Origin of the sequence: Rhizobium sp. BG4 (assembly GCF_016864575.1) — a bacterium.
Taxonomy (GTDB): domain Bacteria; phylum Pseudomonadota; class Alphaproteobacteria; order Rhizobiales; family Rhizobiaceae; genus Rhizobium.
Genome location: NZ_CP044125.1, coordinates 1,762,501 through 1,877,115 on the forward strand (window position 1 = coordinate 1,762,501; position 114,615 = coordinate 1,877,115).

General features: G+C 61.3%; 99 protein-coding genes and 4 pseudogenes (1 of these 103 only partly in view). 55 read left to right on the forward strand and 48 right to left on the reverse strand.

What is annotated here, in order from left to right; translation table 11 throughout:
• The first annotated feature begins 104 nt into the window (after positions 1-104).
• The 3 genes and pseudogenes from hrpB to F2982_RS09165 all read left to right on the forward strand — a co-directional run bounded on the left by hrpB (position 105) and on the right by F2982_RS09165 (position 4,534).
• Positions 105-2,566: pseudogene (gene hrpB / locus F2982_RS09155) on the forward strand (ATP-dependent helicase HrpB).
• A gap of 10 nt (positions 2,567-2,576) precedes the next feature.
• Positions 2,577-3,887: an ActS/PrrB/RegB family redox-sensitive histidine kinase gene (locus F2982_RS09160; protein WP_025555308.1), complete on the forward strand. Its 1,311-nt coding sequence runs from the start codon at positions 2,577-2,579 to the stop codon at positions 3,885-3,887.
• Positions 3,888-3,958: 71 nt separating this feature from the next.
• Entirely contained in the window at positions 3,959-4,534 is a 576-nt protein-coding gene (locus F2982_RS09165) for an ActR/PrrA/RegA family redox response regulator transcription factor (protein ID WP_025555307.1), read from the forward strand.
• A 2-nt stretch (positions 4,535-4,536) separates the two neighbouring features.
• Here F2982_RS09165 and F2982_RS09170 read toward each other — a convergent pair whose 3' ends face one another.
• Positions 4,537-5,031 (reverse strand): MmcB family DNA repair protein, encoded by a 495-nt coding sequence (locus F2982_RS09170; protein ID WP_112717972.1) that lies wholly within the window; start codon positions 5,029-5,031, stop codon positions 4,537-4,539.
• Positions 5,032-5,211: 180 nt separating this feature from the next.
• On the opposite strand from F2982_RS09170, the gene F2982_RS09175 reads away from it, so the two are divergent.
• Positions 5,212-5,898, forward strand: coding sequence for a L,D-transpeptidase (locus F2982_RS09175; RefSeq protein ID WP_025555305.1), 687 nt, complete (start codon positions 5,212-5,214; stop codon positions 5,896-5,898).
• An 85-nt stretch (positions 5,899-5,983) separates the two neighbouring features.
• Here F2982_RS09175 and F2982_RS09180 read toward each other — a convergent pair whose 3' ends face one another.
• The 6 genes from F2982_RS09180 to hslV all read right to left on the reverse strand — a co-directional run bounded on the left by F2982_RS09180 (position 5,984) and on the right by hslV (position 13,169).
• On the reverse strand, positions 5,984-8,146 hold the full coding sequence (locus F2982_RS09180) for a malate synthase G (protein WP_203429878.1): 2,163 nt from the start codon (positions 8,144-8,146) through the stop codon (positions 5,984-5,986).
• 89 nt (positions 8,147-8,235) lie between these two features.
• The gene (locus tag F2982_RS09185; RefSeq protein ID WP_203429879.1) at positions 8,236-9,636 is read right to left on the reverse strand and encodes a cytochrome P450; all 1,401 of its coding nucleotides are present in this window, start codon (positions 9,634-9,636) and stop codon (positions 8,236-8,238) included.
• A gap of 51 nt (positions 9,637-9,687) precedes the next feature.
• A complete protein-coding gene (locus F2982_RS09190; protein ID WP_130282899.1) occupies positions 9,688-10,632 on the reverse strand; it encodes a DUF1402 family protein in 945 nt (314 codons plus the stop codon).
• Between the two features lie 188 nt (positions 10,633-10,820).
• Positions 10,821-12,128, reverse strand: coding sequence for an ATP-dependent protease ATPase subunit HslU (gene hslU, locus F2982_RS09195; protein ID WP_025555301.1), 1,308 nt, complete (start codon positions 12,126-12,128; stop codon positions 10,821-10,823).
• Positions 12,125-12,652: a GNAT family N-acetyltransferase gene (locus F2982_RS09200; RefSeq protein ID WP_246777530.1), complete on the reverse strand. Its 528-nt coding sequence runs from the start codon at positions 12,650-12,652 to the stop codon at positions 12,125-12,127. The genes hslU and F2982_RS09200 overlap by 4 nt, the downstream gene beginning before the upstream one ends.
• Positions 12,639-13,169, reverse strand: coding sequence for an ATP-dependent protease subunit HslV (hslV, locus tag F2982_RS09205; protein WP_025555299.1), 531 nt, complete (start codon positions 13,167-13,169; stop codon positions 12,639-12,641). The genes F2982_RS09200 and hslV overlap by 14 nt, the downstream gene beginning before the upstream one ends.
• 177 nt (positions 13,170-13,346) lie before the next feature.
• On the opposite strand from hslV, the gene hisB reads away from it, so the two are divergent.
• The 7 genes from hisB to coaA are packed head-to-tail and all read left to right on the forward strand — an operon-like array spanning position 13,347 to position 18,007.
• Positions 13,347-13,955, forward strand: a complete 609-nt coding sequence (gene hisB, locus F2982_RS09210; RefSeq protein WP_025555298.1) for an imidazoleglycerol-phosphate dehydratase HisB — start codon at positions 13,347-13,349, stop codon at positions 13,953-13,955.
• 24 nt (positions 13,956-13,979) lie between these two features.
• Positions 13,980-14,465, forward strand: a complete 486-nt coding sequence (locus F2982_RS09215) for a DUF2628 domain-containing protein (protein ID WP_203429880.1) — start codon at positions 13,980-13,982, stop codon at positions 14,463-14,465.
• Entirely contained in the window at positions 14,465-15,115 is a 651-nt protein-coding gene (gene hisH / locus F2982_RS09220) for an imidazole glycerol phosphate synthase subunit HisH (protein ID WP_203429881.1), read from the forward strand. Before F2982_RS09215 ends, hisH begins: the two co-directional genes overlap by 1 nt.
• A gap of 27 nt (positions 15,116-15,142) precedes the next feature.
• Complete coding sequence (gene hisA / locus F2982_RS09225; RefSeq protein WP_203429882.1) at positions 15,143-15,892, forward strand: 1-(5-phosphoribosyl)-5-[(5-phosphoribosylamino)methylideneamino]imidazole-4-carboxamide isomerase; 750 nt, start codon at positions 15,143-15,145, stop codon at positions 15,890-15,892.
• On the forward strand, positions 15,889-16,677 hold the full coding sequence (hisF, locus tag F2982_RS09230; protein ID WP_025555294.1) for an imidazole glycerol phosphate synthase subunit HisF: 789 nt from the start codon (positions 15,889-15,891) through the stop codon (positions 16,675-16,677). Before hisA ends, hisF begins: the two co-directional genes overlap by 4 nt.
• 14 nt (positions 16,678-16,691) lie before the next feature.
• The gene (locus tag F2982_RS09235) at positions 16,692-17,015 is read left to right on the forward strand and encodes a phosphoribosyl-ATP diphosphatase (RefSeq protein ID WP_025555293.1); all 324 of its coding nucleotides are present in this window, start codon (positions 16,692-16,694) and stop codon (positions 17,013-17,015) included.
• Entirely contained in the window at positions 17,012-18,007 is a 996-nt protein-coding gene (gene coaA / locus F2982_RS09240; RefSeq protein WP_130282913.1) for a type I pantothenate kinase, read from the forward strand. The genes F2982_RS09235 and coaA overlap by 4 nt, the downstream gene beginning before the upstream one ends.
• A 6-nt stretch (positions 18,008-18,013) precedes the next feature.
• On the opposite strand, the gene F2982_RS09245 is transcribed toward coaA, so the two are convergent.
• The 3 genes from F2982_RS09245 to F2982_RS09255 all read right to left on the reverse strand — a co-directional run bounded on the left by F2982_RS09245 (position 18,014) and on the right by F2982_RS09255 (position 20,770).
• Positions 18,014-18,625, reverse strand: a complete 612-nt coding sequence (locus F2982_RS09245; RefSeq protein WP_203429883.1) for an alpha-ketoglutarate-dependent dioxygenase AlkB — start codon at positions 18,623-18,625, stop codon at positions 18,014-18,016.
• A gap of 3 nt (positions 18,626-18,628) precedes the next feature.
• Complete coding sequence (arfB, locus tag F2982_RS09250) at positions 18,629-19,063, reverse strand: alternative ribosome rescue aminoacyl-tRNA hydrolase ArfB (RefSeq protein ID WP_203429884.1); 435 nt, start codon at positions 19,061-19,063, stop codon at positions 18,629-18,631.
• A gap of 96 nt (positions 19,064-19,159) precedes the next feature.
• Complete coding sequence (locus tag F2982_RS09255; RefSeq protein ID WP_199628048.1) at positions 19,160-20,770, reverse strand: phosphoenolpyruvate carboxykinase; 1,611 nt, start codon at positions 20,768-20,770, stop codon at positions 19,160-19,162.
• A 338-nt stretch (positions 20,771-21,108) separates the two neighbouring features.
• On the opposite strand from F2982_RS09255, the gene F2982_RS09260 reads away from it, so the two are divergent.
• From F2982_RS09260 to trxA, 12 genes are all read left to right on the forward strand, one after another.
• Positions 21,109-21,840: a response regulator transcription factor gene (locus tag F2982_RS09260; protein ID WP_203430041.1), complete on the forward strand. Its 732-nt coding sequence runs from the start codon at positions 21,109-21,111 to the stop codon at positions 21,838-21,840.
• An 80-nt stretch (positions 21,841-21,920) separates the two neighbouring features.
• The gene (locus tag F2982_RS09265; RefSeq protein ID WP_025555286.1) at positions 21,921-23,711 is read left to right on the forward strand and encodes a sensor histidine kinase; all 1,791 of its coding nucleotides are present in this window, start codon (positions 21,921-21,923) and stop codon (positions 23,709-23,711) included.
• The gene (locus F2982_RS09270; protein WP_203429885.1) at positions 23,711-24,169 is read left to right on the forward strand and encodes a serine/threonine protein kinase; all 459 of its coding nucleotides are present in this window, start codon (positions 23,711-23,713) and stop codon (positions 24,167-24,169) included. The genes F2982_RS09265 and F2982_RS09270 overlap by 1 nt, the downstream gene beginning before the upstream one ends.
• A 142-nt stretch (positions 24,170-24,311) precedes the next feature.
• The gene (locus F2982_RS09275) at positions 24,312-24,713 is read left to right on the forward strand and encodes a PTS sugar transporter subunit IIA (RefSeq protein WP_025584219.1); all 402 of its coding nucleotides are present in this window, start codon (positions 24,312-24,314) and stop codon (positions 24,711-24,713) included.
• Positions 24,714-24,722: 9 nt separating this feature from the next.
• Entirely contained in the window at positions 24,723-25,004 is a 282-nt protein-coding gene (locus F2982_RS09280; RefSeq protein WP_025555283.1) for an HPr family phosphocarrier protein, read from the forward strand.
• A gap of 163 nt (positions 25,005-25,167) precedes the next feature.
• Complete coding sequence (ahcY, locus tag F2982_RS09285; RefSeq protein WP_025555282.1) at positions 25,168-26,568, forward strand: adenosylhomocysteinase; 1,401 nt, start codon at positions 25,168-25,170, stop codon at positions 26,566-26,568.
• A gap of 202 nt (positions 26,569-26,770) precedes the next feature.
• Entirely contained in the window at positions 26,771-29,359 is a 2,589-nt protein-coding gene (locus tag F2982_RS09290; protein ID WP_203429886.1) for a PAS domain-containing sensor histidine kinase, read from the forward strand.
• Positions 29,356-30,873, forward strand: a complete 1,518-nt coding sequence (tsaE, locus tag F2982_RS09295) for a tRNA (adenosine(37)-N6)-threonylcarbamoyltransferase complex ATPase subunit type 1 TsaE (RefSeq protein WP_203429887.1) — start codon at positions 29,356-29,358, stop codon at positions 30,871-30,873. The genes F2982_RS09290 and tsaE overlap by 4 nt, the downstream gene beginning before the upstream one ends.
• Before the next feature lie 13 nt (positions 30,874-30,886).
• On the forward strand, positions 30,887-31,618 hold the full coding sequence (locus F2982_RS09300) for a nucleotidyltransferase family protein (protein ID WP_025555469.1): 732 nt from the start codon (positions 30,887-30,889) through the stop codon (positions 31,616-31,618).
• Between the two features lie 3 nt (positions 31,619-31,621).
• Positions 31,622-34,816 carry a double-strand break repair protein AddB gene (addB, locus tag F2982_RS09305; RefSeq protein ID WP_203429888.1) on the forward strand — a complete coding sequence of 1,065 codons (3,195 nt, stop codon included), beginning with the start codon at positions 31,622-31,624 and terminating at the stop codon, positions 34,814-34,816.
• On the forward strand, positions 34,809-38,357 hold the full coding sequence (gene addA, locus F2982_RS09310) for a double-strand break repair helicase AddA (protein ID WP_203429889.1): 3,549 nt from the start codon (positions 34,809-34,811) through the stop codon (positions 38,355-38,357). The genes addB and addA overlap by 8 nt, the downstream gene beginning before the upstream one ends.
• Positions 38,358-38,433: 76 nt before the next feature.
• Complete coding sequence (gene trxA, locus F2982_RS09315; protein WP_112718006.1) at positions 38,434-38,754, forward strand: thioredoxin; 321 nt, start codon at positions 38,434-38,436, stop codon at positions 38,752-38,754.
• 48 nt (positions 38,755-38,802) lie between these two features.
• On the opposite strand, the pseudogene F2982_RS09320 reads toward trxA, so the two are convergent.
• From F2982_RS09320 to F2982_RS09365, 10 genes and pseudogenes are all read right to left on the reverse strand, one after another.
• Positions 38,803-40,154 (reverse strand): annotated as a pseudogene (locus F2982_RS09320) (folylpolyglutamate synthase/dihydrofolate synthase family protein).
• A 32-nt stretch (positions 40,155-40,186) separates the two neighbouring features.
• Positions 40,187-41,089, reverse strand: coding sequence for an acetyl-CoA carboxylase, carboxyltransferase subunit beta (gene accD, locus F2982_RS09325; protein ID WP_203429890.1), 903 nt, complete (start codon positions 41,087-41,089; stop codon positions 40,187-40,189).
• A 39-nt stretch (positions 41,090-41,128) separates the two neighbouring features.
• On the reverse strand, positions 41,129-41,968 hold the full coding sequence (trpA, locus tag F2982_RS09330) for a tryptophan synthase subunit alpha (protein WP_130282937.1): 840 nt from the start codon (positions 41,966-41,968) through the stop codon (positions 41,129-41,131).
• Between the two features lie 3 nt (positions 41,969-41,971).
• A complete protein-coding gene (gene trpB / locus F2982_RS09335) occupies positions 41,972-43,192 on the reverse strand; it encodes a tryptophan synthase subunit beta (protein ID WP_203429891.1) in 1,221 nt (406 codons plus the stop codon).
• A gap of 2 nt (positions 43,193-43,194) precedes the next feature.
• Positions 43,195-43,863 carry a phosphoribosylanthranilate isomerase gene (locus tag F2982_RS09340; RefSeq protein WP_203429892.1) on the reverse strand — a complete coding sequence of 223 codons (669 nt, stop codon included), beginning with the start codon at positions 43,861-43,863 and terminating at the stop codon, positions 43,195-43,197.
• Positions 43,864-43,938: 75 nt separating this feature from the next.
• Positions 43,939-44,703, reverse strand: a complete 765-nt coding sequence (locus F2982_RS09345) for a SprT family zinc-dependent metalloprotease (protein ID WP_203429893.1) — start codon at positions 44,701-44,703, stop codon at positions 43,939-43,941.
• A gap of 88 nt (positions 44,704-44,791) precedes the next feature.
• On the reverse strand, positions 44,792-45,226 hold the full coding sequence (locus F2982_RS09350; RefSeq protein WP_130282945.1) for a DUF2852 domain-containing protein: 435 nt from the start codon (positions 45,224-45,226) through the stop codon (positions 44,792-44,794).
• Positions 45,227-45,370: 144 nt separating this feature from the next.
• Positions 45,371-46,642: a polyhydroxyalkanoate depolymerase gene (gene phaZ / locus F2982_RS09355; RefSeq protein ID WP_203429894.1), complete on the reverse strand. Its 1,272-nt coding sequence runs from the start codon at positions 46,640-46,642 to the stop codon at positions 45,371-45,373.
• Positions 46,643-46,845: 203 nt separating this feature from the next.
• Positions 46,846-47,688, reverse strand: a complete 843-nt coding sequence (locus F2982_RS09360) for a fumarylacetoacetate hydrolase family protein (RefSeq protein WP_203429895.1) — start codon at positions 47,686-47,688, stop codon at positions 46,846-46,848.
• A 97-nt stretch (positions 47,689-47,785) separates the two neighbouring features.
• Positions 47,786-48,739 (reverse strand): glutathione S-transferase family protein, encoded by a 954-nt coding sequence (locus F2982_RS09365; RefSeq protein WP_203430042.1) that lies wholly within the window; start codon positions 48,737-48,739, stop codon positions 47,786-47,788.
• A gap of 167 nt (positions 48,740-48,906) precedes the next feature.
• On the opposite strand from F2982_RS09365, the gene F2982_RS09370 reads away from it, so the two are divergent.
• Positions 48,907-49,500 (forward strand): nitroreductase family protein, encoded by a 594-nt coding sequence (locus tag F2982_RS09370; RefSeq protein ID WP_130282953.1) that lies wholly within the window; start codon positions 48,907-48,909, stop codon positions 49,498-49,500.
• 69 nt (positions 49,501-49,569) lie between these two features.
• Here the strand turns inward: F2982_RS09370 and gyrB are convergent, their stop codons facing one another.
• From gyrB to F2982_RS09395, 5 genes are all read right to left on the reverse strand, one after another.
• Entirely contained in the window at positions 49,570-52,002 is a 2,433-nt protein-coding gene (gene gyrB, locus F2982_RS09375) for a DNA topoisomerase (ATP-hydrolyzing) subunit B (RefSeq protein ID WP_203429896.1), read from the reverse strand.
• 134 nt (positions 52,003-52,136) lie between these two features.
• Positions 52,137-52,517, reverse strand: coding sequence for a helix-turn-helix domain-containing protein (locus F2982_RS09380; RefSeq protein ID WP_112718030.1), 381 nt, complete (start codon positions 52,515-52,517; stop codon positions 52,137-52,139).
• Positions 52,514-53,074, reverse strand: a complete 561-nt coding sequence (locus F2982_RS09385; protein WP_203429897.1) for a Smr/MutS family protein — start codon at positions 53,072-53,074, stop codon at positions 52,514-52,516. Before F2982_RS09385 ends, F2982_RS09380 begins: the two co-directional genes overlap by 4 nt.
• Complete coding sequence (locus F2982_RS09390) at positions 53,074-54,189, reverse strand: murein transglycosylase A (RefSeq protein WP_203429898.1); 1,116 nt, start codon at positions 54,187-54,189, stop codon at positions 53,074-53,076. The genes F2982_RS09385 and F2982_RS09390 overlap by 1 nt, the downstream gene beginning before the upstream one ends.
• Positions 54,182-54,886, reverse strand: a complete 705-nt coding sequence (locus F2982_RS09395; protein WP_203429899.1) for a Tim44/TimA family putative adaptor protein — start codon at positions 54,884-54,886, stop codon at positions 54,182-54,184. Before F2982_RS09395 ends, F2982_RS09390 begins: the two co-directional genes overlap by 8 nt.
• A gap of 103 nt (positions 54,887-54,989) precedes the next feature.
• Between F2982_RS09395 and F2982_RS09400 the strand changes: the two genes are divergently transcribed.
• Both F2982_RS09400 and secB read left to right on the forward strand, forming a co-directional pair.
• Positions 54,990-55,502 (forward strand): FxsA family protein, encoded by a 513-nt coding sequence (locus F2982_RS09400; RefSeq protein WP_203429900.1) that lies wholly within the window; start codon positions 54,990-54,992, stop codon positions 55,500-55,502.
• 84 nt (positions 55,503-55,586) lie between these two features.
• Positions 55,587-56,063 (forward strand): protein-export chaperone SecB, encoded by a 477-nt coding sequence (secB, locus tag F2982_RS09405; RefSeq protein WP_112718039.1) that lies wholly within the window; start codon positions 55,587-55,589, stop codon positions 56,061-56,063.
• A gap of 49 nt (positions 56,064-56,112) precedes the next feature.
• Here the strand turns inward: secB and dnaQ are convergent, their stop codons facing one another.
• From dnaQ to F2982_RS09430, 5 genes are read right to left on the reverse strand one after another with little or no spacing between them, the layout of a single operon-like run.
• Positions 56,113-56,826 carry a DNA polymerase III subunit epsilon gene (dnaQ, locus tag F2982_RS09410; protein ID WP_203429901.1) on the reverse strand — a complete coding sequence of 238 codons (714 nt, stop codon included), beginning with the start codon at positions 56,824-56,826 and terminating at the stop codon, positions 56,113-56,115.
• Positions 56,819-57,430 (reverse strand): dephospho-CoA kinase, encoded by a 612-nt coding sequence (gene coaE / locus F2982_RS09415; protein WP_203429902.1) that lies wholly within the window; start codon positions 57,428-57,430, stop codon positions 56,819-56,821. Before coaE ends, dnaQ begins: the two co-directional genes overlap by 8 nt.
• The gene (locus F2982_RS09420; RefSeq protein WP_203429903.1) at positions 57,430-58,287 is read right to left on the reverse strand and encodes a shikimate dehydrogenase; all 858 of its coding nucleotides are present in this window, start codon (positions 58,285-58,287) and stop codon (positions 57,430-57,432) included. Before F2982_RS09420 ends, coaE begins: the two co-directional genes overlap by 1 nt.
• The gene (locus tag F2982_RS09425) at positions 58,280-58,879 is read right to left on the reverse strand and encodes a Maf-like protein (RefSeq protein WP_203429904.1); all 600 of its coding nucleotides are present in this window, start codon (positions 58,877-58,879) and stop codon (positions 58,280-58,282) included. Before F2982_RS09425 ends, F2982_RS09420 begins: the two co-directional genes overlap by 8 nt.
• Positions 58,880-58,912: 33 nt before the next feature.
• Entirely contained in the window at positions 58,913-59,734 is an 822-nt protein-coding gene (locus F2982_RS09430) for a pyruvate, water dikinase regulatory protein (RefSeq protein WP_112718049.1), read from the reverse strand.
• A 401-nt stretch (positions 59,735-60,135) separates the two neighbouring features.
• On the opposite strand from F2982_RS09430, the gene hemE reads away from it, so the two are divergent.
• The 8 genes from hemE to F2982_RS09470 all read left to right on the forward strand — a co-directional run bounded on the left by hemE (position 60,136) and on the right by F2982_RS09470 (position 68,852).
• Positions 60,136-61,170: a uroporphyrinogen decarboxylase gene (gene hemE, locus F2982_RS09435; RefSeq protein WP_203429905.1), complete on the forward strand. Its 1,035-nt coding sequence runs from the start codon at positions 60,136-60,138 to the stop codon at positions 61,168-61,170.
• Between the two features lie 2 nt (positions 61,171-61,172).
• Positions 61,173-61,709 carry a protoporphyrinogen oxidase HemJ gene (gene hemJ, locus F2982_RS09440; protein ID WP_112718053.1) on the forward strand — a complete coding sequence of 179 codons (537 nt, stop codon included), beginning with the start codon at positions 61,173-61,175 and terminating at the stop codon, positions 61,707-61,709.
• A gap of 197 nt (positions 61,710-61,906) precedes the next feature.
• Positions 61,907-63,172, forward strand: coding sequence for a transcription termination factor Rho (rho, locus tag F2982_RS09445; RefSeq protein WP_112718055.1), 1,266 nt, complete (start codon positions 61,907-61,909; stop codon positions 63,170-63,172).
• An 81-nt stretch (positions 63,173-63,253) separates the two neighbouring features.
• A complete protein-coding gene (gene mnmE / locus F2982_RS09450; protein WP_203429906.1) occupies positions 63,254-64,558 on the forward strand; it encodes a tRNA uridine-5-carboxymethylaminomethyl(34) synthesis GTPase MnmE in 1,305 nt (434 codons plus the stop codon).
• 74 nt (positions 64,559-64,632) lie between these two features.
• On the forward strand, positions 64,633-66,492 hold the full coding sequence (mnmG, locus tag F2982_RS09455; RefSeq protein WP_203429907.1) for a tRNA uridine-5-carboxymethylaminomethyl(34) synthesis enzyme MnmG: 1,860 nt from the start codon (positions 64,633-64,635) through the stop codon (positions 66,490-66,492).
• 22 nt (positions 66,493-66,514) lie between these two features.
• Entirely contained in the window at positions 66,515-67,132 is a 618-nt protein-coding gene (gene rsmG, locus F2982_RS09460) for a 16S rRNA (guanine(527)-N(7))-methyltransferase RsmG (RefSeq protein ID WP_112718061.1), read from the forward strand.
• 19 nt (positions 67,133-67,151) lie between these two features.
• The gene (locus F2982_RS09465; protein ID WP_112718473.1) at positions 67,152-67,946 is read left to right on the forward strand and encodes a ParA family protein; all 795 of its coding nucleotides are present in this window, start codon (positions 67,152-67,154) and stop codon (positions 67,944-67,946) included.
• A gap of 21 nt (positions 67,947-67,967) precedes the next feature.
• A complete protein-coding gene (locus tag F2982_RS09470; protein ID WP_203429908.1) occupies positions 67,968-68,852 on the forward strand; it encodes a ParB/RepB/Spo0J family partition protein in 885 nt (294 codons plus the stop codon).
• On the opposite strand, the gene holA is transcribed toward F2982_RS09470, so the two are convergent.
• From holA to leuS, 3 genes are read right to left on the reverse strand one after another with little or no spacing between them, the layout of a single operon-like run.
• Positions 68,853-69,890 (reverse strand): DNA polymerase III subunit delta, encoded by a 1,038-nt coding sequence (gene holA / locus F2982_RS09475; RefSeq protein ID WP_203429909.1) that lies wholly within the window; start codon positions 69,888-69,890, stop codon positions 68,853-68,855.
• 10 nt (positions 69,891-69,900) lie between these two features.
• Positions 69,901-70,422 (reverse strand): LPS assembly lipoprotein LptE, encoded by a 522-nt coding sequence (gene lptE / locus F2982_RS09480; protein WP_130282982.1) that lies wholly within the window; start codon positions 70,420-70,422, stop codon positions 69,901-69,903.
• Positions 70,412-73,042, reverse strand: coding sequence for a leucine--tRNA ligase (gene leuS, locus F2982_RS09485; protein WP_203429910.1), 2,631 nt, complete (start codon positions 73,040-73,042; stop codon positions 70,412-70,414). The genes lptE and leuS overlap by 11 nt, the downstream gene beginning before the upstream one ends.
• Before the next feature lie 200 nt (positions 73,043-73,242).
• Between leuS and F2982_RS09490 the strand changes: the two genes are divergently transcribed.
• From F2982_RS09490 to F2982_RS09500, 3 genes are all read left to right on the forward strand, one after another.
• Positions 73,243-73,902 (forward strand): YggS family pyridoxal phosphate-dependent enzyme, encoded by a 660-nt coding sequence (locus F2982_RS09490; RefSeq protein WP_203429911.1) that lies wholly within the window; start codon positions 73,243-73,245, stop codon positions 73,900-73,902.
• Between the two features lie 81 nt (positions 73,903-73,983).
• Positions 73,984-75,894, forward strand: a complete 1,911-nt coding sequence (locus F2982_RS09495; RefSeq protein WP_203429912.1) for a propionyl-CoA synthetase — start codon at positions 73,984-73,986, stop codon at positions 75,892-75,894.
• Positions 75,895-76,071: 177 nt separating this feature from the next.
• Positions 76,072-76,980, forward strand: coding sequence for a flagellin (locus F2982_RS09500; protein ID WP_112718075.1), 909 nt, complete (start codon positions 76,072-76,074; stop codon positions 76,978-76,980).
• Positions 76,981-77,051: 71 nt separating this feature from the next.
• Here F2982_RS09500 and F2982_RS09505 read toward each other — a convergent pair whose 3' ends face one another.
• Entirely contained in the window at positions 77,052-77,753 is a 702-nt protein-coding gene (locus F2982_RS09505; RefSeq protein ID WP_112718077.1) for a DUF1013 domain-containing protein, read from the reverse strand.
• A gap of 232 nt (positions 77,754-77,985) precedes the next feature.
• On the opposite strand from F2982_RS09505, the gene acs reads away from it, so the two are divergent.
• The gene (gene acs / locus F2982_RS09510) at positions 77,986-79,941 is read left to right on the forward strand and encodes an acetate--CoA ligase (RefSeq protein ID WP_203429913.1); all 1,956 of its coding nucleotides are present in this window, start codon (positions 77,986-77,988) and stop codon (positions 79,939-79,941) included.
• Positions 79,942-79,974: 33 nt separating this feature from the next.
• Here the strand turns inward: acs and F2982_RS09515 are convergent, their stop codons facing one another.
• Complete coding sequence (locus F2982_RS09515) at positions 79,975-80,457, reverse strand: thermonuclease family protein (protein ID WP_246777531.1); 483 nt, start codon at positions 80,455-80,457, stop codon at positions 79,975-79,977.
• A gap of 13 nt (positions 80,458-80,470) precedes the next feature.
• Positions 80,471-80,692, reverse strand: coding sequence for a DUF1674 domain-containing protein (locus tag F2982_RS09520; protein ID WP_203429914.1), 222 nt, complete (start codon positions 80,690-80,692; stop codon positions 80,471-80,473).
• A gap of 111 nt (positions 80,693-80,803) precedes the next feature.
• Here F2982_RS09520 and htpX point away from each other — a divergent pair, with 111 nt between their 5' ends.
• From htpX to purH, 4 genes are all read left to right on the forward strand, one after another.
• A complete protein-coding gene (gene htpX, locus F2982_RS09525; protein ID WP_203429915.1) occupies positions 80,804-81,766 on the forward strand; it encodes a zinc metalloprotease HtpX in 963 nt (320 codons plus the stop codon).
• Entirely contained in the window at positions 81,757-83,142 is a 1,386-nt protein-coding gene (locus F2982_RS09530; RefSeq protein WP_203429916.1) for an RsmB/NOP family class I SAM-dependent RNA methyltransferase, read from the forward strand. Before htpX ends, F2982_RS09530 begins: the two co-directional genes overlap by 10 nt.
• A gap of 112 nt (positions 83,143-83,254) precedes the next feature.
• Positions 83,255-84,928 (forward strand): heparinase II/III family protein, encoded by a 1,674-nt coding sequence (locus F2982_RS09535; RefSeq protein WP_203429917.1) that lies wholly within the window; start codon positions 83,255-83,257, stop codon positions 84,926-84,928.
• Positions 84,929-85,025: 97 nt separating this feature from the next.
• Positions 85,026-86,642 carry a bifunctional phosphoribosylaminoimidazolecarboxamide formyltransferase/IMP cyclohydrolase gene (gene purH, locus F2982_RS09540; RefSeq protein WP_203429918.1) on the forward strand — a complete coding sequence of 539 codons (1,617 nt, stop codon included), beginning with the start codon at positions 85,026-85,028 and terminating at the stop codon, positions 86,640-86,642.
• A gap of 36 nt (positions 86,643-86,678) precedes the next feature.
• Here purH and F2982_RS09545 read toward each other — a convergent pair whose 3' ends face one another.
• Together F2982_RS09545 and F2982_RS09550 are read right to left on the reverse strand one after the other, a co-directional pair.
• Positions 86,679-88,079: an MFS transporter gene (locus F2982_RS09545; RefSeq protein ID WP_112718093.1), complete on the reverse strand. Its 1,401-nt coding sequence runs from the start codon at positions 88,077-88,079 to the stop codon at positions 86,679-86,681.
• Between the two features lie 31 nt (positions 88,080-88,110).
• Positions 88,111-92,889 (reverse strand): NAD-glutamate dehydrogenase, encoded by a 4,779-nt coding sequence (locus F2982_RS09550; protein WP_203429919.1) that lies wholly within the window; start codon positions 92,887-92,889, stop codon positions 88,111-88,113.
• Between the two features lie 277 nt (positions 92,890-93,166).
• Between F2982_RS09550 and pdxY the strand changes: the two genes are divergently transcribed.
• The 3 genes from pdxY to F2982_RS09565 all read left to right on the forward strand — a co-directional run bounded on the left by pdxY (position 93,167) and on the right by F2982_RS09565 (position 96,430).
• Complete coding sequence (gene pdxY / locus F2982_RS09555) at positions 93,167-94,045, forward strand: pyridoxal kinase PdxY (protein ID WP_203429920.1); 879 nt, start codon at positions 93,167-93,169, stop codon at positions 94,043-94,045.
• A 62-nt stretch (positions 94,046-94,107) separates the two neighbouring features.
• Positions 94,108-94,749, forward strand: coding sequence for a carbonic anhydrase (locus F2982_RS09560; RefSeq protein ID WP_112718099.1), 642 nt, complete (start codon positions 94,108-94,110; stop codon positions 94,747-94,749).
• Between the two features lie 91 nt (positions 94,750-94,840).
• Entirely contained in the window at positions 94,841-96,430 is a 1,590-nt protein-coding gene (locus F2982_RS09565) for a GGDEF domain-containing protein (RefSeq protein WP_203429921.1), read from the forward strand.
• A 57-nt stretch (positions 96,431-96,487) separates the two neighbouring features.
• On the opposite strand, the gene F2982_RS09570 is transcribed toward F2982_RS09565, so the two are convergent.
• The 3 genes and pseudogenes from F2982_RS09570 to F2982_RS09580 form a co-directional block, all read right to left on the reverse strand.
• Positions 96,488-97,309, reverse strand: a complete 822-nt coding sequence (locus F2982_RS09570) for a lytic transglycosylase domain-containing protein (protein WP_112718103.1) — start codon at positions 97,307-97,309, stop codon at positions 96,488-96,490.
• A gap of 189 nt (positions 97,310-97,498) precedes the next feature.
• Positions 97,499-98,533, reverse strand: a complete 1,035-nt coding sequence (locus F2982_RS09575; protein ID WP_112718105.1) for an aspartate-semialdehyde dehydrogenase — start codon at positions 98,531-98,533, stop codon at positions 97,499-97,501.
• 110 nt (positions 98,534-98,643) lie between these two features.
• Positions 98,644-98,833, reverse strand: a pseudogene (locus F2982_RS09580) (hypothetical protein).
• A gap of 111 nt (positions 98,834-98,944) precedes the next feature.
• Here F2982_RS09580 and F2982_RS09585 point away from each other — a divergent pair.
• The 5 genes and pseudogenes from F2982_RS09585 (at position 98,945) to F2982_RS09605 (ending at position 105,234) form a co-directional block, all read left to right on the forward strand.
• A pseudogene (locus tag F2982_RS09585) lies at positions 98,945-100,692 on the forward strand (alkaline phosphatase).
• 88 nt (positions 100,693-100,780) lie between these two features.
• Positions 100,781-101,242 carry a hypothetical protein gene (locus F2982_RS09590; protein ID WP_203430044.1) on the forward strand — a complete coding sequence of 154 codons (462 nt, stop codon included), beginning with the start codon at positions 100,781-100,783 and terminating at the stop codon, positions 101,240-101,242.
• Positions 101,242-101,931, forward strand: coding sequence for an ABC transporter ATP-binding protein (locus F2982_RS09595; RefSeq protein WP_203429922.1), 690 nt, complete (start codon positions 101,242-101,244; stop codon positions 101,929-101,931). The genes F2982_RS09590 and F2982_RS09595 overlap by 1 nt, the downstream gene beginning before the upstream one ends.
• Complete coding sequence (locus F2982_RS09600; RefSeq protein ID WP_203429923.1) at positions 101,928-103,169, forward strand: ABC transporter permease; 1,242 nt, start codon at positions 101,928-101,930, stop codon at positions 103,167-103,169. Before F2982_RS09595 ends, F2982_RS09600 begins: the two co-directional genes overlap by 4 nt.
• A 181-nt stretch (positions 103,170-103,350) precedes the next feature.
• Positions 103,351-105,234 (forward strand): MFS transporter, encoded by a 1,884-nt coding sequence (locus F2982_RS09605; protein WP_203429924.1) that lies wholly within the window; start codon positions 103,351-103,353, stop codon positions 105,232-105,234.
• Positions 105,235-105,288: 54 nt separating this feature from the next.
• Here F2982_RS09605 and lpxE read toward each other — a convergent pair whose 3' ends face one another.
• The 3 genes from lpxE to leuB form a co-directional block, all read right to left on the reverse strand.
• Positions 105,289-106,017: a lipid A 1-phosphatase LpxE gene (lpxE, locus tag F2982_RS09610; RefSeq protein WP_130283016.1), complete on the reverse strand. Its 729-nt coding sequence runs from the start codon at positions 106,015-106,017 to the stop codon at positions 105,289-105,291.
• An 80-nt stretch (positions 106,018-106,097) separates the two neighbouring features.
• Positions 106,098-106,856 carry a phosphatase PAP2 family protein gene (locus F2982_RS09615; protein WP_203429925.1) on the reverse strand — a complete coding sequence of 253 codons (759 nt, stop codon included), beginning with the start codon at positions 106,854-106,856 and terminating at the stop codon, positions 106,098-106,100.
• A gap of 112 nt (positions 106,857-106,968) precedes the next feature.
• Positions 106,969-108,081, reverse strand: coding sequence for a 3-isopropylmalate dehydrogenase (leuB, locus tag F2982_RS09620; RefSeq protein ID WP_130283018.1), 1,113 nt, complete (start codon positions 108,079-108,081; stop codon positions 106,969-106,971).
• A gap of 175 nt (positions 108,082-108,256) precedes the next feature.
• On the opposite strand from leuB, the gene F2982_RS09625 reads away from it, so the two are divergent.
• A complete protein-coding gene (locus tag F2982_RS09625; RefSeq protein ID WP_203429926.1) occupies positions 108,257-109,189 on the forward strand; it encodes a pyridoxal-phosphate dependent enzyme in 933 nt (310 codons plus the stop codon).
• A 57-nt stretch (positions 109,190-109,246) separates the two neighbouring features.
• Here F2982_RS09625 and leuD read toward each other — a convergent pair whose 3' ends face one another.
• From leuD to F2982_RS09640, 3 genes are all read right to left on the reverse strand, one after another.
• Entirely contained in the window at positions 109,247-109,855 is a 609-nt protein-coding gene (gene leuD / locus F2982_RS09630) for a 3-isopropylmalate dehydratase small subunit (protein ID WP_112718121.1), read from the reverse strand.
• 136 nt (positions 109,856-109,991) lie between these two features.
• A complete protein-coding gene (locus F2982_RS09635) occupies positions 109,992-110,411 on the reverse strand; it encodes a glyoxalase/bleomycin resistance/extradiol dioxygenase family protein (protein ID WP_112718123.1) in 420 nt (139 codons plus the stop codon).
• 126 nt (positions 110,412-110,537) lie between these two features.
• Positions 110,538-110,771, reverse strand: coding sequence for a hypothetical protein (locus tag F2982_RS09640; protein WP_130283021.1), 234 nt, complete (start codon positions 110,769-110,771; stop codon positions 110,538-110,540).
• Between the two features lie 111 nt (positions 110,772-110,882).
• Here F2982_RS09640 and F2982_RS09645 point away from each other — a divergent pair, with 111 nt between their 5' ends.
• Entirely contained in the window at positions 110,883-111,785 is a 903-nt protein-coding gene (locus F2982_RS09645; protein WP_203429927.1) for a CoA ester lyase, read from the forward strand.
• 1 nt (position 111,786) lies between these two features.
• A complete protein-coding gene (locus tag F2982_RS09650) occupies positions 111,787-111,993 on the forward strand; it encodes a DUF1737 domain-containing protein (RefSeq protein WP_112517868.1) in 207 nt (68 codons plus the stop codon).
• A gap of 3 nt (positions 111,994-111,996) precedes the next feature.
• Here F2982_RS09650 and F2982_RS09655 read toward each other — a convergent pair whose 3' ends face one another.
• A complete protein-coding gene (locus F2982_RS09655; RefSeq protein WP_112718129.1) occupies positions 111,997-112,434 on the reverse strand; it encodes a metallopeptidase family protein in 438 nt (145 codons plus the stop codon).
• A 164-nt stretch (positions 112,435-112,598) separates the two neighbouring features.
• Between F2982_RS09655 and F2982_RS31510 the strand changes: the two genes are divergently transcribed.
• Positions 112,599-113,534 (forward strand): hypothetical protein, encoded by a 936-nt coding sequence (locus F2982_RS31510; protein WP_246777532.1) that lies wholly within the window; start codon positions 112,599-112,601, stop codon positions 113,532-113,534.
• Positions 113,535-113,574: 40 nt separating this feature from the next.
• A protein-coding gene (locus F2982_RS09660; RefSeq protein WP_246777550.1) for a DNA polymerase Y family protein crosses the window boundary here: on the forward strand, positions 113,575-114,615 show its 5' portion. It continues 369 nt past the right edge of the window; 1,041 of the gene's 1,410 nt are visible here — the first part of the coding sequence; the start codon lies at positions 113,575-113,577; its stop codon lies off the right edge, out of view.

The following is a 114,615-nucleotide window of genomic DNA, read 5'->3' on the forward strand; positions in this document are numbered from 1 at the left end:
GACTTGCCACAGCGGCTTGCGGAATGGCATCCGATCGCTAATTTCGCGCCAATAGTCCCGCGCACCGCAGCCTTGCACCGCGCCTGAAACGATCGCTGGAGAGAATGGATATCGCTTCCCTGCCGGTACTGCCGGCTTCCCATGTGCTTGCCGATATCGGGCGGCGCTCGAAAGCCAGCGGCGTGCAGTACTGTCTGCCCCGCCGGGCGCGGGCAAGACGACGCTGGTGCCGCTTTTTCTGCTCGCGCAGTCCTGGCGTGGCGACGGCAAGATTATCCTGCTCGAACCGCGCCGGCTTGCAGCCCGCGCTACGGCGAGCCGAATGGCCTCGCTGCTCGGCGAAAGCGTCGGCCAGACCGTCGGCTACCGCATGCGTCTCGACAACCGCGTCTCGGCCGCGACGCGGATCGAGGTGGTGACCGAGGGCGTGTTTGCCCGGATGATTCTCGACGATCCCGAACTCTCGGGCGTCTCGACCGTCATTTTCGACGAATTCCACGAGCGGTCGCTGGATGCCGATTTCGGGCTGGCGCTGTCGATCGACGTGCAGGGCGCATTGCGCCACGATCTGCGGATTCTTGTGATGTCCGCGACGCTCGATGTCGAGAGGGTCGCTACGCTGCTCGATAATCCCCCCATTATCGAAAGCATGGGACGGAGTTTTCCGATCGATATCCGCTATCAGGACCGGCCGGCCGGCGAGCGGATCGAGGACGCGGTGACCAAGGCGATCCTCGAATATCATGCCAAAGAGACCGGCTCGATCCTCGCCTTCCTGCCGGGGCAGGCGGAAATCCTGCGGACGACCGAGCGGCTGGAGGGACGGCTTGGCGCCTCGACCCTGATTGCGCCGCTCTATGGCAATCTCAGCCAGAAGGAACAGGACGCGGCGATCAGGCCGGCGGCGGCAGGGACGCGTAAGGTGGTGCTGGCGACTTCGATCGCCGAGACCTCGATTACCATCGACGGTGTGCGGATGGTGGTCGACAGCGGGCTGCAGCGGCTGCCCGTCTTCGAGCCGTCGACCGGGATCACCCGGCTGGAGACGGTGCGGGTATCACGGGCTTCGGCCGATCAGCGGGCCGGACGCGCCGGACGAACCGAACCTGGCATTGCGCTGCGCCTCTGGCATCAGGGGCAGACGGCCGCCCTTCCCGCCTTCACCCCGCCGCAAATCCTCTCCAGCGACCTTTCCGGGCTGGTGCTCGATCTGGCGCATTGGGGCGTGCAGGACCCGAAGACACTTGCCTTTGTCGATCAGCCGCCGGCGGCGACACTTGCCGAGGCACGGTCGCTGCTGATCGATCTCGGGGCGCTCGCCGCCGACGGCAGCCTGACCGAGCGTGGGCGGACCATGCGCGAGATGGCGCTGCCACCGCGGCTGGCGGCGATGGTGGTTTCGGCCGGTGAACATGGCGACGCCCGCGAGGCAGCGCTGCTTGCGGTGCTGATGACAGAACAGGGATTGGGCGGCGCCAGCATCGATCTCGAGGAGCGGCTGCGCCGGTTCAAGACGGAGAAGGGCGAGCGGGCGGAATCCGCCCGGCGGCTGGCGCAGCGGCTGGCAAGCGGGCTCGACAAGGTGAAACCGACGGCCTCGCCAACGGCCGGGCGGCTTCTGATTCACGCCTTTCCCGATCGCATCGCCCTGCAGCGCGGCGCGCGGGGCCGCTATGTGATGGCAAATGGCCGCGGCGGCGAGCTGGCGGAAACCGAGCGGCTGGCGGGCAGCCAGATGCTTGTGATTGCCGACCTGACGGGGCGGGCGGCGCAGGCTCGCATTCTTGCGGCGGCCGAGATTACGCGCGGCGATGTCGAGGCGGAGCTGCCCGGGGCGATCAAGACGGGCGAGCAGACCTATTTCGATCTGCCGAGCCGGCAGGTGCGGGCACGCAAGGCGACACGGCTCGGCGCCATCGTCTTCGAGGAGACGCCCCTTCCCCGGCCAAGCGGCGCGGCGACAGCAAAGGCGCTCGCCGACGGCATCCGGCAGCTCGGGCTTGCAACCCTCCCCTTCTCCAAGGAAGCGGCTCAGCTTCGCGAACGGATCGGCTTTCTCTACCGGACGATCGGCGAGCCATGGCCCGACATGAGCGACGAAGCGCTGCTCGAGCGGCTCGACGACTGGTTCGTGCCGTTCCAAGCGGATGTGCGTGGTATTGGCGATATCAGCGCCGGATCGCTGTCGAACGGGCTGATCAGCCTCGTTCCCCATGCGCTGCAGCGCGACCTGGCAAAACTGGCGCCGACGCATTTCGAGGCGCCGACCGGGCAGCGCCATCCGATCCAATATGACGGTGAAGAGCCGTTGCTGACGATCCGGGTGCAGGAGCTGTTCGGGCTGAAGGATCATCCGACGATCGGCGGCGGGCGATTGCCGCTGCTGCTCGAACTCACCTCTCCCGCCCACCGGCCGATCCAGACGACGCGCGACCTGCCCGGGTTTTGGGCGGGCTCCTGGAAGGACGTGCGCGCCGAGATGCGCGGACGCTATCCGCGGCATCCCTGGCCGGAGCGGCCGGAAGAGGCACCGCCGACGACACGCGCCAAGCCGCGTGGTACATAAGGACATGACGATGGTAGATGACGCCGACAGCAAGACGCAGGAAGACAGACACAGCAGCCGACGGCTTCGCCTGCAGACGATCGTGAGGCTGCGCTGGCTGGCGGTCGCCGGTCAGGCGGTGACTGTTTTCATCGTTGCCTTCTGGCTGAAATTTCCCCTGCCGCTGATTGCCAGCTGCTCGCTGATTGCAGCACTTGCCTGGGTCAACTTCTACCTGACGATCCGCTACCCGCCGACGCACCGGCTGGAGGCGCCGGCTGCCTTTGCTCTGCTGGGGCTCGATCTGCTGCAGCTATCGGCGCTGCTCTTCATTACCGGGGGGCTGGCGAACCCGTTTGCGGCGCTGGTCTGCGTGCCGGTCATCATTTCCTTTGCCTCGCAGCCGATCCGCTACAGCACGGCGCTGATCCTGTTTGCGATGGTCTGCATCACCATCCTCGCCTTCTCGCCCTTCCCGCTTCCGTGGTTCGATGGCGTGGAGATCAATGTGCATAATGTCATGCAGTTCGGCGTCTGGTGCTCGATCGCCTCGACCATGGCCTTTGCCGCCTTCTATGCCTATCGCGTATCGATGGAAGCGAGTCAGCTGGCCGATGCGCTCGCCGCCACCGAGCTGGTGCTGCAGCGGGAGAAGCATCTGTCGCAGCTCGATGGTCTTGCCGCAGCGGCGGCCCACGAGCTCGGCACGCCGCTCGCGACAATCAGCGTCGTTGCCAAGGAGATGGAGCGCGAACTGAAGGATGACGACCGGTTCCGCGAGGACGTGCAGCTGTTGCGCAGCCAGAGCGAACGGTGCCGCGACATCCTGAAACGGCTGACCAGCATGTCGACCGAGGGCGATGCGCATATGCGCCGCCTGCCGCTGTCGTCGATGATCGAGGAGATTCTCGAGCCCTATCGCGAGTCCCAGATCGCGCTGGAGCTGATCGAGAAAAGCCCGCGCAAGGGCGAACCGGTGACCGAGCGCAATGCCGGCATCCTTTATGGCCTCGGAAACCTGATCGAGAACGCCGTCGACTATGCTCGCGAGAAAGTGACCATAACCGTCGAACATGACCATCGTCGTGTCCTGATCGTCATAGAAGACGATGGCAACGGCTATGCGCCGGACATTCTGACACGGATCGGCGAACCCTACGTGACCAAGCGGCAGAAGGAAGATACGGCGGGAGGCCTGGGACTTGGGCTTTTCATCGCCAAGACGCTGCTGGAGCGCTCCGGCGCCGCACTGGTCTTCGAGAACCGCGAACCGGAAGGCGCGGGCGCCCGTATCCGCGTCGAGTGGCCGCGCATGCTGATTGACGCGCATTCGACAAAGTGACTTTATCGGCCTAATGAAGTTTTGAGCAATCGACCGATATTCAGGGCGGGGAACCGCCGGGATCAGAGACAATGACGGAACAAGACAGCGAAACCCTTGCCATCGGCGAACACGACATCGGCCCGGATGCGAGCCTGCTTATCGTTGATGACGACGGCCCGTTCCTGCGCCGCCTGGCGCGGGCGATGGAGACGCGGGGCTTCCACGTGGAGACGGCGGAATCGGTTGCCGAGGGCGTGGCCAAGTCCAAGGCCCATCCGCCGAAATATGCGGTCGTCGACCTGCGGCTCGGCGATGGAAACGGACTGGACGTGATCGAGGCGATCCGCCAGCGCCGCGACGACACCCGCATCATCGTTCTGACCGGCTACGGCAATATCGCGACGGCGGTAACGGCCGTGAAGCTCGGTGCCGTCGATTACCTGGCTAAGCCTGCCGACGCCGACGACGTGTTTGCGGCGCTGACGCAGCGGCCGGGCGAAAAGGCCGAACTGCCTGACAATCCGATGTCGGCGGACCGCGTTCGCTGGGAGCATATCCAGCGGGTCTACGAGATGTGCGAGCGTAATGTTTCGGAGACCGCTCGCCGGCTCAACATGCATCGCCGGACCCTGCAGCGCATTCTCGCCAAGCGCGCCCCGAAGTAAGCTCAGACGTCGTCGATGGCGAGCGGCTTGCCGTTCGCCCATTCGGCCATCATCAGCCGCTGGGCGGCAGCGCGCGAGAAATTCAGCATGACCGATTTGCGGGTGGCGGGCGCCAGCTTGTGTTCGGGCGCTTCGCGGATCATGTGCGCGCCGTAACCATCCGAAAGAAACAGGCCGCAGTCCTCAGGGAAGATATCCAGGGGCACATCCTTGTGGGTGGCGAAGAACAGCCGGTCGCAATGGGCGCGATATTCCGGCCACTTGCGATCGACGCGAAAGTCCTCGATCGACGTCTTGATCTCGATGATCCAGATTTCGCCCTTGTCCGATACCGTGATCAGGTCAGCGCGCCGACCGCTTGCCAAGGGCAACTCGGGAAGCAGGGCATGGCGCATCTCGTGAAGTAAAATCTGAGTCCCGCGGCGCACGAGCATAGCTCTGTCCGATTGCCGGCCATCTATTAACGGATTGTTATTGTAAACACTCAAAATCGTCATGGATAACCGTGGGGAGAGGGTGCTTGTTGTTGCAAAAAAGCCATGCGCTTTTAATTTGCCGCTGCGGGTAACTTTTGTCGCGATGCAGCATCTTGCAAAGCCGAAGTTAATCGAAAATAAACCATAATCAAAGATGGTTCGAAGCATCCTCCCACATTGCCCAAAACTTAAGAGACATCCATGCGCATCCGCAATGCATTCCCTGTATTCGGCCTGATGGCAACACTCGCCCTGGCCGGTTGCTCTACCAGCACCGAAAGCGCTTCCGTCGAAGACAAGGCTGCTGCTGGCCCGACTGTTCAGACGGCACAGATTTTCGATGACGCCTACGGCGTTACCTCGGATGCTGGATACTCGCTCCCCGCAATCCCGATCCAGCGCGTGAAGCCGGAATTCCGCCGCCAGATCGTCAGCTACCAGACGGATGAGCGTCCGGGCACGATCATCGTCAACACCCGCGAGCGCCACCTCTACTACATCCTGCCGGGCGGCAAGGCGATGCGTTACGGCATCGGCGTCGGCAAGGCCGGCTTCGCATGGGCCGGCACCGCATACGTTGCCTGGAAGCAGGAATGGCCGAACTGGCACCCGCCGAAGGAAATGGCCGTTCGCCGTCCCGAAATCGCCAAGTATGTCGAGAACGGCATGGAGCCGGGCCTGACCAATCCGCTCGGCGCCCGCGCCATGTACCTCTTCAACGACAAGGGCCAGGACACGCTGTTCCGGCTGCACGGCACGCCGGAATGGGCTTCGATCGGTACCGCCGCTTCTTCGGGCTGCATCCGCCTGATGAACCAGGACGTCATCGACCTCTACAGCCGCGTCCGTCCGGGCCGTTCGACCTCGAAGGTCATCGTTATCCAGTAAGCTATTTGCCCTATACGGCATGAAAAAGGCCGCCGGAGAGCTCCTCCGGCGGCCTTTTGTTTGGCGGTTAAAGCTGAGGCTGGGGTTAACCGGCCTTCAGCTCCAGGCGGCGGCGGTGCAGGACCGGCTCGGTATAGCCGTTCGGCTGCTCGCGGCCCTTGAGCACGAGATCGACGGCGGCCTGGAAAGCGATGGACCGGTCGAAATTGCCGGCCATTGGTGTGTAGGCGGCATCGCCGGCATTCTGCTGATCGACGACGGCGGCCATGCGCTTCATCGTTTCGATGATCTGCGGCTCGGTGACCACCTTGTGATGCAGCCAGTTTGCCATGTGCTGGGCGGAGATGCGCAGCGTCGCGCGGTCTTCCATCAGGCCGACATTGTTGATGTCGGGAACCTTGGAGCAGCCGACGCCCTGATCGACCCAACGCACGACGTAGCCGAGGATGCCCTGAGCGTTGTTGTCGAGTTCGCGCTGGATTTCCTCTGGCGTCCAGTTGGGGCGCGGCGCGACCGGCACCGAGAGGATGTCGGAGAGCTTGGCGCGCGGGCGATCCTTCAGGCCGCGCTGAACGTCGGCGACGTTGATCTTGTGATAATGCGTCGCGTGCAGGGTCGCAGCCGTCGGCGACGGCACCCAGGCGGTGTTGGCGCCGGCCTTCGGATGGGCGATCTTCTGCTCCAGCATCGCCGCCATCAGGTCCGGCATGGCCCACATGCCCTTGCCGATCTGGGCGTGGCCGGAGAGGCCGCATTCGAGACCGATATCGACATTCCAGTTTTCGTAGGCCGAGATCCAGGCCGCCTGTTTCATGTCGCCCTTGCGGATCATCGGGCCGGCTTCCATCGAGGTATGGATTTCGTCACCCGTGCGATCGAGGAAGCCGGTATTGATGAAGACGACGCGCTCTGCCGCAGCGCGGATGCATTCCTTGAGATTGACCGTCGTGCGGCGCTCTTCGTCCATGATGCCCATTTTCATGGTGTTCCTGGGCATGCCGAGCAGCTCTTCGACGCGGCCGAATATCTCGACGGCGAAAGCAACTTCTTCCGGTCCGTGCATCTTCGGCTTGACGACATACATCGAACCTTCGCGCGAGTTCTTGCGGCGGCCCTTCGGGCCGACGTCATAGAGCGCAATCAGGCCGGTGATGACCGCATCCATGATGCCTTCAGGCACTTCGTTGCCATCGCGATCGAGAATGGCGGGATTGGTCATGAGGTGGCCGACATTGCGCACCAGCATCAGCGAGCGGCGGTGCAGCTCGAAGGTCGATCCATTCGGCGCGGTGATATCGGTGTCGGGATTGAGCTTGCGGATGAAGGAGGAGCCGCCCTTGGTGACTTCCTCCTGCAGGTCGCCCTTCATCAGGCCCAGCCAGTTCCTGTAGACGACGACCTTGTCTTCGGCGTCGACAGCCGCGACCGAATCCTCGCAGTCCATGATCGTGGTGATCGCCGATTCCAGCCAGACGTCGGAAATATTCGCGGGATCGGCCTTGCCGATCGCCGTTCCGGCATCGATGACGATTTCGATATGGATGCCGTTGTTCTTGAGAAGGACATGCGTCGGAGCGGCTGCGCTGCCACGGTAGCCGGCGAAATGTGCGGCATCCTTCAGCGGCAGGTCCTCACCGTCGACATCGGCGATCGCAAGCTTCGCACCGTCGATCTTCAGGCTTCCGACATCCTTCCAGGAACCGCCCTCAAGAGGAACCGCGCCGTCGAGGAAGTCGCGAACCCAGGCGATGACCTTTTCGCCGCGCTTCGGATTATAGCCCCTGCCCTTTTCGGCGCCATCGGTTTCCGGAATGGCATCCGTGCCGTAGAGCGCATCGTAAAGCGAGCCCCAGCGCGCATTGGCGGCGTTCAGCGCATAGCGGGCGTTCATGACGGGAACGACGAGCTGCGGGCCGGCGATCGAGGCGATCTCGGCGTCGACATTGCTGGTCGAGACCTTGAAGTCCGATCCCTCGGGCAGCAAGTAGCCGATCTGCTTCAGAAAGGTCTGGTAGGCGTCGAGATCGGCAGGCGCGCCGTTCTTCCGATACCAGCCGTCGATCTCGGCCTGCAGCCTGTCACGCTTGGCAAGCAGCTCCCGGTTCTTCGGCGCCAGATCGTGGACGATCTTCGAGAAGCCGGCGAAGAAGGTTTCGCCATCCACCTGAAGGCCCGGAAGTGCCTCCTTGACCAGGAAGTCGTGAAGGACGGCTTCGATCTGGAGACCCTGCTTTTCAACTCTACTCATGTGATGTTCCTCCGGCGGACGGCATACGTTTCATGCTGCCACTTTGCGCGGCTTTCATTCATAGTCAATTCTGCAATAGTTAGAAAGATTTATGCCTGACCGGAAAGAGTGCGGGGCGTGACCCGCATCGGCAGGCCATTCTGCGGCTGCGTCGTCAGTTTCTGCACCGGCCAGGGATTGGTTTTCTCGGTAATATCGAAGCGGAAACGCTTCATCAGCACCGCCAGCGCGATGACCGCCTCCTGCAGTGCAAAGGTCGCGCCGATGCAGACGCGGGGACCGGCGCCGAACGGCAGGAATTGGAAGCGGCCGATCTTGCCGCGGTTTTCGGGCAGGAAGCGCTCCGGCATATAGGCCCGCGGCTTTTCCCAATAGAGCTCGTGGCGATGCAGCGTCCACGGCATGATCAAGACCGTCATGCCGGCATGGATATCGACACGCTCGCCCTTGGCATCGGTCCAGCTGTCATCGGCGATTGCGGCACGGTTGATCGAGGGTGCGGGCGGATAGAGCCGGAGCGCTTCCTCGAAAGCAGCCCTCGTCACCGGCATCAGATCGAGCCATTCGACGGGCTCCGCAACGCCGGCAAGAACGCGATCGATCTCCTCCTCCATCGCGTCGCGGATATGCGGGCTGTTGGCGATGCAATAGAGCGTCCAGGCGAGCGCGCGGGCCGTCGTCTCATGCCCGGCGCCGATGAAGGTCAGGATATTGTCCTCAATCTCCTCGTTCGTCAGGCCATCGGGACCCGCCTGCTCGAGCAAAAGCGTCAGGAAATCCTCGGGGGCAGCGGCGCGGTCGGCGCGCATCTGCTCAAGGCGCAGATCCATGGTCTTGTGGACCATGCTGCGGAATTGATCGAGGATCTTCTGGCCGCCGATGCGGGTCACGCGCGGCACCCAGGACGGCGCGCGCATCAGATCCATCGGATCGACGCGGCCCATGCGATGCAGCAGCGCATTGACGTCATCGGCGAAATTGTCCGACGACGAGGCGATCTCGCCGGAAAACAGCGTGTCAGCCAATATCGCGAAGGTGAGCTCGGTCATATCGGTGGCGATATCGAAGCTGCCGCCGTCGTCGTACTTTTCAGCGTAGAGCTCGGACTGATGCAGCATCTGCCCCGCAAAACCCTTGGCGTGCCGCGGGGTGAAGACCGGTGCCACCGCCTTGCGCGAGCGCTTCCAGACCTGGCCTTCGGCGGTCAGCAGACCATCGCGCAGGATCGGCCGCAGTACCAGCTGGCGGATATCGGACATCCGGTAGTTCGAAGCATTGTCGACCAGCACATATTTGATGAGGCCGGGATCATTGACGATGATCGTGCTGTCGCGGAAGAAACGCGTCTTGATCCAGGGCAGCGTGTAGGACGGCTCGCCCCACAGCTCCAGCGGATTGCGCAGGATGGTCCGGATGATTTCCAGCCGCGACGGCGGCACGGTGCGCGGCACCGGCGCGGGTGGAACGAAGGGATCAGGACGCATGTCCATGATATTGCAGCCTTTCGTGGAAGATTTACGCCTTCCCGGCAAGGCAGAAGATTAGTTGAGGGCCTTCAACTCGTCCAGCTTGTCGTTGATCAGCCAGCCGTAATAGTTCTCTTCCGGCCAAACTGTCGCACCGCCTTTGTTCTTCGCGGCGAGTGCTGCTGCGCGCTGGCGGGAGTTGCCGACATTGTAGAGGGTCGCCGTCAGGCCGGGATTATCCGAGATATCCATGCCGGCAATCCGCTTGTAGTCGTCGATCGAGGTTCTGACCGATGCCGCGACGAAGGCCAGAGAAATATCCGGCTGCATGATCGCCTTGTAGACGCCGCTGGCATCCTTCTCGCTGAGCTTCGGATAGCCCGAAACACGGGTGACGAGATCGGACAGCATCAGCGCCGTCAGCGGATTGATCTGGCCAAGACCGAAGGTCTGCCCGGCATAGAAAGGCTGGAAGAATACCGCGCTGAAGCGATTGTCGGGAAACTTCTTGCCGCCGACCGTCTTGCCGCGGAAGTCGGTTTCCCAGACATCCTCGCGGCAGCTCCAGAGCTGGTAGGAATCGCTCTTGCCGTTGCATCCGGCAAATTCCGGGCGGTCGATGAAGGTGTCGACATCCTCGCCATCATAGGCAAAGCGGAAGCTTTCACCGGCATAGGAGGCAGCCTTGACATAGTAAGACTGCAGGCGGTCATAGGCGTCGACATTGTAGGTGTGCTCACCGACCAGCGCGCCGATGATGTGGATCGGCTCGATGCCGTAGGCGGCCGCCGTCTTGCGGATCTTGCCCATCAGCTCGTGATCGCTCGACAGGAGCTCGTAGACCTTCTCATACTTACGGTCGAAGGTGGTCTTGGTACCCTTGGTACGGCGGACGGAAGCGCCCGGGATCGGCGGCTGCTCAACGTTGCGGTTGCCCGGCGGCACCGTCTGCATGGCATAGGCCGGTGCCGAAGTGAAAGCCGCAACGGCAATGAGAAGGCATGTCAAAAGGCGTCGCACGATCCGCTATCCTGTCGAGTTCATGGTCCCTGGCTGCGAGCGCGTGACTGGACCACAATCTTGTCCGAATAAAGCCCGCGCCAGCAAAGAAAACGGGCCTTTCACTAGAAAGTAAAAGGCCCGCTGTCGAGGGTTTGATCATCAAAATCTCTTGCGCGGAACGCAAAGCATTTCGCGCATTGAGAAATTTAAAGGATGAAGCGCGAGAGGTCGGTGTTGTTGGCGAGATCGCCGACATGCTCCCGGACGTAATTCGCGTCGATGGTCACGGCACTGCCGCCGCGATCCGGCGCGTTGAACGAGATTTCGTCCAGAACGCGCTCCATCACCGTCTGCAGGCGGCGGGCACCGATATTCTCGACCGTCGAGTTCAGATGAACCGCGACGTCAGCCAGCGCATCGATCGCATCGTCGGTGAAGTCGAGGCTCAGTTCCTCGGTCTGCATCAGCGCGCGGTACTGGCGGATGAGGCTGGCCTCGGTTTCCGTCAGGATACGGCGGAAGTCTTCCTTGCTGAGCGGACGAAGCTCGACGCGGATCGGCAAGCGGCCCTGCAGTTCCGGCAGAAGATCCGACGGCTTGGCGACGTGGAAGGCGCCCGAGGCGATGAACAGGATATGGTCGGTTTTGACGGGACCATATTTCGTCGAAACCGTCGTTCCCTCGACGAGCGGCAGAAGGTCGCGCTGCACGCCTTCGCGGGACACGCCGGCACCCATGCCGCCATCACGGGCGGCGATCTTGTCGATTTCGTCGAGGAAGACGATGCCGTCGTTCTCGACCGAGCGAACAGCCTCGCGCTGGATGACTTCATTGTCGATCAGCTTGTCGGATTCATCGCGGATCAGATCGGTATAGGAGGCCTTGACGGTCGTGCGGACCTTCTTGGTGCGGCCGCCCATGGCCTTGCCGAACATATCGGAGAGGTTCAGCACGCCGATATTGGCCCCCGGCATGCCGGGAATTTCGAAACCGCCCATGCCCGAACCGGTATCGGCAACCTCGATATCGATTTCCTTGTCGTCGAGCTCGCCACTGCGGAGCTTCTTGCGGAAGCTGTCGCGGGTCGCGGGCGATGCGGTGGCGCCGACCAGCGCATCGAGCACGCGCTCTTCGGCGCTCATATGCGCCTTGGATTCGACTTCGGCGCGCTTCTTGTCGCGCACCAGGCCGATGCCGATCTCCACGAGATCGCGGATGATCTGCTCGACATCGCGGCCGACATAACCGACTTCGGTGAATTTGGTGGCTTCGACCTTGATGAAGGGTGCGCCGGCAAGCTTGGCGAGACGGCGGGAGATTTCGGTCTTGCCGACGCCGGTCGGGCCGATCATCAGGATGTTCTTCGGCATGACTTCGTCGCGCAGGCTCTCATCGAGCTGCTGGCGGCGCCAGCGATTGCGCAGCGCAATTGCCACCGCGCGCTTGGCGTCGTGCTGGCCGATAATATGACGGTCGAGTTCGGATACGATCTCACGGGGAGAAAAGTTGGTCATTGCAAATCCGTTTCCTGGTTTGCGTCCAGCACCATGAAATGGGCGGGACCATAGATGGATGTTCTTGTGTCGAGATAGCGAAAGCCGGCTTTCTCATAGGCGCGGATTGCCGCGTGGTTTTCCGGATGCGGATCGATGACGATCCTTTTCGTGCCTCCGGCGAAAAGCTCAGACGCGATCTGGCGAATGATCGCGCTGCCGTGACCTTTGCCGATCAGCGCCGGGATGCCGATGGAAATATCGAGCCCGAGCGTGCCTTTCGGCTGGTCCTGATAGGGATGACCGTCTTCGAGATGCGGATCGTAATGCTGGAGATAGGCGATCGGCCGCCCTTCCAGCTCCACGATCATTGGCCGCGTCTCGATGCTCTCGACCGCCTCTAAGATTTCCTGTGCACTCGCCTGCGGATCCCCGTCCCACCATTTCGCAACATGCGGCTCGGCGAGCCACTGTCCCAGCAAGGAAAGGTCCCTGCCCTCGACGTCTCGGAAATAGTAGCGGGTTCCGTCCTCAGGCATCGGCATCAAGCGTTTCGACGATGATGTTGTGATTGGTGTAGACGCAGATATCGGCTGCGATATCGAGCGCCTTGCGGGCCACCTCTTCCGCCGACTTGTCGGAATCGAGCAGGGCAAGCGAGGCTGCGAGCGCGAAATTGCCGCCCGAGCCGATCGCCATCGTGCCGTGTTCCGGTTCCAGGACGTCGCCATTGCCGGTAACGGCAAGCGTCACGGTCTTGTCGGCGACGAGCATCATGGCTTCGAGATTGCGCAGGTACTTGTCTGTGCGCCAGTCCTTGGCGAGCTCGACGGCTGCGCGCATGAGCTGGCCCGGATATTGTTCCAGCTTCTTCTCGAGGCGCTCAAGTAGCGTGAAGGCATCGGCGGTGGCGCCGGCGAAACCGGCGATGACTTCGCCACCTTTGCCGATACGCCGAACCTTGCGGGCATTGCCCTTCATGACGGTCTGGCCAAGGCTCACCTGACCGTCGCCAGCCATGACCACCTTGCCGCCTTTTCGAACTGTAATAATCGTTGTCATAAAACATCCTTGCCCGGGGCCGGGCGGTTTTGCGCGGGCCGCTCACCGGCCCTGTTGAGCCCTATGTAAGTGGGCTTCCGCCGATTGCAAATGGTGCGGTTTTTCTGCGGCCACGCTTCTGGATATTTTAGGGAACGCCTGATATGGAACCGGCGTCATTCCCGATGGAGCAGCCAGATGGCCGAGACCGCAGCAAGCCGCACGGGCGCCGTTTCCCGCAAGACCAACGAAACTTCGGTTTCGGTTTCGGTCAATCTCGACGGCACCGGCAAGTCGAAGATTTCGACGGGCGTCGGCTTCTTCGACCATATGCTCGACCAGCTGTCACGACATTCGCTGATCGATATGGAGATCGAGACCAAGGGCGACCTGCATGTCGACGATCATCATGCCGTCGAAGACACCGGGATCGCGATCGGCCAGGCCATTGCGAAAGCGCTCGGCGATCGCCGCGGCATCACCCGATACGCCTCGATCGACCTGGCGATGGACGAGACGATGACGAAGGCCGCGCTCGATCTTTCCGGCCGTCCCTTCCTCGTCTGGAACGTCTCCTTCAGCGCGCCGAAGATCGGCACATTCGATACCGAACTGGTCCGCGAATTCTTCCAGGCGCTCGCGCAGAACGCCGGCATCACCTTGCATGTACTCAACCATTATGGTGCCAACAATCACCATATTGCAGAGACCTGCTTCAAGGCCGTTGCCCGCGCGCTGCGTACGGCGACAGAGATCGATCCGAGACAGGCGGGCCGTGTTCCCTCGACGAAGGGCACGCTCGTCTGAGCCCCTTCAGGGAGCGTGACGACATTGACTTCCAGCTATCTGTTTCTGACTGCCCCTGACGGAGCGGATGCCAGCCACGAAAAGACGCGCGTCATCCGCGACGGCTTCACGTTTCTGGGTTTCTTCTTTCCATGGCTCTGGCTGCTGGCGCACCGCCTCTGGCTGCATGCGATCGTAGCCTTTCTGGCGCAGGCAGTCGGCGGCGTGCTTATGGAGCGCCAGGGTCTTTGGCCCGCGGGCTTTGCGCTTTCTCTCGCTGCCAGCCTGATCGTTGCGCTCGAGGGCCAGAATTTCCGCATTCGCAACCTCGCCTCCAAGGGCTGGAACGAAAACGCGGTCGTCTCGGCCGATTCCGTCGACGAGGCGGAAGACATCTATTTTTCCGATATCGAGACCATTACGCAAGAAGATGGCGTGCCGGCACCGGAATGGGAGCGACATCAACGCTCCACCGGCCGCCACGGCAACACCACCTCGCTTGGTCTCTTTGGTTTTGATGGAGGACGCTGATGCGCGTCGCAATTATCGACTACGGTTCCGGCAATCTGCGCTCGGCAACAAAAGCCTTTGAACGCGCTGCCCGCGAGGCGGGCATCGACGCCCATATCGACCTGACAGACAAGGCCGAAGCCGTTGCCTTGGCTGATCGCATCGTCTTGCCCGGCGTCGGCGCCTATGCCGATTGCCGCCGCGGTCTCGATGCCGTGCCCGGCATGGCCGAGGTGCTGATCGAGGCGGCGGAGAAGAAGGCAAAGCCCTTCCTCGGAATCTGCGTCGGCATGCAGCTGATGTCGTCGCGCGGCCTTGAAAAGACGGTGACGCAGGGCTTCGGCTGGATCCCCGGCGACGTCAAGGAAATGACCCCTGACGATCCCTCGCTAAAGATTCCGCAGATCGGCTGGAATACACTCGATCTCCGGCATCCGCATCCGCTCTTCGACGGCATCCCGACGGGTGCCGACGGACTGCACGCCTATTTCGTCCATTCCTACCATCTCGATGCCGAAAACGCTTCGGATGTGATCGCCACGACCGACTACGGCGGCCCGATGACCGCCTTCGTCGGCCGCGACAACATGGCCGGCGCGCAGTTCCATCCGGAAAAGAGCCAGAAACTCGGCCTCGCCCTGATCACCAATTTCCTGCGCTGGAAGCCATAAGGCTCGCGCGAAGCAAGGACAGACATCATGATCCTCTTTCCCGCCATCGACCTGAAGGACGGCCAGTGCGTCCGCCTGAAGCTCGGCGATATGGACCAGGCGACGGTCTACAATCCGGACCCGGCAGCGCAGGCCAAAGCCTTCGAGGACCAGGGCTTCGAATGGCTGCATGTCGTCGATCTCAACGGCGCTTTTGCCGGTGAAAGCGTCAACGGCGCTGCCGTCGATGCCATCCTCAAGGCGACGAAGAACCCGGTGCAGCTCGGCGGCGGCATCCGCACGCTCGATCATATCGAGAGCTGGCTGTCGCGCGGTTTGGCCCGCGTCATTCTCGGCACGGTCGCGGTTCGCGATCCGGCGCTGGTCATCGAGGCCTGCAAGGCCTTTCCTGGCCGCGTTGCGGTCGGCATCGATGCCAAGGGGGGCAAGGTTGCTGTCGAGGGCTGGGCCGAGGCCTCGGAGCTCGGCATCATCGAGCTTGCCAAGAAGTTCGAAGGCGCCGGTGTTGCCGCCATCATCTATACCGATATCGATCGCGACGGCATCCTTGCCGGCATCAACTGGACTTCGACGCTGGAGCTTGCCGAAGCCGTATCCATCCCGGTGATCGCTTCGGGTGGCCTCGCCTCTATCGCCGATATCGAGCGCATGCTGCAGCCGGATGCCCGTAAGCTGGAAGGTGCGATTTCCGGCCGCGCGCTCTATGATGGCCGTATCGACCCGGCAGAAGCGCTTTCGCTGATCAAGGCGGCCCGCGCCAAGGAGATTGCACAATGACGCTGAAAGCTCGTGTCATCCCATGCCTCGACGTCAAGGACGGCCGCGTCGTCAAGGGCGTCAACTTCACCAATCTCATCGATGCCGGCGATCCGGTGGAAGCGGCGAAGGCCTATGATGCGGCCGGTGCCGACGAGCTCTGCTTCCTCGACATCACCGCTTCCTCCGACAATCGCGACACGATCTTCGACGTCGTCTCGCGCACTGCCGAACAGTGCTTCATGCCGCTGACCGTCGGCGGCGGCGTTCGCACGATCGCCGATATCCGCAAGCTGCTGCTCTGCGGCGCCGACAAGGTCTCGATCAATTCGGCGGCGGTCAACAATCCTGATTTCGTCGCCGAAGCCGCCGACAAGTTCGGTGACCAGTGCATCGTCGTATCGATCGATGCCAAGCGACGCCGTACGCAGGCCGTCGGCCAGGACAATCTCAGCGCCTGGGAGATCTACACGCACGGCGGCCGCAACGCGACCGGCATCGATGCGGTCGAATTCGCGCAGAAGATGGTTGCCCGCGGCGCCGGCGAACTTCTGGTCACCTCGATGGACCGCGACGGCACGAAGATCGGCTACGATCTGGAGCTGACACGGGCGATCGCCGACAGCGTGCGCGTTCCCGTCATCGCCTCCGGCGGCGTCGGCAATCTCGACGATCTCGTTGCCGGGGTGAAGGATGGCCATGCGACGGCCGTGCTTGCCGCCTCGATCTTCCATTTCGGCACCTATTCCGTCGGCGAGGCAAAGCGCTATATGTCATCCCACGGCATTGCGATGCGGCTCGACTGAGTGAAAGCGATAGAATGAGCGGATTTTCCCTTTCCGATCTGGAAAAGATCGTCGACGAGCGGTCGAAGGCCTCACCGGACGAATCCTGGACAGCGAAGCTGGTTTCTGCGGGTCAGCCGAAGGCGGCGAAGAAGCTTGGCGAGGAGGCGATCGAGGCTGTCATGGCCGCGGTCACCAACGACCGGACCAACCTGACCTACGAATCGGCCGATGTCCTCTATCACCTTTTGGTCGTATTGAAGATTGCAGGCATTCCGTTGCAGGATGTCATGGCCGAACTTGAGCGGCGGACCGCTCAATCCGGTCTCAAGGAAAAGGCCAGCCGGCAGAGTTCATGAGTATCGTGTCGCAAATCATCGGAGCGCCCGAGGCGCTCGATCACTTCCAGGCGAATTCCTATTCGCCCTATCACTTCTTTTCTTCCGAGGAATGGGCGAAGTTCCGCGCCGATACGCCACTGACGCTGACCGGCGAGGAAGTGACGCGGCTGCGCTCGATGGGCGACCCAATCGATCTCGACGAGGTCCGGCGCATCTACCTTTCGCTGTCGCGCCTGCTGTCCTCGCATGTCGAATCCTCGCAGCTGCTCTTCGAACAGCGCAACCGCTTCCTCAATCTCGAGGGCGTCGCCAAGACCCCCTTCGTGATCGGCATCGCCGGATCCGTCGCCGTCGGCAAATCGACGACGGCCCGTGTCCTGAAAGAGCTGCTGCGCCGCTGGCCGTCGAGCCCGAAGGTCGATCTGATCACGACTGACGGCTTCCTGCATCCGAATGCGGTGCTGGAACGCGAAAACCTGATGCAGCGCAAGGGTTTTCCCGAAAGCTACGACACCGGCGCTATTCTGCGTTTTCTTTCGGCAATCAAGGCCGGACAGGCAGACGTCAAGGCGCCGGTGTATTCGCATCTCGTCTATGACGTGATCCCGAATGAATACAAGATCATAGACCGGCCGGACATTCTGATCTTCGAAGGCATCAACGTGCTGCAATCGCGCGACCTGCCGGCCGACGGCAAGATCGTGCCGATGGTCTCAGATTTCTTCGACTTCTCGATCTATATCGATGCCGAGGAAAAGCAGATCCATAACTGGTACGTGAACCGCTTCATGCGCCTGCGAGAGACGGCCTTCCGCGACCCCAACTCCTATTTCCACCGCTATGCCTCGATCAGCGAAAAAGAAGCGATCGCGATCGCCGAGGGGCTCTGGGCGAACATCAATCTGAAAAACCTGCGTCAGAACATCCTGCCGACCCGCCCGCGCGCCGACCTGATCCTACGCAAGGGACCGAACCACCTGATCGAACAGGTGGCGCTCAGGAAGCTTTAGCCGGATTCAGGGCGTTACACGCCTTAACGTCAGATTGATCCGGCCGCCGCTTTTCAGGAGCGTCGAGGTGGCGGGATAGATGCGGTCGACGCCATGGAAGCAGAGGCGGCCTTCGCCGCCGAGGACGATGACGTCGCCGCTCGACAGTTTCAGGGATTGGGTGCGGTCGTTGCGCGCGGTGCCGCCGATGCGGAAAAGGCAGCTGTTGCCGAGGGAGATCGAGACGACGGGCGCCTTGAGATCCTGCTCGTCTTTGTCCTGGTGCAGACCCATTTTGGCGTCGTCGGAGTAGAAGTTGATCAAGCAGGCCTGCGGCGGCAGCGGATAGCCGGAGACAGCGGTCCAGATATCGAGAAGTTCCGGCGGGATCGGAGGCCATGGTTCGCCGATGAGCGGATGAACCGGCTGGTAGCGGTAGCCGCGGTCCTTGTCTGTCACCCAGCCGAGCTCTCCACAATTGCTCATGCGGACGGACATCGGCTTTCCGGTTCCGGGCATGACAGGCGTGAAGAGCGGTGCGGCGGAAACGATCTCACGGATCGTCTCGACCATCGCTTCCTGATGGAAGCGATCGAGATAGCCTGGAAAATGCCGGATGCCGCTGGAGATTTCGAGCATGGATCAGTCTCCGCTCGGGCGGCCGCGCATCTTCTTGACTTCGGAGCGGCCGGATTTTTCCTTGAGGCGTCGTTCGACAGAGCCTTTCGTCGGCCTCGTCTTCTTGCGCGGCGGCGGCGGCGGCTTGGCCGCTTCGAGAACCAGCTCCTTGAGGCGCTCGCGCGCATCCTCGCGATTGCGGTCCTGGCTGCGGAAACGGCTAGCCTCGATCATCAGCACGCCGTCTTTCGACATGCGCCTTCCGGCAAGCTTGACGGCGTTCGCCTTGACGCGCTCAGGCAAGGACGGCGAATTCTCGATATTGAAGAACAGCTGGACCGCGGTCGAGACCTTATTGACGTTCTGCCCGCCGGGGCCGCCCGCCAGAACGAACTGTTCCGTCAGCTCCCATCCGGCGATGGTGATCCTGTCATTGATGAAGAGCGCGTCGCTGGCCATGCGAGACCTATCTCACATCGGCCGTGATTTTGGAACAAGCAAAGAAAAACCCGGCAGTTTCCTGCCGGGTTTCACGTGAATCATCAGCCGTTTAGATTACTCGGCAGCAATCTTCAGGCCCGGTGCCGCGTCACGCACGCCGCCATCGACATGATCTTCGAACTTGGCGAAGTTGGCGATGAACATGCCGACGAGCTTTTCGGCCTGGCGGTCGTAGGCTGCAGCATCGGCCCAGGTCGAGCGCGGGTCGAGAATGCCGTTGTCGACGCCAGCGACAGAAACCGGAACGGCAAAGCCGAAGTTTGTGTCGGTGCGCAGGTCAGCCTTGGCGAGTTCGCCCGAGAGAGCTGCGGCCAGCAGTGCGCGCGTCGCCTTGATCGGCATGCGCTTGCCGGTGCCGTATGCGCCGCCGGTCCAGCCGGTATTGACCAGCCAGCATTCGACGCCGTGACGGCCGATCAGCTCCTTCAGGAGGTTGCCGTATTCCGCCGGATGACGCGGCATGAAGGGGGCGCCGAAGCAGGTCGAGAAGGTCGCTTCGGGCTCGGTGACGCCCTTTTCGGTACCGGCGACCTTTGCCGTGTAGCCGGACAGGAAGTGGTACATGGCCTGTTCAGGCGTCAGGCGGGCAATCGGCGGCATGACGCCGAAGGCATCGGCAGTCAGCATGATGATCGTCTTCGGATGCGCGGCGAGGCCGGTCTTCGAGGCGTTCGGGATGAAATCCAGCGGATAGGCACAACGGGTGTTTTCCGTCAGCGATCCGTCATCGAAATCCGGCTCACGCTGGTCGTTGAGCACGACGTTTTCGAGAACCGTGCCGAAGCGCTGCGTCGTCGCGTAGATTTCCGGCTCGGCTTCGGCCGACAGGCGGATGGTCTTGGCGTAGCAGCCGCCTTCGAAATTGAAGATGCCGTTTTCGCCCCAGCCATGCTCGTCGTCACCGATCAGCGTGCGGGCCGGATCGGCCGAAAGCGTCGTCTTGCCGGTGCCCGACAGGCCGAAGAAGACCGCGCTGTCGCCATCCGGACCGGCATTGGCCGAGCAGTGCATCGGCATGACGCCCTTGGCCGGCAGCAGGTAATTGAGGACGGTGAAGACCGACTTCTTCATTTCGCCGGCATAGGACGTGCCGCCGATCAGCACGAGACCCTTGGTGAGGTCGCAGGCGATGACGGTCTCGGTGCGGCAGCCGTGGCGTTCCGGATCGGCCTTGAAGCTCGGCAGATCGATGATCGTCAGTTTCGGCACGAAGGTTTTCAGCGCTTCGAGCTCCGGACGGATCAGCAGGTTACGGATGAACAGCGAGTGCCAGGCGAATTCGGTGACAACACGCGACGGCAGCGCATGACCGGCATCGGCACCGCCGATCAGGTCCTGAACGAAAAGTTCCCTGCCCTTCGCATGAGCCAGCATGTCGGCATGAAGCACGGCGAAATGCTCCGGCGACATCGGCTTGTTGTTGTCCCACCAGATTTGCGTCTCGGTGTTGGCGTCGCGGACGACGAACTTGTCGCGCGGCGAGCGGCCAGTGTGCTGGCCGGTCAATGCGCGGAGCGCGCCCTGGGCGGTGAGTTCGGCTTCTCCACGGCGAATCGCCTCCTCGTAAAGAGAGGCGGCGGTAAAGTTATAGCGAACGCTTGCTGCGCTCTCCAAACCAATCGTCGCCAGCGCTACCGCCGGGTTATGAACTCCGAACGTTTCCATCGCTTTTCCCTTTACTGAGGCATCAAGCCGTTAAAACTGACGCGAACCTAAGGTGGGGAATTTTAAAAGGCAATACGGTGTAATTCAAAAAAGGTAACGATATCAAATAATTAATCGATTTAAATTACTCTCGCTATTTTTAAATCGTTTGAACTGATGGGTTTGGTTCAGTTTGTCGCACCACCTTTGATTGCAGCTCGAATAATCCGGCAATCCTCCCCTTTATCTTTGCCACAATTTGTTCCACCTTTATCCTCCATAAGCGCATCCGGCCGGAGAGGCCGCCTGGGGACATCAAAAATTCCGGGAGATGCGCATAGATGACGGAGACGAACACCATGCCGACAATCGCGCTCGTTGACGACGACCGCAACATCCTCACCTCAGTGTCGATCGCACTGGAGGCCGAAGGATATAAGGTCGAGACATACACGGATGGCGCTTCGGCCCTTGATGGTCTTATCGCCCGCCCGCCGCAACTCGCCATCTTCGATATCAAGATGCCGCGTATGGACGGGATGGAGCTGCTGCGCCGCCTGCGACAGAAATCTGACATGCCTGTCATTTTCCTGACCTCCAAGGATGAAGAGATCGACGAGCTCTTCGGCCTGAAGATGGGCGCCGACGACTTCATCACCAAACCGTTCTCGCAGCGCCTGCTGGTCGAGCGCGTTCGCGCCGTGCTGCGCCGCGCCTCGAGCCGGGAAGCCGCGGCCGCGGCAGGCACCGGTGCCGCGCCGAAGCCGGGCGTCGCACAGCCGGCCCGCTCGCTGGAGCGTGGACAGCTGGTCATGGACCAAGAGCGCCATACCTGCACCTGGAAGGCCGAGCCAGTGACGCTGACGGTCACCGAATTCCTGATCCTGCATTCGCTTGCGCAGCGTCCAGGCGTGGTCAAGAGCCGTGACGCGCTGATGGACGCGGCCTATGACGAGCAGGTCTATGTCGATGACCGCACGATCGACAGCCACATCAAGCGGCTGCGCAAGAAATTCAAGATGGTCGACAACGATTTTGATATGATTGAGACGCTCTACGGAGTGGGTTACCGCTTCCGCGAAGCAGCCTGACGCCTTAAAGCGCGGCGCATGATTGTTGTTGAGGGCTCGCTGGCCGCATTTCCGGCCGCGCCCTCCGAAAGGGCCTGTCGTTGGCACAGTTGGTGCAGGAAAGGGATCTGGATGATGCGGATGGCGTAACCGGCCGCCGCGTCAGGGGAAGGCGATGGTCGCATCCCTTCACCATCATCCGCCGGATCTTCGGCAATGCCGTCTTTTCCAGCCTGACGCGCCGCATCCTGTTCTTCAATCTGGCGGCACTGCTCGTTCTCGTCGGCGGCATCCTCTACCTCAACCAGTTTCGAGAAGGCCTGATCGACGCCCGCGTCGAGAGCTTGCTGACCCAGGGCGAAATCATTGCCGGCGCCGTCTCGGCATCGGCCTCCGTCGATACCAACTCGATCACCATCGACCCGCAGAAGCTGCTGGAGCTGCAGGCGGGACAGAGCATCACACCGGTTCCAAACGACGAAGATCTCGAATTCCCGATCGATCCGGAAAAGGTGGCGCCGGTTCTGCGCCGGCTGATCTCGCCGACCCGCACGCGCGCCCGCATTTTCGATGCCGACGCCAATCTGCTGCTCGATTCTCGTCATCTCTATTCGCGCGGCCAGGTGCTGCGTTTCGACTTGCCGCCGGTCGAGGAAGAGAAGCAGACCTGGGGCGAATGGTTCACGACACTGTTCAACAAGGCACTGCAGCCCGGCAATCTGCCGGTCTATAAGGAAGCGCCTGGTGGTGACGGCTCGATCTATCCCGAGGTGATGAATGCGCTGACCGGTGTGCGCGGCGCGGTCGTTCGCACCACCGAGAAGGGCGAGCTGATCGTTTCGGTCGCGGTGCCCGTCCAGCGTTTCCGTGCAGTTCTCGGCGTCCTTCTTCTGTCGACGCAGGCCGGCGATATCGACAATATCGTGCACGCCGAGCGCCTGGCGATCATGCGCGTGTTCGGCGTTGCCACGCTCGTCAACGTGCTCTTGTCGCTCGTTCTGTCTTCGACGATCGCCAATCCGCTGCGCCGCCTCTCGGCCGCCGCGATCCGCGTCCGCCGTGGGGCCAAGGAGCGCGAGGAAATTCCGGATTTCTCGGCCCGCCAGGATGAAATCGGTAACCTGTCGATCGCGCTGCGCGAAATGACCACGGCGCTCTACGACCGTATCGATGCGATCGAGAGTTTCGCCGCCGATGTCAGCCACGAGCTCAAGAACCCGCTGACCTCGCTTCGCAGCGCTGTCGAGACCTTGCCTTTGGCCAAGTCCGATGATTCCAAGAAGCGGCTGATGGATGTCATCCAGCACGACGTTCGCCGCCTCGACCGCCTGATCAGTGACATCTCCGACGCCTCGCGGCTCGATGCCGAATTGGCACGCGTCGATGCCCGCTCGGTCGATCTGGAGAAGTTCCTCACCGATCTCGTGGAGGTCTCCCGGCAGATCCGCAGCAAGAACAAGGATGTGCATATCGAGCTGGTGATCGAGCGCAAGCCGGGGGTAAAGACCCGCTTCGTCGTCAATGGCCATGACCTGCGCATCGGCCAGATCGTCACCAACCTGATTGAAAATGCCCGCTCCTTCGTGCCGCAGGAAGGCGGACGGATCATCGTCCGGCTGGTGAGGACGCGCTCGCGCTGCCTCGTCTATATCGAGGACAACGGTCCCGGTATCCAGGCTGAAAATATCGACCGCATCTTCGAGCGCTTCTATACTGATCGCCCGGAATCCGAAGGTTTCGGCCAGAATTCCGGTCTCGGCCTGTCGATCAGCCGTCAGATTGCCGAGGCGCATGGCGGCTCGCTCAGGGCAGAGAACATCATCGATGCCGAAAGCGCCGAGATCCTTGGCGCGCGGTTCATCCTTGCCCTGCCCGCGGATGCGCATAGCTGATGGCGCCGCCGGTCAACGTTCACGCAACGGCGATCCGGATCAACCAAACCGGGCTGATGTTTGCCGGCCCCTCGGGCTGGGGCAAATCGATGCTTGCCTTTACCTGCCTGACGGAAGCCCGGCGTCTCGGATTGCCCGCGATGCTCGTTGCCGACGACCAGGTTTTTGTCGAACATCGTGGCGGCGAGATCATCGCCAAGCGCCCGGATTCGATTGCCGGACTGATCGAATTGCGCGGCACCGGCATCGTTTCGCTCGAGAGCATCCCCGAAGCGGTGATGCACTTTGCGATCCTTCCTGCCAACGTTTCCGGACCCGACCGGCTACCGCCCAACGACGAGCAGATCGAAGTTGCCGAAGGCTTTGCACTGCCGGTGATCCGGCTTCTTGCGAATACATCCGTACCTCTCGCAATTTTGATGGCAAAGGCGCCCGAAATCGGAATGGAATGCCGCTGAAACCGCCGGAATCGCCCCGTATCGCTGCATTTTTGTCTTGCACTTCGGTTTTTGATCGCCAAGATGTGCCCCACCGGTGGACGCGATTGTTGCATTGCGATATTGGGGCCGCCGTTGATATGCCATTGGGAGCAGTTAAATCATGATCGGACTTGTGCTTGTCACTCATGGCAAGCTGGCTGAAGAGTTTCGTCATGCTGTCGAGCACGTCGTAGGTCCTCAGAAATTCATCGAGACGGTCTGCATCGGCCCCGAAGACGATATGGATCAGAGGCGGCAGGACATTCTCCAGGCAGTCGCCGGCGCCGATGACGGTCATGGCGTGGTGATCCTCACCGACATGTTCGGCGGGACCCCTTCCAATCTGGCAATTTCCGTGATGAGCAGCGGCCACACCGAAGTGATCGCCGGCATGAACCTGCCGATGCTTATCAAGCTCGCCGGCGTACGCGGCGAGAACAATATGGAAAAGGCCCTGGCCGAGGCTTCGGAAGCCGGCCGCAAGTATATCAACGTCGCGAGCCGCGTTCTCAGCGGTAAATAACGGGCCTTCATGACCACGACGCAGCTCTCCCGGGAACTCCTCATCATCAACAAGCGCGGCCTGCACGCCCGCGCCTCGGCGAAATTCGTCCAGATGGTCGATACGTTCGATGCGACGATCACCGTGTCGAAAGACGGGATGACGGTGGGCGGGACCTCGATTATGGGACTGATGATGCTGGCCGCGAGCCCCGGCTCGACGGTGCTGGTGACCGCCAGCGGCAACCAGGCCACCGAAGCGCTCGAGGCGCTGGATCAGCTGATCCAGAACAAATTCGGCGAAGAAATCTAAGAAATCGCCGACATATAAACATATAAAGACTTCTTTATATCCTTATTGCCTTCCCACAAGAAGCCTGCTAAACGGCAAACATGGCCGTGCAGACCGCACGCGCTCTGCTGCGCCCATTGCGCACTTTTGATTTATTGACACGCTTTTCAGCCTGGAGACCTCTATGAGCACTGAAAAAGATTATGTCGTCGCCGATATCGCCCTCGCAGATTTCGGCCGTAAGGAAATTACGATCGCCGAAACCGAAATGCCGGGCCTGATGTCCAGCCGCGAAGAATTCGGCAAGTCGCAGCCGCTGAAGGGCGCGCGCATCACCGGCTCGCTGCACATGACGATCCAGACGGCTGTTCTCATCGAGACGCTGGTGGCGCTCGGCGCCGAAGTCCGCTGGGCTTCGTGCAACATCTTCTCGACGCAGGACCATGCCGCTGCCGCGATCGCCGCTGCCGGCATCCCGGTCTTCGCGATCAAGGGCGAGTCCCTCGAAGATTACTGGACCTACACCGACAAGATCTTCCAGTGGGCCGACGGCGGCTTCTCCAACATGATCCTCGACGACGGCGGCGATGCGACCATGTACATCCTGCTCGGTGCCCGCGCCGAAGCCGGTGAAGACGTGCTGTCGAACCCGCATTCGGAAGAAGAAGAGATCCTTTTCGCTCAGATCAAGAAGCGCCTCGCCGCTTCTCCGGGCTGGTTCACCAAGCAGCGCGACGCGATCAAGGGCGTCACCGAAGAAACCACCACGGGCGTCAACCGCCTCTACCAGCTGCATGCCAAGGGCCTGCTGCCGTTCCCGGCAATCAACGTCAACGACTCCGTCACCAAGTCGAAGTTCGACAACAAGTACGGCTGCAAGGAGTCGCTGGTTGACGGTATCCGCCGCGGTACCGACGTCATGATGGCCGGCAAGGTTGCCGTCGTCTGCGGTTACGGCGATGTCGGCAAGGGTTCTGCCGCTTCGCTCTCCGGCGCCGGCGCCCGCGTCAAGGTTACCGAGGCCGACCCGATCTGCGCCCTGCAGGCCGCCATGGACGGTTATGAAGTGGTTCTGCTCGAAGACGTCGTATCTTCGGCCGACATCTTCATCACCACGACCGGCAACAAGGACGTCATCCGCATCGACCACATGCGTGCGATGAAGGACATGGCGATCGTCGGCAATATCGGCCACTTCGACAACGAAATCGAAGTTGCCGCGCTGCGTAACCTCAAGTGGACCAACGTCAAGCCGCAGGTCGACCTGATCGAGTTCCCGAAGGGCAACCGCATCATCCTGCTGTCGGAAGGACGCTTGCTGAACCTCGGCAACGCCACGGGTCACCCGTCGTTCGTCATGTCCGCGTCCTTCACCAACCAGACGCTGGCGCAGATCGAACTCTTCACCAAGCCGGAGCAGTATTCCAACCAGGTCTACATCCTGCCGAAGCACCTCGACGAGAAGGTCGCCCGTCTTCACCTCGGCAAGCTCGGCGTCAAGCTGACCCAGCTTTCTGAAGAACAGGCTGCCTATATCGGCGTGAAGCCGCAGGGTCCGTTCAAGGCTGACCACTACAGATACTAATCGTATCTCGACTATCCACAACATCTTGATGGGCGCCGCATTGACATTTGCGGCGCCCTTATTTTTTGCCTCCTACCTTCCCGCTGAATCCCATCCGAAGTATTGTTTTAGAACTCGATTCGTGGCCCGGACTCGTCCGTTTGCCCGAAAATGGGATGTCTTGTCGTGATGCGGCACATTGAAAGACGGAGACAGACCGGGGATGCCGGAAGAAGAAAAAAGCCTGCCGGGACAGGTGGATGACGGCGTTCGGCCAGAAGCCCACCTGAGAGCGGCAGCACAAAACGATAAACTTGCGGCGGCCGGGCGGGCCGTGAAGCAAGGAAAGGGATCGCTGATGCGACTGGCGCAGATCTGCGCCGGCGGTACTGCGATTTCTGCGCTCGCACGCCCCGTGATGGCTCAGGTCGAGTCCGAAGCGGCGGCATCGGCCCACCTCTTCACCTCGTCTCAGGTCGTCGGCGTTTCCGTCGTCATCGGCGTGATTTCGGCCGCCCTGCTCTCGACATTGTGGTCAGTGCGCCAGCGCGGCAATATCGAGACCGAAAGCCGCGAGATGCGTACGGCTCTGTCCGATGCGCAGCAGCGAATTTCGCAGTACCAGGCGCTGATCGCCGACAAGAACCGCCGCATCGTCATCTGGGACGGCAATGAGCGGCCCGAACTGCTGGGCCAGCTGCCGGCCGAAACCGGCGCGCCGCAGGACAATGAATTCCTGGCATTCGGCCTGTGGCTGAAGCCACGCTCGGCCTCCGAACTCGACCGCGCCATCGACCGGCTGCGCGAAGCGGCGCAGAGCTTCGATATGGTCGTCGAGACCAATCGCGATGAAATCCTCGAAGCGCAGGGCCGGGTTTCCGGCGGCCGCGCCTTCGTTCGCTTCGTTGCGCTCAACAATCTGCGCGCCGAGCTTGCCGAACTGAAGATCGAGCGCGACCGGCTGATGTCGTCGATCTCGGCCTTCCAGAACCTGCTCGACGCGATCGACCTGCCGGCATGGCAGCGCGATACCGATGGCCGCCTGACCTGGGTGAACCAGGCCTATGGCGATGCCGTCGAGGCGACCACGCCGCAGCAGGCGATCAACGAGAGCCGCGAAATCCTGACGACCGTCGCCCGCGAGCGCATCCGCGCCACAGCAACGCCGGAATCGCCGTTCCATGACAAGATTTCCACCGTCGTCCACGGCAACCGGACCTTCTTCGACGTCGTCGACGTCAAGGTGCCGAGCGGCTCTGCCGGTATCGCGATCGACGTTTCGGATGCGGAAGCCGTCCGCGCCGAGCTTGAGCGGACGCTGAAGAGCCATGCCGAAACGCTCGACCATCTGGCGACACCTGTTGCGATCTTCGACGGCGACCAGCGGCTGCAGTTCTATAACCAGGCTTTCGTGACCCTCTGGGAACTCGATATCGCCTTCCTCGAGCGCAAGCCTGACAATGCCGAGCTTCTCGAGCGCCTGCGGGTGGCGAAGAAGCTGCCGGACCAGCTGAACTGGAAGAGCTGGAAGGATACGGCGCTGGCCGTCTATCGCTCGCTCGACACCAAATCCGATGTATGGCACCTGCCCAACGGACAGACGCTGCGCGTCTTCGCGACCGCCCATCCGCAGGGCGGCGCAACCTGGGTATTCGAAAACCTGACCGAACAGGTCGATCTAGAGACCCGCTACAACACGCTGGTGAAGGTTCAGGGCGAGACGATCGACCACCTCTCCGAGGGTGTCGCGGTGTTCGGCGCCGATGGCAGGGTTCGTCTTGCAAATCCGGCCTTCCGTGTGCTTTGGGGCATCACCGAAGCCGAAGCCAAGCCCGGCACGCATATCCGCGCCGTCGGCGAGGCCTGTGTGCAATCCTATGACCGGCCGGATGGCTGGAAGACCTTTGCCGAGCTGATCACCAGCTTCGACGACGAGCGCCGATCGAGCCAGGGCACGCTTGAGCTCTTCTCGGGCCTCGTGCTCGACTATGCCGTCATTCCGCTGCCGAACGCCCAGACCATGCTGACCTTTGTCAACATGACGGATGCGGTGCGCGCCGAGCGGGCGCTGACGGAAAAGAACGAAGCGCTGCGCAAGGCCGACGAGCTGAAGAACGATTTTGTCCAGCACGTTTCCTACGAGCTGCGCTCGCCGCTGACCAACATCATCGGTTTCACCGACCTGCTGCGCACGCCGGGCGTCGGCCCGCTGAACGACCGGCAGGCCGAATATATCGATCATATCGCCACCTCGTCGTCGGTGCTGCTGACGCTGGTGAACGACATTCTCGATCTGGCGACCGTCGATGCCGGGATCATGCGGCTGAACTATTCCGAGATCGATCTCAGCGACCTGCTGGACGACGTTTCGATGCAGATCGCCGACCGGCTGCAGGAAAGCGGCGTGACGCTCGAAATCACCGCTCCGGCGCAGCTCGGCACGATCGTTGCCGATCCGCAGCGCCTGAAGCAGATCCTGCTGAAGCTCCTGTCCAATGCGGCGAACTTCTCGCCGGAGGGCGCGGCGATCGCGCTCGAATGCCATCGCGAAGGCACGGATTTCGTCTTCTCGGTTGCCGACCGCGGCCCCGGCATCTCGCAGGAGATGATTGCAACCGTCTTCGACCGCTTTGCCACGGGCGCGAAAAGCGGCAAGCGCGGCGGAGCAGGCCTCGGCCTCTCGATCGTCGACAGCTTCGTCAGCCTGCATAACGGCAAGGTCACGATCGACAGCAAGCCGGGCCGCGGCACCACGGTTGTTTGCCGGATTCCATCGGTGAACTTGCCGCGCGCCGTCGCAGCTGCCGAATGACCGCCAGCGGCGCGCCAATCTCGCTCTTCCTGGCAGACGAGGCGGCAACGATCCGCCTCGGCGAAGATCTGGCGCTCGCCCTGAAAGCCGGCGATTGCCTGACGCTCTCAGGCGATCTCGGCGCCGGAAAATCCTCGCTGGCGCGGGCGCTGATCCGCGCTACCGCCGATGATCCGGGCCTCGAAGTGCCGAGCCCGACCTTCACGCTTGTTCAGTCCTACGACATCAGAATTCCCGTCTCGCATTTCGATCTCTATCGTCTTGCCGACGGATCGGAGCTGGAAGAACTCGGCTTCGACGAAGCGCTGCAAAACGGTATCTGTCTCGTCGAATGGCCGGAAATGGCGCAGCACGAGATGCCCGAGGATCGCATCGTCCTGGTGCTCGAGCACGAAGGCCAGGGACGCCGCGTGACGATCACGGCACCGGAAAAGAAAGCAGAGCGGATTGAGCGCGTGCTGGCGATCCGCACGTTTCTTGGTGGTCTCGGCTATGAGACGGCCAGCCGCCGGTTCCTGACCGGCGATGCATCGCTGCGCGCCTATGAAGCCGTCTATCCGGCCACCGGCGGCAGGAAGATCCTGATGGACTGGCCACCACTCCCCGAAGGCCCCCCGGTTTTGGACGGCAAGCCCTATCCGAAGGTCGCCCATCTCGCCGAGAATGCCTATCCTTTCGTCGCCATTGCCGATGCGCTGCGCGAGCGCGGCTTTGCGACCCCCGAAATCTACGGCGTCGATTATGCGCAAGGTATTTTGCTGATCGAGGATCTCGGCACCGAAGGCGTTCTCGATGCCGACGGTCTGCCGATCGCCGAGCGCTACCGCGAAAGCGTCGCCTGCCTGGCGCGGCTGCATGGCATGCAGACCCCGCAGGACATTCCAGCCGGCAAGGGCCAGATCCATCACGTTCCGGATTTCGACCGAACGGCCATGAAGATGGAAGCGCGCCTGCTGCTCGACTGGCATCTGCCATGGAAGCGCGGCGGCGCGGCCGCGGCCGAAGCGGAGCGCGACGAGTATCTCTCGATCTGGGACGCGCTGATCGATCAGCTGGCGGAGGCAGAAAAGAACCTCCTGCTTCGCGACTTCCACTCGCCCAACATCATCTGGCGGGGTGAAAAGCAAGGCGTGCAGAAGGTCGGGCTCATCGATTTCCAGGACGCGATGATCGGGCCGACATCCTACGATCTCGCCTCGATCGCCCAAGACGCCCGCGTCACCATCGAACCACCGCTGTTCCGCGAGCTGATGGACGGCTATCTAGACATCCGCCGCAGCCAGGGCGGCTTCGACGAGGCTTCCTTCCTGAAAAGCTGGGCGATCATGTCGGCGCAACGCAATTGCAAGCTTGCGGGATTGTGGGTGCGTCTGCTGCAGCGCGACGGAAAACCGGGCTATCTCAAGCACATGCCGCGCTCGCTCGCCTATCTCCACGTTGCCTTGGAGCACGAGGCGCTTGCCCCCTTGCGCGAATGGTGCGCAAGGGCTGGAATAGTCACCAGCGAATCATAAGTTCCGGACCAGAATGACGATCAAACAAGCCATGGTACTGGCGGCGGGTCTCGGCACCCGCATGCGCCCGATCACCGACACGATGCCCAAGCCGCTGGTGAAGATCGGCGGCAAGCCGATGATCGATTATTCGCTGGATGCGCTGAAGCAGGCCGGCGTAGAAGTTGCCGCAGTCAACGTCCATCATTTCGCCGATCAGATGGAAACCCACCTCAAGACCTATAGCGGTCTCGATGTGCTGATATCGGACGAGCGCGAGGCGCTGCTGAACAATGGCGGCGGCATCGTCAAAGGCCTGACATTGCTGGGCCGCGACACGATCTTCGTGATGAATGCCGACCTTTTCTGGATCGGCGAGAAGCCGGGCGAACCAAGCAACCTGGATCGCTTAGCCGGATTCTTCGATCCTGAGCGTATGGACATGGCCATGCTCTGTGTGCGCATCGAAGACACGACCGGCCATAATGGCGTAAACGATTTCTCTATTGGCCCGGATGGACGGCTGACGCGCTATCGCGACGATCAATCCAATCCCGTGGTCTATGCCGGCGCCTTCGCCATGAAGCCCGAGTTTCTGGACGATGCTCCGCGCGATCCGTTCAACATCAACATCTATTTCGACAAGGCGATCAGCCGCGGGCGCCTCTATGGCATGATGATGGACGGCCATTGGCTGACCGTCGGCACGCCGGAGGCCGTCGGCGAGGCGGAGGAAACGATCCGGCGATTCCGGACGTTTGCCTGAGCGATGAGCGAGCGCCACCAGCCGCGAATCCTGACGATCCCTGCCGGTGTGCCCTTTCTGAAGACACTCGCGGAGACGCTCTGCGATGGCCGGTTAACACCGCATTTCCGGCACGACCCGGCCGATCCGCTATCGCTGTCGAAGGTGACGATCTACCTGCCGACGCGGCGTGCGGCACGCGTCCTGCGATCGGAGTTCGTCGATCTGCTCGGTGGCCTCTCGGCTATTCTCCCAGTCATCCGGCCGCTCGGGGAAACTGACGATGACAGCGGCTATTTCGATGAGGCGCTGCCCGCGACGCTCGATCTGGCGCAGCCGCTGTCCAACACGGCCCGCCTTCTGGAGCTCGCGCGGCTGATCCTTGCCTGGCGCAACAAGCTGCCGGAGATCGTTCGCCACATCCATTCGGATTCGCCGCTGGTGGCCCCAGCAAGCCCGGCCGATGCCATCTGGCTGGCGCGCAATCTGGCAGAGCTGATCGATTCGATCGAGACCGAGGATCGTGACTGGAGCGAGCTTGCCAAGCTCGATGCCGCCGACCATGCGCTCTGGTGGCAGCTGACGACGGAATTTCTGCAGATCGCCAGCGCCTTCTGGCCGGAGCGGCTGGCCGAGCTCGGACGCTCCTCACCGGCGCGCCACCGCAATGCGATCCTGCGCGCCGAGGCCAACCGGCTCGCAACCTCGCATCCGGCCGGGCCGATCATCATCGCCGGTTCAACCGGTTCGGTGCCAGCGACGGCCGAGCTGATTGCCGCTGTCGCCGATCTGCCCGAAGGCGTTATCGTGCTGCCCGGCCTCGATCTTTCCATGCCGGACGAGCATTGGCGGATGGTGGCGCCGGAGCCGATCTCCGGACGGCCCGTCAATCCGGCAAGCCGCAGCCATTCACAATATGGCCTTTCTCATCTCCTGAAGCGGCTCAAGCTGACCCGCAATGATGTCACGCCGATCGTCGAAGCGGAGCCGGCGCTGCGGCAGCGTGCGGAGGTCCTCTCGCGAGCCCTCGCACCGGCGGAAGCGACCAGCGGTTGGGGCGAATGGAAGAGCGAGCTGCCCGGCGATGCCATTGCATCCGGCTTTGCCGACGTGGCGCTGATCGAAGCTGCAAACGAGCGTGAGGAAGCGACCGCGATCGCCATTGCTCTGCGCCTTGCCCTCGAGGAGCCGGGGCGAAACGGCGAAAGCCAGGCGGCGCTGATCACGCCAGACCGCAACCTCGCCCGGCGCGTCATGTCCGAGCTGGCGCGTTTTGGCATCCTCGCCGACGATTCCGCCGGTACACCGCTGGCGGCGATGCCGCAGGGCACGTTCCTGCAGCTCGCCCTTGAGGCGACCTTGCGGCCGGGCGATCCCGTCGCGCTCGTCGCCCTGCTGAAACACCCACTGAGCCATTTCGGCCTCGACAAGGCAGCGCTCACCGGTGCCGTGGAGGCGCTTGAGCTGCTGGCATTGCGCGGCGGCGTGGCGGATGTCGATATCGCGACGCTAAACGCCCTTCTGGAACGGCAGCTCTTCGAACAGCGCGACGACCGGCATGCGCCGCACTGGCGCAAGGCGCTGCCCGCCGATGCCATCGATCAGGCGCGCGATCTCGCCACACGGATCACCGGCGCCACGGAGCCTTTGGTTTCAACGCTGGTCAGACGCGGTGCCGATGGGCGCGGGCTGACTGCCAAGTTCACACTTTCCGAATGGGCGGAACGCACCGGCCGCGTGCTGGAAGCCGTGGCGCGTGATGCACGTGGCGACCTCTCCGGTCTGTGGAGCGGGGAAGCGGGCGACGCGCTGGCCGGGCTGCTTGCCGAGGTGATGGAAACAGAGGGTCAACTGGAAGCCGACGGTCCGCAATGGATCGATATCATGGCAGCGCTATCGGCGGGCCAGGCGGCGAAACCCCGGGCGCTCGCCCATCCGCGCGTCTTCATCTTCGGTACGCTCGAAGCCCGCCTCCAGAATGTCGATACGCTGATCCTCGGCGGCCTGAACGAGGGCTCCTGGCCGGGCCAGACGGCCAATAATCCCTTCATCTCGCGGATGATGAAGACGGAGATCGGCCTGGAGCCGCCGGAGCGGCGCATCGGCCAGCTCGCCCATGACTTCGAGATGGCGAACGGCACCCGGAAGCTGATCTATTCGCGTGCGCTGCGCCAAGGCTCGACGCCGACGGTCGCCTCCCGCTGGCTGCAGCGGTTGCTGGCGCTTGGCGGCACGGACTTCGAGGCAGGCCTGAGGGGGCGCGGCGAAAAATACGTGCATTGGGTCAATCTGCTCGACGAAGGCAAGCCGCAGGCACCGGCCCAGCGCCCCTCCCCGGTTCCGCCGGCCGAGCTGCAGCCGAAATCCTATTCCTTCAGCGAAGTCGGCCGTCTGCGCCGTGATCCCTATGCGATCTATGCCCGGCGCATACTGCGTCTCGATCCTGTCGATCCCTTCAATCGCGATCCGGGCGCGGCCGAGCGCGGGACGCTCTATCACGCGATCATCGACCGCTTCGTCCGTGAAGGGCATATTGCCGGGACGCTGGAGGGTGAATCGGCAATGGAGCGCATCCTGACCGAGCTTTTCGACATGGAGGAGCTGCCGGCCCATATCGATGCCGTCTGGCGCCCACGCTTCCGCGAGGTGGCCCGCGCCTTTCTAGATTGGGAAGCCGAGCGCCGCCCGGCGATCCGCCGGACCTTTACCGAAGTTCGCGGCAGCGTCGAGCTCGATACCGTCAATATCCGGCTGACCGGCGTGGCAGACCGCATCGACATAACCGGGCCGAAGGCCGCCGATATCATCGACTACAAGACGGGTTACAACCCCTCTCCTGCCCAGGCACGTACCCTGCTCGATCCGCAGCTGGCGCTTGAAGCGGCAGCCTTGAGCGCCGGCGCCTTCCGGGATGCCGGAAGTCTGGTGCCGCAGGATCTGCTCTACGTGCGGCTGCGGCCCGGCAACCGTTTCCGCGCCGATACCGTCAACAACGAGAATTCGGCACGCAGCGACAAAGCGAAATCGGCGCTCGACCTTGCAGAAGAGTCGATCGCCCAGCTGATCAAGTTCGTTTCGCTGCTGCAGTCCGGCGAGCGCGGCTTCACCTCACGGCTCATTCCCGCCCAGCAGTTCGATTTCGGTGGGGACTACGACCATCTGGCTCGCGTTTCCGAATGGTCGACAGCGGAAGACGAGGAGGCCGGTGGTGATGAATGACGTGACGGCCCTCCCCGAGAGCGACGATCCCGGCACCTGGATCAGCTGGACGACGATCCAGCAGGCGATCGCCTCCGATCCTCAACGCTCGGCCTGGGTGTCGGCCAATGCCGGATCCGGCAAGACGCATGTTCTGACGCAGCGCGTTATCCGCCTGCTGCTTGCGGGCGCCCGGCCCTCGGCCATCCTCTGCCTCACCTATACCAAGGCTGCGGCCTCCGAGATGTCGAACCGCGTCTTTGCCCGGCTGGCCGACTGGGCTGTCTTGCCGGATGACGAACTCAGCAAGCGGATCGGCCAGATCGAAGGCGAGATGCCTGACAGGGTGAAGCTTGCCGAAGCTCGGCGGCTGTTTGCCAAGGCGCTGGAAACGCCGGGTGGATTGAAGATCCAGACGATCCACGCCTTCTGCGAAGCGCTGCTGCACCAGTTTCCACTGGAAGCCAATGTCGCCGGACATTTCTCGGTGCTCGACGATCGGGCAGCGGCAACGCTGCTCGCGGATGCCCGGCGCTCGCTTCTGACGGCAACGGCGCCGGAAGAGGATGCGGCGCTCGCCGAAGCCTTCGCGTATGTTCTCAATCTTGGCGACGAAAGCGGGCTGGAAGCGCTACTCGCAGAGATCGTTGCCAATCGAAACGCGATCCGCCGCTTCACGGCCGTTGCCCAAGCGCAGGGCGGCATCGCCATGGCCCTGCGCAAAAGCCTAAAGCTTTCGCCGACGGAGACCGAGACCGACATCGCCAGCCAATATTGGCCGCTGCCTGAACTCTCAGGCCTGACGCTCGACCTCTATATGTCGCTTGCGGCGCAGAAGGGCGGCGCCAAGGCACAGGAAGTCGCCTACGGGCTTCGCCAGGCGTCGAACGAACGCAATGCGGCCAAGCGCGCCGAGTTGCTGGAGAAGATCTTCCTCACGGTGAAAGGTGAACCGAAATCGGATTCGCAGTTCACCGTGAAGGCAATGCTCGCCGATGCGCCGGAACTGACGGCAGCGATCGCGGCCGCGCGCGACCATGTCGTTGCCTGCCGCGACCGGCTGAAGATCATGCGGATGTTTACCGCGACGCATGCCGCGCTCATTCTCGCCGAACGGCTGAACCGCGACTACGAAGATCTGAAGAAGCAGCGCAGCCATCTCGACTTCGAGGATCTGATCACCCGCACCGCCGATCTCCTGACGAAAAGCGGCGTCGGCCCCTGGATCCATTACAAGCTCGATCAGGGCATCGATCATATCCTCGTCGACGAGGCGCAGGATACCAGCCCGATCCAATGGAGCGTCATCCAGTCGCTGGCGGAAGACTTCTTCTCCGGCGAAAGCGCCCGGCCGGTGGTGCGCACGCTGTTTGCCGTCGGCGACGAGAAGCAGTCGATCTATTCGTTTCAGGGCGCGCGGCCGGAGCGCTTCTCCGAAGAGAGCAAGCGAACGCAGCGCAAGGTGCAGGCGAGCGGCCAGCAATTCACGCCGGTTCGCCTGCCGCTGTCCTTCCGCTCGACATCGGATGTGCTGGCCGCGGTTGATCACGTCTTCCTGCCGCCGGAGAATGCCAGGGGGCTGAGCGCCGAGGGCGAGCCGGTCATTCACCGCTCGAGCCGCATTGGCCATCCGGGCGCCGTCGATCTCTGGGAGATGGTCGCGCCCGAGGCGGTCATCAAGGACGAAGACTGGACGGCACCCTTCGATGCGACGCCGGAAAGCGCGCCGCCGGCGATCCTTGCCCGGCGCATGGCGCATACGATCGAGAAGCTCGTGGGACGCGAGACGATCGTCGAGAAGGGCAAGGAGCGGCTGATCGAGGCCGGCGACATTCTCGTTCTGGTGCGCAAGCGCGACAGCTTCGTGAATGCGCTGACCCGAGCGCTGAAGCGCCGAAACAATATTCCGGTGGCCGGTGCCGACCGTCTGCGCCTGACGAGCCATATCGCCGTGCAGGATCTTCTAGCGCTTGGCCGTTTCCTGCTTCTGCCGCAGGATGATCTCTCGCTGGCGGCGGTGCTGAAAAGTCCGCTCTTCGATCTCTCTGAGGATCAGGTCTTTGCTCTGGCCGCCCTTCGCGGCGAGCATCAGAGCGTCTGGAGCCATCTGCAAAGCTTCGGTGCCGACGGTCACGAGGCCTATGCGGGAGTGGAAACGCGGCTGAAGCTGTTTCTCGACCAGTCGCGAGCGCTCTCGGTTCACGATTTCTACGCCCGGGTGCTTGGCTTGCATGGCGGACGCCGGCAGTTCCTTGCCCGGCTCGGCACCGAGGTCAGCGACATCCTGGACGAGTTCCTGACCTTTGCGCTCGATCACGAAAGCTCCGGCTTGCCCGGCCTGCAATCCTTCATCTCGACGCTGGAACTCGAGGCACCGGAGGTCAAGCGCGAGCAGGACAAGGGCCGCAACGAAGTCCGGATCATGACCGTGCATGCCTCGAAGGGTCTGGAAGCACCGATCGTCTTCCTGGTCGATAGCGGTGGCAAGGCCTTCACGCACACGCATATGCCGAAGCTCAGGCTGCTGGAAACCAGCAATAGCGAGCCGATGCCGGTCTGGGTGCCGGTCAGCGATCTTGCCAATTCGCGGACGCAGGCCGATGCCGCGCGCATCCAGACGCTGGCGGAAGAGGAATATCGCCGGCTGCTTTACGTGGCGATGACGCGCGCGGCCGACCGGCTGGTCGTCTGCGGCTATCGCGGCGTGCGCGCCAACGCCGAGACTTGGCACGCAATGATCTCCGCCGCCATGAGCGACAGCCATCCGCATGTGACGGCGGTGGAGTTTGACGGGCCGGACGGTAGCTGGCCCGGCGTAACGTGGCGCGTACCGCAGGTCGAGCGCAGCTTCGAACGGGCCGAGCCGCGGGAGGATCTGCAGGACAAGCACGAGCTGCCCGCAGCGATGCTCCGGCCGCTGCCGCCGCAAAGACAGCTGCCGCGGCCGCTCAGCCCATCGGGCGCCGGAACGATCATCGATGAAGAGGCGGACGATCTGCTGGTCGCTTCGCCGCTTTTCAGCGAGCCGCCGCGATCCGACCGGTCGCTGGAGAAAGGCCGCCTGATCCACCGCATGCTGCAGATGCTCCCCGATATTCCGGCAGCGGAACGCGCCTCTGCGGCCGAACGCTATGTCATCAGGACAGCTCGGCACTGGCCTCAAGGCGAACGGGACCGGCTCGTCGATTCGGTTCTGAAACTATTGACGGAGCAGAGCCTGCAGCCGGTCTTTTCGGCGCATGCGCAGCCGGAAGTCTCGATCATGGGAACGCTGACGCTTGAGGACAAGCAGTATGCGGTTTCCGGGCGGATCGACAGATTGGCCGTGCTCGACGACCGCATTGTTATTCTGGATTACAAGACGAACCGGGTGCCGCCACAGACGGAAGAGGCCGTTCCCTATGCGCACAAGGCGCAGCTTGCGATCTATCGCGAGATCCTGGCGCCACTTTATCCCGGCAAGCCGGTCGAATGCGTGCTGGTCTATACCGAGAACGCAGCCGTTCACCGGCTGAGCGAGCGCACCCTAGAATTGGCGCTTGCGGGACTCAAGACAAAGTGAAATACCGGTCATTGAAATTATGACACCGCACCATCACATGTGGGTCAACAGCAAATTCCCCGCAAAGGAGCAGCCTATGGCTACCGTGAAAGTCGATATCAATAACTTCCAGTCGGAAGTTCTGGAATCCGCAGAGCCCGTCGTTGTCGATTTCTGGGCTGAGTGGTGCGGCCCGTGCAAGATGATCGCCCCGAGCCTCGAGGAAATCTCGACCGAGCTCGCCGGCAAGGTGAAGGTCGCCAAGCTCAACATCGACGAAAACCCGGAACTGGCTGCCCAGTTCGGCGTTCGCTCGATCCCGACGCTCGCAATCTTCAAGGCTGGCGAAGTCGCTGACATCAAGGTCGGCGCCGCTCCGAAGACGGCTCTGTCGAACTGGATTTCCAGCGCCGCTTAATGCGCGTTGATATCTCAAAGAAAAAGCCCGGTTTCGACCGGGCTTTTTTCATTTCGGCGGTGTGCCGTTGTCCGAGAGCACGTCGCCTACGAGGTAGAGCGACCCGCCGACCAGAATGCGCGGCGGCGGCTTTGCCGGATCGAGGATTTCCTTGATCGCATCCAGCGCTTCGCCGACCGTCGACATCGGCTCGGCAACCAGCCCCGCATCGTAGGCCGCGTTAGCGAGAATGACCGGGTCGATCATCGCATCGCTACCGCGGATCGGGACGCAGAAGACCTTTTCGGCCAAACCCGCGAATGCCTTGAAATAACCGACCGGATCCTTGGTGTTGATCATGCCGGTGATCAGATAAAGCGGCCGCGGCTGCTTTTCCTCGAAATTCGCCATGGCCTCGGCAATCACTTCGCCGGCGCCGGGATTGTGTCCGCCATCGACCCAGATTTCGGCGCCGGCGGGCGCATTCGCCATCAGGCGGCCATCGGTGAGCCGCTGCAGACGACCGGCCCACTCGACGCTTCCCAGTGCCTTTTCCATCATCGCTTCCGTGACGACGAAGCCCGCGGCCTTGACGGCGCGGATGGCAGCGGCGGCATTGGCATATTGATGGCGGCCGGGAAGCCTCGGCAGCGGCAGATCGGCAAGGCCGAACTCATCCTGATAGACCAGGCGGCCATATTCTTCATGAGCCATGAAGTCCTGGCCGTAGACGGCGGTCGGGCAATGCAGTCGCTCGGCAGTCGACATCAGCACTTCGAGGGCGGCATCATAGGGCTGCTGGCCGATCACGACGGGATGCTTCGGCTTCATGATGCCTGCCTTTTCGGCGGCGATCAGCTCGACGCGATCGCCGAGATAAGGCTGGTGATCGAGCGAGATCGGCATGATGACCGAGACAGCCGGATCGGAGATGACATTTGTCGCATCGAAACGGCCGCCAAGGCCGACTTCGATCACGGCGGCATCGGCCGGATGCTCTGAAAAGAGCAGGAAGGTGACGGCGGTCAGGATTTCGAAGACGGTGATCTTCTGGCCGGCATTGGCTTCGGCGACGCGGCGCACGGCATCGGCAAAGACGGCGTCTTCGACGAGCTCGCCGCGGCCGCCCTTGACGCCCATGCGGTAGCGCTCGTGCCAGTTGACCAGATGCGGAGAGGTGTGGACGTGGACGCTATAGCCGCCCGCTTCAAGCAGGGCACGGCAGAAGGCCGTCACCGATCCCTTGCCGTTGGTTCCGGCAACGTGGATAACCCGCGGAGCTTGTCCTGCGGGTTTCCGAGAATTTCGAGCAGGCGGGTGATCCGCTCCAGCGAAAGATCGAAGCCCTTGGGGTGTAATTCCAAGAGCTTGTCGATTTCCTGTGCTGCCTCGCTCACGACGGTCTGACCCCTAGGTATCATTCGGCCCTCCGCTGAGGCAGGTTCTGGATCGATCAGGCGCTCGCTGCCAGGGCGACCGCGCTGCCATTCGTTGCAACGGTGTTTGCCGGCTTCTTCGTCAGGATCTTCAGGACGCGCGCCAGCGTATCCGGGATATCGTGGCGCTTCACGACCATGTCGACCATGCCGTGTTCCAGCAGGTATTCCGAGGTCTGGAAGCCTTCCGGCAGCTTTTCGCGGATCGTCTGTTCGATGACGCGCTTGCCGGCGAAGCAGATTTCGGCGCCCGGTTCTGCCAGATGCAGATCGCCGAGCATGGCGTAGGACGCCGTGACACCGCCCGTGGTCGGGTTGGTGAGAACGACGATATAGGGCTGGCCTGCTTCCTTCAGCATGTCGACGGCAACGGTCGTGCGCGGCAGCTGCATCAGCGAGAGAATGCCTTCCTGCATGCGGGCGCCGCCCGAAGCCGGGAACATGACGAGCGGGCACTTTTCGGAAATGGCGCGCTCGAATGCCTTGACGATCGCCTCACCGGCAGCAATGCCGAGCGAGCCGCCCATGAAATTGAACTCGTGGACGACGGCAACGAGCTTCAGACCGCGAACCTTGCCGACGCCGGCGACGATAGTGTCTTCCTGTTCGGTCTTCAGGCGGCTGTCGCGCAGACGGTCGGTGTATTTCTTGGAATCGCGGAACTTCAGCGGGTCCTGAGCTACCTTCGGCTGGACCAGCGCTTCATATTCAGCATTGTCGAACAGGTCGGCCAAGCGTGCCTTTGCCGGCATCTTCATGTGATAGCCGGAAGCAGGGATGACCCACTTGTTGTCTTCCAGATCCTTGTGGAAGACCATCTCGCCCGTTTCCGGGCACTTGATCCAGAGATTTTCCGGAACTTCACGGCGGCCCAGCATGGAATTGATCCGCGGGCGGACGTAATTGGTGATCCAGTTCAAATCAAAAACTCCTGATTGACTACAGCCAATGTGGGGACACTATTCGGCAGCAACAAGGCGCGCCGAACGCGTTCCGGATGAAAGACCGCGGACGAGCGTGGCAACGGCCTGAACCGTATCAGCTGTCGCTTTTCCGTCCTTGGTCAAGCTTGTGGCCACCTGATTGACGATGGCGGTGCCGACGACGACGCCATCAGCCGAGCCGCCGATGACTTTTGCATGATCGGCCGTCTTGACGCCGAAGCCGACGCAGACAGGCAGATCGGTGTGCTGCTTGATGCGCTTGACGGCGCCCGAGACCAGCGACGGATCGGGCAGAGCCGAGCCGGTGATGCCGTTCATCGAGACATAGTAGACGAAGCCCGAAGTGTTCTTCAGAACGGCCGGCAGGCGCTTCTCGTCCGTCGTCGGCGTTGCCAGACGGATGAAGTTGATGCCCTTGCGGATCGCGGGTATGCAGAGCTCGTCGTCCATTTCGGGCGGCAGGTCGACGACGATCAGGCCGTCGATGCCGGCAGCGAGAGCATCATCGAGAAACTTTTCGACGCCGTAGATATAGATCGGGTTGTAGTAACCCATCATGACGATCGGCGTTGCATCATCGGACTTGCGGAAATCGGCAGCGAGCTGCAGCGTCTTCTTGAGCGTCTGACCACCCTTCAGCGCGCGCTGGCCTGCAAGCTGGATCGCCGGGCCATCGGCCATCGGATCCGAGAAGGGCATGCCGAGCTCGATGATATCCGAACCGGCTTCCGGCAGCGCCTTCATGATGCCGAGGGAGGTTTCGTAATCCGGATCGCCGCCCATGAAATAGGTGACGAGCGCCGGGCGGCCCTCGGCCTTCAGATCGGCAAAACGTTTGTCCATACGAGCAGTCATGACTTAAGCACCCATTCCGAGAATCTTGCCGACAGTGAAGATGTCCTTGTCGCCGCGGCCGGAGAGGTTCATAAGGATGATCTCGTCCTTGCCCATCTTCGGCGCGCGCTTGATGACTTCAGCCAGCGCATGCGACGGCTCGAGGGCCGGAATGATGCCTTCGAGGCGCGTCAGCGTCTGGAAGGCTTCGAGCGCTTCGTGGTCCATGATCGGCACGTATTCGACGCGGCCGATATCGTTCAGGTAGGAATGCTCCGGGCCGATGCCGGGATAGTCGAGGCCGGCCGAAATCGAATGGCCTTCCTTGATCTGGCCATCGCCGTCCTGCAGCAGATAGGTGCGGTTTCCATGCAGAACACCGGGCGAACCGGCGGTGATCGAAGCGCAATGCTCGTCGCCCTGCAAGCCCTTACCGCCGGCTTCGACGCCAACGATCTTGACGCCTTCGTCATCAAGGAACGGATGGAAGATGCCGATGGCATTCGAACCGCCACCGACGGCAGCAACGACGAGATCCGGCAGACGCCCTTCGGCCTCCAGCATCTGCTGCTTGGCTTCGGTGCCGATGACAGCCTGAAAATCGCGAACCATCTCCGGATAGGGATGCGGGCCGGCAGCGGTGCCGATCAGGTAGTAGGTGTCTTCGACATTGGTGACCCAGTCACGCAGCGCCTCGTTCATGGCGTCCTTCAGCGTGCCGTGGCCAGCCGTCACCGGCTTCACTTCGGCGCCGAGGAGCTTCATGCGGAACACGTTCGGCGCCTGGCGCTCGACGTCGGTGGCACCCATGTAAACGACGCAGGGAAGGCCGAAGCGCGCGGCAACCGTTGCCGAGGCAACGCCGTGCTGACCGGCGCCGGTTTCGGCGATGATGCGGGTCTTGCCCATGCGCTTGGCCAGCAGAATCTGGCCGATGCAGTTGTTGATCTTGTGCGAGCCGGTATGGTTCAGCTCTTCGCGCTTGAAGTAGATCTTCGCGCCGCCGAGTTCAGCCGTCAGGCGTTCGGCGAAATAGAGCGGGCTCGGGCGGCCGATATAGTGCGTGCCGAGATGCTTCAGTTCCGCCTGAAATTCCGGATCGTTCTTCGCCTTGTCCCACTCAGCCTGCAGGTCGAGGATCAGGGGCATCAGCGTCTCGGCGACGAAACGGCCGCCATAGATGCCGAAACGGCCGTCTTCATCGGGGCCGAAACGGAAAGAATTCGGTTTAGGCGTATCGTTCACTCTCAACTCCCTGAAACGGTTTCGGGCTCACACGCCTTCTCGACCGCATCGAAAAATCTGTCGATCATCGCGACGTCCTTGGTACCCGGGGCACTCTCGACACCGGAGGAAACGTCAATACCCGGCGCCTTGGTTATCGCCATGGCTTCGGCAATGTTATCCTTGTTCAGCCCTCCGGAAAGCATGTAATCCACGCTGTCGTCAAGCCAGCTGAGCAGGCTCCAGTCGAAGGAAACGCCGTTACCGCCGGGCAATTCAGAACCCTTCGGGGGCTTGGCATCGAACAGGAACCGGTCGGCAATGCCGATATAGGCCTCGACGCGCTGCAGATCCTCGGAGGTGCGGACCGAGAAGGCCTTCATGACCGGAAGACCGTAAACGGCCTTTATGGTCAAAACGCGTTCCGGGCTTTCATCGCCGTGCAACTGGATCATATCCGGGCGCAAAAGCGAAACGATTTCATCGAGATCGTCATTCGTTGGGTTAACGGTGACGGCAACGATCTTGGCCTTGCCACGGGCTGCCTCGGCAAGCCTTCCGGCGACGTCCGGCTCGATGTAGCGAGGGCTCTTTTCGAAGAAGATGAAGCCGATATGGGTCGCGCCGCGCGCCAACGCGCGGTCAATCGCCTCGGCAGTCTTGAGGCCGCAGATTTTGATGTCCGGTTTCATGGCAGCGGAGTGACACGAAAAGGCTGCTGAGTCGAGCCAATTTGCGACGAAGGCTTAATTTCCCGCGGTTTCCGCTCAGTCGAAATCGATGGCGTGAAGCAGGCTGCCGTGGCGCTTCAGCCAGCCCTTGGCCTCGTCCATATCCGGACAGAGCTTTTCGCACAGCGCCCAGAAGCGCGGCCCGTGGTTCATCTCCTTGAGATGTGCTACTTCATGGGCGGCGAGATAGTCGATGACAGATGGCGGCGCCATGACGATGCGCCAGGAAAAGCTCAGGTTGCCTTCAAAAGAGCAGGATCCCCAGCGGCTGCGGGTATCCTTCATCGAGATGGACTTGATCGGCGCCTTGATCGAGCGGGCGTGGAAATGCGCCAGTCTTTCGAGATCGGCGCGGGCTTCCTTTTTCAGGAAGGTGGCGATCCGTCGGCCGAGATGCTCCGGCATGCCGCTGACCTTGAGGACATGGTAGCCATCGATGATCGCGGTTTCCGTTAGGCCGCGCAGGCTGCCTGTATGCTGGATCCGGTGGCGAATGCCGCGGAGAAGAATCTCGCCGCCGTCGCGAAGGCCGGCCTCCGGGGAAAACTTTGCGAGTTTGGTGAGAAGCCAGCCCTGATGCCGGTCCAGGAAAGCGTTGACTTCGCGCTGCGCCAGGCCGCGGGGAACGGTCATCTTCAGCGCCCGGCCGCCGGGCTCGATGCGCAGCGTGATGCGCGTGGCGCGATCATGCTGCTTGATCGTCAGCGGCATCAGCCGGCCCGCCACGTCAAGCGTCCGCGTTTCAGGCGGCGCAGGCTTTCGGGCGGCAGGCCGCCGCGGCTTTGAAAGAAGCGGAAACATAGGGCTTTTCTATACGATTCGCGGCAAATCCGGGCAAAGAAAAACCGGCATCGGGGATGCCGGTTCGATCCTCATTTCCGGGCACCGGTTACGGCGTCTGGAACTCGGCGACCGGGCCGTTGTCGTCGCGCTTGGCGTTCTTGCGATCGCGCATGAAGCGGTCGAACTCTTCCTGGTCCTTGGCGCGGCGAAGTTCGCGCATGTAGTTGTCGAACTCCTCGCGCATTTCGTCGAGCTTGCGGCGCTCTTCCTCGATGCGGTCGAGCTCAGCCTTCCGCCAATCGTCAAAAGCGACGTTGCCGGTGGTGAAATGCGGGCGGTAACGGTCACGCGAGCGGCGGCAGCCTGCAAAGAAGCTATCTGCCGTGCTGTTGGCATCGCGCTTGAAGCCGCGAAGGCGTTCGCCGAAGATGATATAGGCAAGCATGGCCAGGCCCAGGGGCCAGAAGACCACGAAGCCGAGCACCATCAAGGCAATGGTAGCCGGAGTCCAATCCGGGCGGAGCAATGCTGACTGGTTCATCGTGCGGTATCCTCGCTTTCTGCATCCGGCAGAATACCGAATGCTGAAAATCGATGTGGTTACCGCTACCCGCGCCTTCAAGGCGATTTCCGGCAAAATCGGACAAGGCCTTGAGCAGGCTTGATTAATTCAGCATCCTCTAACTCAGGCGGATTTGCCACCCTTGATGACGCGTTTGACCGAAGGCTTCGACGAGCGGGAGTGCTCGTTGACAAAGCTGACGATGCGGGGCGCGATCTCGCGGCGGAAGCGCGAACCGTTGAAGACACCGTAATGGCCGACATCGGGCTGCAGGTAGTGCATGCGCATGTTGTCGGGGATGTTGGTGCAGATCGCCTGGGCGGCCTTGGTCTGGCCGACGCCGGAGATGTCGTCATTCTCGCCTTCGACAGTGAGTAGCGCGACATTGCGGATTGCCGAGGGATCGACGAGCTTGCCGCGATGGACAAGTTCGCCCTTCGGCAGCGCGTGCTTGATGAACACCTGATCGACGGTCTGCAGGTAGAATTCCGCCGTCAGGTCCATAACCGCCAGATATTCGTCGTAGAAATCGCGATGCTTCTCCGGCTCACCGTCGTTCTTCACGAGGTGCATGAAGAATTCCTTGTGCGCAATCACATGGCGGTCGAGGTTCATCGACATGAAGCCCGACAGCTGCAGGAAGCCCGGATAAACGGGACGCATGAAGCCCGGCTGCGGCCAGGGAACATTCATGATGACGTTATCGGCAAACCATTCCAACGGCTTATCTTTTGCGAGCTTGTTGACGGCCGTCGGGTTGATACGGGTATCGATCGGACCACCCATCAGCGTCATCGACGCGGGCGACAGCGGATCGTTCGCCTCTTCCATCACCGCAGCGGCCGCGAGGACCGGCACGGAGGGCTGACAGACGGCGATGACATGCGTGTCCGGGCCGAGGAAATGCAGCATCTCGATGACGTAGTCGACGTAATCGTCGAAATCGAAAGTGCCCTCGGTCATCGGCACCATGCGGGCGTCGATCCAGTCGGTGATGTAGATATCGGCGCTCGGCAGCAACGCTTCGACCGTGCCGCGCAGCAGCGTTGCATAGTGGCCGGACATCGGTGCGACGATCAGGATGCGCGGATCGCGATGGGCGGCGGGAAGATTGCGGGAGAAATGCAGGAGATTGCAGAAGGCGCGGGACCAGACGATCTCCTCGCGAACCTTGACCGTCTTGTCGCCGACCACGGTCTCATTCAGGCCAAATTCCGGCTTGCCGTAGCGGCGGGTGGTGCGCTCGAACATTTCGAGGCTGGCGGCGATCATCCGGCCGAAGGGGGTCTGGGACCAGGGATTGAGCGGATTGGCATAAGCAAGCCGCATCACATCGGCGGCGGCCCGGAAGGGCGCCATTGCGGCATGGTTCAGTTCATAGAGCTGGTAAAACATCGGATGCGCCACCTTTCTTTACCGGAAAAGACGGCGCCATTGGGGGCAGGCACACACTTCTTTCCATCGTCTCTGCTGGCACTTCAACGCAGATTAACAGGCTTTTGTTGCATAGCAACATAGGTATCCGCACTGCAAAAGAAAATGCCGGGGCATCACATCCCCGGCATCATGATGCTCTTCAATCGTTAAGAGACCGCTGTTCAGCGATCGGCGACGAATGTCTGCTTCTGGCTGCCGAGGCCCTCGATGCCGAGTTCGACGACATCGCCCGCTTTCAGATAGCACGGCGGCTTCTGGCCCATGCCGACACCAGGGGGCGTGCCGGTCGAGATCACGTCGCCCGGATGCAGCGACATGAACTGGCTGAGATAGGAAACCAGGAAAGCCACGCCATAGACCATGGTCTCCGAGGAGCCGTCCTGCATCTTCTGGCCATTGACGGTCAGCCACATGCCGAGGTTCTGCGGGTCGGGGATTTCATCCTTGGTGACGAGCCAGGGGCCGATCGGGCCGAAGGTGTCGCAGGACTTGCCCTTGGTCCACTGGCCGGAGCGCTCGGTCTGGAAAGCTCGCTCGGAGACGTCGTCGCAGACGCAGTAACCCGCAACATAATCAAGGGCTTCGGTTTCCGACACGTATTTTGCCGTCTTGCCGATGACAACAGCGAGCTCGACTTCCCAATCGGTCTTTTCAGAACCGCGTGGGATGATGACGTTGTCGTTCGGGCCGACGATCGCCGAGGTGGCTTTCATGAAGATGATCGGCTCCGGAGGAACCGTTGCGCCGGTTTCGGCAGCGTGGTCCGAATAGTTCAGGCCGATGCAGATGAACTTGCCGGTGCCGGCAACGCAGGCGCCGATGCGGCCCGGCGCGAGTTCGGGCAGGCTCTTGGGGTCGAGTGCCGCGATCTTCTTCAGGCCATCCGGCGAAATCGCAGCGCCGCCGATATCCGCAACATGCGCCGAGAGGTCGCGGATCTTGCCATCGGCATCGAGAATTGCAGGCTTTTCGCTGCCGGCTTCGCCAACACGCATCAGTTTCATGGGGGTGTCCTCCTCATCGAAAAGCAGTGGGAAGGCACCTATGACCCAGTTAACCCGCACTGTCATTACGGGTTTTCAGTGAAGCGGTACGGCGCGCTTAAAAAATCTCCGTGAGATCGGGACCAACAGGAACGATCCGCGTCGGATTGAGCTTCTCGATCGAGTAATAGCCGCGCTTGATATGGTCGATGTTCACGGTCGCCGCCACGCCCGGCCAATCCAGCATGCGACGGCAGAACGCCTTCAAAGCGGGATAATCCGAGACACGGCGCAGATTGCATTTGAAGAGACCATGATAGGCGGCATCGAAGCGCACCAGGGTCACGAACAGGCGGATGTCGGCTTCGGTCGGGTGATCGGCGAAGAGGAATGATCGTCCTTCGAGCTGTGGGGCGACCCAATCGAGGCAATTGAAGACGTCGGCGAAGGCTTCTTCATAGGCGATCTGCGTCGTCGCGAAGCCGGCGCGATAAACGCCGTTGTTGAGATTTGGGTAAATCCGCTCATTGAACGCATCGATTTCCGCGCGTTTGGCAGCCGGGTAAAGATCGACCTCATTCCTGGCGAGATTGCCGAAACCGCTATTGAGCATGCGCAGGATATCTGCGGATTCATTGTTGACGATCGTCTGCTTCTGCTTGTCCCAGAGAACGGGAACGGTCGCGCGGCCGGTGAAATCAGGTGCAACTTTCGTATAGATTTCATGCATGTAGGTCGCGCCGTTGACGCTGTCGGCGGTCGCGCCCGGATAGTCACCGAATTGCCAGCCCTGTCGCGACAGAGCCGGTTCGACGACGGAAACGGTGATGACATCCTCAAGCCCCTTGAGAGCCCGGCCCATCAGCGTGCGCGATGCCCAGGGGCAGATATAGGCGACGTAAAGATGGTAGCGCCCGGCCTCGGCCTTGAAGCCCGCCTCGCCGGTCGGCCCGGCCGAGCCATCCGGCGTGATCCAGTTGCGGAAACTCGAGGTCTGGCGGACAAAGCCGCCCTTCGCATCGGTCGCCTGCACCGGCTGCCAATCTTCGGTCCATTTTCCATTTACCAGCACGGCCATGCCTCCTGATCGTCACGTTGCCGCTTACCTACCGCTTATTCGCGCGCGTGGGAGGCCCAGAATTTTGAAACAGACTGTGCACGCTTCGCTCGGTCTCGCGCTTGCCAAAGGGTGGAGGCCGGAAATATGACGGTAGGCGACAATGGACAGGAGCCCCACCCATGACCACAAGCAACAGCCGCGAATCCCAATTTCCGATCGATGCCATGTTTCTCGACCGCTGGTCGCCGCGCGCCTTCACCGGCGAAGTCATCAGCGAAGAGCAGCTTCTGACCATCCTCGACGCCGCCCATTGGGCGCCCTCCTCCGCCAACCAGCAGCCCTGGCGCTTCATCTACGCGCTGAAGGGCTCCGAGCATTTCGAGACACTGCTTGGTTTGCTGGTCGAGGCCAATCAGGAATGGGCGAAGAATGCTTCAGCGTTGCTCTTCGTCGTTTCCCGCGGCTTCAGCGGCGAGTTCTCCGAAGGCAAGAAGAGCTACACGCATTCCTTCGATGCCGGTACGGCCTGGGGCTATTTCGCCCTGCAGGCGCGGCTTTCCGGCTTCTATGCGCATGGCATGGGCGGCATCAAACACGACGAGATCATGAAGACTTTCGAGATCCCGGAAGGCTACCGCGTCGAAGCCGGCATCGCATTCGGCCGTCTGGCGGACAAGAGCGTGCTTTCCGAACGCAACCAGGCGCGGGAATTTCCGAGCCAGCGCAAGCCGCTCTCGGAAGTCGCCTTCAACGGCAAGTTCATCGCCGACTAAATCATTGGCGTAGAAACAAAAAAGGCCGCGCAGCTATCGTTGCGCGGCCTTTTCCCTGTTCAAATTCGCTCAGATATCGAGGTTTGCGACGCTCAGCGCGTTGTCCTGGATGAACTCGCGGCGCGGCTCGACCTCATCGCCCATCAGACGGGCGAACAGGCCATCGGCATCGGTCGCATCGGCGACCTTGACCTGCAGCAGCGAGCGGACGTTCGGATCGAGCGTCGTTTCCCAGAGCTGTTCGGCATTCATTTCGCCAAGGCCCTTGTAACGCTGCATCGTCAGGCCCTTGCGGCCGCTGGCGAAGATTGCGTCCAGAAGAGCGCGCGGGCCGGCAATCTCGGTATCGCCATCCCGGCGCGAGAGCTTCGGCGGGACGTCGTAGATTTCCTTGAGGCGCGACGAGATCTGATCGATGTGGCGCGCGTCCTGCGAGCCGATCAGAGCCATGTCGAGGATAACGACTTCCTTAACGCCGCGGACCATGCGCTCGAGGCGAAGACCGCCTTCGCTCGTCAGGCCGCCTTCCCAACCGCGCTCGGTTTCTTCTGCGATAATATCGAGACGCTTGGCCACGTCGGACGCCAGCTGCTCGGCGCGGGCGCGATCGCTGACGGCCTCGGCATTCAGCGCACCCGCAATTGCCGCCTGTTCGACGACGGCGCGGTTATAGCGGGAATGCAAACCATCGATCAGCGTGCGAAGGCGCAGCGCGTCCGAGATGACTTCGCGCATATCCTGGCCGACGCGAACTTCACCGCTGGCAAGCCTCAAGGCCGCATCTTCGAGGCCCTGGCCAATCAGGTATTCTTCGAGAGCGCCTTCGTTCTTGACATACTGCACCGACTTGCCGCGTGCCACCTTATAGAGCGGCGGCTGGGCGATGTAGAGATGACCGCGCTCGATCAGTTCCGGCATCTGGCGGAAGAAGAAGGTCAGCAGCAGCGTACGGATATGGGCGCCGTCGACGTCAGCGTCCGTCATGATGATGATCTTGTGGTAGCGCAGCTTTTCGGCGTTGAACTCGTCCTTGCCGATGCCGGTGCCGAGCGCGGTGATCAGCGTGCCGATTTCGGCAGAAGACAGCATCTTGTCGAAGCGGGCACGCTCGACGTTCAGGATCTTGCCTCGCAGCGGCAGGATCGCCTGGTTTTCACGCGAACGGCCCTGTTTTGCCGAACCGCCTGCCGAGTCACCCTCGACGAGGAAGACTTCGGACTTGGACGGATCGCGCTCGGAACAGTCGGCGAGCTTGCCGGGCAGCGAAGCGATATCAAGAGCGCCTTTGCGGCGGGTCAGTTCGCGTGCCTTGCGGGCAGCTTCGCGAGCGGCAGCGGCTTCGACCACCTTGCCGACGAGAACCTTGGATTCAGCCGGATGCTCTTCGAGCCAGATGCTGAGCGCCTCGTTCGAGAGGTTTTCGACAACGGGACGGACTTCCGACGAAACCAGCTTGTCCTTCGTCTGCGACGAGAACTTCGGATCCGGCACCTTCACCGAGAGAACGGCGGTCAGGCCTTCGCGGCAGTCGTCGCCGGTCAGCGCAACCTTTTCCTTCTTCAGGATGCCGGAGCTATCGGCATAGCCGGTGACCTGGCGCGTCAGCGCTGCGCGGAAGCCGGCAAGATGGGTGCCGCCATCGCGCTGCGGGATGTTGTTGGTGAAGCAGAGGACATTCTCGTGGTAGCTGTCGTTCCACCACATCGCCACTTCGACGGTGATGCCGTCCTTCTCGTTGCGGAAGAAGATCGGCTTGTCGATCAGCGGCTTCTTGGCGCGGTCGAGATAGTGCACGAAAGCTTCGAGACCGCCGTCATAGAGCAGCTCTTCCTGCTTGACGTCGGAATGGCGCTTGTCGGTGAGAATGATGCGCACACCCGAGTTGAGGAAGGCCAGCTCGCGCAGGCGATGTTCCAGCGTCGGGTAATCGTATTCGGTCTTGGTGAAGGTCTCGGGGCTTGCGAGGAAGGTCACCTCGGTGCCCGTCTCGTCCCCCGCATCACCGGTCACGGCAAGCGGCGCGTCGGCCACGCCATGGGTGAAGCTCATCTCGTGGATCTTGCCCTTCTGGCGGATCTTGAGCTTGAGCTTGACCGACAGCGCGTTGACGACCGAAACGCCGACGCCGTGCAGACCGCCGGAGACCTTGTAGGAATTCTGGTCGAACTTACCGCCGGCATGGAGCTGGGTCATGATGACTTCGGCCGCCGAAACGCCTTCGTCATGCATGCCGGTCGGGATGCCGCGGCCGTTGTCGGTGACCGTGACCGATCCGTCGGGATTGAGCGTGACGGTCACGAGGTCGGCATGACCGGCCAGCGCCTCGTCGATCGCGTTGTCGACGACTTCGTAGACCATGTGATGCAGGCCGGAGCCGTCGTCGGTATCGCCGATATACATGCCGGGGCGCTTGCGAACGGCATCGAGGCCCTTCAGGACCTTGATGGAGTCTGCGCCATACTCGGCGGTAACGCCGTTTTCCGTCGCGGGTGTATCGGTCATACTGTCTTTGAATTTCCCTGTTGTAACAGCTGCAATGACCCTTGCGAATCACTGGTGTTTTTCATTCCGGAATATAGGGTTTTTGCACGCCATTCCCAATGCCGGAGCCCTGAAATCAGGCATAAAGCAGGGGATTATGACGCTTTTCCGTCCGCTTTTTTGCCTTTTTCAAGCAGGGCTGTGAGCTCTGCCAAAACAGTCGCGTCAAGGCTGCGGATTTGACCTGCCAGGCGGTTGGCAAAAGCCGTGTATTCGGGTGGCAAACCCGAGGTATCGATGACCACGCGCGGGTCTGACGAGCGGGCAAGCAGGAAGAGCTCCTCGGCTTCATCCCAGATGATGTTAAAATATCCGGCGATCCGCTGCAGCAGATCGAATGTCGGCAGGCCGCGCTTGCCGTGCTCGAGCGCCGATAGATAGGCCGGCGAAACATTGAGCGCCGCTGCCATCTGCTTCTGCGAGACACCCTTGCGCACCCGCAATTTGCGCACCGCTTCTCCGAACGGCGTGGTCATGAGCGCTCTCCGCGCCGGGCCAGGCGGATGTAAAGCGCACCCTCGCCGCCATGATGCTGCGCGGCGGTCTCATAGGATGAGATCAGATAGCGGAATTCCGGCTTGGAGAACCAGAACGGCACCGCCCTCTTCAGGGCGCCTTCGCTGCCGAGCGAACTGCCCTTGCCGGTGATGACGAGCACATGGCGCATGCCGCGTTCGTGCGCACGGATCAGGAAGTCGAGAAGGATGACATGCGCCTCGCTCTGGACGAGGCCGTGGAGATCGATGCGCGCTTCGAGCGCGAGGCGTCCCTTGGCGATCTTGCGCTTGACCGGGCGCTCCAGCGGATGATGGACGCCAGAGGTTTTCTTTGCGGCCGGTGCCTGCGGCGCGTGTTCGGCGGTTGGCGCAGCTTTTCGCTGCTGCTCGGCCTTTTCAATCTCTGCTTCGGCGGCGGCGAGGAAGGCGTCGAGCTCCGTCAGTTCCTCAGCCTTGCCTGACATCGGCCGGGTGCTCTTGGCCACCCTGCCCCAAAGAATGCGTTCGTCGGTGCTGAGCTTGCGATCTTTGGCCATCAGAGAAATCTCTCCGCGGCGCCGTTGGGGATCAAGATGACGAAATCCGCGTCGTTGCGCACCGTTCCAGCCTGCTCGCCGGCTTCATCGCCCGAACCGGTGAAGATGTCGCCGCGAGCCGGGCCGACGATTGCCGAGCCGGTATCGAGCGCCAGCATCAGCCGAGCGAAGGGCTTTCCGTCATCGAGATGGGTGAGGCTTTCCGAGCGGATGAAGAAGGGAAAGCCGAACGTATGGATCAGCCGGTCGACGGCCAATGAGCGGCCGGCAAGCAGCGGCACCTTTGCAGCGGCGATCGGTCCGGCTTCGATCCCCTCCACCTCGGCTGCCCGGAAGAAAATGTAGGAGCGATTATGCCAGAGGACTTCATCCACCTGCTCCGGATGGGCATTGAGCCAGGCGCGGATCGACTGCATGGAAATCCGGCTGCGATCGATTTCGCCGCGCTCAATCAAAAGCTTGCCGACAGCGGAGAATGGATGGCCGGCCTTGGCGGCATAGGTGATGCGGCCGATAGTGCCATCGGGATAGCGCAGGCGCGCGGCACCCTGGACGTGGACGAAGAAGACATCGACCTTGGATTTGGCCCAGGCGATCTCAAGGCCGCGTCCATCGAGAAAACCTTCGTCGATCATCTGCCGGTCGGGATAGGCGCTGATTCTGCCATCCGCCAATCGGCCGAAGGCATAATAGGGATCGATATCAGCGGGACGATTGCTGTCGTCGAGATCGATCAAATCCTCCGGGCGGCGATAGAAGGGAAAGCGGTAGACTTCATCCGGCACCGCTGAAACCGCGATCTCTGGCTCATAGAAGGCGGTGACGAAGCCGGGCTTGCCATCGCTTTTGCGGATCAGAAACGGCCGACAGTTTTCTTCGAAGAAACGGCGCGTCGAAGCGGCGTCCGAGATATCGGCCGTTCGTGCCTTATCGAGAAGCGCGGAGAGATCCGCCGCCGTCAGCCCAAGCGATCCCGTGCGGTATGGCTTCACCGCGATATGTTTGCGGCAGGCGTCCATGACTTCAAAAAGGCTGGAAGGATCATCATCCTTCCAGCCCTTCAATTCATCGAAGCTGATGGGGTGCAGCGTAAAATCTGCCTGACCGTCACTCATGTTCCGATTCGGTTGCCACAAGTTTCCAGTTCGGATCGCGCGAACGCGTGTCGCGGGCGAAGGTCCAGAGGTCGTTGACCTCGGCAACGTTCTCGGCGTCGCCTTCGATCAGCTTGTCGTCCTTGTCGTAGGTCGCCGAAATCAGCTGGCTGATGATGCGGATCGTGATCTGCGCCTCGCTGCCCTTCACTTCCGCATGGGTGATTTCCGCCTTGTCGATGCCGACGAAGGTGGATTTCACCTTTTCGGCCTTCGTCTCGCGATCGGCGATCGCCGCATCGAAGCCATCATAGACTTCGCGCGAAAGCAGGTTCTTCAGCGATTTCCGGTCCCCATCGGCATAGGCCATGACGATCATCTCGTAGGCCATCTTGGCGCCGTTCAGGAATTCCTTCGGCGTGAAGGACGGATCCGCCTTGTTGAGCTCGCGAAGCGATTCGTTGAGCGCAGTTCCGGCTGGAGCGAAGGCGTCGATGGCAGCAAAGCGATCTTCCTCCTCGCCATTGCTGTCGCGGCGCGGCAGCGTCACCACCTTGCCGGCATCTGCCGGTTCGGGGCCGGCCGCATCGCGCGGCGTATAGAGATCACGTGGCGGCTTCTCGTTTCCGGTGCGGCGGCCAAGGACGCTGCGCAGCTGGAAAAAGATCAGAACTGCCGCTACCAGGAAAAATAACGTGATGAAGTCGTTTGAACTCATATTGTCCCGCGATTGCCGTTAACATCCCAAATTTGTACTCCCATATAGTCCGCATAGACAGATGATTCAAATAGGAGCCCGTCAGGTTGCGGGTGGAGAGACGATGCGATTGACAATGCTTCCCGGTTTCATGCTGCTTTTGCCGCTGGCAGAGATCGCAGGCTTCGTGATCGTCGGCCGCGTGATCGGCGTTCTGGCGACGCTGGGACTGGTGGTTCTGGGCGTCGTCATCGGCATGGCGATCCTGCGCCGGCAGGGCTTGGGCATCCTGCAGAAGATGTCGGCAGAGGGACAGTCCGGCGTGGTTCCCGGCCGCGAACTGCTGAAACCGGCAATGTTTGTGATCGCCGGCCTGCTGTTCATGATCCCCGGTTTCATCTCGGATATCCTGGCGATCCTGATCTGCATTCCCGCCGTTCGCGATCTCGCATGGAAATATGTGAGCCGCAGGTTCGTGGTCGTCGGCGGCCGCAACGGCTTTACCGCATCCGCGGGTCCTGACTTCCGCAATCGCAATCCATCCGCTGGCGGCAAGGTCGTCGACCTCGACGAAGACGATTTCAAGCGCGAGCCGAACCAGAACTCGCCGTGGTCCGGCAAGCGGCTCGGCGACTGAAAGCGACCTTCGCCCAGGGTTGTAAGCGTTTCCTCGAAATGGTAGATGGCGGCACGATCAAAATGCCCTTTCGAGGAAAACCCAATGGCTGATGAAAACAACGGCGCCGGCGCAGTAAGCCCGAGCCTCACCATTCTCGCTCAGTACACGAAGGATCTTTCCTTCGAAAACCCGGGCGCGCCGCGTTCGCTGCAGGCCCGGGAGACGGCGCCGGCGATCAATATCAGCGTCAACGTCAATGCCAACCCGCTCTCCGACACCGACTTCGACGTCGTTCTCTCGCTGAACGCCGAAGCCAAGGATGGCGACAAGACGGTATTCCACACCGAGCTCGTCTATGGCGGCGTTTTCCGCATCGCCGGCTTCCCGCAGGAACACATGCTGCCGGTTCTCTTCATCGAGTGCCCGCGCATGCTCTTCCCGTTCGCCCGCCAGATCATCGCTGACGTGACGCGCAACGGCGGCTTCCCGCCGCTGATGATCGACCCGATCGATTTCGCGCAGATGTTTGCTCAGCGCGTTGCCGAAGAGCAGACCCGCGCCAAGGTTCAGACGAACTGATCACATTTTGCTGATTGAATGAAAATGCCCGGTCAAAAGCCGGGCATTTTTAGTTTGGCCGATCGTATTTCGACCAGATGCCCTTGGTGCCGAGCTTGGCAATCAGCGCATCATGCGCTTCGGCTTCCGCAGTGTTGAGGCGCGGCGCCAGCGGGCGCGGCCTTTCGAGAACGGCCAGGATTACGTCATCTGCTTCGTCTGCATCATTTGCCGAACCGGCCGATGCGGCGACGCCGAGACCGAGCGCCGTCTGGCGCCCACCGATCATCTCGATATAGACCTCGGCCAGCAGTTCGGAGTCGAGAAGCGCGCCGTGCTTGGTGCGGTGCGAGTTGTCGATGCCGTAGCGGCGGCAGAGCGCGTCGAGCGAGTTCGGCCCCATCGGATGCTTTCGCCGTGCAAGCGACAATGTATCGACGACACGCTCCGGCAGGATCGGCGGCATGCTGAGGCGGGCGAGCTCGGCATTGATGAAGCCCATGTCGAAGGTGGCGTTATGGGCGATCCACTTGGCATCACCGAAAAACTCGATGATCTCCTCGACAACGTCGGCGAAGGGTTTTTTGTCCCTCAGGAACTCGTCGGTAATGCCGTGGACAGCGAGTGCATCCGGGTGAACCTTCTGGTCGCCGGGATTGATATAGATATGGAGCGTCCGGCCGGTCGGGAAATGATTGTTGAGCTCGATGCCGCCGATTTCGATGATGCGGTCCAGACGGTTGTCGAGGCCGGTGGTTTCCGTATCGAAGATGATCTCACGCATTCCGGAAGTCTCCCTTGCCGATCCTGTCTTTGATATCGGCAATGATCTCGTTCACTCTCGCCTTTGCCGCTTCGATGCCGTGGCCGGTATCGATGATGTAATCGGCGCGCGCGCGCTTTTCGGCGTCTGGCATTTGCCGCGAGAGAATCATATTGAATTTTTCGTCTGTCATGCCGGGGCGCGCAAGCACCCTCGCCTTCTGAATCTGTGGATCGCAGCTGACGACGACGGTTAAATCGACGCGCGTGTTGCCACCAGTCTCGAAGAGTAGAGGGATATCGAGGAGCACCATGCTGACGCCGGCCGCCCGATGTTTTTCCAGGAACATCGTTTCCCGCTGGCCCACGAGCGGATGGACGATGGCCTCAAGCGCCTTGAAGCCATCCGGCCGCACTGACAGAAGCCGAGCAAGTTCTGCCCGATCGACCGCGCCGTTCTTGGTGCTTCCCGGAAACTCCGCTTCGACAGCAGGTACGGCTTCGCCTGCATAGAGATCATGCACGACGGCATCCGCATCGTTGACCGGAATGCCGGCTTCAGCAAAGAGCTTTGCCGTCGTCGACTTTCCCATGCCGATGGAACCCGTCAGCCCGATCTTCAGCATCAATGCTTTTCCATGTCAGCGATAATCAGGGCGCGGAGCGCTTCATCGACAACCGGCGTCTTGCCGAACCACTTGGCAAAACCGGGCACAGCCTGATGCAAAAGCATGCCCAGACCATCCACCGTCGCAAAGCCCTGCTCTTCTGCCTGGATCAGCATCGGGGTGCGCAGCGGCACATAGACGATGTCGGTGACGACGGCGCTTGATGCCAGCGGCGAGAAATCCATCTGCGGTGCCGCCTCGCCGTCCATGCCAAGCGACGTCGTATTGATGAAGAGGCCGGCGCCCTTCATGACTTCGCCGAGTGCATCGGTCGGGTGCGCATGGACCGCCGGGCCGAAGCGATCAGCCAGTTCCTGCGCCCGGCTGATGGTGCGGTTGACGACATGGATGTTTTTCAGACCGCGGTCGCGGATCGCCTGGATGACCGCGCGGCTGGCGCCGCCGGCGCCGAAGATCACCGCCGTGTCCGTCTGATCCCAACCGGGATGACGCTCGTCGAGATTGGCTGTGAAGCCGCGGCCATCGGTATTGGTGGCGTGCAGCTTGCCCTCCTCCAGCCAGAGCGTGTTCGAAGCGCCAAGTTCTTCCGACAGCGCATCCGGCCGGTCCGCCAGCTGAAAGGCGAGTTCCTTGTGCGGGATTGTGACATTGCCGCCGATGAAACCGGAGCTGCCATCCTTGATGCCGGCGATGAAGGCGCCGAACTGTTCCGGCGCGACCTCATGGCCGCGGTAGCTACCAGCCAACCCGAGGCTTTTCAGCCAGTGGCCATGGATCAGCGGCGAGCGCGAATGCTTGACCGGAAAGCCCGTGACAAACGCGTTCTGACCGAATGTTTCACGTGAATCATCCATTAATGGCACCCAATTCCCTCAATTTGGCGAGCAGCGGAAGCAGCGGAAGGCCGATGATCGTGAAGTAATCACCGTCGATCTTCTCGAAAAGCTGGATGCCCTCGCCTTCCAGCTGATAGGCGCCGACGCTCGACATGGCCTTGTTTCCGACCCGCTGCAGATGCTGATCGATAAAATCCGCGCCCAACGATCGCATCGTCAGCGACGCATGGGCAACATGATCCCACAGCAACTCGCCATCGCGGCATAAGGCGATCGCGCTGTTCAGCCGATGCGTTTTGCCGCTGAGTTCCGTCAGGTGATTGGCGGCATCCGCCATATCCTTCGGCTTGTGAAACACTTTCTCGCCCAGCGACATGGTCTGATCCGAACCGATGACTAGGGCGCCGGGAAAGCGGCCGCTGACTTCATCCGCCTTGGCGCGGGCGAGAACGAGCGCCACTTCATCCGGCGAAGCAACGTTTTTCTCCAGCGGCGCTTCGATCGCCCGTTCGTCGATCTCGGCGGCATGCGCCTCGAAGGTCAGGCCAGCATTCTGCATCAGCATGCGGCGGAACGGGCTGGATGAAGCGAGGATCAGCATCGGTGTCATCGGGTTCCCTGAGAATTCACAGATCGGATGCGCTTAGCGCAGCTTCGGACGAAGGGCAACGATCGCCGCCGCCGTCTCTTCGATCGAACGGCGCGTGACATCGATGATCGGCCAGTTGTGCTTGGCACAAAGCGAGCGGGCATATTTCAGCTCCTCTGAGATGGCGGCCCTGTCTATATACTCGCCCCGATCGAAACCGGGTGTGGCGCCGAGCACTCTATTCTCGCGAACCTGGGAGATGCGATCGGTCGTGGCGATCAAACAGACGATCAGCGGCTTGGTCGCCGAGAAGACGGCTTCCGGCAATGGCACGCCATAGACGATCGGAATGTTTGCGGTCTTGATGCCACGATTGGCGAGATAGATGCTGGTGGGGGTTTTCGACGTGCGGCTGATGCCGACGATAACGACATCGGCGTCATTATAATCGTCCGGCATCTGCCCGTCGTCATGATCCATGGTGAAGTTCAGCGCTTCGATACGCGCGAAATATCCGGCATTCATCACATGCTGCGCGCCGACACGGCGGCGCGACGGGGCGCCAAGATAGATCTGGAACGCGGCCATCACGGGCTCGAGAACATTGACCGATGCAACACCCATTTCGGCGCAACGCTCGTCGATCAGCGTCGCGAGCTCACGGTCGACAATCGTATAGAGGACGATGCCGGGCTCGTGGTCGATGGCATCGAGAACTGGCAGCAGCTGCTTGCGATTTCGGATGAGCGGATAGACGTGTTCGATCGGTTGGGCTGATTTGAACTGCGCAGAAGCCGCGCGTCCAGCCGAGATGAGAGTCTCTCCTGTTGAGTCAGATATGAGATGCAGATGGAAGAAGTTAGTCCGGTTCTCCACGTTATTTTCCGCCACCTGTTGATAAGACTGGATGACCAAGAGCTAAGGGAGCCGCGGGGTTCGAGGCAAGGGAAAACGTGCCTGCTTATCCACATTCGGAATTTTCCGGACAGCGAAAAGGCCGGCTTGTGGAGGATGTGGATGATGAAGAGAAGCCAGACTCTCGTCCACTGGTTGTCCACACACGGACGATAAAGCGGAAGCATCAAAGCGATTGGATTCGTTTCGAGATTCCGTTTGGTCCACAGGTTATAGCCCAAATGGCTGATTTCTTTCCGCGCCGTCCGAGCAAACGCGACAAATCGCATCGTTCGTGGATGGATTTTAATCCTTGATAGACACCGACTCTAAGAAATAGAAACATTTTAAAATATCTTTGATTTTAGATAGGGAAGAAGCGCTTGAGCGAAACGCGCCGGAAAATTATGAGAGTTCTCGACGGTGAAACTCTCTCCCCTCCTCCGATCTGGCTTATGAGACAGGCGGGACGATATCTGCCGGAATACAGACAAACGCGCCAGAAGGCCGGAAGTTTCCTCGACCTCTGTTATTCTCCTGACCATGCCGTGGAAGTGACGCTGCAACCGATCCGCCGTTATGGCTTCGACGCAGCGATCCTGTTCTCGGATATCCTGGTCATTCCCGACGCGATGAAGCGCAATGTGCGTTTCACAGAAGGCCATGGTCCTGAGATGGATCCCATCGATGAAGCCGGGATTGCCAATCTCAATGACGAGGAGATTGTGTCCTATCTCAAGCCGGTGCTGGAGACGGTTTCGAGGCTGCGGGCTGAGCTACCCTCGGAAACGACGCTGCTCGGCTTCTGTGGCGCTCCCTGGACCGTTGCGACCTATATGATCGCTGGGAAGGGTACGCCGGATCAGGCACCCGCCCGCCTGTTCGCCTACAAGCATCCGAAAGCCTTCGAGCGGCTGTTGATGCTGCTCGCCGATGTTTCGGCCGACTATCTCGTGGCGCAGATCGATGCCGGCGCCGATGCAGTGCAGATTTTCGATTCCTGGGCCGGTGTTCTCGGCGAGAAGGAATTTGCGGCCTATGCCGTGAAGCCCGTCGCGCGCATGATCGCTTCGATCCGGGCACAGCGTCCGCAGGCCAAGATCATCGCTTTCGCCAAGGGTGCCGGCTATCTCCTGAAGGACTACCGACAGAAGACCGGGGCGGACGCGATCGGCCTCGATTGGTCGGTGCCGCTGGAATTTGCGCGTGAGCTGCAGAAGGATGGCGCGGTTCAGGGCAATCTCGATCCGATGCGGGTCGTTGCCGGTGGCCGGGCGCTGGAGGAAGGCATCGACGAAATCCTCGAAAAGCTCGGGGATGGGCCGCTGATCTTCAATCTCGGTCACGGCATCACACCGCAGGCGGATCCTGAGAATGTGCGGCTGCTGGTCGAGCGGGTGCGCGGATCGCGAGGTTGAGCATGGAAAAGCAGACTGGAGCCCGGCCCGGAGCCTATGCACGTCGGCGCGCGCATTTCGCCCTCGCCTTCTTTGCCGTTCTGGCTGTCGGGCTCTTTGCCTGGAACCCGGAGAACCTCTATCTCTGGATCAAGGCGCTGCACATCATTGCGGTTATCTCCTGGATGGCCGGCCTGTTCTACATGCCGCGGCTTTTCATCTATCACACGGATGCAGAGCCGGGTTCCGAGCAGTCGGAAACCTTCAAGGTTATGGAGAGCAGGCTTCTGAAGATCATCATGAACCCGGCGATGATGCTGACCTGGATCTTCGGGCTTTATCTCGCTTGGTCGGTCTATGGCTTCCAGGGCGGCTGGCTGCATGCCAAGATAGGGCTCGTCGTGCTGCTGACGGCTGTTCACATGTTCTTCAGCCGGGCCGTTCGCGACTTTGCGGCGGATCGCAACCGGCGCTCGGCGCGCTACTGGCGGTTCATGAATGAAGCCCCGACGCTGCTGATGATCCTGATCGTCATTCTGGTTGTCGTGAAGCCTTTTTGAGGTCTGGCGGAAGCCGAGGTTAAATTTGCTTCATTTTAAGCAGCCCCCTTGCGGCGCCTTATCTTAGTCGCTATTTTCCGCGCATCTCATCTTCGTGGCATGTGTTTTGAGTTCAGTCGTCTGCGAGCCCTTTCGCAACACCGAATACGACCCGACATAGCCTTCCCCCTTTTGAAATACAGAGTAATGGTCACTTCATGGCTGAAATGAAGCTTCAGGAACTTAAGAGTAAATCCCCGACCGATCTTCTGGCGTTTGCCGAATCGCTCGAGGTCGAAAATGCAAGCACAATGCGCAAACAGGAATTGATGTTTGCGATCCTGAAGGTTCTCGCCAGCCAGGACGTCGAGATCATCGGCGAAGGCGTCGTCGAAGTGCTGCAGGACGGGTTTGGCTTCCTGCGCTCCGCTAACGCAAACTATCTGCCGGGTCCTGACGATATCTATATCTCCCCGTCGCAGATCCGCCGCTTCTCGCTGAAGACAGGTGACACCGTGGAGGGCCCGATCCGCGGACCGAAGGAAGGCGAGCGCTACTTCGCGCTGCTCAAAGTCAACACGATCAATTTCGACGATCCGGAGAAGATCCGTCACAAGGTTCACTTCGACAACCTGACGCCGCTTTATCCGAACGAGCGCTTCCGTATGGAGCTCGATATTCCGACCTCGAAGGATCTGTCTTCGCGCGTCATCGATCTCGTCGCCCCGCTCGGCAAGGGCCAGCGCGGTCTGATCGTTGCTCCGCCGCGTACCGGTAAGACGGTTCTCTTGCAGAACATCGCGCATTCGATCACGGCAAACCATCCGGAATGCTACCTGATCGTTCTCTTGATCGACGAGCGTCCGGAAGAAGTGACGGACATGCAGCGCTCGGTGCGCGGCGAAGTCATCTCGTCCACCTTCGATGAGCCGGCCGTTCGCCACGTTCAGGTCGCTGAAATGGTCATCGAGAAGGCCAAGCGCCTCGTTGAACATGGCCGCGACGTCGTCATTCTGCTCGACTCCATCACCCGCCTCGGCCGCGCGTACAACACGGTTGTTCCGTCTTCCGGTAAGGTTCTGACCGGTGGTGTAGACGCTAACGCCCTGCAGCGCCCGAAGCGCTTCTTCGGTGCCGCCCGTAACATCGAAGAGGGCGGCTCGCTGACGATTATCGCAACGGCGCTGATCGATACCGGCAGCCGTATGGACGAAGTCATTTTCGAAGAGTTCAAGGGTACCGGCAACTCGGAAATCGTCCTCGACCGCAAGGTTGCCGACAAGCGTATCTTCCCGGCGATGGATATCCTCAAGTCCGGTACGCGTAAGGAAGATCTGCTGGTGCCGCGCCAGGATCTCCAGAAGATCTTCGTGCTCCGCCGTATCCTGGCTCCGATGGGCACGACCGATGCAATCGAATTCCTCATCGATAAGTTGAAGCAGACGAAGAACAACCCTGACTTCTTCGACTCGATGAACACCTGATCCGTTAGCCGGATTCATCCATACAGGCCGGTCGCATCTAGCGGCCGGCTTTGTTATTTTGGGAGCCGGAGAGAGCAAGCGATGACGCGACAAACGATCTATGCCCTGTCGAGCGGCGGCCTTCCCTCGGGCGTCGCTGTCGTTCGCATCAGCGGTCCGGCGACGGCGGCAGCACTTCAGCATCTGATCGGCACCCTCCCCTCTCCGAGGCAGGCCAGCCTGCGAACGATTCGAAACCGGAACGGTGACCCGATCGATTCGGGTCTGATCCTATTCTTCCCGAGCCCCGCATCGTTCACCGGTGAAGACTGCGCCGAACTGCAGATTCATGGCGGCCGCGCCGTTGTTCAAAGCCTGCTTCAGTGCCTGAGCGAAATTCCCGGGCTGCGTCTTGCCGTAGAAGGTGAGTTCTCGCGCCGGGCATTTGAGAACGGCAAGCTTGATCTCGTTGAGATCGAAGGCTTGGCCGATCTGATTGCTGCCGAGACCGAGATGCAGCGGCGCCTGGCCGTAGAGCACAGCTCAGGACACCTTTCCAAGCTATACGATTCGTGGGCGGAACGATTGACGCGTTGCCGCGCGCTGATTGAGGCGGAACTGGACTTTGCTGACGAGGACGATGTTCCCGGCTCGGTTTCGGATCAGGTATGGGCAGAGGTCAACCGCCTAAAGTCCGAGATATCTGCGCATCTTGCAAATGCAGATGCCGGCGAGATCATCCGGGATGGTTTTAAGGTCGTCATCGCCGGCGCGCCGAATGCCGGCAAGTCGTCGCTGATGAATGCCCTCGCCCAGCGCGATGTGGCGATTGTTACCGACATAGCCGGCACCACTCGTGATGTGCTCCAGGTCGATCTCGATATCGGTGGCTTTCTGGTGAAGCTTTACGATACGGCTGGACTTCGCGAGACAGAGGAACGCGTCGAGCGTGAGGGTATCCGCCGCGCCGAAAACCTTGTTGCCCAGGCGGACTTGGTGCTGTATTTGCATGACCAATCGTCTGGCCTGAGTGCGGAGCATGCTGTTAGCGGCGATGCGCGTGTCAATATCGGGACAAAGGCGGATCTTGCTGTTGCCTCGGATGCGTTTGATCTGTCGATATCGGTGCAGACGGGCGAAGGTCTGGACGAGCTCAGGCTGCTGATCGGCGATCGGATCGCCCGCACGGTGCGGCCCGAGAGCTTGGCTTTGCCGAGCCGGCTGAGACATAAAGATTCGCTTGCGGAATGTTTGCGAGCCATCGGGATTGCCCTGTCCACGGGCGAGCTTGACCTCAGAGCCGAAGAGCTGCGGGTCGCGGCGAATGCACTTGGCAGGATTACCGGCCGGGTCGATGTAGAGAATCTCCTTGACGTGATCTTCTCCGAGTTCTGCATCGGTAAATGATTCACGTGAAACACTGGATGGCCGCAAGCGCGTGAATTTCACGTGAAACGCGGCGAGTATCGGATGCTCAGAGCATGAAGTACGATGTCATCATCATTGGCGGTGGCCATGCAGGCACGGAAGCGGCAAGTGCTGCTGCCCGTCTCGGCGCCAAGACCGCGCTTGTAACCCATCGCCGGGATACGATCGGCGTGATGTCTTGCAATCCCGCGATCGGCGGGCTTGGGAAGGGACATCTGGTTCGCGAGGTTGATGCGCTCGATGGCCTTATGGGCCGTGTTGCAGACGCCGGCGGCATTCAGTTCCGCATGCTCAATCGCAAGAAGGGCCCGGCGGTCCGCGGCCCACGGACGCAGGCGGACCGCAAACTCTATCGCGAGGCTATGCTGCGCGAGATCGAAGCAATCGAGAACCTCGATATCATTGAAGGCGATGCCTTTGATCTCAGGGTTGAGGATGGCGTTGTTACCGGCGTCATCATGAAAGATAGCCGGATTCTGGAATGCCGCGCTGTTGTCCTGACGGCGGGCACATTTCTTCGCGGCCTTATCCATATCGGCGATAAGAAGATCCCAGCCGGACGCGTCGGTGAGGAACCTTCCGTCGGCTTGTCGGGTACGCTGCTGCGGCTCGGCATCAAGCTTGGCCGCCTGAAGACCGGCACGCCGGCTCGGCTTGATGGCCGCACGATTGACTGGGCGTCCGTCGGCCGGCAGGCCGCCGATGATGAGTTGATCCCCTTCTCGTTCATGACAGATCGCATTACCAATGCGCAGGTCGAATGCGGCGTGACGCGGACCACCTCTGCGACGCACAAGATCATCGCCGATAATCTCAACCGCTCCGCAATGTACTCCGGCCAGATCGAAGGTGTAGGGCCGCGCTATTGCCCGTCGATCGAGGACAAGATCGTCAAGTTCGGCGAGCGCGACGGCCACCAGATCTTCCTTGAACCTGAAGGCTTGGATGATCATACGATCTATCCGAACGGCATTTCTACGTCCCTCCCTGCTGAGGTGCAGGAAGAGTTCATCCGTACAATCCCCGGTCTTGAAGCGGTGTCGATCCTGCAGCCGGGCTATGCGATTGAATACGATCACGTCGATCCGCGCGAGCTCACACCATCGTTGGAGCTCAAGCGTCTATCGGGGCTGTTTCTTGCCGGTCAGATCAATGGCACGACCGGTTATGAGGAAGCGGCGGCACAGGGTCTGGTCGCCGGCCTCAATGCGGCGCGTCTTGCAGGAGGTTCGGATCCTTTCGTCCTCAGCCGGACGAACTCCTATATTGGCGTGATGATCGACGATCTGACATCGCGGGGCGTTGCCGAGCCCTATCGGATGTTCACCTCTCGAGCGGAGTACCGCCTGTCGCTTCGTGCCGACAATGCCGATGTGCGGCTGACGCCGATCGGGTTGGAGATTGGCTGCGTGAGCAGCGCACGCGCGCAGCGGTTCGCGGCTTATGATGAGCAACTCGATGCGGCGCGCGCGATGCTTCAATCTCTGGAGACCACGCCGAACGAAGCGCGACGTGCCGGCCTGATGATCAATCTCGATGGGCAGCGCCGAACGGCGTACGAGCTTCTTTCTTACCCGGACTTCAGCCTGACGGATATCGCGAAGATTTGGCCAGACATTGCCACGCTTGATGCCAGGATCGGTGAGGCGATGGATATCGAGGCATCGTATGCAGTGTATATGAAGCGGCAAGCTGTTGATATTGCTGATATAAAGCGCGATGAAGACCGTCTGATCCCCGCGAATTTCGACTATTCGCAGCTTTCGGGTCTTTCGAATGAGTTGAAACAGAAGCTGCAGCGCGCGGAGCCATACAGCATTGCGCAAGCGGCGAAGATTGACGGTATGACGCCGGCGGCCATATCGCTATTGCTCGTCCATCTGCGGCGCGCTGATATGGCACGCGCCATCTAATACACGCGAAAAGAGTTCTTGAATGAAGCTGAACGGTCAAAGTGTTTCACGTGAAACACAGGCGCGACTCGAGCATTTTCTGCAACTTTTCCAGAAGTGGGCCAAGACCATAAATCTGGTGGCGCCCTCCACACTCTCCGATGCATGGGACCGCCACATCGTCGATAGCGCTCAGATCTACCAGCTGAGCCCCGGCGCGAAGACCTGGGTGGATTTGGGTAGCGGTGGCGGCTTTCCGGGTGTGATTACCGCTATCCTGATGGCTGAACAGGCCAATGGGTGGGTACATCTTGTCGAAAGCAACAACAAGAAGGCCTCGTTTCTGCGGCTTGCACTACGCGAGACCAATGCGCGCGGTTCTGTCCATGCTGTCAGAATCGAGGATGTCTACAAGGAAGTGCCTGACAGTGATGCCATTTCAGGCCGTGCGCTAGCCGATCTGGACAAACTGTTAGAATTCTCAAAGCCGTGGATGGATCGAAATGAAGAATGCCAGGCTTTCTTCCATAAAGGCCGGGATTACCGATCCGAGATTAAGAAAGCGCATGGCCGCTGGCAATTCGATCTGGTAGAACATACGAGTGTCGTCGAGAGAGATTCCGTTATTCTCGAAATCTCCAAACTCCGGCACTTGGTTTAACGATTTTGGATCATCGATGATGGCTGGCGAGCGAAACCGGATTATCACCATAGCAAATCAGAAGGGCGGCGTCGGCAAAACGACGACGGCCATCAATCTGGCGACTGCGCTTGCCGCGATCGGTGAGCGTGTTCTGATCGTCGATCTTGATCCGCAGGGTAACGCCAGCACAGGACTTGGTATCGATCGCAAGGATCGCCGGGTCTCGTCCTACGACCTGCTGGTCGGCGAAGCGGGTGTTCGGGAAACCGCACAGCAGACTGCCGTGCCTAATCTTTTCATCGTGCCGTCGACCATGGATCTGCTCGGGATCGAGATGGAGATCGCGCAACAGTCCGACCGCGTCTTCAAGCTGAAGAAGGCTCTCGCGAGCGAGGAAGCCTTTGAGTTCTCGTACATCATCCTGGACTGCCCGCCGTCGTTCAACCTGCTGACGATGAACGCGATGGCCGCTGCTCACTCGGTTCTTGTGCCGCTGCAGTGCGAATTCTTCGCGCTTGAAGGTCTCAGCCAGTTGCTCGAAACCGTCGATCAGGTTCGCCGGACGGTCAATCCGAGGTTGGATATCCAGGGTATCGTGCTGACAATGTTTGATGCCCGAAACAATCTGGCGCAGCAGGTGGTCAACGACGTCAGGACGCATCTCGGCGAGAAGGTCTACCATACGTTGATTCCGAGGAATGTTCGCGTTTCTGAAGCGCCCTCCTACGGCAAGCCCGCCATTCTCTACGATCTGAAGTGCGCCGGCAGTCAAGCCTATCTGCAGCTGGCGTCGGAAGTGATCCAGCGCGAACGCCAGCGCCTCGCAGCTTGAATTGTAAAGTGAGTTGAGACCATGAACGACGATGTTTCGAAGAGGCGCCTTGGGCGCGGACTTGCTGCGCTGATCGGCGAGATGGATCAGCCGGTTCCAGTCGAGGGCGAGAAGCCCAGCGTGAGCGCCGATCGCCAGGTACCGATCGAGTTCGTGAGCCGCAACCCGCGCAACCCGCGCCGCTTCTTCGATGACACCGAGCTGCATGACCTCGCGAGCTCGATCCGCCAGCATGGCATCGTTCAGCCGATCGTCGTTCGGACGATCGGCGAAAGCCGCTTTGAGATCATCGCTGGTGAAAGGCGCTGGCGTGCCGCTCAGCTTGCCGGCCTGATCGAGATCCCGGTTCTGGTTCGTGATGTCGACGACAAGACGGCGCTGGAGATCGCCATTGTCGAGAACGTCCAGCGTTCCGATCTCAATCCGCTTGAAGAGGCGCTGGGCTACGAGCAGCTGATCGCCGAGTATGGCTATACGCAGAACGATCTCGGCGAAATCATTGGTAAGAGCCGCAGCCATGTTGCGAATTCGCTTCGCCTGTTGAAGCTTCCCGATCAGGTTCGCGATCTCCTCGCTGCTGGCAGCCTTTCGGCAGGCCATGCGCGCGCCCTGGTGTCGACTTCGGATCCGGCGATGCTGGCGAAGACGATTGTCGCCAAGGGCATGTCGGTGCGCGATGCCGAGCGCCTGGCGCAGAACGATATCAAGGCGCAGTCGGAGCCCAAAAGTTCCGGCCCACGACTGGATCAGAAAGATTCGGATACGCTGGCGCTGGAACGCACGCTGTCCGACGCGCTTGGCCTTGACGTGACGATCAATCACAAGGCCAGTGGCGGGCAGATCAAGATCGCCTATAAGTCATTGGAACAATTGGAAGAAATCTGCCGGCTTCTGGAACGCCGCTGATCAGCCCTTGCGGCCGGATTGCAGCGTTGTCGATAGCAGGGTCTGGAGGGCGATGCTGTCTTCCAGGCTCTGACGCTTGCGCGTCTGCAGGATCGCTGCGTGCAGGCGGTTTGTTTCGCGGGCGATTGCTTCCGCTGACCAGATTCTCAATGCCTGCTCGATGATCGGCTTGCGCCTGAAATGCAGGTGGCGGCCGAGGGTCTGCATTACTTGCCCGGCCTGCAGCCGCTTCTCATCCATTTCGGCCCGCATCGTATCCAGAAGCTGGAACTGCTTCAGACATGCCTGGATGACGAGGAAGATTGCCGTTTTCGATGCGGTGATCTTCTGCATGGCATGCAGAAATGTCGTCGTGTTGCCGCTCAGGATCGCGTCAACGGCATCATCGACCGAGATGGCGCTAGCGTCGCCGATGATCTCATCGACGTGGTGCTCTTCTATCGTATCCATTCCGCGGCAATAAAGGGCGAGCTTGCGCACCTCGTTGCGTGAGGCGATACGGTCACCGCCGATCAATTCCACCAGTGTCTGGCGTGCTGCGGGGGTGATGCGCAATCCTTCCGCAGCCAGTTCGTTGTCAATCAGCGCGTTCAGGGCGCGCGCGTCGTCAGCATAGCATGGGATAACCGCGACCGTACGGGCGCCTTCCACCACCTTGCGCAGAAGCGAACCCTTCTTGAGGTCGCCGGCTTCAACGATAACCGATGTTCCCTCTGGGGGCTTGGCAGCGAGCAATTGCAGGGCATCGACCAGATATTTCTCGTTGGCGGCGCCTCTGATCCAGATCAGTTTCTCGCCGCCAAACAGGCCGATCGAACCTGCCTCGTCCATCAGCCGGCCAGGATCTTTCTGGAGGTCGCCGATATCGAGCTTGATCAGCGAAAAGGGATCGTCGAGCGCGACGCCGCTTTTGGCGGCGATCTGTGAGGCGCGCTCGGAAACCAGGCCCCGGTCGGGACCATATATCACAAAGAGGCTGTAGGCGGCGGCGGAGCGCTGAAGGAAGCCTTCGAACTCATGCGACTTGATTTCCGCCACAGCCCTGCCCTCAGCGGCCGAGGGCGGCGGCGATATCGAGGCCTACGAATTCTGCAGCTTCGCGTGCGGCGCGGTTTTCCGCGTCGCGAACAGCACGCTGCTTAGCGAATTCCTGGCCGGGATAATCCAGCAGGGCAGTCGCATAGCGATTTCCCGCCTTGATGACCTGGCTGTCCTTGGTCGAGCGCAGCGTATAGTCGACGCTGACCGTGACGCGGCCGGCGCGGGCAGTGTCCGATGACTGCACGAGCAGTGTGTCGGTAACGCTCGAGCGGACGTGGATTTCGGCTTCATATTCCGGGTTTTCCGCCTCGCCGGCTCCGCGGCCGGCGATGAAGATCAGCCGGTTGCGGACTTCCTGCTCGACGCGCGAGGTCGCCTCGGAGAAGCCGACCGACGAGAGCTTCGCGGTGACCCCGGAGGATTCCGAGTAGAGCGGACGGACCTGGCAGGAGCTCAGCAGTGCCGCGGAAGCGATGATGATGCCGAGAGCGGCGCGGCGGCCGAGCTTCGAAGCGAAATCAGACGACAATGTTCACAATCCTTTGCGGAACCACGATAATCTTCTTCGGCGCCTGGCCGTTCAGGGCGGCGGTGACCGCCTCCAGGGCTAGCACTGCTTCGGTCACGGCATTCTGATCCGCGTCGCGAGAAATTGTCAATTCAGCGCGCTTCTTGCCGTTGATCTGGACCGGCATAACGACATCATTCTCGGTTGTCAGCGCCTCGTCATAGGCCGGCCATGCAGCTTGCGCCAGCAGGCCGGTATTGCCGAGTGCTGCCCAGCATTCTTCAGCCAGGTGCGGGGTCATCGGGGCCACTAGCTGGACGAGGATCTGCGATGCTTCGCGAACGGCAGAACGGTAGGCCGCGTCGCCTTCGCCGGCCGCAACCTTTGTCAGCGGCGACGCGAGCGCATTGACGAGCTCATAGATGCGCGCCACGGCCTTATTGAACCAGAGCTTGTCATAATCGTTCTGGACGGCCTTCAGCGTCTTGTGAGCGGCTTGGGAGATTGCCAACGCCTCGCCATCCTTAGCCGGATTCGCAGGCACCGCTGCCAGCGCTTCCGATGCTTCGGAAATCAGGCGGTACAGACGCTGGGTGAAGCGGTGGGCGCCTTCGACGCCTGCTTCGGACCAGATGACGTCGCGCTCCGGCGGAGAATCCGAAAGCACGAAGAAGCGAGCCGTGTCGGCGCCGTAGGATGCGATGATATCGTCGGGATCGACGACGTTCTTCTTCGACTTCGACATCTTTTCGATTGAGCCGATCGATACTTCATCGCCACCGTCCAGCAGGAAGGCACGGCGCTTGCCGTCGACTTCCTCGATCCGGATATCGGCAGGTGCGACCCAATCGCCGTGCGAACCGGTGCCGCGGCGGTAGGTTTCGTGCACCACCATGCCCTGGGTGAAAAGGCCCTTGAAGGGTTCCTTCACGTCGACATGACCGGTCTCGCGCATGGCGCGGGTGAAGAAGCGCGAGTAGAGCAGGTGCAGGATCGCGTGCTCGATGCCGCCGATATACTGATCGACGGGGAGCCAGCGATTGGCGGCCTTCGGATCGGTCGGCTGCTTTTCCCACGGGGCGGTGAAGCGGGTGAAATACCAGCTCGAATCGACGAAGGTGTCCATCGTGTCCGTCTCGCGGCGCGCGTCCTTGCCGCAGTGCGGGCAGGCAACGTGGCGCCAGGTCGGATGACGGTCGAGCGGATTGCCCGGCTGGTCGAAGGTGACGTCGGATGGCAGCTGAACCGGCAGGTCCTTCTTCGGAACCGGCACGACGCCGCAATCATCGCAATGGATGACCGGGATGGGGCAGCCCCAGTAACGCTGGCGCGAAATGCCCCAGTCGCGCAGGCGGAAGTTCACCTTGCGCTCGCCCTGGGCCGCGCCGCCGATCTCGGTCGAAGACAGCTTGTCGGCAACGATCTCGAATGCCTCGGTCGTCGTCTTGCCGTCGAGGAAACGCGAGTTGATCATGACGCCATCGCCGTCATAGGCGGTATCGCCGACAGCGAAGCTTGCTGCGTCGCCATCCTTCGGCATGACGACGGGCACGACAGGAAGATCGTACTTGCGGGCGAAATCGAGGTCGCGCTGGTCGCCGGATGGGCAGCCGAAGATGGCGCCCGTGCCGTAGTCCATCAGCACGAAATTCGCGACGTAGACAGGCAGCTCCCAGGACGGATCGAGCGGATGCTTGACCCGGATGCCGGTATCGATGCCCTTTTTCTCGGCCGTTTCGAGGGCTGCCAGCGAGGTGCCGGCGCGGCGGCATTCTTCACAGAAGGCGTCGATCGCGGCGTTCTTGGCGGCGGCTTCCTTGGCCAGCGGATGGTCGGCGGCGATCGCCAGGAAGGATGCGCCGAACAGCGTGTCGGGACGCGTCGTGTAGACGGTCACCTCGGTCTCGCCGGCGGGCGCAGTCTCAGCAACGATTTCCCAACGGATCGTCAGGCCTTCCGACCGGCCGATCCAGTTCTTCTGCATCAGGCGGACCTTTTCCGGCCACTGGTCGAGCGTATCCAGCGCATCGAGCAGATCCTGGCTGAAATCGGTGATCTTGAAGAACCACTGCGTCAGTTCGCGCTGCTCGACCAGAGCGCCCGAGCGCCAGCCGCGGCCGTCGATGACCTGTTCATTGGCCAGAACGGTATTGTCGACCGGGTCCCAGTTGACCTTCGACTGCTTGCGATAGACCAGGCCCTTCTCCAGGAAATCCAGGAACAGGTGCTGCTGGTGCTGATAATATTCGACGTCGCAGGTCGCGAACTCGCGGCTCCAGTCGAGCGACAGACCCATGGCCTTGAGCTGGGACTTCATCGAGCCGATATTCTGATAGGTCCAGGAGGCCGGGTGAACACCACGTTCCATCGCTGCGTTTTCCGCCGGCATGCCGAATGCGTCCCAGCCCATCGGGTGGAGAACGTTGTAGCCGCGGGCGCGCTTGTAGCGGGCGACGACGTCGCCCATCGCATAGTTGCGGACATGGCCCATGTGAATGCGGCCCGACGGATACGGGAACATTTCAAGGACGTAGTATTTCTCGCGCGGATCGGCATTGTCGGTCTCGAAGACCTTTGCCTCGTTCCATTTCTGCTGCCAGCGGGGCTCGGCGTCGCGCGGATTATAACGTTCGGTAGCCATGGTATTCGAATTTCCGGAAAATCAGGGGAAGTTGGTGGTGACCTTCACCACGAAACCACCGTAGCGTCAAGTTTTGCGGGTGCTGCAAATGCCCGATCGGGCGCAGGAAAGGCCGTTTTCGGGCCGGTGGGTCTTGGCAAGCACGTATGCCGCGTTTAGTGCTCTGCCGTCATCACCTAGCATCATGTCGGGGGTAAGCGATGGAACTTCAAGAGCGGCTGAACGAGGTGCGTTCGCGCATTGCCGAAGCAGAGGCCGGGATCAAGCGTCCGGCGGGCTCGGTGCAGCTTGTCGCGGTGTCCAAGACCTTCGATGCCGATGCCATCCGCCCGGCGATTGCCGTCGGTCAGCGGGTCTTCGGCGAGAATCGCGTGCAGGAAAGCCAGGGCAAATGGCCCGAGCTGAAAAGCGAGACGGCGGGCATTGAGCTGCATCTTATTGGTCCCCTGCAGTCGAACAAGGCGGAAGATGCGGTCGCTCTCTTCGATGTTATCGAGACCGTCGACCGGGAGAAGATTGCCCGGGCGCTTGCAGATGAGATGAAGCGGCAGGGCAAATCCGTTCGCCTCTATGTTCAGGTCAATACAGGACTGGAGCCGCAGAAGGCGGGTATTGCGCCAGACGATACCGCCGCTTTCGTCGATCTCTGCCGCAACGAGCTTGGGCTGGCGATCGAAGGGCTGATGTGCATTCCGCCGGCGGAGGAGAATCCTGGGCCGCATTTTGCCTTGCTTGCCAAGCTTGCAAAGGCTTGCGGGCTGACGAAACTGTCGATGGGCATGTCGGGAGATTATGAAACGGCCATTGCTTTCGGCGCCACAAGCGTGCGCGTCGGTTCGGCAATCTTCGGCGCGCGCTAAGCTCGTCTTTCGTCGGGCTTCCTGTCCGCACGTCCCTCCCCTAGATTGGCTCTATAGCTTGCATGTCCTGGGGAGGAGCAGATGCGGAGCCACTATCACAGCGTCTATGACGGCTGGAAAGCCGACCCCGAGGGTTTCTGGAAGAAAGCCGCGGAGGCGATCGACTGGTTCAGGGAGCCGGAGCAGATATTTTCCGCCGGTGACGGCGTCTATGGCCGCTGGTTCAAGGGCGGCGAGACCAATACATGCTTCAATTGCCTCGATCGCCATGTTGCCGCCGGACGGGGTGGCGAGAGCGCTATCATCTTCGACAGCGCCATGAATGGCGCCAAGCGGCGCTTCACCTATGGAGAGGTGCTCGATGAGGTGAAGGCGATTGCGGCGGCGCTGAGCGCACTCGGCATCGGCAAAGGCGACCGGGTGATCCTCTATATGCCGATGGTGCCGGAGGCGATCTTCTCGATGCTGGCCTGCGCCCGGCTTGGGGCCGTGCATTCCGTCGTCTTCGGCGGCTTTGCCGCCAGCGAGCTCGCATCGCGTATCGATGATTCGGGTGCCAAGCTGGTCATCACGGCGAGCTGCGGTCTGGAGCCCGGCCGTGTCGTTGCCTATAAGCCGCTTGTCGATCAGGCCATTGCGACTGCAAAGATCAAACCTGCCCATTGCCTCGTGCTGCAGCGGCAGGAGCTTGCAGCCGATCTGACAGAGGGGCGCGACCTTGATTTCGCCGAGACGGTGGATCGCTATCGCGGTGCGGATATCGGCTGTACGCCAGTGCTTGCGACCGATCCGCTCTACATCCTCTACACATCGGGAACGACCGGCCAGCCGAAAGGCGTGGTGCGCGACAATGGTGGCCATATGGTTGCGTTGCATTGGTCGATGGCGAATATCTATGGGCTGAAGCCCGGCGAGGTCTTCTGGACGGCATCCGATATCGGCTGGGTGGTCGGCCATTCCTATATCGTCTATGCGCCGCTGCTGGCTGGGGTCACGACGTTGATCTATGAGGGCAAGCCGGTGGGCACGCCGGATGCCGGGGCATTCTGGCGGGTCGTGTCGGACTACGATGTGCGGGTGCTTTTCACGGCGCCGACGGCATTCCGGGCCATCCGCCGAGAGGATCCCGATGGCGAGCTTGCGGCGCGCTACAAGAAAGCAAAGTTTCGGGGCTTGTTTCTGGCCGGTGAGCGCGCCGATCCGGAAACACTGAAATGGGCGGAGCAGACGCTTGGCGTGCCCGTCATCGATCACTGGTGGCAGACAGAGACCGGCTGGCCGATCGCTGCCAATCCGATCGGGCTCGGCGAGTTGCCGGTCAAGCACGGATCGCCCTCCGTGCCGATGCCCGGATACGATATCCAGGTGCTCGACGATGCCGGTCATCCGGTTGCCGCGGGCACGCTCGGCAATATCGTTGCCAAGCTGCCGCTGCCGCCCGGATGCCTGCCGACGCTGTGGAATGCCGATGCCCGGTTTCGTTCGGCCTATCTCGAGGAGTTTCCGGGTTACTATAAGACGGCCGACGCCGGCTATATCGATGAGGATGGCTATCTCTTCATCATGTCGCGCACCGACGACATCATCAATTGTGCCGGGCACCGTCTTTCGACGGGTGCGATGGAAGAAATCTGCGCCAGGCACCCGGATGTTGCCGAATGCGCCGTGGTTGGAATCGCTGATTCGCTGAAGGGTCAGGTTCCCTGCGGATTGCTCGTGCTGAAGAAGGGCGTAAGGCGCGAATCACCGGAGATCGAATCAGAAGTCGTTAAAATGATTCGTGAAGAAATTGGGCCGGTTGCCGCCTTCAAAACTGCCATCACCGTCGAAAGGTTACCAAAAACGCGCTCCGGCAAGATTCTGAGGGGCACGATTCAGAAGATTGCGGATGGTCTTCCCTGGAAAATGCCTGCGACAATTGATGACCCGGTAACACTTGAAGAAGTCGCAGAAGCCTTGCGCCACAGGGGTTTTGGCTCTCGACCCATATAGGATATTTGCTATTTGGTAAGAATCGTTGACGAGATGTGACCATCGTTGACGACTTGTTAACCATGTTCTCATTAGCTTTCCCTCAACGGACACCTGAGCTCAGGTGAAGCATGAAGCACCGCCACCGCCGGCCTCTGCCGGTATGCTCCTTCATCCTCACGAGAAGTGGAAAAAGCGATGTCAAGCATCCTGACTAACACGGCTGCGATGTCAGCTCTTCAGACCCTGCGCAGCGTCAACCAGAGCCTGCAGACGACGCAGGCACACGTTTCTTCCGGCCTCCGCGTTGCCAAGGCCGCCGACAATGCCGCCTACTGGTCGATCGCGACGACGATGAAATCCGACAACAAGGCGCTGTCGGCCGTCTCCGACGCGCTGGGTCTCGGCGCCGCCAAGGTCGATACCGCCTATTCGGCCATGGACAACGCCATCGACGTCGTTACCGAAATCAAGGCGAAGATCGTTGCCGCAACTGAAAAGGGCGTCGACAAGTCGAAGATCCAGGAAGAAATCACCCAGCTGCAGGCGCAGCTGAAAAGCATTTCGGAATCGGCCTCCTTCTCCGGTGAAAACTGGGTTGCGGGCAACGGCACGAAGAGCGTCGTCTCGACCTTCGTTCGCGATGGCTCGAACGGCATCTCGGTCAAGATGACCGACTACATTCTCGACAGCGGCTCGACGGGCAACGTCCTGTTCGGCACGACGACCGGCGGTGTTATCGACACCTCGACGGGCATTCTCGGCACGTCCAACGGCTCGGTCGGTTCGGTCTACTCGATGAACATCAGCAACCTGTCGTCCGACGATATCGCCTCGGCGTTGAACAATGTCGAGAACGCACTGAAGGCGATGACGAGCGCCGGTTCGCAGCTCGGCTCGATCTCGACGCGCATTCAGCTGCAGGAGAATTTCGTCTCTACACTCAGCGACTCGATCGACTCCGGTGTCGGGCGATTGGTGGACGCGGATATGGAAGAGGAATCGTCGAAACTGACGGCACTGCAGACGCAGCAGCAGCTTGCGATCCAGTCGCTGTCGATCGCCAACTCCGCTTCGCAGAACATCCTGTCGCTGTTCCGCAGCTAAGCGGCAGCAAGCGGCCAATAAAAAACCCGCCGGAGCGATCCGGCGGGTTTTTCGTTTGGAGAGAAAGACGATCAGAACTGATCGTCTTCGTCCTCATCCTTGGAAGACGACTTCAGCGACTTCAGCTTTGCGAAGACCGCATCGGCGTCGATTTCGCGCTCTTCTTCACGCTCGTAGCTCGGCGTCAGGCGCTCGGTCTCCTGAGCGGATTCGAGCGTTGCGCCCAGTTCGGCTGCGGTCGGCAGCGGACGGCCCTTGGCTGCCTTTTCGACTTCCATGTCGAGGTCGATCTGGCTGCAGAGGCCGAGCGTTACCGGGTCCATCGGCGTCAGGTTTGCGGAGTTCCAGTGGGTGCGCTCGCGGATCTGTTCGATCGTCGACTTGGTGGTGCCAACGAGACGCGAGATCTGGGCGTCCTTCAGTTCCGGATGGTTGCGAACCAGCCAGAGAATGGCGTTCGGACGATCCTGGCGCTTGGAAACCGGCGTGTAGCGCGGGCCGCGGCGCTTCGATTCCGGAACGCGAACCTTCGGCTCGGAAAGCTTCAGCTTGTGGTTCGGGTTGCCCTCGGCGCGCGCTATTTCGTCGCGGGACAGCTGGCCGGTTGCGATCGGATCCAGGCCCTTGATGCCCTGCGCAGCTTCACCATCGGCGATCGCTTTGACTTCCAGAGGATGCAGCTTGCAGAACTGTGCGATCTGGTCGAAAGACAGCGCCGTGTTGTCGACGAGCCAGATGGCAGTCGCTTTCGGCATGAGCAGTTGTTGAGCCATGGATATAGTCCTTCTGTCGTCCGCGCCGGTGTCGCGGTCCGTGGATTGTCACCACAATGTCCGGGAAATATTGGCGCTATATAACCGGAGTGACGCAGAATTGCAATTGATCCGGAATGAAATGACCTTTGTCTAATTGCCGGGCCGTTTTGACCTGCTATGAATGCCCTGAATTGAGTCCCGGGCGCTGCTTCGTGCGGCGAAACCGGTGCCCGCGTGAGGAGGAGTTTCCATGTCGGAGAAGATCTATCCGGTTACCAAACCGGTGAAGAGCCATGCCCTGATCGACAAGGCGAAATACGAGAAGTGGTACGAGGAGAGCGTCGAGAATCCGGACAAGTTCTGGGGCAAGCACGGCAAGCGCATCGACTGGTTCAAGCCCTATACCAAGGTCAAGAACACTTCCTTCACCGGCAAGGTTTCGATTAAGTGGTTCGAAGACGGCCAGACCAACGTCTCCTATAACTGCATCGACCGTCACCTGAAGACGCATGGCAACCAGACCGCCATCATCTTCGAAGGCGACAACCCCTACGTCGACAAGAAGATCACCTATAACGAGCTCTACGAGCACGTCTGCCGGATGGCGAACGTGCTGAAGAAGCACGGCGTCAAGAAGGGCGACCGCGTCACCGTCTACATGCCGATGATCCCCGAAGCGGCTTATGCGATGCTCGCCTGTTCGCGCATCGGCGCCGTACATTCGGTGGTCTTCGGCGGCTTCTCGCCGGAAGCGCTGGCCGGCCGTATTGTCGACTGTGAATCGACCTTCGTCATCACCTGCGACGAGGGCGTGCGCGGTGGCAAGCCGGTACCGCTCAAGGAAAATACCGACACCGCGATCCATATCGCCGCCAAGCAGCATGTCATCGTCGACAAGGTGCTGGTCGTGCGCCGCACCGGCGGCAAGACCGGCTGGGCGCCGGGCCGCGATCTCTGGTACCACCAGGAAGTCGCCACCGTGAAGGCCGAATGCCCGCCGGTGAAGATGAAGGCGGAAGATCCGTTGTTCATCCTCTACACCTCGGGCTCGACCGGCAAGCCGAAGGGCGTGCTGCACACTACCGGTGGCTATCTCGTCTACGCGTCTATGACGCATGAATATGTCTTCGATTATCACCCCGGCGATATCTACTGGTGCACGGCCGATGTCGGCTGGGTCACCGGTCACTCCTATATCGTCTACGGACCGCTTTCGAACTGCGCGACGACGCTGATGTTCGAGGGCGTGCCGAACTTCCCGGATCAGGGCCGTTTCTGGGAAATCATCGACAAGCACAAGGTCAACATCTTCTACACCGCACCGACGGCGATCCGCTCGCTGATGGGCGCCGGCGATCATTTCGTCACCCGCTCGTCGCGCTCCTCGCTGCGGCTGCTCGGAACGGTCGGCGAGCCGATCAATCCGGAAGCCTGGGAATGGTATTACAACGTCGTCGGCGACAAGCGCTGCCCGGTCATCGATACCTGGTGGCAGACGGAAACCGGTGGTCACATGATCACGCCGCTGCCGGGTGCGACCGATCTGAAGCCCGGTTCGGCCACCGTGCCGTTCTTCGGCGTCAAGCCGCAGCTGGTCGACAATGAGGGCAAGGTGCTCGAAGGTGCGGCCGACGGCAATCTCTGCATCACCGACAGCTGGCCGGGCCAGATGCGCACCGTCTATGGCGACCACGAGCGCTTCATCCAGACCTACTTCTCGACGTACAAGGGCAAGTATTTCACCGGCGACGGCTGCCGCCGCGACGAGGATGGCTATTACTGGATCACCGGCCGCGTCGACGACGTGCTGAACGTTTCCGGCCATCGTCTCGGCACGGCCGAAGTGGAATCGGCGCTCGTCTCGCACAATCTCGTCTCGGAAGCCGCCGTCGTCGGCTATCCGCATGCGATCAAGGGTCAGGGCATTTATTGCTACGTGACGCTGATGGCCGGCAACGAGGGCTCTGACGAGCTGCGCCAGCAGCTGATCAAGCATGTCCGCACCGAAATCGGCCCGATCGCCTCGCCCGACAAGATCCAGTTCGCGCCGGGTCTGCCGAAGACCCGCTCCGGCAAGATCATGCGCCGCATCCTGCGCAAGATTGCCGAGGACGATTTCGGATCGCTCGGCGATACCTCGACGCTCGCCGATCCCGCCGTCGTCGACGATCTCATCGCCAATCGCCAGAACAAGGCGAGCGCCTGATCTCAAAAGCCGCTCCCATCCGGAGCGGCTTTTTCAATTGGTGCTGGCGCAGGCTATACGGGGCTTGCGCCCGCCATCATATCCGGCGGCAAGGCCAGCACTCAGCATCTCCTGAGCCGGATTCCTCCCGTCTTGCATGGCGACATCGGCGACGATGCGGCCAAAATATTTGTCGCCGCTGATATTGGTCAGCCTGATGTGCGGCGAACTGGCCGCCATTTCATCCAGCACGGAACGTGCCTGTTCGGCTGCTTGCCTGATAGCGGGGCATTTCGATTTCATTTCCGGTGCGTCGATGCCGCGGATGCGGACATAGACTTCAATGCGCTGCTGCGGCCAGGGGGCCGCTTCCACCAGAAGCGTGTCACCGTCTATGACGCGAATGATCTCCGCAGCGACCGGACCGGTAATCTGCTCGGCGCTCTCCACTGTAAGCGGAAAGACAGACATGGCGACAAGAATCGAAATTATCGTCCTCATGTAGAGGAATAAATTCCGATAATTTGCCGCTGTCAATAGGAATATTTACTTAGAAATCGATGGCGCGGCCGTTGATCTCGTAGTCGCCGAAGCGGGCGGGTTCGGCGCCGCCGCGGCCGCCGATTTCCGCGGGCAGGTTCATGGGTGTCGCGTTGCGCCGGCGCTCTTCAGCTTCGGCAAGCGCACGTTTGGCGGCAGGCGAAAGGGGTTTGCGCGCTTCGGCGCCTTCCACGGCTGGGCCTTCGGTGTTGTCGTTGTCAGCTGATTGCATGGGGCTATCCTGCCGGAAAATATTGAAAGTGGCGGGCGAATAACCAAATCATAGTGCCTGGAAGGGCCGATTGAAACCCTTGAGCCGCCACATAGGAGATGGAGACCCTCGATGAACCTCGTTCGTACTGCCATGTTGCTTGCCTTCATGACGGCCCTGTTCATGTTCGTCGGATTCCTGATCGGTGGCCGCGGCGGCATGATGATCGCCTTCCTGATCGCCGCCGGCATGAACTTCTTCTCCTACTGGAATTCGGGAAACATGGTGCTGTCGGCCTATCGCGCCCAGGAGGTCGATGAGCGCAATGCGCCTGAATTCTACGGCATTGTTCGCGATCTGGCACGAAATGCCGGCCTGCCGATGCCCATGGTCTATCTCTACGACAATCCGCAGCCGAATGCCTTTGCGACCGGCCGCAATCCCGAGAACGCCGCCGTTGCCGCCTCGACTGGCCTTCTTCAGGTTCTGTCGCCGCAGGAAGTGGCCGGCGTCATGGCGCATGAGCTCGCCCATGTTCAAAACCGCGATACACTGACCATGACGATCACCGCGACACTCGCCGGTGCGATCTCGATGCTCGGCAATTTCGCCTTCTTCTTTGGTGGCAATCGCGGCAACAACAATAATCCGCTCGGCTTCATCGGCGTTCTCGTGGCGATGATCGTGGCGCCTTTGGCCGCCATGCTGGTGCAGATGGCGATCAGCCGCACGCGCGAATATTCGGCCGATCGGCGCGGTGCCGAGATTTGCGGCAATCCGCTGTGGCTTGCCTCGGCGCTTGGCAAGATCGCCCGCGGCGCGGCGCAGGTGCCGAATTATGACGCGGAGCGCAATCCGGCGACGGCGCATATGTTCATCATCAATCCGTTGTCCGGCGAGCGCATGGACAACCTGTTTTCGACCCATCCGAATACCGAAAACCGCATCGCCGCACTGCAGGAAATGGCCCGCGGCGGCATGAATGTCTCGACGGCACCGGCTCGGACTGCTAATCCGTCGCGGAAATCGCGCTCTGTTCCGGATACCGGCCTTGGCCGCGGTGATTCCCAACCGCCCAAAGGTCCGTGGTCTTGAATTCGAACGGCAAGAAGCCAGCCAACAAGAACAGCAACAAACCGGGTGAGCGCCCGCCGGCAAAGCCCGGTCTGCAGGCGCGCTCCACTGCCGCCAAGATCCTTGCTGCGGTGGTCGACAAGAAGCTGCCGCTCGATGGCGCTCTCGATCACGAGCATGGCAATCCGGCCTACAAGGCGCTCGGCGAAAGCGACCGCGCGCTTGTCCGCGCGATCCTGAATTCGGCGCTCCGGCATCTGCCGCGCATCGATGCGGCGATTGCCTCGCTTCTTGATTCCCCGCTGCCGGATGGCGCCCGCGCTCTGCATCACGTTCTCGTCGTCGGTGCCGCGCAGATCCTTTATCTCGACGTGCCCGATCATTCGGCCGTCGACCTCGCCGTCGAGCAGGCGAACAACGATCCCCGCAACCGCCGCTTTGCCAAGCTCGTCAACGCCATCCTGCGGCGTCTCGGCCGCGAGAAGGAAGCGATCCTGGCCTCCGTTGCCGATGTTCCGGCCATGCCGGACTGGTTCCTGGCGCGTCTGACCAAGGCTTACGGCAGGCAAGCGGCGCTCGCCATTTCGGATTCCCAGCTGGAACCCGCGGCAATCGACCTGACCGTGAAAGCCGATGCTGCCGCCTGGGCTGAGCGTCTGAATGGCGCCGTGCTGCCGACAGGCGGCGTGCGGCTGGCCGCCTTCGATGGCAGCATTCCCTCGCTTGAAGGCTTCGAGGACGGCGCCTGGTGGGTACAGGATGCTGCAGCCAGCATCCCCGCGAAACTGTTCGGCGATCTCACCGGCAAGCGCGTTGCCGATCTCTGCGCTGCGCCGGGCGGCAAGACGGCCCAGCTCATCCTCGCCGGCGGCAAGGTCACGGCGATCGATCAGTCTGAAAACCGCCTGAAGCGGTTGCGTTCCAATCTCGCAAGGCTCGGGCTGGAAGCGGAAACGCTTGTCACGGATCTCACCAAGTTCCAGCCTGAAGAGGGTTTCGATGCGATCCTGCTCGACGCCCCCTGTTCCTCGACCGGCACGACCCGGCGCCATCCGGATGTTCTCTGGACCAAGGGGCCGGAGGAGATCGAGAAGCTGGCCGGCGTCCAAGAACGGCTGCTGCGTCACGCGCTGGCGTTTCTGAAGCCCGATGGCGTCATCGTCTTCTCGAACTGCTCGCTCGATCCCGCCGAAGGCGAGGACGTGATCGCGCGTGTTCTTGCCGATGTTCCCGGCATTGCCCGGATACCGATCGATGCGGCATCCTGGCCGGGCCTTGAGCAGGCCATCAGCCCGCTTGGCGATTTCCGCACGACCCCCGTTATGCTGCCGATGCCTGATGGGATCGCTTCGGGGCTGGATGGTTTCTACGCCGCGGTGTTGCGACGTGTTGCCTGATTGCAAGGCAGCTTCTTATATTTCATCTTTGTCACGAATTAATGCAGCCCACCCGGTGAAAGCGGCTCTCGTTCACCTATTCTTAATCACGAGGGTCAATAGAAAATAAATTATGCAATCCGGCGGGCGTTTTTGGACTTTGTATGTTCGGGAGGCTTGGCGGCGCGTGTCGCGCCGTGCTGCTCTGCTGCGCCTGCGCGCCTTCCGTCATACCATTCAGGCGCCGGAGCGCCTGATCGTTGCGCCGACCGATCTGCGCGCCATCGATTCTCACGTCGCCGACGAGATCATGAACGGGCGCTTTCCGCTGGCGGGTCGGATGCTCGAGACCAACGGCAAGTCGCCCTTCGCTTTCACTTTGCCCTCGCGCGCGTTCGCCAATCGCCTGCATGGTTTCGGCTGGCTGCGGCATATGCGGGCCTACAAGAGCGATCGTGCGTCGCTGATCGCCCGGTCGATCGTCGATAGCTGGCTGTCCCTGCATTCCGGCCGCATCGAAGGCGTGGCCTGGGAAATCGATGTCACGGCGCAGCGGGTCATCGCCTGGCTGTCGCATTCGCCTGTCGTGCTGCACAATGCCGACCGCGGTTTCTATCGCCGCTTCATGCGCTCGCTTGCCTTTCAGGTGCGGTATCTGCGGCGGATGGCGCCTTATGCGCCTGCGGGCGAAGTGCTCTTCCGCCTGCGGATTGCGCTCGCCATGGCGTCGATCTCCATGCCGATGCGCGCTGGTGCGCTGCGCAAGGCCGCTTTGGCGCTCGACAATGAGTTCGATCTGCAGATCCTTCCCGATGGGGGGCACATCTCGCGAAATCCCCGCGCCGGGCTTGAACTCCTGCTCGATCTGCTGCCGCTGCGCCAAACCTATGTGAATCTCGGCCATGATCTGCCGCAGAAGCTGATCTCCGGCATCGATCGCATGTATCCGGCGCTGCGCTTCTTCCGGCATCAGGATGGTGATCTTGCGCTCTTCAACGGCGCCACCTCGACGCTCGCCAATGAGCTGATGTCGGTGCTGCGCTATGACGAGACCGCTGGCCAGCCATTCAAAGCGATGCCGCATTCGCGCTATCAGCGGCTGGCGGCAGGAAAGACTGTCGTCATTGCCGATACCGGCACGCCCCCGGTGGGTTTGTTGTCACGCACCGCGCATGCCGGTTGCCTGTCTTTCGAGATGTCGTCCGGGCGCCATCGCTTCATCGTCAACTCCGGTTCACCGAAATTTGCCGGCAAGCGCTATGTGCAGATGGCACGCACCACGGCGACGCATTCGACGGTGACGCTGAACGATACGTCCTCCAGCCACTTCTCGCCTTCGGAATTCCTTGGTCACGTGATGACCGATATGGTGGATACCGTGACGGTAGAGCGTGCCGAGACGGAAGACGGACGTGATGGGCTGAAGATGGTTCACGACGGCTATCTGCGCGACTTCGGCGTGCTGCACGAGCGCGAGTTGTCGATGAACTCTGCGGGCGCTATCATCGCCGGCCGCGACCGGCTGATCCTGCCGGGCGAGAAAGTCAGCGACGAGCCGCTGAAGGCGGCGGTGCGCTTTCACATCCACCCGTCGATCAATCTGAAACAGAACGACCGGGAATCCATTCTGCTGACCGCGCCGGATGGCGAGAGCTGGCTATTTTCCTCTCCCGGCAACGAAGTGCTGATTTCGGAAGACATCTTCTTTGCCGATGCCTCCGGCATCTGCGGTTCTGATCAGATCGAAATCGACTTCGATTTCGCTGAAAAGCCGGAAATTCGCTGGTTTCTGTCCCGCAAGAGCTAGTCGGCATTTACGCGGCGGCAGCGCTCGTGCTAACGCGGCGCCATAATCCTATACGTCCCTCGCCGGATGTCTCCCGAAGCCCGAACGGAGAAGGTTCATGGCCGTCATTTCCAAGAAGATCCCCGCCCCCGACAAGGTCAAAGCAAAGACCGCGCTGCTGTCCGTCTCCGACAAGACCGGTATCGTCGAGCTTGCCAAGGCGCTGTCGGAAAAGGGCGTTCGCCTGCTCTCGACCGGCGGCACGCACAAGGCGATTGCCGCTGCCGGTCTCGATGTCACCGACGTTTCCGAAGTCACCGGCTTTCCTGAGATCATGGATGGCCGCGTCAAGACGCTGCATCCGACGGTTCACGGCGGCCTGCTCGCTATCCGCGACGATGCCGAGCATCAGGACGCGATGAAGAAGCACGGCATCGAAGGCATCGATATCGCCGTCATCAACCTCTATCCGTTCGAGGAGGTTCGCGCTGCCGGCGGCGATTATCCGACGACCGTCGAGAATATCGACATCGGTGGCCCGGCGATGATCCGCGCTTCGGCAAAGAACCATGCCTACGTCACCATCCTCACGGATCCGGCCGATTATGCCGAGCTGCTGCAGCAGCTTTCCGATGATGCCGGCCAGACGAGCTACAGCTTCCGCCAGCGCATGGCCGCCAAGGCCTATGCCCGCACGGCGGCTTACGACGCGATGATCTCGAACTGGTTTGCCGAAGCGCTGGCAATCGATACGCCGCGCCACCGGGTGATCGGCGGCGTTCTCAAGGAAGAGATGCGCTACGGCGAAAACCCGCACCAGAAGGCTGCCTTCTACGTGACCGGCGAGCAGCGCCCGGGCGTTTCGACTGCCGCTCTCCTGCAGGGCAAGCAGCTCTCCTATAACAATATCAACGATACCGATGCGGCCTACGAGCTCGTTTCCGAGTTCCTGCCGGAGAAGTCTCCGGCCTGCGCCATCATCAAGCATGCCAATCCCTGCGGCGTGGCAACAGGCCCGACGCTGCTCGAAGCCTACAAGCGGGCGCTCGCCTGCGATTCCGTTTCGGCTTTCGGCGGCATTATCGCGCTGAACCAGACGCTGGATGCGGAAACGGCCGAAGAGATCATCAAGCTTTTCACCGAAGTGATCATCGCACCTGATGTGACCGAGGAAGCCAAGGCGATCGTCGCCAAGAAGCCGAACCTGCGCCTGCTGTCGGCCGGTGGTCTTCCCGATCCGCGCGTTGCCGGTATCACTGCCAAGACGGTTTCCGGCGGCCTGCTGGTTCAGACCCGCGATAACGGCATGGTCGAGGATCTCGAGCTGAAGGTCGTCACCAAGCGTGCGCCGACGGCCCAGGAACTCGAAGACATGAAGTTCGCCTTCAAGGTCGGCAAGCATGTGAAGTCGAACGCCGTCGTTTACGCCAAGGACGGCCAGACCGCCGGGATCGGCGCCGGCCAGATGAGCCGCGTCGACTCTGCCCGTATCGCCGCCCTGAAGGCCGAGGAAGCGGCAAAGGCGCTTGGCCTGCCCGTTCCGATGACCAAGGGTGCGGCCGTCGCCTCCGAGGCCTTCCTGCCCTTTGCCGATGGTCTGCTGTCGATGATTGCAGCGGGCGCTACCGCGGTGATCCAGCCGGGTGGCTCGATGCGTGACCAGGAGGTCATTGACGCGGCCAACGAGCACAATATCGCGATGGTCTTTACCGGAATGCGGCACTTCCGCCATTGATCAAGAAAGCCCCGGCCTCGAGCCGGGGTTTTTCGTTCAGGCCTTCTTCCTGTCAGCCGGATAGGGTGTGAAGAATAGCAACGCTAGGCCACCGATCAGGAAGATAACCAGCGTTGCCATGCCGAGCCGGGCGGAGCCGCTGGAATAGGTAACGATCGAGAACATCAGCGTCGCCATGAAGCTGGTGGCGCGGCCGGAGAGCGCATAGATGCCGAAATAGCGTCCGGCCTCCTCCAGGCTGACGCTGCGGGCCAGATACGAGCGCGATGAAGCCTGCACCGGGCCGAAGGCAAGGCCGATCAGCAATCCGTAGAGAATGTAAGCCTTTTCGGCGGCGGTGCCGAAGAAGCCCCCGGAATCGGCAACGGGCAGCTCGATCAAGCCGAAAAGCGTATAGCCCGGTCCCGTCGAGATGATCCCGACAGTGGCGATGAGCAGCATGATCAGGCTGATGACGATCGTCACCTTTGAGCCGATGCGGTGATCGATGCGGCCGGCAATGATGCAGCCGAAGATCGCGACGACATTGAGGATGATGCCATAAAGGCCGATCTCGATGGTCGCCCAGCCGAACATGCCAGCGGCGAAGGTACCGCCGAGGATCAGCAGGCCGTTGACGCCGTCCTGGTAGATCATGCGGGCGAGTAGGAACTTCAGGATACCCTTGCGGTGCTTCAGTTCGCCGATCGTGTTGCGAACCTCTGCGAGCCCCACCTTTACGGCGCGGCCGAACGGTATGCCTTTCGGCGCATCAGGCGTGAAGAGGAACATCGGGATGATGAAGATCAGGTACCAGACCGCGGAAATCGGCCCGGTGACGCGGGCGTCCTCGCCGGTATGCGGGTCGAGGCCGAAGAGCGGGTCGAAGCCGAGCAGCGTCTTGCCGGTTTCGAGGCTTCCGGCGAGCAAGGTGACAACGGCGATCAGCACGATCATGCCGCCGAGATAACCGAGGCCCCAGGCGGTGTTGGAGAGGCGTCCGACCTCGTCCTTGCCAACCAGCCGCGGCATCATCGAATCGTTGAAGACGATCGAGAATTCGGCGGCGATCGAGGCCAGGATCATGAAGATCATTGGGTAGATGACCGGAGAGCCCGGTGCCGCAAACCAGAGGCCGAACAGGCTGGCGATCTTGATGACCGCGAAGAAGCCGATCCAGGGCTTTCTGGCGCCCGATTGGTCGGCGATCGATCCCAGGATCGGTGAAAGCACGGCGATGATCACCGAGGAGATCGTTGCCATGTTGCTCCACATGGCCTGGGCATGGACGGGATCGGTGGTCAGCCGGGAGACGAAATAGGGACCGAAGATGAAGGTGGTGACGACGGTGAAGAACGGCTGCGCCGCCCAATCGAAAAACATCCAGCCCCAGATACCCGCCTCCGGCGCTTTCTGCGGCGCCGGAGTTCCCTCTCCCGTCCAGTCGATTCTGCTCACACGTCCGCTCCCATTGTCGCGGCGGACTGTGTCACCTCGTCCGGTCGCGCGCAAGATCGGTCAGGAGACCTGCGGCAACGGTGATCCGGGCGAGATTCGGCTCGCCGCTGTCGCCGAGGCTGGATAGCTCCTCGGTGATGCGGTTGATGCGGATACGATCGACCGCATGCCAGGCCTGAACCGGCAGCTTTTCCTTGCCGTGCTCCGAGAGCGCCGAAATGACGATATCGCGGCGCGCGCTGGCGATCTGGTCGATACTGCGGGCCAGAGCCAGGTTCTCGTAGTGATCGGAAGTGACGATCCGGTTGCCGGCGGCAAGCAGGCGGCCGATGCGGAAGGTCTGCGATACCGCGAAATAGCTCTCGGCTGCGCGTGCCAGCGCTTCGCCCGTCCGCTCGGCGATCTGCATGATCTCCGGCACCAGTGCAAAGCCCGGAAGGCCGGCGATATCGGCTGCCAGCTTGTCGGGAAGACCGGCTTCCTGAAACTCCGTCTGCCGTGTTTCGAACTCGGCGGGCGCCTGCGCCGCGAAAGACGGCTTCAGCTTCTTCAGAGCTGCCTGCAGCCGGCTAACGGTTTCGGCGATATCGCCCTTGGCCATGCCGGTTTTCAGCATCAGACGGGTCAAGACCGTGAAGCTATGGCCGATCTCTTCGTAGATGCGGTTCTGCATCTGGCCGGAAATCTTGCCATCCAGCGCATCGGTTTCGCTCCAGAGGCGCGTCAGATCGAAGCCATCGCGGGCGATGATTGCGGCACGGACGACTTCGGCTGCGGAGGCTGCCGTCGCATCGACCATGCTGACGGCAAAGGCCGGGCCGCCGCGGTTGATCGCTTCGTTGGCCAGAACCGTTGCGACGATTTCGCGCTTCAGGCGATGGCTGTCGATATCGGCGGCGTTGGTCTTTTGCATCTTCGCCGGGAAATAACCCGACAGCGTCGAGGCGAAATAGGGATCGTCAGGCAGGTCGCTGGCGATCAGCGCGTCGAAGAGCACGATCTTGGCGTAGGAAAGCAAGACGCCAATTTCCGGGCGGGTCAGCGGCTTTCCGGCGGCATAGCGCTCGGCGAGCGTTGCATCGTCAGGGAGCGTCTCGACCTTGCGGTTCAGCTGCTTTGCGCCTTCGAGAACGGTCATGAAGCGGGCAAGTTCCAGGCCGTTGGCGGTGCCCTTGCGCTCGGTCAGCGAGATCGCGAGTGACTGCAGATAGTTGTTGCGCAGCACGAGGCTCGCGACTTCGTTGGTCATGGAGGACAGCAGCTGGTCGCGCTTGGAACGCGTCAGGCGGCTGTCATGCATGGCGTTGGCGAGTGCGATCTTGATGTTGACCTCGACGTCCGAGGTGTTGACGCCGGCGGAGTTGTCGATGGCGTCGGAATTGCTGCGGCCGCCCTTCAGACCGTAGGCGATACGGCCCTTCTGGGTGACGCCGAGATTGGCGCCCTCGCCGATCACCTTGGCGCGGACATCGTCGGCGCTGATGCGGATCGGGTCGTTGGCGCGGTCACCGACTTCGGTGTCGGTTTCGGCCGCGGCCTTTACATAGGTACCGATGCCGCCGAACCAGAGCAGGTCGACCGGGCTCTTGAGGATCGCGGTCATGATCTCGAACGGTGTCGCCACGGACTTGTCGATGCCGATCGCAGCGACAGCTTCAGGCGTCAGCGTTACCGACTTTGCGGCACGGGAGATGATCATCGCGCCCTTCGACAGAACCGACTTGTCGAAATCCTGCCAGCTGGAGCGGGCGAGATTGAACAGGCGCTGACGCTCGCCGAGCGTCTTCTCCATATCCGGATCGGGATCGATGAAGATGTCGCGGTGGTCGAAGGCGGCGAGCAGCCGGATCTTCGGGGAGAGCAGCATGCCGTTGCCGAAGACGTCGCCCGACATGTCGCCGACGCCGGCGACGGTGAAGGGCGTCGTCTGGATGTCGATATCCATTTCGCGGAAGTGGCGCTTCACGGTCTCCCAGGCGCCACGCGCGGTGATGCCCATCTTCTTGTGGTCGTAACCGGCCGATCCACCCGATGCGAAGGCGTCGTCCAGCCAGAAGCCGGCTTCCTGCGCCAGCGCGTTGGCCGTGTCGGAGAAAGTCGCGGTGCCCTTGTCGGCGGCGACGACGAAATAGGGGTCGTCGCCATCGATGCGAACCGTGTTGGCGGGCGGCACGATATCGGCGCCGGAGATGTTGTCGGTGATCGACAGCAGCGTGCGGATATAGGTCTTGTAGGCTTCGCGGCCGGCGTTGAAGATCTCGTCGCGGCTGCCGCCGACCGGGAGCTTCTTCGGATAGAAGCCGCCCTTGGCGCCAACGGGAACGATGACGGCGTTCTTGACCTGCTGTGCCTTCACGAGACCCAGCACTTCCGTGCGATAATCCTCGGCGCGGTCGGACCAGCGCAGGCCGCCACGGGCGACCTTGCCGAAGCGCAGGTGAACACCCTCGACCTCAACGCCATAGACGAAGATTTCGCGGAAGGGCAGCGGCTGCGGCAGGCCATCGACCAGATGCGGGTCGAGCTTGAAGGCGAGCATCGCCTTGGTCGAGCCATCCTCGTTGCGCTGGAAATAGTTGGTGCGCAGCGTGGCGTCGACGACGTTGATATAGCGGCGCAGGATGCGGTCGTCGTCGAGGCTCGGAACATTGGCGAGCGCCGTTTCGATCGACTGGTGCAGATCGGCAAGCTTCTTCAGCCGCGGCTTCTCGGCGACCGCCGGATCCATGGTTTCATGGAAGAGGCGGAAGATCGCTGCTGCGATATCAGGGTATTTGTCGAGCGTAGCGGCGATATAATCCTGCGAATAGGCAATACCTGCCTGGCGCAGATAGCGCGCATAGGCACGCAGCACGTTGGTTTCGCGGGCGGAGAGGGCCGCCGAGAGAATCAGGCGGTTGAAGCTGTCATTGTCGATCGTGCCGTTGAAGGCGGCAACGAAAGCTTCCTCCAGCGGCGCGCCGAAGCGGCCGAGATCGATGTCGGTGCCGCTGCGGGCTTCGAGCTCCATATCGTGGAGCACCACGATGCTGGTGGCGCCATCGGCAGCGGGGACTTCGATATCGAAGGTCCTTTCGCTGAGGACGTTGAAGCCGAGATTCTCGAGCAGCGGAACACGGCGCGAGAGTGGCAGCTGTTCGCCGCTGTGGAAGATCTTCAGGGACAGGATGCGCCCGCGCTCGTTGTCGTCGCGGTAATAGAACTCGATGCGGATCGGTTCGCCGGCTGCGCATGCGCTGATATCGAGAAGATCGCCGACGGCTTCATCCGGCGAGAAGGCTTCCTGGAAGGCGTTGCTGACGCCGATCCGGGGCGCCTTCGGGCCTGCCAGCATTTCGAAGCGGCTGTCCCAGCGGGCGGTGATTGCCCGGATCGCTTCCTCGAGCTTGGCCTGGGGAATGCGCGGCGTCTTGCCGCCGGAGCGGCCGATGATGAAGTGGACGCGGGCGACGCCGCCTTCCGGGAAGGCCGGGTAATAGGCGGAAACGCGGCCGTCATAGACGGTCTTCAAGTAGGTGCCGATCTTCTCGCGGACGATCGAGTCATATTCTTCGCGCGGCACATAGATGATGACGGAAACGAAGCGGTCGAAATGGTCGATGCGCGGCAGGACGCGCACGCGCGGCCGGTCGGCGAGGTCGTTGATCTGCTCGGCAAAGCTCGACAGCAGCGTCGTGTCGATCTGGAAGAGATCGTCGCGCGGATAGGATTCCAGCGTGTTGTCGAGCATGCGGCCGGAGTGGCTCATCGGGTCGAAGCCGAAATGCTCCTTCACCTTGGCGATCTTCGAGCGGATCAGCGGGATCTCGGACGCCCAGGACGTATAGGCCGTCGATGTGAAGAGGCCGACGATGCGGAGTTCGCCGGTGACGTTGCCATCCTTGTCGAAACGCTTGACGCCGACATAGTCCATATAGGCGCGGCGGTGGACCACAGATTTGACGTTGGCCTTGGTGACGATCAGGAAATCCGGGCCGTCGAGGAAGGCGAGGATCTCGGGCGTCGTCGTCACCGCATCCTTGCCCGTGCGCAGGACGAGAACGTCGGGATTGGAGAGAATACCGAGGCCGGTGCCCTTGTCGCGCTCCACCTTGGCGCCGGCGCCCTTGCCGGAATAGACGTATTCGCGCATGCCGAGGAAGGTGAAGTTCTCATCGCGCAGCCAGGTCAGGAAGGCGAGTGCTTCGTCGCGGTCTGCCTTCTTGCGGCTGGAGCCATATTCACGCAGCTCGTCGATCGCCGTATCGAGCTTGGAGAGCATCGGCTTCCAGTCGGAGACCGCCTGGTCGACCTGCTCCAGCACCGTCTTGATGCGCTTCTGCAGATCGGCGGCCTGGGCCGATGTCAGCGGCGAAATATGGATCTGGATATGGCTGACGCGCTTCGCCGGATCGCTCGGCTCGTCGGCAGAGTAGAGCTCGGGAGCCTTGCCGTCTTCGAGGACCAGAATGGGGTGAACCGCCATGAAGAGATCGCGGTAGGTGCTGGTCACCTCGCCCATCACGGACTCGTAGAGGAAGGGCATGTTGTGGTCGGTGATCGTCAGAACCGATACGGCAATGCCCGCGGGCTCGACATCCGCGATGGTGTCGATGCTGACGCGCGGCGTCTTGCCGTTCCAGGCCTGTAATTCGCGGGCGGAATGGACCGCCGACAGCGCGAGCATCTCCGGGGTGTAGCGGTCGAGATCGTCGCCGCTGGCGCGGCCGAAGAGAATTTCGGGCTCAAGAAATTTGTCGCCGGTCGCGGCCGCGATCTTCTTGGCGCTCTCGATCTGCTTTTCACGTTTCGGATTTTGTCTTACGGCCATTTCAGATGCTCCCCCCGAGTCGTTCGGTTTTGGGCAAAATATCAGAAGAGTTATCGAAAAAATCTCTAAAAGAGGCGGTTTGACGGCAGCTTTCGTTCATTTTCGCCCCTGTTTGGATCACTTTCCGGAAGAATTGACGCTTATCTCGCAGAGCTAAAATAAGTCGTCTCCGGTTTTCGCCGTCCGCTTCGCGACCTTTCCACGCAGAGATGAAGAACGGTTGACAGCTGTGGCGCAAAAAGGGGATCAACGGCGCATCGGGTTCAGGACCATCATCATGCCAGAAAATACCGCTGCCGGAACGGTTATCGTCATCTCCAGTCACGTCGTTCGCGGTTCGGTCGGCAATCGCGCCGCCGTCTTCGCGCTGGAAACGCTCGGACATCAGGTCTGGGCGCTTCCGACGGTGGTTTTGCCCTGGCATCCCGGGCATGGCCGCTCGACACGGCTGACCTTTGCCGAAGCCGACTTCGATGCGGCGATCGATGACCTGATCCGCGCGCCCTGGGTGGGCGAGGTGAAGGCGGTGCTGTCAGGCTATTTCGGCAATGCGGCGCAGGCCAAGTCGGTGGCCCGGCTGGTGAGCTCGTTGCGGCAGGACAATCCGGATCTTCTTTATGTCTGCGACCCCGTCATGGGCGATCTCGGCGGGCTCTATGTGCCGCAGGCGACGGCCGAGGCGATCCGCGATCACCTGATCCCGCTTGCCTCGCTCGCCACACCCAACCGCTACGAGCTCGCCTGGATGGCCGGCGCGCCGCTCGATGACAACAATGCCGTCATGGAGGCGGCCCTGTCGCTTGGCCCGTCGCGCATGCTGGTCACCTCGGCTGTTCCGATGATGAGCGGCGGGATCGGCAATCTCTATCTTTCCGGACGCCACGCGCTGCTTGCCGAGCATAGGGCGATCGACAATCCGCCGAATGGGCTCGGAGATCTCCTGGCCGCTCTCTTCATGTCACGGTTGCTCTCGGGCATGGATGACGAGAAAGCGCTGCAGCTGGCGACGGCCAGCGTCTATGAAGTGCTTGCCCGTGCCGTCAAACGCGGAAGCGACGAATTGACGCTTGCGAGCGATGCTTCGAGCCTCGCCACGCCGATGGCCATGGTACAGATGCGCCGCCTCATGCATCCGGCGCAGCGGCGCAAGCAATAGCAACGACTCATTTTGCACTGCAGCAGTTGATCTTGCCCGCGCCAAGCGTTAATCGAAATGTCATGCAGCGTTTTCCTGGATCACTTCTCGACGGTTATCGCAACTTCATGAGCGGGCGCTATGCCGATGCGCGCGACCGCTACAAGACGCTTGCGGAAAACGGGCAGAGCCCGACCACGCTTGTCATCGCCTGCTGCGACTCCCGCGCGGCTCCGGAGTTGATCTTCGATGCCGGCCCGGGCGAGCTCTTCGTCATCCGGAACGTCGCCAATCTCGTGCCGCCCTATGAGCCGGACGGGCATTTCCATGCGACTTCGGCTGCTCTCGAATTTGCCGTACAGGCGCTCAAGGTCACCGATATCGTCGTCATGGGCCATGGCCGTTGCGGCGGTATCCGCGCTGCACTCGATCCGAGCTCAGAACCGCTTTCGCCGGGCGATTTCATCGGCCGCTGGATGTCGCTCGTCAAGGATGCCGCCGAGCAGATCGGCAGCAACGACGTCATGACCCAGACCGAGCGCCAGACGGCGCTCGAGCGTGTCTCGATCCGCAACTCGATCAACAATCTCAGGACCTTCCCCGAGGTCAAGGCGCTGGAAAAAGAGGGCAAGATCGCCCTTCACGGCGCCTGGTTCGACATCTCGACCGGCGAATTGTGGGTCATGGACGCCGAAACGCGCGATTTCATCCGCCCCGACGTATAGGCCTTCGCATATAGGTTTATGGGTTCTTTAGGGAATCCCGCTAGAATTTCATCGAAACACGTCTTCAACCTGCGGATTGCGGCGGCTTTCGATGAAGTTCGAAACGACCAACAAGATCATTCTCGCGGCTATCCTGCTGCCTTTCATCTTCATGATCGCCGAAGGCGTTCTGGTCGTACGCACGTCGTTCCGCCAGTATGTTTCGCTGGAAAAAGACTATCGTTTCGCTGATGTTCTGGCGCGCGGTGGCTCGATCGCGGCGAACGAGATCCTCGGCGAGACCGTTGCGACCAGGCAGTATCTCACCCATCCCGGTACCGACAATGCGGTCAGCATGCAGCAGAGCCGCGCGCGGCTCGATGAGGAGCGCCGGAAATTCCAGATGAGCCTGCCCTCGGCAGGCATGCTGGATGGCAATCTCCAGAACGAACTCTCCGATCTCGCACTTGCCTATAGCCGTATCATTTCGATCCGCGCCGCTGTCGACCGCGGATACTATGCCGGGGGCGATCCGGGCTATGTCTATTGGCAGGCAGCGCTGAAGCAGCTTGATGTCGTCGATGCGCTATCGCCGCTGATCCAGGATCCCGTCCTGCTGGAAAAATCGAACGAGCTGATGGGTATCCTGCTGAGCTATTACGGTGAGCGGCTGCTGACATTCATCGGCACGCGTCACCTGAGCGAGCACGGCTATTCGCTGCGCTCCAGCGACCTCTATGTGCAGGGCAAGATGATGCAGGCCGAGGGTATGGACCATATGGTCTTCCACTCGACGTCCCCGCTCGTCACGTCGATCACCGATTACATGAAACTGCCGCAGCAGGTTCGTGCCGACGCGGTGACCGATGCGATCCTGACCCGCGAAGCGCGGCCTCCGCTGGAGGTCCGCAACGATTGGGCGGCGGCGCAGGCTGACCGCATTGCTTTCCTCAAGGAGAAGATCACCGAGGCGACTGCGGACATCCATCGCACCGGCGAAACGCTGGCGCAGCGCTCGCATCTGCATGTGATGCTGGTTTTTGTGCTCTGCGGCGGCTTGCTGCTGCTTGCTGGCGTTGTCGCGACATTGGCGACCAAGGGTCTCGGGATGATCTCGCGGCTGACACGGGAGCGTGAGGTTTTGGTCGGTGAGCTTCGCAGTGCGGCGCAGACGGATCTTCTGACCGGGCTTTATAACCGCCGCGGCTTCGAGGCGGCTGCAGCCGCCCTCTTCGAGCAGGCCAAAAGCGGGTCACGATGGATCTCGGTGGTGCTCTTCGATCTCGATCATTTCAAGAAGATCAACGATATCCATGGTCATGACGTCGGCGATATCGTGCTGCGCCACGTTGCGGCTGTCGCCAAGCATAATTTCCGCCAGTTCGATCTGCTGGTGCGCCATGGCGGGGAAGAGTTTCTTGCGCTGCTGCCCGATGTGACGCCGGATGAGGCGGCGGCCGTTGCCGAAGCCGTGCGTGAGGCGATAGAGCGTGCAGTCATCATATTGCCGGGCGGAGAAAGCCTGGTGGTAACCGCGAGCTTCGGCTGCGCCGGTCGCACGCAAGCCGGCGGTGGTCATCATTTCGAAGATCTGGTCAAGCGGGCGGATATGGCGCTCTATGCCGCCAAGGCTTCCGGACGCAATTGCGTCGTGGCGGGCTCACTGGTGCCGCAACCGATGGCACGAGCCGAAGCCAAATGAGAAAGGCGCCCATGAGGCGCCTTTCGATTTCGTCTGCAATCAATCTGTCGCCGCGGCTTATTGGCCGTCGATCTGCTGACCGATATAGGCGATTGCCTGCTGGTAGACCGTTGCTGCATTCCAACCCTGGATGGCGACGAAGTTCGGCTCGCCCGGCTGGTAGCCTGCGCCGGCGCGCCAGCCGTGACCCTTTAGGAAGTTTGCGGTCGATGCGAGAGCGTCGGCGCGCGAGCCGACCATGTCGACGCGGCCATCGCCATCGCCATCGGCGCCGAAGCGGACGACATTGCGCGGCAGGAACTGCGTCTGGCCGATTTCGCCGTGCGCCGCGCCACGCGCCTGCGGGCTCAGATAGCCTTCGGAGACGAGCTGAAGGGCAGCGTAGAGCTGGTCGGTGAAATAGTCGGAGCGGCGGCAGTCATAGGCCAGCGTCGAGACCGCAGACATGGTGTGCTGCGTGCCCATATAGCTGCCGAAGCCGGTTTCCATGCCCCAGATTGCGATCAGCGGGCCGGCGGGGACGCCGTAACGGCGCTCGATCGAGGTGAAGAGCGCCTGGTTGGAGCGCTTCATGCCCTTGCCGCGGGAGATGATTGCTGCGCCGCCGCGCTTCTGCATGAAGGCGTCGAAGGAGAGCTTGAAGCTCTTCTGGCCGCGGTCGGCGGCAATTGTCGGGCGATTGTAGGCGACGTTGGCGAAGGCGCGGTTGAGAACCGACTGGCTGACGCCCTGCGCTGCAGCTTCCTGCTTGAACTGCTGCACCCAGGCATCGAAGCCGGCGCCGTTGTTGCCGCATTGCGCAGCATTGGCCGCTGCCGGAACTACATGGAAAGCGCCCACCGCCGCGATGGCCGCCACCAAGAACTTTGTCATGCGCATGAGAAACCCCGATCTCGATCTGCAGTCGCTGGAATGCCGGGCAGAATGCCAGCCGGGGGTGATTTTGTCACGATCACCTTTTAGCGAGATTGGCGGTCTGCCGCGCGATTGCCGTCTGCCTGCTTAAGGAAAGCCCCGCAAGTCTGACGACATGCGGGGCTGATAGCAAGCTATGGTTAATATTCGGTATCAGGCAGCCTGCTTGCGCGGCTTGACGAGGCCGCGGTTGACCAGCAGTTCGGCGATCTGAATGGCGTTCAGAGCGGCGCCCTTGCGCAGGTTGTCGGAAACGACCCACATGTTGAGACCGTTCTCGACAGTCGCATCTTCGCGGATGCGCGAGATGTAGGTCGCGTCTTCGCCGGCGGATTCGTAAGGCGTGATGTAGCCGCCGTTTTCATGCTTGTCGATGACCTGGCAGCCTGGGGCGTCGCGCAGGATATCGCGGGCCTGGTCGGCAGTAATCTCGTTTTCGAACTCGATGTTGACCGATTCCGAATGACCGATGAAGACGGGGACGCGAACCGCGGTGCAGGTCACCTTGATCTTCGGGTCGAGCATCTTCTTGGTCTCGGCCAGAACCTTCCACTCTTCCTTCGTGTAGCCGTCTTCCATGAACACGTCGATGTGCGGGATGACGTTGAAGGCGATGCGCTTGGTGAACTTCTTGTTCTCGATCGGATCGGCAACGAAGACGGCACGCGTCTGGTTGAAGAGCTCGTCCATGCCGTCCTTGCCGGCGCCGGAAACCGACTGGTAGGTCGAGACGACCACGCGCTTGATCTTGGCAGCGTCATGCAGCGGCTTCAGGGCCACGACGAGCTGGGCGGTCGAGCAATTCGGGTTGGCAATGATGTTCTTCTTGGTGAAGAGCGAGATGGCGTCGGGGTTCACTTCCGGCACGATCAGCGGCACTTCGGCGTCGTAGCGCCAGGCCGAGGAGTTGTCGATGACGACGCAGCCCTGCTGGCCAATCTTCGGCGACCACTTCTTCGAGACGTCGCCGCCGGCGGACATCAGGCAGATGTCGGTGTCGGAGAAATCGTAGTTTTCGAGGTTGGAAACCTTGAGCGTGCGGTCGCCGTAGGAAACTTCCGTGCCCTGGGAGCGGGCGGAAGCGAGCGCCACGACTTCATCGGCGGGGAAGCCGCGTTCGGAAAGAATGTTGAGCATTTCCCGGCCGACGTTTCCGGTTGCTCCCGCGATTGCTACTTTGAAACCCATTTTAAGCTCTCTTTCTCTTCTCTCCTCTTGTCCGGTGAGGGGGAAGGCGCGAAATCCTCGCGGCTTCCTGTCCCCAGCCGGGCCGGGGAGAGAGCGGCAGGCCAGAGACGTCAGACGGTTTTCGTCGTCGTTTTGGCCTTGGTTTTGGAAGAAACCGGAACGGCAATATCCATCCCGGCACTCAGTGCCCGGTCATTGCATGCAGCAACGGCGTGTTCGCGGCGAACCATGGATAATTCCTTTTCCGCCGTTGCTCTTAAAAGGTTTTCCACAGGAGTCAAGGTTTTTGCGCTGGCCCAACGGCCTCCCGGCGGCTGCGGCAGATTGTCATAGCGATGTCATCGACATGTCATCCCCGGCGGCTATCCCCGGCCCGTTGTTTATTGACTGCAACGAAAACGGGGGTTTTCCATGCGTATGATTTTTGCCGCTCTGGCGGCCACGACGATTCTTGCCGGTGCCGCACAGGCGGCCACCGTCTATCCGCTTGACCGTGCGACGATTCTCGCCGGCTCGCCGTTCGATTTCAAGGTCGAGCTCGGCACGCAGGTCAAGGCGGAAGACATCAAGATCACGGTCAATGGTCAGGACTACAAGACGGTTCTCGGGGCGAGGCCAAGTTTGTAGAACTGGAAAAGGGTAAGGAAGACAAGGCACTCGGTTCTGCCATCATCCTGCGCGGCCTGACGATCGCCGCGCCCGGCGAGTACAAGGTCGAGGTTTCGGCCGGTGAGGAGAAGAAGTCGGTCACCTGGAACGTCTACGGCACCGGCAGTGCGCCGAAGGCCAAGAACGTCATCTTCCTGATCGGCGATGGTCTTTCCGTTGCGCATCGCACTGCTGCCCGCATCATGTCCAAGGGCATGACCGAAGGTAAAGCCAATGGCCGCCTGAACATGGACGATCTCGACCGTATGGCCTTCATCGGCACCTCGGCGACGGATTCGATCACGACGGACAGCGCCAACACGATGTCGGCCTACATGAGCGGCCATAAGGGCGCCATCAACTCGCTCGGCGTTTATGCCGATCGTACGCCCGATACGCTCGACGACCCGCGCGTCGAAACGCTCGGCGAAGCCCTGCGCCGCCAGACCGCCAAGTCGATCGGCATCGTCACCACTTCGGAGCTCCAGGACGCCACGCCGGCTGCCGTCGTCTCCCATACCCGCCGCCGCGACGACAAGGCTGAAATCACCGGCATGCTGTTCGACGTGAAGCCGGATGTCGTTCTCGGTGGTGGCTCGGCCTACTTCCTGCCGCAGGCAACCGCGGGCTCGAAGCGCAAGGACGACAAGGACTACGTCAAGATGTTCCAGGACGCCGGCTACAAGCTTGCGACCGACAAGACGGAACTGTCGGCAGCTGCCGGCGCCAGCGACGGCAAGATCCTCGGCCTGTTCCACACCGGCAACATGGATACGACGCTGGACCGTGAATTCCTGAAGAAGGGCACTGTCGGCAAGTTCCCGGCACAGCCGGGTCTCGTCGAGATGACCAAGGTTGCTCTCGATACGCTGTCGAAGAACCAAGAAGGTTTCTTTCTGGTCGTCGAAGCCGCGAACATCGACAAGATGACCCATCCGCTCGACAACGAGCGCGCTGTCGTCGACACGATCGAGTTCGACAAGGCAATCGGCGTTGCCAAGGAGTTTGCTGCCAGCAACCCGGATACGATGATCGTCGTCACCGGCGACCATACGCACGGCATCACCATCGTCGGCACGGTTGACGACACCGTTGAAGGCACCGACATGCGCGAGAAGGTCGCTGGTCGCGGCTTTACCAACTATGTCGACGCAAACAACGACGGCTATCCTGACAATATCGACGTTTCCAAGCGTCTCGCGATGTTCGTATCGAACTATCCGGATCACTACGAAACCTTCCGTCCGAAGCTCGACAATCCGTTCACTCCGGCGGTTCAGAACGAGAAGAAGGATTTCGTCGCGAACGAAGCCTACAAGGATGTCCCCGGTGCCGTCTTCGTTCAGGGCAACCTGCCGAAGAGCCAGGCTTCCGGCGCTCACACCGTCGACGACGTGGTGCTGCAGGCAACCGGTCCCGGCGCCGAAGGCTTCAAGGGCTATATGGAACAGAGCGACGTCTACCGCGTGCTGGCAGATGCCTTCGCGCTCGGCGCGAAGCAAACCAACTGATTCCATCGGGGATAGTGTCCCCTCTCTTCGCCAAGCACGTTCCCGGCTGTCACGGCCGGGAACCCATTTGATGGAGATCGGCATGAACATGAAAAAGCCTGTGGTTCCGCTTCTCAACCGGCGCGCATTCATGGCCGCTGCCGGACTGCTGCCCTTTGCGGCGTCGATGTCGCGCGCGGCGGATACAGCGCTCAGCTTCGATGAGCTTTATGGCAAATTCGGTGTGCTCGGCCTGGAATTCTCGAACAAGGTCAAGACACTGGCAGGCCAGGAGATTTCGATGCGCGGCTTCATGGCGCCGCCGCTGAAGGCCGAGGCTGCGTTCTTCGTGCTGACCGAAATTCCGATGTCGCTCTGCCCGTTCTGCTCATCCGACGCGGACTGGCCCGACAATATCGTTGTCGTCTATCTCGACGAGAAGCAGACATTTGTGCAGCCGAGCCAGACGATCGAAGTCCGCGGCGTGCTGGAATACGGTTCCTGGAAAGATCCGGAAACCGGGTTTGTGAGCCTCCTGCGCCTGCGGCAGGCCGAGTATTCGATCGCCTGATGCTGGCTCTCGAGATCAACGATCTGTCCGTGGTCTTTCCGGGCTTGAGCGCGCCTGCGCTTGAGATCGGACGGTTGTCTCTTGCGGCCGGAAGCCGGGTAGCGATTACCGGTGCCTCGGGCTCCGGCAAAAGCACCTTCGTCAATATCGTCACCGGGCTTGAGCGCGCCGGAAGCGGATCCGTCCGCTGGAATGGCGAGGATATCTGCCGCCTCTCCGAGGGCCGCCGCGACCGTTTCAGGGCAACGAATATTGGCCTCGTGATGCAGGACTTTCATCTTTTCCCGGGCATTTCGGCAGTCGAGAATGTTCTCCTGCCGGCGCGCCTGTCGGGCGTTGCCGATGCAGCGCTTATTGCCCGGGCTCACGAATTGCTGGCGCGCACCGGCCTGTCGCGCCTAGGTCAGAAAATCGAGACGATGTCGCGCGGCGAGATGCAGCGTGTGGCGATTGCGCGTGCCCTGCTGCGCAAGCCCGGCGTCATTGTGGCCGACGAGCCGACGGCGAGCCTCGATGCCGAAACCGGGCACATTATCGGCGATCTGCTGCTCGATCTTGCGATCGCCGAAGGCGGCACGCTGATCGTCATCTCGCATGATACGCGCCTTTCAGACCGGATGGATCGCCGCCTCCTGCTGCGCTCCGGACGGATCGCCGACGACACCCTGATGGACGAGGCTGCGGCATGATCCGTTTCATTCTGGCCGACCTCCGGCGCCTGTGGGCCGGTTCGCTCGTCGTCGTGCTGCTCGTGGCGCTGGCAACGGCGCTCGGCGTCAGCGTCATCCTGCAGGAGCGCGCGCTACGTCTCGGCAGTGCCCGGGCGGCCGATAAGTTCGATCTCGTTATCGGCGCCGGCGGCAGCGAGACGCAGCTGGTGCTGTCGTCCATCTTCTTGCAACCGTCACCCCTGCCGCTGATGCCGGGTGAGGTGCTTGCCAAGCTTGCCGCAGACCCGCGCGTCGCCTGGCTGTCGCCCGTTGGTTTTGGCGATTCCTTTTCCGGCTATCCCGTCGTTGGCACGAGCACCGCGCTGCCTGCGGATCTCTCGGGCGGGTTCAGCGAAGGTCAGGGTTTTGCTGCCGAAGCCGAGGCGGTGGTCGGCGCGGCTGTCACGCTGCCGCTTGGGTCCGAGATAAAGCCGATGCATGGCACCGCCGAAACCGGCGGCCACACGCATACCGAAATCGTCTATCGCGTTACCGGCCGGATGAAACCGACAGGAACGGCCTGGGATCGTGTCATTCTCGTTCCGATCCAGGCTGTATGGCATATCCATGGGCTGGAGGCGCATGGCGAAACGGAGCATGACGAGGCTGGTCATGATGGACATGATCACGATCATGAGCCGGAGTCCGGCCACGAGCTCGATGCTGACTGGTCTGCGGAGACACCTGGCGTTCCTGCGATCCTGGTGAAGCCGAAGACGATCGCCGATGCCTACAAGCTGCGGCAGGATTACCGCAACGGCAGCACCGTCGCGGTTTTTCCAGGCGAAGTCCTGACGAACCTTTATGCCACGCTCGGCGATGCGAAACGCATTCTCGTTGCCGTCGCTTCTGGCGCCCAGGGGCTGGTTGCGGCTTCGCTCATTCTGGTGACGGTCATCCATATCGGCCAGCGGCGGCGCCAGATCGGGGCTCTCCGGGCCTTCGGCGCGCCGCGGCATGCCATCTTCGGGATCGTCTGGGGCGAGTTCTTCGCGCTGATCGCGATCGGCATCGCTGGCGGGTTTGGCTTGGGTTATGGCGCCGCGCTGATGCTGTCCGGCCTTTTCAGTGCAAGCAGCGGTATCACGGTGCCGGTCGGCTTTGCGCGTCAGGATGTGTTTCTTGCGCTTCTGTTGCTCGGCTTCGGAGCGCTGCTTGCGGCTCTACCCGCCGTTCTTGCCTACCGGCAGTCTCCGGCGCAGGCCTTGCGCGCCTGAGGCGTTCGCGGGCTGCGACAATCTGTACAAACGCATTAGACTAAAGTCATAATCCCAAAGCCGCTCTCTTTATCCGAATCCTTTTCTGCCACACTCTTCACAGGCGAGCCGCGTCCAGGGGCATACTTTGAGGAGAGTTTGGGACGCGCCTTGCTGCTCATCACTCTGTGGAGGACAGACAATGGCAAATGTCGCAAGCGCCGAAGGCGCGAAGGCCGGTCCGATGACCGGCGAGGAGAAGAAGGTCATCTTCGCCTCGTCGCTCGGTACCGTTTTCGAATGGTACGATTTCTATCTTTACGGTTCGCTCGCCACCTATATCGGCGCGACCTATTTCACCCAATATCCGGAAGCGACGCGTAACATCTTCACGCTTCTCGCCTTTGCGGCGGGCTTCCTTGTCCGTCCGTTCGGTGCGCTGGTGTTCGGCCGTCTCGGCGATCTCGTCGGCCGCAAGTACACCTTCCTGGTCACGATCCTGATCATGGGCTTCTCGACCTTCCTCGTCGGCATCCTTCCGGGTGCGGCGACAATCGGCATTGCGGCTCCGATCATTCTGATCGTGCTGCGCCTTCTGCAGGGCCTGGCGCTTGGCGGTGAATATGGCGGTGCGGCGACCTATGTTGCCGAACATGCGCCGAATGGCCGGCGCGGCTATTTCACCTCATGGATCCAGACGACGGCAACGCTTGGTCTCTTCCTGTCGCTGATCGTCATCATCTCCGTCCAGCAGATGCTCGGCTCGACCGCATTCGCTGCCTGGGGCTGGCGCATTCCGTTCCTGGTTTCGGTTCTGCTTCTCGGCGTTTCGGTCTGGATTCGTCTCAAGATGAATGAATCTCCGGCCTTCCAGAAGATGAAGGCCGAGGGCAAGGGCTCCAAGGCGCCGCTGACGGAAGCCTTCGGTACCTGGAAGAATGCCAAGATCGCCATCATCGCGCTGCTCGGCGCCACGATGGGTCAGGCAGTCGTCTGGTACGGCGGCCAGTTTTACGCGCTGTTCTTCCTGCAGAACGTTCTCAAGGTGGATCTGCAGTCGGCCAATATCATGGTCGCGATCGCGCTTATTCTTGCAACGCCGTTCTTCGTGATCTTCGGTTCGCTCTCCGACAAGATCGGCCGCAAGCCGATCATCATGGCGGGCCTGCTGATTGCCGCCATCACCTATCAGCCGCTTTTCAAGGCAATGACCTATATGGCCAATCCGGCCCTCTATGAGGCACAGGCTGCGATCCGCGCAACGGTGACCGCTGACCCGGCAGACTGCAAGTTCCAGTTCAACCCGACCGGTACATCGAAGTTCACCAGCTCCTGCGACGTGGCTACGGCGTTCCTGACGAAGAACTCGGTACCTTATGACGTCGTGCCCGGCCCGGCCGGACAACCGGCAACCGTCAAGATCGGCGAAGCGACCATTCCGAGCTTCGACGTCATCGCTGCCGGCGACAAGGCCAAGGGCATGACGGCCGCCTTCGAGAAGAGCACCAACATGGCGCTTCACGATGCCGGTTATCCGCTGAACCGTGGCGCCGCCAAGGTTCCGGATTCCAAGCTCGATGCTTTCATCGCTGCCAATCCTGAACTCAATCTCAATGCCGAGACGATCCGCGGCGGCGAGAAGGAAACCATGCCGGCCGACAAGCTGATTGCCGGCAAGTTGCTGACGGCGGAAGAAGCCAACGGTGTGACCGACATGGCGGTCTATACGGTCGCCGGTGGCGGCAGCTTCGCCATGGTTGCCGATCCGGCGCGCGTGAACTGGGTCGGCACGATCGCCGTCCTCTTCGTTCTCGTGCTCTACGTGACGATGGTTTACGGCCCGATCGCAGCACTTCTGGTCGAGCTCTTCCCGACCCGCATCCGCTATACCGGCATGTCGCTGCCTTACCATATCGGCAACGGATGGTTCGGTGGCCTGCTTCCGGCAACGGCCTTCGCGATGAGTGCCGCCGCCGGCGATATCTACTACGGCCTCTGGTATCCGATCGTCTTCGCAGGCATCACGCTGGTCATCGGCCTGCTGTTCCTGCCGGAAACCAAGAACCGCGATATCCACGCTGACTAAAGATTTGGCGTACTGACGAAAACAGACCCGGCGTTCTCAAGGCGCCGGGTTTTTCTATGCCCGCAGCATGCGTTTTGGCACCGGCCAGCCATCCGCCACCCTGAAAAGGATGCCGTAGCGCGAAAAGACGATGGCGATCATCAGCGAGAACCAGCCGCCGAGCGCCAGGCCGGCAATCACATCGCTCGGGTAGTGGGCGCTGACCATCACGCGGGTCATCCCGAGCCAGAGGGCGCAGGCAAGAAAGACGACGCGGTAGCGCGGGAAGAGAAGCGACAGCGCCGCGAAGAAAGCGCCGATGGTCGTCGCATGTCCCGACGGGAAGCTTTCGAAGGCGGCGTGACCCGAAAAGGGCGAGAATGAGAAGATCCCGTAGTCATCGAAATGCTGCGGCCTGGCGCGGCCGATGGCGCGCTTCAAGATATTGGCAAGGATGCCCGACAGGGCGATCGAGATCAGCAGATAGGCACCGATCCAGCACATCTGCAGCGCCTGGATGCGAGTACGCAGTGATCTGACGATACGAAGCGCCGCTAGGCCTTCGAAGAACAGGAAGGCGCTGACGATGATGATCCATCCGGACGTGCCGAAATCGGTGAGGATGCGGCCGAGGCGTCGGATGACCGGTGGCACCTGTCCGGCGCCGACAGGACCGTCGAGAAGCAGCATCGACAACAGAACTGCGTTACAGGTGATGAAAAGGCAGGTCTGCCACCGCAATTGCGGCATGCGACAGGTGCTCCGGCGCCAGCGCCTGTCGAGCGAGGAAAGTATCGCCTGCATCAAATCCGATCCGTTCGAAAATCAATCTCAAGAACGGACCGACGCTAGCATCCGGCGGCGACAGTTTTTTTACGAAGCCCTCAAAGGAGGCGGCTCAGCCGCGGTATCGGCCAGCCCTCGCGCCCGACCGAGAAGACGAAGCCGAAACGGGCGAAGGCGATGGAGAGCGCAAAGGCGAGCCAGGCTCCGAGCGCCAGTCCAGCGGCGACATCGCTCGGGTAGTGGACGCCGATGATGACCCGGGTGGCGCCGAGCCAGAGACCAATGCCGATGAAGACAAGCCGGAAGCGCGGGAAGAGCAAGGCCAGTGACATGAAGAGCGCGCCGATATTGGCGGAATGTCCCGAAGGAAAGCTCTGGTGCAGGAAATCCCAGCTGAACGGCGTGAAGCTGAATATGCCCTCCTGCTCGTAGAGCAGCGGCCGGGCGCGGCCGATCAGGAACTTCAGCGGATTGGCGATGGCACTGGCAAGGATGACGGAGAAGCCGACATAGGCGGCCATCTGGCCTAAATAGGTCATCCGGAATCTGCGCCTCACTTTCCAGAGGCGGCGGCGGACGACATAGCCGGTGAGCAGAATGGTGGCGAGGCCGGCAAGGATCCAGGCGAGCCTGCCGATGTCGGTCACGTCACCGGCAATCGAGACCAGCGGTGGTGAAAGGCTTTTGACCGCCTGCCCCAGCGGCCGGTCGAAGACGAAGAAGGCAATTGCGACGGCGTTGATGGCGAAGAGCGCGAAAGCTTTCCAGGGAACCCGACGATGGATCGTGCGACGCGCCTCATAGCGCTTCTTCAGATAGGCTTTGCAGCCTGGCTTCGCTCCGGCGGTGTCGCTCATTCTGTCCCTTCGTGGTTGGCACGGGGGACATAGGGAGACGAGGCGTCGGCTTCAATGAAAAAGCCCTCCGCGCCGATGCGCGAAGGGCCTGAAAAGCGTTTCACGTGAAATATCAGGCAGAGAGCGCCTTGAATTCCGCGAGGATGGCATCGCCCATTTCGACAGTGCCGACCTGCTTGCAGCCTTCGCCCATGATGTCGCCGGTGCGGATGCCCTTGTCGAGGACGTTGGCAATCGCCTTCTCGAGGTTGTCGGCTTCGGTGACCATGTTGAAGGAGTAGCGCAGGCACATGGCGAAGGAGGCGATCATGGCGATCGGGTTGGCAATGCCCTTGCCGGCGATGTCAGGAGCCGAACCGTGAACGGGCTCGTAGAGCGCCTTGCGCTTGCCGGTCTTGCCATCGGGGGCGCCGAGCGAAGCAGACGGCAGCATGCCGAGCGAACCGGTCAGCATGGCGGCGACGTCGGAGAGCATGTCGCCGAACAGGTTGTCGGTGACGATGACGTCGAACTGCTTCGGTGCACGGACGAGCTGCATGCCGCCGGCGTCGGCCAGCATGTGCTCGAGCTGGACGTCGGCGTATTTTTCCTTGTGCGTCGCCGTCACCACCTGGTTCCAGAGCACGCCCGACTTCATGACGTTGCGCTTTTCCATGGAGCAGACGCGGTTCTGGCGAGTGCGGGCCATTTCGAAGGCAACGCCGGCGATGCGCTCGATCTCGTAGGTGTCGTAGACCTGCGTGTCGATGCCGCGCTTCTGACCGTTGCCGAGATCGATGATCTCCTTCGGCTCGCCGAAATAGACGCCGCCGGTCAGTTCGCGGATGATGAGGATGTCGAGGCCCTCAACCAGTTCCGGCTTCAGCGAGGAAGCGGAAGCGAGTGCAGGGTAGCAGATTGCCGGGCGCAGGTTTGCGAAGAGCTGCAGATCCTTGCGCAGGCGCAGGAGGCCGGCTTCCGGGCGCACTTCATAGGGAACGCTATCCCACTTCGGGCCGCCGACGGCGCCGAACAGCACCGCATCGGCGGCAAGCGCCTTCTCCATGTCGGCTTCGGAAATCGCCTGGCCGTGGGCATCATAGGCCGAGCCGCCGACGAGACCTTCGTCGGTGACGAAACCGGCCTTCATTGCATCGTTCATGTAAGCGATGATCTTGCGGACCTCGCCCATGGCCTCGGGGCCGATGCCGTCGCCCGGCAGCAGGAAAAGATTGCGCGCTGTCATGAAACCCTCCGCGGAAAAACAAGCTGCGGCTTCTTAGACCCCGGAAAACGGCATTTCAAGCAAGAGAGAGGCCGAATCGGTACGGTTTGCCGCGCTATCGATCTGTTCTGGAGTGTTGACCCCTGCCCGTCTCCGCGCCAAGAAGATGGTCACGTTTCAAGAAATGGAATTCAGAATGTCCCCGTCTCCATTGCATCTCAACACCCCTCTCCTGCGCAGCGCTGCCGATTATAGCGCCAGCGGCAAGCCGCTCTTACTGAAGCTCGATGCGCTGCAGCCTTCAGGCAGCTTCAAGATGCGCGGTGTCAGCCGGCTGTGCCAGCATGAGGTGGAGAATGGCGCGAAGGAAATCTTCTGCGCTTCCGGCGGCAATGCCGGGATTGCGGCGGCTTTTGCGGGCCGGGCGCTCGACGTTCCCGTCACGATCGTCGTGCCGGAGACAACGTCTGCTGAAGTTCGCCAGTCGATCGAGGCGACCGGCGCCTCCGTTCTGGTACATGGCTCGGTCTTCGATGAGGCCAATGCCTATGCGATCAAGCTCTCGGAAGCGCGCAAGGCCGCCTATGTGCATCCCTTCGATCATCCGCTGCTCTGGGAAGGGCATGGAACACTGATCGATGAGGTCGTTGCGAGCGGCACCCGTTTCGACTGCGTGATCGCCAGCGTCGGCGGCGGCGGTCTGCTGGCTGGTATCGTCGCGGGCCTGAAGCGCAATGGCCTTGGCGATGTGCCGGTGATTGCCGTCGAAACCGAAGGTGCGGCCTCATTCCATGAGGCGCTGAAGGCGAAGGAGCGCATCACCCTGCCCGGCATCACCTCGATCGCCAATTCGCTTGGCGCCCGGCAGGTTGCGCAGCATGTCTTCGATCTGCCCAATCACCATCCGATCGAAAGCGTCACCGTGACCGACGCGGAAGCGGTGGCCGCCTGCCTGAAATTTGCCGATGCGCACCGCATTCTCGTCGAGCCCGCCTGCGGCGCGGCGCTCGCCGTTGCCGACGTGCATGCAGGACTGCTGTCACGCTTCGAAAACCCGCTCATTGTAGTCTGCGGCGGCATCGGGGTGTCGCTCGGCAAGCTCAAGGCGTGGCAGGAACGCTTTTTCTGAGGGGGTAAATAAAAAGCCGGGCATTGCCCGGCTTTTTCGTCAGATGTTCTCGCTAGCTCAGGCAGCCCAGGGGCGCGAAGCGGAATTCTTCTTTTCGAAGCTGTCGATCGCCGTGCCTTTTTCCATCGTCAGACCGATGTCGTCCAGGCCGTTCAGCAAGCAGTGGCGCTTGAAGGCGTCGAGGTCGAACTTGATCGAGCCGCCGTCCGGGCCGGTGATCTCGAGGTTTTCGAGGTCGACGGTGAGGATGGCGTTGGAGCCGCGCGAAGCGTCGTCCATCAGCTTGTCGAGATCTTCCTGGCTGACCTTGATCGGCAGGATGCCGTTCTTGAAGCAGTTATTGTAGAAGATGTCGGCGAAGCTGGTGGAGATCACGCAGCGGATGCCGAAATCGAGCAGCGCCCACGGGGCATGCTCACGCGAAGAGCCGCAGCCGAAATTGTCGCCGGCGACGAGGATCTTGGCGTCGCGATAGGCCGGCTTGTTCAGCACGAAATCGGCGTTCTCGGAACCGTCTTCATTGTAGCGGGCTTCGGCGAAGAGACCTTTGCCAAGGCCGGTGCGCTTGATGGTCTTCAGATAGTCCTTCGGAATGATCATGTCCGTGTCGATGTTGACGACGGGCAGGGGCGCGGCAACGCCGGTGAGCTTCACGAATTTATCCATGACCTAGGCTCCAAATTCAGCGGATGTACTTTCGTTGATCAGCATCTAGTCCAGTTTCCCGCCGAAATGAAGGAGAATCTTTCCAGAATGGCGGCTGCGCGGCGTTTCGCGCAGCCTGACCACTTTGCATAGGCGGCTATTTGGATGCTTCGTTGAGGCCCCAGACGACGCCAAAGGGGTCGCGCAGCTGGCCGTAGCGATCGCCCCAGAACATCAGCTCGATCGGCATGACGACTTCGGCGCCGGCAGCCACTGCGCGGTTCCACCAGGCATCGATGTCGTCGATGACGAGCTGAATCGCAAAGCCTTCGTGACCCTTGAAGGGATGGCCGTATTCCGGATAGGCATCCGACAGCATCAGCGAGCTGCCGTTGATATAGAGATGCACATGCATCGTCCGGCCCTTCTCGTCGGCCGGCACGACATAGGCCTCTTCGGCGCCGAATGCCTTCTTGTAGAATTCTGCGGCCTTGAGCGCACCGTCGACTGTCAGATAGGGCAGCAGGCCATTCTTGACCGGCGGCATCTTGGCGGGTGCGGTTTCCATCGTGCTCATGTTCTTCCTCCGTCTACTGATTTTGAAGGTCCGGCATCGAAGCCGTCCGCCTCAAGGACGTGAGGGTAGAGCGGGAGCCGACAGCTCCATAAAGAATTTTTCGTGAAGACTTGGAGGCCGGTTAGATCAGAGATCGATGATCGTGCCGCGGCCGTCGTTCCAGATGCGCATTTCGCGCTGCTGCGCCTGAGCCTTGGCGCGCACCGGAGCCGGTTTCATCTTCAGCGACAGGGCGCGGCCAACCATCAGCACGGTCAAGATGCCGCCGACGGCGAGCGTGACCGAGAAGGTAAACAGCGCAAGAGCCACGAACACGGTGACGCCTGCCAGCATGAGGAAGATGGAACGGATATTCTGCATAATTCTAGACCTCTCTTCGAAAGGAATGTGGTCCTTGATTTCCTTCTGTGCAAGGCAAGCGTGGCTTTTTGTTGTCTTGTCAGCCTTCACAAAGCTTGGCACACATTCGTGATGAGCCGAAATTCCCCCGCCCGTTCCCTTAGCCTGCGCCGCTCGGTGCTCAGCGTTCCCGCCATCAATGCCCGCGCATTGGAAAAGACCCATGTGCTCGATTGCGATGCCGTCATCTTCGATCTGGAGGATTCCGTCGCGCCGGAGAAGAAGGATGAGGCGCGGGCAAACCTGAAGGCGTTCTTCGCCGGTCCGGCGCTTGCGGGCAAGGAGAGGATCATCCGTATCAATGCCCTCTCCTCCGGCTTCGGCCTTGCCGATATGGAGCTGGTGCGGGCTCTCGAGCCGGATGCCGTGCTGCTGCCGAAAGTGGACGAGCCGCAGGATGTGATGGCGATCAGCGACATGCTTGGCGATGCCGATGCCGCGGAAACGCTGCGGATCTGGGCGATGATCGAGACGCCGCGCGGCATCCTGAATTCGGCGGCGATCGCCGAGTTCGGGCGGACAGCCGGGTCGAGGCTCGATTGCTTCGTCGTGGGCTTGAACGACCTGCGCAAGGAAACCGGCGTTCTGCCGCAGCCGGGGCGCACCTATCTGGTGCCGTGGCTGATGCAGGTGATCCTGGCCGTCAGGGCCTATGGGCTCGATGCGATCGACAGCGTCTTCAACGATTTCAAGGATGCGGATGCCTTCGAGGCGGAATGCGCCCATGCCCGCGCGATGGGTTTCGATGGCAAGATGCTGATCCATCCGGCGCAGATCGAAAGTGCCAACCGGCATTTCGGACCTGACGACGCTGCCATCCGCGAGGCCGAAGAGATTATCGCTGCCTTTGCCGATCCTGCGACTGATGGCCTCAACGTCATCAATTCAAACGGCCGGATGATCGAGCGCCTGCATCTTGTCCAGGCGGAAAGTCTGGTTCATAAATCCCGCCTCATTGCTGAACGGAAATCATGACATGAAGCTCTACCGCCTTCTGACCGGCCAGGACGATGCCGCATTCTGCCACCGCGTAACCGATGCCCTCAACAAGGGCTGGTCGCTGCAGGGCTCTCCCTCGGTGACCTTCAATGCCGAGACCAAGCAGGTCATTGCCGCCCAGGCGATCGTCAAGGACGTCGAAGGCAAGGACTACCACCCGGATATGAAGCTCTCCGAGCAGTAAGATTTACCGGTCGGCCGCCTCTTCGGCGCTCGCCTCGATACGCTCCATGTCGTCATCGCTGAGGCCAAAATGGTGGCCAATTTCGTGGATGAGGACATGGGTGATGATATCGCCGAGCGTTTCGTCGTTCTCGGCCCAGTAATCTAGGATCGGGCGGCGATAGAGGCGGATACGGTTCGGCAGCTCGCCGGTTTCCATCGTGAACCGTTCCGAAATGCCTCTGCCCTCGAAAAGGCCGAGCAGGTCGAAGGGCGTTTCCAGCGCCATGTCCTCGAAAACGTCGTCGTCCGGGAAATCTTCGATCTCGATCGTCAGATTGGCGGTAAGCGAACGGAATTCGTCTGGCAGGTGGCTGTAAGCCTCCATCGCCAGGGATTCAAATGTGCTGAGCGTCGGAGCATGGCGATCGCGCCAATCCTCGCTCTGGTCTATGCGGGCCATCAAAAACCCCTTTCTCTGCCGCCCATATAGAACCTTTGTGAAGGATTTTCGAGTGTGGAATCAATGGCAGGAATAAATTCACAACAAACGGCTGTTGACTCTTCCGGCAAGCTCTGGAATCCATAAGAACATAACAGGAACAATTCTGATCTGGAGTGAACGTCATGGCACAGACGGCCGTGACGCGCGAGCGGCTTTTTGCGCTCCGCGAAACCATTGCAAAGCTTGAAGGAAAACCGGCGCCGGCGCTTGCGGCAGCCGAACAGGAAGCGCTGGGTAAGGGAAATGCACCGCGAAAGAGGGATGAGACACCACGGTTCTGCTTTGGCATTCCGGAGCTGGACGAGGCGCTCGAAGGTGGATTGCCGCTCGATGCGCTGACGGAAATCCGCACGAAGATGTTTCTCGATGCTGGCAGCAGCAGCGGATTTGCGCTGGCGATCGCCGCAGCTTTGCAGCATCGGGCCGAGGAAAAAAATCCCGTCCTCTGGATCGCTGACAAGGTCGGCACGATCGAGGCAGGGGTGCCCTATGCCGTCGGGCTGAAGGATTTCGGATTGCGGCCGGAGCTTTTCCTGCATGCGAGCCCCAGAAAACTGGAGGATGCGCTCTGGCTTGCGGAAGCGGCGCTGGAAAGCGGCGCCTTCGTGACGACGATCCTGGAAATCCGCGGCAATCCGAAATCCTTCGGCCTTGCCGAGAGCCGGCGCTTTCACCTGCGGGCGAAATCGGCCGGTCGGTCCCTGCTGCTGCTGCGGCAATCCGGAGAGGAGGAGGCAAGCAGCGCACATTTCCGTTTTCTTGCCGAACCCGCGCCCGCGAAGGAGCGGCCCCTGCCGGATGGTTCGATGCTGGGCGGCAGTATCGGCAATCCGGTCTTTCATCTTACCCTGGAGAAGAGCCGCAATCCGGCCCCCCTCTCCCTCTTCCTGGAGTGGAACCCCCATGACCGCCAGTTTCTCCCTGTCGAACAACCAGCCGTCACTCGCTTTCCAGAACAGCGGGCAGCGCATTCTGGCGCTGTACTTTCCGCATCTTTCGACCGACAGGATCGCCCGCAAGCGGTGGGGTCTCTCGTGGCGTTCGAAAAGGCGTCCTGAGGCCGCTCCAATCGTCTGCTCTGGCCGCTCCGACAATACGATGCGGCTGACGGCGCTGGACGAGAAGGCGGAGAAACTCGGCCTCAAGAAGGGTCTCGGCGTCGCCGAAGCCCGCGCCATCCACCCGATCATCGATGTCGTGGAAGAAGATGCGGCAGCTGACAAACGCCTGCTCGAGGCCGTCGCCGACTGGTGTGACCGCTATACGCCGCTGGTCGCTCTCGATGGCAAGGACGGGCTCTTCCTCGACATAACAGGCTGCTCGCATCTCTTCGGCGGCGAGCGGGCGATGCTGAAGGATATCCTGTCTCGTCTTGCCGGCATGGGCTTCGACATCCGCGGCGCGATTTCCTCGTCACCGGGACTATCCTGGGCCGTCAGCCGTTTCGGCGAAGGCGGGGTGATTGCGGAGGACGAGGCGCAAGCGGTTCTCGAGCCCCTGCCGGTCATGGCGCTGCGGCTGGATGTATCTGTCATAGAGGCATTGCAAAAGCTCGGCCTGCGCTATGTCGGCGATCTCATGCAGGCGCCGCGCGCGCCGCTCACCCGCCGCTTTGGCGGCAGCGTTCTTTTGCGGCTCGATCAGGCATTGGGGCATGATGAAGAACCAGTCTCTCCGCGCCTGCCGGTCGCCAGCCTGTCGGCCGAGCGGCGGCTTGTTGATCCCATTGCCGCCGAAGAAGAGATTATCGCTCTTGCCAGCCAGGTCGCGCATTGCCTGAAACCTTCGTTCGAGACACAAGGCGTCGGAGGCCGGGTCTTCGAACTGGTCCTGTTCCGGGTGGATGGATGCGTTTTCCGAATTGCGGCCGGGGCGTCCCGGCCTTTGCGGGATCCGCAGCGTATTGCCGGTCTGTTTTCCGAACGCCTGACAGCAATTCATGACGATATCGATGCGGGATACGGTTTCGAAATCCTGCGGATCAATGTTCTCCGGCATGAGAACTTCCATAATGTTCAGGACGATTTCGAAGGGGACAGGCAATCACAGGTCTCGCTTGCCGTCTTCGTCGATAAGGTATCGGCCCGTCTCGGCGAGGAATGCCTGACCCGTTTTGAATTGCGCGAAAGCCATATCCCG

What these genes read in the sequence shown, in the direction of transcription:
- F2982_RS09160 (WP_025555308.1), top strand. Translation starts at nt 2,577, where the DNA reads ATGGTAGATGACGCCGACAGCAAGACGCAGGAAGACAGACACAGCAGC.
- F2982_RS09165 (WP_025555307.1), top strand. Translation starts at nt 3,959, where the DNA reads ATGACGGAACAAGACAGCGAAACCCTTGCCATCGGCGAACACGACATC.
- F2982_RS09170 (WP_112717972.1), bottom strand. Translation starts at nt 5,031, where the DNA reads ATGACGATTTTGAGTGTTTACAATAACAATCCGTTAATAGATGGCCGG.
- F2982_RS09175 (WP_025555305.1), top strand. Translation starts at nt 5,212, where the DNA reads ATGCGCATCCGCAATGCATTCCCTGTATTCGGCCTGATGGCAACACTC.
- F2982_RS09180 (WP_203429878.1), bottom strand. Translation starts at nt 8,146, where the DNA reads ATGAGTAGAGTTGAAAAGCAGGGTCTCCAGATCGAAGCCGTCCTTCAC.
- F2982_RS09185 (WP_203429879.1), bottom strand. Translation starts at nt 9,636, where the DNA reads ATGGACATGCGTCCTGATCCCTTCGTTCCACCCGCGCCGGTGCCGCGC.
- hslU (WP_025555301.1), bottom strand. Translation starts at nt 12,128, where the DNA reads ATGACCAACTTTTCTCCCCGTGAGATCGTATCCGAACTCGACCGTCAT.
- F2982_RS09200 (WP_246777530.1), bottom strand. Translation starts at nt 12,652, where the DNA reads ATGCCGATGCCTGAGGACGGAACCCGCTACTATTTCCGAGACGTCGAG.
- hslV (WP_025555299.1), bottom strand. Translation starts at nt 13,169, where the DNA reads ATGACAACGATTATTACAGTTCGAAAAGGCGGCAAGGTGGTCATGGCT.
- hisB (WP_025555298.1), top strand. Translation starts at nt 13,347, where the DNA reads ATGGCCGAGACCGCAGCAAGCCGCACGGGCGCCGTTTCCCGCAAGACC.
- hisH (WP_203429881.1), top strand. Translation starts at nt 14,465, where the DNA reads ATGCGCGTCGCAATTATCGACTACGGTTCCGGCAATCTGCGCTCGGCA.
- hisA (WP_203429882.1), top strand. Translation starts at nt 15,143, where the DNA reads ATGATCCTCTTTCCCGCCATCGACCTGAAGGACGGCCAGTGCGTCCGC.
- hisF (WP_025555294.1), top strand. Translation starts at nt 15,889, where the DNA reads ATGACGCTGAAAGCTCGTGTCATCCCATGCCTCGACGTCAAGGACGGC.
- F2982_RS09235 (WP_025555293.1), top strand. Translation starts at nt 16,692, where the DNA reads ATGAGCGGATTTTCCCTTTCCGATCTGGAAAAGATCGTCGACGAGCGG.
- coaA (WP_130282913.1), top strand. Translation starts at nt 17,012, where the DNA reads ATGAGTATCGTGTCGCAAATCATCGGAGCGCCCGAGGCGCTCGATCAC.
- F2982_RS09245 (WP_203429883.1), bottom strand. Translation starts at nt 18,625, where the DNA reads ATGCTCGAAATCTCCAGCGGCATCCGGCATTTTCCAGGCTATCTCGAT.
- arfB (WP_203429884.1), bottom strand. Translation starts at nt 19,063, where the DNA reads ATGGCCAGCGACGCGCTCTTCATCAATGACAGGATCACCATCGCCGGA.
- F2982_RS09255 (WP_199628048.1), bottom strand. Translation starts at nt 20,770, where the DNA reads ATGGAAACGTTCGGAGTTCATAACCCGGCGGTAGCGCTGGCGACGATT.
- F2982_RS09260 (WP_203430041.1), top strand. Translation starts at nt 21,109, where the DNA reads ATGCCGACAATCGCGCTCGTTGACGACGACCGCAACATCCTCACCTCA.
- F2982_RS09270 (WP_203429885.1), top strand. Translation starts at nt 23,711, where the DNA reads ATGGCGCCGCCGGTCAACGTTCACGCAACGGCGATCCGGATCAACCAA.
- F2982_RS09275 (WP_025584219.1), top strand. Translation starts at nt 24,312, where the DNA reads ATGATCGGACTTGTGCTTGTCACTCATGGCAAGCTGGCTGAAGAGTTT.
- F2982_RS09280 (WP_025555283.1), top strand. Translation starts at nt 24,723, where the DNA reads ATGACCACGACGCAGCTCTCCCGGGAACTCCTCATCATCAACAAGCGC.
- ahcY (WP_025555282.1), top strand. Translation starts at nt 25,168, where the DNA reads ATGAGCACTGAAAAAGATTATGTCGTCGCCGATATCGCCCTCGCAGAT.
- F2982_RS09290 (WP_203429886.1), top strand. Translation starts at nt 26,771, where the DNA reads ATGCCGGAAGAAGAAAAAAGCCTGCCGGGACAGGTGGATGACGGCGTT.
- tsaE (WP_203429887.1), top strand. Translation starts at nt 29,356, where the DNA reads ATGACCGCCAGCGGCGCGCCAATCTCGCTCTTCCTGGCAGACGAGGCG.
- F2982_RS09300 (WP_025555469.1), top strand. Translation starts at nt 30,887, where the DNA reads ATGACGATCAAACAAGCCATGGTACTGGCGGCGGGTCTCGGCACCCGC.
- addB (WP_203429888.1), top strand. Translation starts at nt 31,622, where the DNA reads ATGAGCGAGCGCCACCAGCCGCGAATCCTGACGATCCCTGCCGGTGTG.
- addA (WP_203429889.1), top strand. Translation starts at nt 34,809, where the DNA reads ATGAATGACGTGACGGCCCTCCCCGAGAGCGACGATCCCGGCACCTGG.
- trxA (WP_112718006.1), top strand. Translation starts at nt 38,434, where the DNA reads ATGGCTACCGTGAAAGTCGATATCAATAACTTCCAGTCGGAAGTTCTG.
- trpA (WP_130282937.1), bottom strand. Translation starts at nt 41,968, where the DNA reads ATGACTGCTCGTATGGACAAACGTTTTGCCGATCTGAAGGCCGAGGGC.
- F2982_RS09340 (WP_203429892.1), bottom strand. Translation starts at nt 43,863, where the DNA reads ATGAAACCGGACATCAAAATCTGCGGCCTCAAGACTGCCGAGGCGATT.
- F2982_RS09345 (WP_203429893.1), bottom strand. Translation starts at nt 44,703, where the DNA reads ATGTTTCCGCTTCTTTCAAAGCCGCGGCGGCCTGCCGCCCGAAAGCCT.
- F2982_RS09350 (WP_130282945.1), bottom strand. Translation starts at nt 45,226, where the DNA reads ATGAACCAGTCAGCATTGCTCCGCCCGGATTGGACTCCGGCTACCATT.
- phaZ (WP_203429894.1), bottom strand. Translation starts at nt 46,642, where the DNA reads ATGTTTTACCAGCTCTATGAACTGAACCATGCCGCAATGGCGCCCTTC.
- F2982_RS09360 (WP_203429895.1), bottom strand. Translation starts at nt 47,688, where the DNA reads ATGAAACTGATGCGTGTTGGCGAAGCCGGCAGCGAAAAGCCTGCAATT.
- F2982_RS09370 (WP_130282953.1), top strand. Translation starts at nt 48,907, where the DNA reads ATGACCACAAGCAACAGCCGCGAATCCCAATTTCCGATCGATGCCATG.
- gyrB (WP_203429896.1), bottom strand. Translation starts at nt 52,002, where the DNA reads ATGACCGATACACCCGCGACGGAAAACGGCGTTACCGCCGAGTATGGC.
- F2982_RS09380 (WP_112718030.1), bottom strand. Translation starts at nt 52,517, where the DNA reads ATGACCACGCCGTTCGGAGAAGCGGTGCGCAAATTGCGGGTGCGCAAG.
- F2982_RS09385 (WP_203429897.1), bottom strand. Translation starts at nt 53,074, where the DNA reads ATGGCCAAAGATCGCAAGCTCAGCACCGACGAACGCATTCTTTGGGGC.
- F2982_RS09390 (WP_203429898.1), bottom strand. Translation starts at nt 54,189, where the DNA reads ATGAGTGACGGTCAGGCAGATTTTACGCTGCACCCCATCAGCTTCGAT.
- F2982_RS09395 (WP_203429899.1), bottom strand. Translation starts at nt 54,886, where the DNA reads ATGAGTTCAAACGACTTCATCACGTTATTTTTCCTGGTAGCGGCAGTT.
- F2982_RS09400 (WP_203429900.1), top strand. Translation starts at nt 54,990, where the DNA reads ATGCGATTGACAATGCTTCCCGGTTTCATGCTGCTTTTGCCGCTGGCA.
- secB (WP_112718039.1), top strand. Translation starts at nt 55,587, where the DNA reads ATGGCTGATGAAAACAACGGCGCCGGCGCAGTAAGCCCGAGCCTCACC.
- dnaQ (WP_203429901.1), bottom strand. Translation starts at nt 56,826, where the DNA reads ATGCGTGAGATCATCTTCGATACGGAAACCACCGGCCTCGACAACCGT.
- coaE (WP_203429902.1), bottom strand. Translation starts at nt 57,430, where the DNA reads ATGCTGAAGATCGGGCTGACGGGTTCCATCGGCATGGGAAAGTCGACG.
- F2982_RS09420 (WP_203429903.1), bottom strand. Translation starts at nt 58,287, where the DNA reads ATGGATGATTCACGTGAAACATTCGGTCAGAACGCGTTTGTCACGGGC.
- F2982_RS09425 (WP_203429904.1), bottom strand. Translation starts at nt 58,879, where the DNA reads ATGACACCGATGCTGATCCTCGCTTCATCCAGCCCGTTCCGCCGCATG.
- hemJ (WP_112718053.1), top strand. Translation starts at nt 61,173, where the DNA reads ATGGAAAAGCAGACTGGAGCCCGGCCCGGAGCCTATGCACGTCGGCGC.
- rho (WP_112718055.1), top strand. Translation starts at nt 61,907, where the DNA reads ATGGCTGAAATGAAGCTTCAGGAACTTAAGAGTAAATCCCCGACCGAT.
- mnmE (WP_203429906.1), top strand. Translation starts at nt 63,254, where the DNA reads ATGACGCGACAAACGATCTATGCCCTGTCGAGCGGCGGCCTTCCCTCG.
- mnmG (WP_203429907.1), top strand. Translation starts at nt 64,633, where the DNA reads ATGAAGTACGATGTCATCATCATTGGCGGTGGCCATGCAGGCACGGAA.
- rsmG (WP_112718061.1), top strand. Translation starts at nt 66,515, where the DNA reads ATGAAGCTGAACGGTCAAAGTGTTTCACGTGAAACACAGGCGCGACTC.
- F2982_RS09465 (WP_112718473.1), top strand. Translation starts at nt 67,152, where the DNA reads ATGGCTGGCGAGCGAAACCGGATTATCACCATAGCAAATCAGAAGGGC.
- F2982_RS09470 (WP_203429908.1), top strand. Translation starts at nt 67,968, where the DNA reads ATGAACGACGATGTTTCGAAGAGGCGCCTTGGGCGCGGACTTGCTGCG.
- leuS (WP_203429910.1), bottom strand. Translation starts at nt 73,042, where the DNA reads ATGGCTACCGAACGTTATAATCCGCGCGACGCCGAGCCCCGCTGGCAG.
- F2982_RS09490 (WP_203429911.1), top strand. Translation starts at nt 73,243, where the DNA reads ATGGAACTTCAAGAGCGGCTGAACGAGGTGCGTTCGCGCATTGCCGAA.
- F2982_RS09495 (WP_203429912.1), top strand. Translation starts at nt 73,984, where the DNA reads ATGCGGAGCCACTATCACAGCGTCTATGACGGCTGGAAAGCCGACCCC.
- F2982_RS09500 (WP_112718075.1), top strand. Translation starts at nt 76,072, where the DNA reads ATGTCAAGCATCCTGACTAACACGGCTGCGATGTCAGCTCTTCAGACC.
- F2982_RS09505 (WP_112718077.1), bottom strand. Translation starts at nt 77,753, where the DNA reads ATGGCTCAACAACTGCTCATGCCGAAAGCGACTGCCATCTGGCTCGTC.
- acs (WP_203429913.1), top strand. Translation starts at nt 77,986, where the DNA reads ATGTCGGAGAAGATCTATCCGGTTACCAAACCGGTGAAGAGCCATGCC.
- F2982_RS09520 (WP_203429914.1), bottom strand. Translation starts at nt 80,692, where the DNA reads ATGCAATCAGCTGACAACGACAACACCGAAGGCCCAGCCGTGGAAGGC.
- htpX (WP_203429915.1), top strand. Translation starts at nt 80,804, where the DNA reads ATGAACCTCGTTCGTACTGCCATGTTGCTTGCCTTCATGACGGCCCTG.
- F2982_RS09535 (WP_203429917.1), top strand. Translation starts at nt 83,255, where the DNA reads ATGCAATCCGGCGGGCGTTTTTGGACTTTGTATGTTCGGGAGGCTTGG.
- purH (WP_203429918.1), top strand. Translation starts at nt 85,026, where the DNA reads ATGGCCGTCATTTCCAAGAAGATCCCCGCCCCCGACAAGGTCAAAGCA.
- F2982_RS09550 (WP_203429919.1), bottom strand. Translation starts at nt 92,889, where the DNA reads ATGGCCGTAAGACAAAATCCGAAACGTGAAAAGCAGATCGAGAGCGCC.
- pdxY (WP_203429920.1), top strand. Translation starts at nt 93,167, where the DNA reads ATGCCAGAAAATACCGCTGCCGGAACGGTTATCGTCATCTCCAGTCAC.
- F2982_RS09560 (WP_112718099.1), top strand. Translation starts at nt 94,108, where the DNA reads ATGCAGCGTTTTCCTGGATCACTTCTCGACGGTTATCGCAACTTCATG.
- F2982_RS09565 (WP_203429921.1), top strand. Translation starts at nt 94,841, where the DNA reads ATGAAGTTCGAAACGACCAACAAGATCATTCTCGCGGCTATCCTGCTG.
- F2982_RS09570 (WP_112718103.1), bottom strand. Translation starts at nt 97,309, where the DNA reads ATGCGCATGACAAAGTTCTTGGTGGCGGCCATCGCGGCGGTGGGCGCT.
- F2982_RS09575 (WP_112718105.1), bottom strand. Translation starts at nt 98,533, where the DNA reads ATGGGTTTCAAAGTAGCAATCGCGGGAGCAACCGGAAACGTCGGCCGG.
- F2982_RS09590 (WP_203430044.1), top strand. Translation starts at nt 100,781, where the DNA reads ATGAAAAAGCCTGTGGTTCCGCTTCTCAACCGGCGCGCATTCATGGCC.
- F2982_RS09595 (WP_203429922.1), top strand. Translation starts at nt 101,242, where the DNA reads ATGCTGGCTCTCGAGATCAACGATCTGTCCGTGGTCTTTCCGGGCTTG.
- F2982_RS09600 (WP_203429923.1), top strand. Translation starts at nt 101,928, where the DNA reads ATGATCCGTTTCATTCTGGCCGACCTCCGGCGCCTGTGGGCCGGTTCG.
- F2982_RS09605 (WP_203429924.1), top strand. Translation starts at nt 103,351, where the DNA reads ATGGCAAATGTCGCAAGCGCCGAAGGCGCGAAGGCCGGTCCGATGACC.
- lpxE (WP_130283016.1), bottom strand. Translation starts at nt 106,017, where the DNA reads ATGCAGGCGATACTTTCCTCGCTCGACAGGCGCTGGCGCCGGAGCACC.
- F2982_RS09615 (WP_203429925.1), bottom strand. Translation starts at nt 106,856, where the DNA reads ATGAGCGACACCGCCGGAGCGAAGCCAGGCTGCAAAGCCTATCTGAAG.
- leuB (WP_130283018.1), bottom strand. Translation starts at nt 108,081, where the DNA reads ATGACAGCGCGCAATCTTTTCCTGCTGCCGGGCGACGGCATCGGCCCC.
- F2982_RS09625 (WP_203429926.1), top strand. Translation starts at nt 108,257, where the DNA reads ATGTCCCCGTCTCCATTGCATCTCAACACCCCTCTCCTGCGCAGCGCT.
- leuD (WP_112718121.1), bottom strand. Translation starts at nt 109,855, where the DNA reads ATGGATAAATTCGTGAAGCTCACCGGCGTTGCCGCGCCCCTGCCCGTC.
- F2982_RS09635 (WP_112718123.1), bottom strand. Translation starts at nt 110,411, where the DNA reads ATGAGCACGATGGAAACCGCACCCGCCAAGATGCCGCCGGTCAAGAAT.
- F2982_RS09640 (WP_130283021.1), bottom strand. Translation starts at nt 110,771, where the DNA reads ATGCAGAATATCCGTTCCATCTTCCTCATGCTGGCAGGCGTCACCGTG.
- F2982_RS09645 (WP_203429927.1), top strand. Translation starts at nt 110,883, where the DNA reads ATGAGCCGAAATTCCCCCGCCCGTTCCCTTAGCCTGCGCCGCTCGGTG.
- F2982_RS09650 (WP_112517868.1), top strand. Translation starts at nt 111,787, where the DNA reads ATGAAGCTCTACCGCCTTCTGACCGGCCAGGACGATGCCGCATTCTGC.
- F2982_RS09655 (WP_112718129.1), bottom strand. Translation starts at nt 112,434, where the DNA reads ATGGCCCGCATAGACCAGAGCGAGGATTGGCGCGATCGCCATGCTCCG.
- F2982_RS31510 (WP_246777532.1), top strand. Translation starts at nt 112,599, where the DNA reads ATGGCACAGACGGCCGTGACGCGCGAGCGGCTTTTTGCGCTCCGCGAA.